General features: G+C 63.2%; 118 protein-coding genes, 2 pseudogenes and 1 riboswitch (1 of these 121 cut by a window edge). Of the genes and pseudogenes, 68 read left to right on the top strand and 52 right to left on the bottom strand.

Annotation, left to right across the window (positions count from 1 at the left end):
• From LB524_RS03005 to LB524_RS02990, 4 genes are all read right to left on the bottom strand, one after another.
• Positions 1-400, bottom strand: partial view of an ATP-binding cassette domain-containing protein gene (locus LB524_RS03005; RefSeq protein WP_015318877.1) — the 5' portion only. The gene continues 392 nt to the left of window position 1, outside the view; only the first 400 of its 792 coding nucleotides appear in the window; its start codon is at positions 398-400; the stop codon falls past the left edge of the window.
• A 3-nt stretch (positions 401-403) separates the two neighbouring features.
• Positions 404-1,390 carry an ABC transporter permease gene (locus LB524_RS03000; RefSeq protein ID WP_140661452.1) on the bottom strand — a complete coding sequence of 329 codons (987 nt, stop codon included), beginning with the start codon at positions 1,388-1,390 and terminating at the stop codon, positions 404-406.
• Between the two features lie 118 nt (positions 1,391-1,508).
• Positions 1,509-2,444 (bottom strand): substrate-binding domain-containing protein, encoded by a 936-nt coding sequence (locus LB524_RS02995; protein ID WP_015318875.1) that lies wholly within the window; start codon positions 2,442-2,444, stop codon positions 1,509-1,511.
• A 295-nt stretch (positions 2,445-2,739) separates the two neighbouring features.
• Positions 2,740-3,897: a fumarylacetoacetate hydrolase family protein gene (locus LB524_RS02990; protein ID WP_140724696.1), complete on the bottom strand. Its 1,158-nt coding sequence runs from the start codon at positions 3,895-3,897 to the stop codon at positions 2,740-2,742.
• Between the two features lie 257 nt (positions 3,898-4,154).
• Here LB524_RS02990 and LB524_RS02985 point away from each other — a divergent pair, with 257 nt between their 5' ends.
• Positions 4,155-4,757 (top strand): 2'-5' RNA ligase family protein, encoded by a 603-nt coding sequence (locus tag LB524_RS02985; RefSeq protein WP_224523586.1) that lies wholly within the window; start codon positions 4,155-4,157, stop codon positions 4,755-4,757.
• 125 nt (positions 4,758-4,882) lie between these two features.
• Positions 4,883-5,236, top strand: a complete 354-nt coding sequence (locus LB524_RS02980) for a nuclear transport factor 2 family protein (protein WP_140617345.1) — start codon at positions 4,883-4,885, stop codon at positions 5,234-5,236.
• Positions 5,237-5,332: 96 nt separating this feature from the next.
• On the opposite strand, the gene LB524_RS02975 is transcribed toward LB524_RS02980, so the two are convergent.
• Both LB524_RS02975 and LB524_RS02970 read right to left on the bottom strand, forming a co-directional pair.
• Entirely contained in the window at positions 5,333-5,812 is a 480-nt protein-coding gene (locus LB524_RS02975; RefSeq protein ID WP_224523583.1) for an SRPBCC family protein, read from the bottom strand.
• On the bottom strand, positions 5,809-6,165 hold the full coding sequence (locus tag LB524_RS02970) for an ArsR/SmtB family transcription factor (RefSeq protein WP_224523580.1): 357 nt from the start codon (positions 6,163-6,165) through the stop codon (positions 5,809-5,811). Before LB524_RS02970 ends, LB524_RS02975 begins: the two co-directional genes overlap by 4 nt.
• Positions 6,166-6,328: 163 nt before the next feature.
• On the opposite strand from LB524_RS02970, the gene LB524_RS02965 reads away from it, so the two are divergent.
• On the top strand, positions 6,329-6,679 hold the full coding sequence (locus tag LB524_RS02965) for an ArsC family reductase (protein WP_140788072.1): 351 nt from the start codon (positions 6,329-6,331) through the stop codon (positions 6,677-6,679).
• A gap of 99 nt (positions 6,680-6,778) precedes the next feature.
• On the opposite strand, the gene LB524_RS02960 is transcribed toward LB524_RS02965, so the two are convergent.
• From LB524_RS02960 to LB524_RS02950, 3 genes are read right to left on the bottom strand one after another with little or no spacing between them, the layout of a single operon-like run.
• The gene (locus tag LB524_RS02960; protein WP_224523577.1) at positions 6,779-7,132 is read right to left on the bottom strand and encodes a DUF488 domain-containing protein; all 354 of its coding nucleotides are present in this window, start codon (positions 7,130-7,132) and stop codon (positions 6,779-6,781) included.
• Positions 7,133-7,155: 23 nt separating this feature from the next.
• Positions 7,156-8,412, bottom strand: coding sequence for an aminopeptidase (locus tag LB524_RS02955; protein ID WP_015318867.1), 1,257 nt, complete (start codon positions 8,410-8,412; stop codon positions 7,156-7,158).
• Positions 8,409-9,401: a LysR substrate-binding domain-containing protein gene (locus LB524_RS02950; RefSeq protein WP_140617340.1), complete on the bottom strand. Its 993-nt coding sequence runs from the start codon at positions 9,399-9,401 to the stop codon at positions 8,409-8,411. Before LB524_RS02950 ends, LB524_RS02955 begins: the two co-directional genes overlap by 4 nt.
• A gap of 95 nt (positions 9,402-9,496) precedes the next feature.
• On the opposite strand from LB524_RS02950, the gene LB524_RS02945 reads away from it, so the two are divergent.
• From LB524_RS02945 to sbmA, 3 genes are all read left to right on the top strand, one after another.
• Positions 9,497-9,715: a hypothetical protein gene (locus LB524_RS02945; protein WP_224523572.1), complete on the top strand. Its 219-nt coding sequence runs from the start codon at positions 9,497-9,499 to the stop codon at positions 9,713-9,715.
• A gap of 78 nt (positions 9,716-9,793) precedes the next feature.
• The gene (locus tag LB524_RS02940; protein WP_224523569.1) at positions 9,794-10,954 is read left to right on the top strand and encodes a YbfB/YjiJ family MFS transporter; all 1,161 of its coding nucleotides are present in this window, start codon (positions 9,794-9,796) and stop codon (positions 10,952-10,954) included.
• Between the two features lie 113 nt (positions 10,955-11,067).
• On the top strand, positions 11,068-12,327 hold the full coding sequence (gene sbmA / locus LB524_RS02935; protein WP_015318863.1) for a peptide antibiotic transporter SbmA: 1,260 nt from the start codon (positions 11,068-11,070) through the stop codon (positions 12,325-12,327).
• Between the two features lie 30 nt (positions 12,328-12,357).
• Here the strand turns inward: sbmA and LB524_RS02930 are convergent, their stop codons facing one another.
• Entirely contained in the window at positions 12,358-13,365 is a 1,008-nt protein-coding gene (locus LB524_RS02930; RefSeq protein ID WP_140715066.1) for a polysaccharide deacetylase family protein, read from the bottom strand.
• A gap of 260 nt (positions 13,366-13,625) precedes the next feature.
• Between LB524_RS02930 and LB524_RS02925 the strand changes: the two genes are divergently transcribed.
• Both LB524_RS02925 and der read left to right on the top strand, forming a co-directional pair.
• Positions 13,626-14,291 (top strand): tetratricopeptide repeat protein, encoded by a 666-nt coding sequence (locus LB524_RS02925; protein WP_140715064.1) that lies wholly within the window; start codon positions 13,626-13,628, stop codon positions 14,289-14,291.
• A 61-nt stretch (positions 14,292-14,352) separates the two neighbouring features.
• Complete coding sequence (gene der / locus LB524_RS02920) at positions 14,353-15,783, top strand: ribosome biogenesis GTPase Der (protein WP_224523566.1); 1,431 nt, start codon at positions 14,353-14,355, stop codon at positions 15,781-15,783.
• A 36-nt stretch (positions 15,784-15,819) separates the two neighbouring features.
• Here der and LB524_RS02915 read toward each other — a convergent pair whose 3' ends face one another.
• Positions 15,820-16,740, bottom strand: a complete 921-nt coding sequence (locus tag LB524_RS02915; protein WP_224523563.1) for a LysR substrate-binding domain-containing protein — start codon at positions 16,738-16,740, stop codon at positions 15,820-15,822.
• A 115-nt stretch (positions 16,741-16,855) separates the two neighbouring features.
• Here LB524_RS02915 and LB524_RS02910 point away from each other — a divergent pair, with 115 nt between their 5' ends.
• The 7 genes from LB524_RS02910 to LB524_RS02880 all read left to right on the top strand — a co-directional run bounded on the left by LB524_RS02910 (position 16,856) and on the right by LB524_RS02880 (position 22,420).
• Entirely contained in the window at positions 16,856-18,136 is a 1,281-nt protein-coding gene (locus LB524_RS02910; protein WP_224523562.1) for an MFS transporter, read from the top strand.
• Positions 18,137-18,280: 144 nt separating this feature from the next.
• Positions 18,281-19,462 (top strand): cell wall hydrolase, encoded by a 1,182-nt coding sequence (locus tag LB524_RS02905; RefSeq protein WP_224523559.1) that lies wholly within the window; start codon positions 18,281-18,283, stop codon positions 19,460-19,462.
• A gap of 257 nt (positions 19,463-19,719) precedes the next feature.
• Complete coding sequence (locus LB524_RS02900; protein ID WP_224523556.1) at positions 19,720-20,121, top strand: AtpZ/AtpI family protein; 402 nt, start codon at positions 19,720-19,722, stop codon at positions 20,119-20,121.
• 85 nt (positions 20,122-20,206) lie between these two features.
• On the top strand, positions 20,207-20,965 hold the full coding sequence (locus tag LB524_RS02895; RefSeq protein ID WP_015318856.1) for a F0F1 ATP synthase subunit A: 759 nt from the start codon (positions 20,207-20,209) through the stop codon (positions 20,963-20,965).
• Positions 20,966-21,031: 66 nt separating this feature from the next.
• The gene (locus LB524_RS02890) at positions 21,032-21,256 is read left to right on the top strand and encodes a F0F1 ATP synthase subunit C (RefSeq protein WP_013896722.1); all 225 of its coding nucleotides are present in this window, start codon (positions 21,032-21,034) and stop codon (positions 21,254-21,256) included.
• Positions 21,257-21,318: 62 nt separating this feature from the next.
• A complete protein-coding gene (locus tag LB524_RS02885) occupies positions 21,319-21,918 on the top strand; it encodes a F0F1 ATP synthase subunit B (protein ID WP_140823349.1) in 600 nt (199 codons plus the stop codon).
• Positions 21,919-21,928: 10 nt separating this feature from the next.
• The gene (locus tag LB524_RS02880) at positions 21,929-22,420 is read left to right on the top strand and encodes a F0F1 ATP synthase subunit B (protein ID WP_015318854.1); all 492 of its coding nucleotides are present in this window, start codon (positions 21,929-21,931) and stop codon (positions 22,418-22,420) included.
• 128 nt (positions 22,421-22,548) lie between these two features.
• Here LB524_RS02880 and LB524_RS02875 read toward each other — a convergent pair whose 3' ends face one another.
• Together LB524_RS02875 and LB524_RS02870 are read right to left on the bottom strand one after the other, a co-directional pair.
• Positions 22,549-23,244, bottom strand: a complete 696-nt coding sequence (locus LB524_RS02875; protein WP_140823348.1) for a ribonuclease HII — start codon at positions 23,242-23,244, stop codon at positions 22,549-22,551.
• A gap of 152 nt (positions 23,245-23,396) precedes the next feature.
• On the bottom strand, positions 23,397-24,551 hold the full coding sequence (locus tag LB524_RS02870; RefSeq protein ID WP_041163509.1) for a PA0069 family radical SAM protein: 1,155 nt from the start codon (positions 24,549-24,551) through the stop codon (positions 23,397-23,399).
• A 150-nt stretch (positions 24,552-24,701) separates the two neighbouring features.
• On the opposite strand from LB524_RS02870, the gene LB524_RS02865 reads away from it, so the two are divergent.
• Entirely contained in the window at positions 24,702-25,229 is a 528-nt protein-coding gene (locus LB524_RS02865) for a glycosyltransferase (RefSeq protein WP_140788093.1), read from the top strand.
• Positions 25,230-25,257: 28 nt separating this feature from the next.
• On the opposite strand, the gene moaB is transcribed toward LB524_RS02865, so the two are convergent.
• The 6 genes from moaB to LB524_RS02835 all read right to left on the bottom strand — a co-directional run bounded on the left by moaB (position 25,258) and on the right by LB524_RS02835 (position 28,961).
• Complete coding sequence (gene moaB, locus LB524_RS02860) at positions 25,258-25,812, bottom strand: molybdenum cofactor biosynthesis protein B (protein ID WP_224523553.1); 555 nt, start codon at positions 25,810-25,812, stop codon at positions 25,258-25,260.
• Positions 25,799-26,722 carry a 4-(cytidine 5'-diphospho)-2-C-methyl-D-erythritol kinase gene (locus LB524_RS02855; protein ID WP_224524012.1) on the bottom strand — a complete coding sequence of 308 codons (924 nt, stop codon included), beginning with the start codon at positions 26,720-26,722 and terminating at the stop codon, positions 25,799-25,801. The genes moaB and LB524_RS02855 overlap by 14 nt, the downstream gene beginning before the upstream one ends.
• A gap of 5 nt (positions 26,723-26,727) precedes the next feature.
• Positions 26,728-26,913, bottom strand: coding sequence for a membrane protein (locus LB524_RS02850; RefSeq protein ID WP_015318848.1), 186 nt, complete (start codon positions 26,911-26,913; stop codon positions 26,728-26,730).
• An 82-nt stretch (positions 26,914-26,995) separates the two neighbouring features.
• Complete coding sequence (locus LB524_RS02845; RefSeq protein WP_224524011.1) at positions 26,996-27,859, bottom strand: S49 family peptidase; 864 nt, start codon at positions 27,857-27,859, stop codon at positions 26,996-26,998.
• 77 nt (positions 27,860-27,936) lie between these two features.
• Positions 27,937-28,737 (bottom strand): tRNA1(Val) (adenine(37)-N6)-methyltransferase, encoded by an 801-nt coding sequence (locus tag LB524_RS02840; protein ID WP_015318846.1) that lies wholly within the window; start codon positions 28,735-28,737, stop codon positions 27,937-27,939.
• Positions 28,737-28,961, bottom strand: a complete 225-nt coding sequence (locus LB524_RS02835) for a DUF2007 domain-containing protein (protein ID WP_015318845.1) — start codon at positions 28,959-28,961, stop codon at positions 28,737-28,739. Before LB524_RS02835 ends, LB524_RS02840 begins: the two co-directional genes overlap by 1 nt.
• A gap of 188 nt (positions 28,962-29,149) precedes the next feature.
• Between LB524_RS02835 and LB524_RS02830 the strand changes: the two genes are divergently transcribed.
• From LB524_RS02830 to LB524_RS02810, 5 genes are all read left to right on the top strand, one after another.
• Entirely contained in the window at positions 29,150-30,166 is a 1,017-nt protein-coding gene (locus LB524_RS02830; protein WP_015318844.1) for a polyprenyl synthetase family protein, read from the top strand.
• A 100-nt stretch (positions 30,167-30,266) separates the two neighbouring features.
• Entirely contained in the window at positions 30,267-30,935 is a 669-nt protein-coding gene (locus LB524_RS02825; protein ID WP_015318843.1) for a GntR family transcriptional regulator, read from the top strand.
• 107 nt (positions 30,936-31,042) lie between these two features.
• On the top strand, positions 31,043-31,636 hold the full coding sequence (locus LB524_RS02820) for a biotin transporter BioY (protein ID WP_224523551.1): 594 nt from the start codon (positions 31,043-31,045) through the stop codon (positions 31,634-31,636).
• Positions 31,633-32,082: a DUF1284 domain-containing protein gene (locus LB524_RS02815; RefSeq protein ID WP_224523549.1), complete on the top strand. Its 450-nt coding sequence runs from the start codon at positions 31,633-31,635 to the stop codon at positions 32,080-32,082. Before LB524_RS02820 ends, LB524_RS02815 begins: the two co-directional genes overlap by 4 nt.
• 142 nt (positions 32,083-32,224) lie before the next feature.
• Positions 32,225-34,000, top strand: coding sequence for a tetratricopeptide repeat protein (locus LB524_RS02810; RefSeq protein WP_140617320.1), 1,776 nt, complete (start codon positions 32,225-32,227; stop codon positions 33,998-34,000).
• Positions 34,001-34,074: 74 nt separating this feature from the next.
• Here LB524_RS02810 and LB524_RS02805 read toward each other — a convergent pair.
• Positions 34,075-34,538: pseudogene (locus LB524_RS02805) on the bottom strand (N-acetyltransferase family protein).
• A gap of 196 nt (positions 34,539-34,734) precedes the next feature.
• Here LB524_RS02805 and LB524_RS02800 point away from each other — a divergent pair.
• Positions 34,735-35,679: a glycine--tRNA ligase subunit alpha gene (locus LB524_RS02800; RefSeq protein ID WP_140724753.1), complete on the top strand. Its 945-nt coding sequence runs from the start codon at positions 34,735-34,737 to the stop codon at positions 35,677-35,679.
• A gap of 3 nt (positions 35,680-35,682) precedes the next feature.
• Here the strand turns inward: LB524_RS02800 and LB524_RS02795 are convergent, their stop codons facing one another.
• Positions 35,683-35,859: a hypothetical protein gene (locus tag LB524_RS02795; RefSeq protein WP_224523547.1), complete on the bottom strand. Its 177-nt coding sequence runs from the start codon at positions 35,857-35,859 to the stop codon at positions 35,683-35,685.
• Positions 35,860-36,054: 195 nt separating this feature from the next.
• On the opposite strand from LB524_RS02795, the gene glyS reads away from it, so the two are divergent.
• Positions 36,055-38,286 (top strand): glycine--tRNA ligase subunit beta, encoded by a 2,232-nt coding sequence (glyS, locus tag LB524_RS02790; protein ID WP_224523545.1) that lies wholly within the window; start codon positions 36,055-36,057, stop codon positions 38,284-38,286.
• 199 nt (positions 38,287-38,485) lie between these two features.
• Positions 38,486-38,773 (top strand): hypothetical protein, encoded by a 288-nt coding sequence (locus tag LB524_RS02785; protein ID WP_015318835.1) that lies wholly within the window; start codon positions 38,486-38,488, stop codon positions 38,771-38,773.
• A 71-nt stretch (positions 38,774-38,844) separates the two neighbouring features.
• Here LB524_RS02785 and LB524_RS02780 read toward each other — a convergent pair whose 3' ends face one another.
• Together LB524_RS02780 and LB524_RS02775 are read right to left on the bottom strand one after the other, a co-directional pair.
• A complete protein-coding gene (locus LB524_RS02780) occupies positions 38,845-39,231 on the bottom strand; it encodes a hypothetical protein (RefSeq protein WP_015318834.1) in 387 nt (128 codons plus the stop codon).
• Positions 39,232-39,406: 175 nt separating this feature from the next.
• Positions 39,407-39,880: a hypothetical protein gene (locus tag LB524_RS02775; protein ID WP_224523543.1), complete on the bottom strand. Its 474-nt coding sequence runs from the start codon at positions 39,878-39,880 to the stop codon at positions 39,407-39,409.
• Positions 39,881-40,033: 153 nt separating this feature from the next.
• Here LB524_RS02775 and LB524_RS02770 point away from each other — a divergent pair, with 153 nt between their 5' ends.
• The 3 genes from LB524_RS02770 (at position 40,034) to LB524_RS02760 (ending at position 43,205) form a co-directional block, all read left to right on the top strand.
• Positions 40,034-41,008 carry an L-threonylcarbamoyladenylate synthase gene (locus tag LB524_RS02770; protein ID WP_224523541.1) on the top strand — a complete coding sequence of 325 codons (975 nt, stop codon included), beginning with the start codon at positions 40,034-40,036 and terminating at the stop codon, positions 41,006-41,008.
• Positions 41,009-41,017: 9 nt separating this feature from the next.
• On the top strand, positions 41,018-42,448 hold the full coding sequence (locus tag LB524_RS02765) for an FAD-binding oxidoreductase (RefSeq protein WP_224523538.1): 1,431 nt from the start codon (positions 41,018-41,020) through the stop codon (positions 42,446-42,448).
• Between the two features lie 190 nt (positions 42,449-42,638).
• The gene (locus LB524_RS02760; RefSeq protein WP_041163896.1) at positions 42,639-43,205 is read left to right on the top strand and encodes a DUF6101 family protein; all 567 of its coding nucleotides are present in this window, start codon (positions 42,639-42,641) and stop codon (positions 43,203-43,205) included.
• A gap of 39 nt (positions 43,206-43,244) precedes the next feature.
• Here LB524_RS02760 and ubiA read toward each other — a convergent pair whose 3' ends face one another.
• Both ubiA and LB524_RS02750 read right to left on the bottom strand, forming a co-directional pair.
• Complete coding sequence (gene ubiA / locus LB524_RS02755) at positions 43,245-44,228, bottom strand: 4-hydroxybenzoate octaprenyltransferase (RefSeq protein ID WP_224524010.1); 984 nt, start codon at positions 44,226-44,228, stop codon at positions 43,245-43,247.
• A 68-nt stretch (positions 44,229-44,296) separates the two neighbouring features.
• On the bottom strand, positions 44,297-45,208 hold the full coding sequence (locus tag LB524_RS02750; protein WP_224523536.1) for a LysR family transcriptional regulator: 912 nt from the start codon (positions 45,206-45,208) through the stop codon (positions 44,297-44,299).
• Positions 45,209-45,298: 90 nt separating this feature from the next.
• Here LB524_RS02750 and LB524_RS02745 point away from each other — a divergent pair, with 90 nt between their 5' ends.
• Entirely contained in the window at positions 45,299-46,120 is an 822-nt protein-coding gene (locus LB524_RS02745) for a phytanoyl-CoA dioxygenase family protein (protein ID WP_015318827.1), read from the top strand.
• A 151-nt stretch (positions 46,121-46,271) separates the two neighbouring features.
• Positions 46,272-47,549 carry a phosphoribosylamine--glycine ligase gene (purD, locus tag LB524_RS02740; protein WP_140617310.1) on the top strand — a complete coding sequence of 426 codons (1,278 nt, stop codon included), beginning with the start codon at positions 46,272-46,274 and terminating at the stop codon, positions 47,547-47,549.
• 19 nt (positions 47,550-47,568) lie between these two features.
• Here purD and LB524_RS02735 read toward each other — a convergent pair whose 3' ends face one another.
• Positions 47,569-48,735 carry a glycoside hydrolase family 25 protein gene (locus LB524_RS02735; protein ID WP_411909892.1) on the bottom strand — a complete coding sequence of 389 codons (1,167 nt, stop codon included), beginning with the start codon at positions 48,733-48,735 and terminating at the stop codon, positions 47,569-47,571.
• 83 nt (positions 48,736-48,818) lie between these two features.
• The gene (locus LB524_RS02730) at positions 48,819-49,055 is read right to left on the bottom strand and encodes a hypothetical protein (protein WP_224523534.1); all 237 of its coding nucleotides are present in this window, start codon (positions 49,053-49,055) and stop codon (positions 48,819-48,821) included.
• Positions 49,056-49,267: 212 nt separating this feature from the next.
• Between LB524_RS02730 and LB524_RS02725 the strand changes: the two genes are divergently transcribed.
• Both LB524_RS02725 and LB524_RS02720 read left to right on the top strand, forming a co-directional pair.
• Positions 49,268-51,037 carry an acyl-CoA dehydrogenase gene (locus tag LB524_RS02725; RefSeq protein ID WP_224523532.1) on the top strand — a complete coding sequence of 590 codons (1,770 nt, stop codon included), beginning with the start codon at positions 49,268-49,270 and terminating at the stop codon, positions 51,035-51,037.
• A 19-nt stretch (positions 51,038-51,056) separates the two neighbouring features.
• Positions 51,057-51,809, top strand: a complete 753-nt coding sequence (locus LB524_RS02720) for a crotonase/enoyl-CoA hydratase family protein (RefSeq protein ID WP_140878115.1) — start codon at positions 51,057-51,059, stop codon at positions 51,807-51,809.
• A 7-nt stretch (positions 51,810-51,816) separates the two neighbouring features.
• Here LB524_RS02720 and pdxH read toward each other — a convergent pair whose 3' ends face one another.
• The gene (gene pdxH / locus LB524_RS02715) at positions 51,817-52,434 is read right to left on the bottom strand and encodes a pyridoxamine 5'-phosphate oxidase (protein ID WP_224523531.1); all 618 of its coding nucleotides are present in this window, start codon (positions 52,432-52,434) and stop codon (positions 51,817-51,819) included.
• Positions 52,435-52,474: 40 nt separating this feature from the next.
• On the opposite strand from pdxH, the gene LB524_RS02710 reads away from it, so the two are divergent.
• From LB524_RS02710 to LB524_RS02695, 4 genes are all read left to right on the top strand, one after another.
• Positions 52,475-52,936: an RT0821/Lpp0805 family surface protein gene (locus LB524_RS02710; protein WP_015318820.1), complete on the top strand. Its 462-nt coding sequence runs from the start codon at positions 52,475-52,477 to the stop codon at positions 52,934-52,936.
• 100 nt (positions 52,937-53,036) lie between these two features.
• Entirely contained in the window at positions 53,037-53,969 is a 933-nt protein-coding gene (locus tag LB524_RS02705) for a DnaJ C-terminal domain-containing protein (RefSeq protein WP_015318819.1), read from the top strand.
• A 105-nt stretch (positions 53,970-54,074) separates the two neighbouring features.
• Positions 54,075-54,893, top strand: coding sequence for an enoyl-ACP reductase FabI (fabI, locus tag LB524_RS02700; protein WP_015318818.1), 819 nt, complete (start codon positions 54,075-54,077; stop codon positions 54,891-54,893).
• Between the two features lie 52 nt (positions 54,894-54,945).
• The gene (locus LB524_RS02695; RefSeq protein WP_224523529.1) at positions 54,946-55,533 is read left to right on the top strand and encodes a histidine phosphatase family protein; all 588 of its coding nucleotides are present in this window, start codon (positions 54,946-54,948) and stop codon (positions 55,531-55,533) included.
• Positions 55,534-55,553: 20 nt separating this feature from the next.
• Here the strand turns inward: LB524_RS02695 and LB524_RS02690 are convergent, their stop codons facing one another.
• Entirely contained in the window at positions 55,554-55,817 is a 264-nt protein-coding gene (locus LB524_RS02690) for a DUF1344 domain-containing protein (RefSeq protein WP_015318816.1), read from the bottom strand.
• Positions 55,818-56,000: 183 nt separating this feature from the next.
• On the opposite strand from LB524_RS02690, the gene aroC reads away from it, so the two are divergent.
• Both aroC and ribB read left to right on the top strand, forming a co-directional pair.
• Entirely contained in the window at positions 56,001-57,116 is a 1,116-nt protein-coding gene (gene aroC / locus LB524_RS02685; protein ID WP_224523527.1) for a chorismate synthase, read from the top strand.
• Between the two features lie 93 nt (positions 57,117-57,209).
• Positions 57,210-58,310, top strand: coding sequence for a 3,4-dihydroxy-2-butanone-4-phosphate synthase (gene ribB / locus LB524_RS02680; protein ID WP_224523525.1), 1,101 nt, complete (start codon positions 57,210-57,212; stop codon positions 58,308-58,310).
• Between the two features lie 19 nt (positions 58,311-58,329).
• On the opposite strand, the gene LB524_RS02675 is transcribed toward ribB, so the two are convergent.
• Complete coding sequence (locus LB524_RS02675) at positions 58,330-59,550, bottom strand: MFS transporter (protein WP_224523523.1); 1,221 nt, start codon at positions 59,548-59,550, stop codon at positions 58,330-58,332.
• A 120-nt stretch (positions 59,551-59,670) separates the two neighbouring features.
• On the opposite strand from LB524_RS02675, the gene LB524_RS02670 reads away from it, so the two are divergent.
• The gene (locus LB524_RS02670; RefSeq protein WP_140823329.1) at positions 59,671-60,279 is read left to right on the top strand and encodes a TetR/AcrR family transcriptional regulator; all 609 of its coding nucleotides are present in this window, start codon (positions 59,671-59,673) and stop codon (positions 60,277-60,279) included.
• Between the two features lie 90 nt (positions 60,280-60,369).
• Positions 60,370-61,353 carry a hypothetical protein gene (locus tag LB524_RS02665; protein ID WP_015318811.1) on the top strand — a complete coding sequence of 328 codons (984 nt, stop codon included), beginning with the start codon at positions 60,370-60,372 and terminating at the stop codon, positions 61,351-61,353.
• Between the two features lie 116 nt (positions 61,354-61,469).
• On the opposite strand, the pseudogene bluB reads toward LB524_RS02665, so the two are convergent.
• A pseudogene (bluB, locus tag LB524_RS02660) lies at positions 61,470-62,075 on the bottom strand (5,6-dimethylbenzimidazole synthase); the annotation flags it as partial.
• 71 nt (positions 62,076-62,146) lie between these two features.
• Positions 62,147-62,329, bottom strand: a riboswitch (cobalamin riboswitch).
• 178 nt (positions 62,330-62,507) lie between these two features.
• On the opposite strand from bluB, the gene LB524_RS02655 reads away from it, so the two are divergent.
• The 6 genes from LB524_RS02655 to LB524_RS02630 all read left to right on the top strand — a co-directional run bounded on the left by LB524_RS02655 (position 62,508) and on the right by LB524_RS02630 (position 67,463).
• Complete coding sequence (locus LB524_RS02655; RefSeq protein WP_224523521.1) at positions 62,508-63,434, top strand: histone deacetylase family protein; 927 nt, start codon at positions 62,508-62,510, stop codon at positions 63,432-63,434.
• Positions 63,435-63,437: 3 nt separating this feature from the next.
• Positions 63,438-63,689, top strand: a complete 252-nt coding sequence (locus LB524_RS02650; protein WP_015318808.1) for an exodeoxyribonuclease VII small subunit — start codon at positions 63,438-63,440, stop codon at positions 63,687-63,689.
• 92 nt (positions 63,690-63,781) lie between these two features.
• On the top strand, positions 63,782-64,048 hold the full coding sequence (locus tag LB524_RS02645; RefSeq protein WP_015318807.1) for a DUF2277 domain-containing protein: 267 nt from the start codon (positions 63,782-63,784) through the stop codon (positions 64,046-64,048).
• A gap of 39 nt (positions 64,049-64,087) precedes the next feature.
• Entirely contained in the window at positions 64,088-65,008 is a 921-nt protein-coding gene (locus LB524_RS02640; protein ID WP_224523519.1) for a pirin family protein, read from the top strand.
• A 75-nt stretch (positions 65,009-65,083) separates the two neighbouring features.
• The gene (gene dxs, locus LB524_RS02635; RefSeq protein WP_015318805.1) at positions 65,084-67,021 is read left to right on the top strand and encodes a 1-deoxy-D-xylulose-5-phosphate synthase; all 1,938 of its coding nucleotides are present in this window, start codon (positions 65,084-65,086) and stop codon (positions 67,019-67,021) included.
• Between the two features lie 148 nt (positions 67,022-67,169).
• Complete coding sequence (locus tag LB524_RS02630; protein WP_015318804.1) at positions 67,170-67,463, top strand: hypothetical protein; 294 nt, start codon at positions 67,170-67,172, stop codon at positions 67,461-67,463.
• Here the strand turns inward: LB524_RS02630 and LB524_RS02625 are convergent.
• Positions 67,460-67,861 carry a GFA family protein gene (locus LB524_RS02625; protein WP_015318803.1) on the bottom strand — a complete coding sequence of 134 codons (402 nt, stop codon included), beginning with the start codon at positions 67,859-67,861 and terminating at the stop codon, positions 67,460-67,462. The genes LB524_RS02630 and LB524_RS02625 overlap by 4 nt on opposite strands.
• Before the next feature lie 174 nt (positions 67,862-68,035).
• On the opposite strand from LB524_RS02625, the gene LB524_RS02620 reads away from it, so the two are divergent.
• Positions 68,036-68,800: a TlyA family RNA methyltransferase gene (locus LB524_RS02620; protein ID WP_015318802.1), complete on the top strand. Its 765-nt coding sequence runs from the start codon at positions 68,036-68,038 to the stop codon at positions 68,798-68,800.
• Complete coding sequence (locus LB524_RS02615) at positions 68,797-70,041, top strand: class I SAM-dependent RNA methyltransferase (protein ID WP_224523517.1); 1,245 nt, start codon at positions 68,797-68,799, stop codon at positions 70,039-70,041. Before LB524_RS02620 ends, LB524_RS02615 begins: the two co-directional genes overlap by 4 nt.
• Positions 70,042-70,260: 219 nt before the next feature.
• Here LB524_RS02615 and LB524_RS02610 read toward each other — a convergent pair whose 3' ends face one another.
• From LB524_RS02610 to LB524_RS02600, 3 genes are all read right to left on the bottom strand, one after another.
• The gene (locus LB524_RS02610) at positions 70,261-70,944 is read right to left on the bottom strand and encodes a transglutaminase-like cysteine peptidase (RefSeq protein ID WP_181171246.1); all 684 of its coding nucleotides are present in this window, start codon (positions 70,942-70,944) and stop codon (positions 70,261-70,263) included.
• Positions 70,945-71,178: 234 nt separating this feature from the next.
• Positions 71,179-72,591 carry a metalloprotease TldD gene (gene tldD, locus LB524_RS02605; RefSeq protein ID WP_015318799.1) on the bottom strand — a complete coding sequence of 471 codons (1,413 nt, stop codon included), beginning with the start codon at positions 72,589-72,591 and terminating at the stop codon, positions 71,179-71,181.
• Between the two features lie 171 nt (positions 72,592-72,762).
• Positions 72,763-73,323 (bottom strand): invasion associated locus B family protein, encoded by a 561-nt coding sequence (locus tag LB524_RS02600; protein ID WP_015318798.1) that lies wholly within the window; start codon positions 73,321-73,323, stop codon positions 72,763-72,765.
• Between the two features lie 378 nt (positions 73,324-73,701).
• On the opposite strand from LB524_RS02600, the gene coxB reads away from it, so the two are divergent.
• From coxB to LB524_RS02530, 14 genes are all read left to right on the top strand, one after another.
• On the top strand, positions 73,702-74,568 hold the full coding sequence (gene coxB, locus LB524_RS02595) for a cytochrome c oxidase subunit II (RefSeq protein ID WP_015318797.1): 867 nt from the start codon (positions 73,702-73,704) through the stop codon (positions 74,566-74,568).
• 38 nt (positions 74,569-74,606) lie between these two features.
• Positions 74,607-76,259, top strand: coding sequence for a cytochrome c oxidase subunit I (gene ctaD, locus LB524_RS02590; RefSeq protein WP_015318796.1), 1,653 nt, complete (start codon positions 74,607-74,609; stop codon positions 76,257-76,259).
• A 76-nt stretch (positions 76,260-76,335) separates the two neighbouring features.
• On the top strand, positions 76,336-77,280 hold the full coding sequence (locus tag LB524_RS02585; protein ID WP_140714998.1) for a heme o synthase: 945 nt from the start codon (positions 76,336-76,338) through the stop codon (positions 77,278-77,280).
• 2 nt (positions 77,281-77,282) lie between these two features.
• A complete protein-coding gene (locus LB524_RS02580; RefSeq protein WP_015318794.1) occupies positions 77,283-77,444 on the top strand; it encodes a hypothetical protein in 162 nt (53 codons plus the stop codon).
• Positions 77,444-78,076: a cytochrome c oxidase assembly protein gene (locus LB524_RS02575; protein WP_015318793.1), complete on the top strand. Its 633-nt coding sequence runs from the start codon at positions 77,444-77,446 to the stop codon at positions 78,074-78,076. Before LB524_RS02580 ends, LB524_RS02575 begins: the two co-directional genes overlap by 1 nt.
• Before the next feature lies 1 nt (position 78,077).
• The gene (locus tag LB524_RS02570; RefSeq protein ID WP_015318792.1) at positions 78,078-78,959 is read left to right on the top strand and encodes a cytochrome c oxidase subunit 3; all 882 of its coding nucleotides are present in this window, start codon (positions 78,078-78,080) and stop codon (positions 78,957-78,959) included.
• A 330-nt stretch (positions 78,960-79,289) separates the two neighbouring features.
• Positions 79,290-79,676 carry a DUF983 domain-containing protein gene (locus LB524_RS02565; protein WP_015318791.1) on the top strand — a complete coding sequence of 129 codons (387 nt, stop codon included), beginning with the start codon at positions 79,290-79,292 and terminating at the stop codon, positions 79,674-79,676.
• The gene (locus LB524_RS02560; protein ID WP_181172945.1) at positions 79,673-80,428 is read left to right on the top strand and encodes an SURF1 family protein; all 756 of its coding nucleotides are present in this window, start codon (positions 79,673-79,675) and stop codon (positions 80,426-80,428) included. The genes LB524_RS02565 and LB524_RS02560 overlap by 4 nt, the downstream gene beginning before the upstream one ends.
• Positions 80,429-80,516: 88 nt before the next feature.
• Complete coding sequence (gene ispH / locus LB524_RS02555) at positions 80,517-81,527, top strand: 4-hydroxy-3-methylbut-2-enyl diphosphate reductase (RefSeq protein ID WP_015318789.1); 1,011 nt, start codon at positions 80,517-80,519, stop codon at positions 81,525-81,527.
• 6 nt (positions 81,528-81,533) lie between these two features.
• Positions 81,534-82,511, top strand: a complete 978-nt coding sequence (locus LB524_RS02550; RefSeq protein WP_224523515.1) for a homoserine kinase — start codon at positions 81,534-81,536, stop codon at positions 82,509-82,511.
• A complete protein-coding gene (rnhA, locus tag LB524_RS02545; RefSeq protein ID WP_015318787.1) occupies positions 82,508-83,041 on the top strand; it encodes a ribonuclease HI in 534 nt (177 codons plus the stop codon). Before LB524_RS02550 ends, rnhA begins: the two co-directional genes overlap by 4 nt.
• A gap of 44 nt (positions 83,042-83,085) precedes the next feature.
• Positions 83,086-83,661, top strand: a complete 576-nt coding sequence (locus LB524_RS02540; protein ID WP_015318786.1) for a histidine phosphatase family protein — start codon at positions 83,086-83,088, stop codon at positions 83,659-83,661.
• 122 nt (positions 83,662-83,783) lie between these two features.
• The gene (locus LB524_RS02535; RefSeq protein ID WP_041163894.1) at positions 83,784-84,065 is read left to right on the top strand and encodes a type II toxin-antitoxin system ParD family antitoxin; all 282 of its coding nucleotides are present in this window, start codon (positions 83,784-83,786) and stop codon (positions 84,063-84,065) included.
• Positions 84,055-84,366: a type II toxin-antitoxin system RelE/ParE family toxin gene (locus tag LB524_RS02530; protein ID WP_224523513.1), complete on the top strand. Its 312-nt coding sequence runs from the start codon at positions 84,055-84,057 to the stop codon at positions 84,364-84,366. Before LB524_RS02535 ends, LB524_RS02530 begins: the two co-directional genes overlap by 11 nt.
• Before the next feature lie 4 nt (positions 84,367-84,370).
• Here the strand turns inward: LB524_RS02530 and LB524_RS02525 are convergent, their stop codons facing one another.
• The 3 genes from LB524_RS02525 to LB524_RS02515 form a co-directional block, all read right to left on the bottom strand.
• Complete coding sequence (locus LB524_RS02525; RefSeq protein WP_224523511.1) at positions 84,371-84,847, bottom strand: DUF2938 domain-containing protein; 477 nt, start codon at positions 84,845-84,847, stop codon at positions 84,371-84,373.
• Positions 84,848-84,940: 93 nt separating this feature from the next.
• Positions 84,941-85,423: a peroxiredoxin gene (locus LB524_RS02520; RefSeq protein ID WP_224523509.1), complete on the bottom strand. Its 483-nt coding sequence runs from the start codon at positions 85,421-85,423 to the stop codon at positions 84,941-84,943.
• A 75-nt stretch (positions 85,424-85,498) separates the two neighbouring features.
• A complete protein-coding gene (locus tag LB524_RS02515) occupies positions 85,499-86,305 on the bottom strand; it encodes a protein-disulfide reductase DsbD domain-containing protein (RefSeq protein ID WP_224523507.1) in 807 nt (268 codons plus the stop codon).
• Between the two features lie 172 nt (positions 86,306-86,477).
• On the opposite strand from LB524_RS02515, the gene LB524_RS02510 reads away from it, so the two are divergent.
• A complete protein-coding gene (locus LB524_RS02510) occupies positions 86,478-87,086 on the top strand; it encodes a YqgE/AlgH family protein (RefSeq protein ID WP_224523505.1) in 609 nt (202 codons plus the stop codon).
• Positions 87,087-87,239: 153 nt separating this feature from the next.
• Here the strand turns inward: LB524_RS02510 and LB524_RS02505 are convergent, their stop codons facing one another.
• Complete coding sequence (locus LB524_RS02505) at positions 87,240-88,031, bottom strand: MBL fold metallo-hydrolase (protein ID WP_224523503.1); 792 nt, start codon at positions 88,029-88,031, stop codon at positions 87,240-87,242.
• A 98-nt stretch (positions 88,032-88,129) separates the two neighbouring features.
• Here LB524_RS02505 and LB524_RS02500 point away from each other — a divergent pair, with 98 nt between their 5' ends.
• Positions 88,130-89,020: a LysR family transcriptional regulator gene (locus tag LB524_RS02500; protein WP_224523501.1), complete on the top strand. Its 891-nt coding sequence runs from the start codon at positions 88,130-88,132 to the stop codon at positions 89,018-89,020.
• Between the two features lie 49 nt (positions 89,021-89,069).
• Here LB524_RS02500 and LB524_RS02495 read toward each other — a convergent pair whose 3' ends face one another.
• Genes LB524_RS02495 through thrC form a run of 4 tightly spaced genes read right to left on the bottom strand, consistent with a single transcriptional unit; the run spans position 89,070 to position 95,275 of the window.
• Positions 89,070-91,958, bottom strand: a complete 2,889-nt coding sequence (locus LB524_RS02495; protein WP_140617282.1) for an EAL domain-containing protein — start codon at positions 91,956-91,958, stop codon at positions 89,070-89,072.
• Positions 91,959-91,961: 3 nt separating this feature from the next.
• The gene (locus tag LB524_RS02490) at positions 91,962-92,558 is read right to left on the bottom strand and encodes a GNAT family N-acetyltransferase (RefSeq protein ID WP_140661409.1); all 597 of its coding nucleotides are present in this window, start codon (positions 92,556-92,558) and stop codon (positions 91,962-91,964) included.
• Positions 92,559-92,570: 12 nt separating this feature from the next.
• A complete protein-coding gene (locus LB524_RS02485) occupies positions 92,571-93,863 on the bottom strand; it encodes a M16 family metallopeptidase (protein ID WP_140617280.1) in 1,293 nt (430 codons plus the stop codon).
• A gap of 14 nt (positions 93,864-93,877) precedes the next feature.
• Positions 93,878-95,275 (bottom strand): threonine synthase, encoded by a 1,398-nt coding sequence (thrC, locus tag LB524_RS02480; protein WP_224523499.1) that lies wholly within the window; start codon positions 95,273-95,275, stop codon positions 93,878-93,880.
• Positions 95,276-95,403: 128 nt separating this feature from the next.
• Here thrC and LB524_RS02475 point away from each other — a divergent pair, with 128 nt between their 5' ends.
• The gene (locus LB524_RS02475; RefSeq protein WP_224523494.1) at positions 95,404-96,135 is read left to right on the top strand and encodes a hypothetical protein; all 732 of its coding nucleotides are present in this window, start codon (positions 95,404-95,406) and stop codon (positions 96,133-96,135) included.
• A gap of 42 nt (positions 96,136-96,177) precedes the next feature.
• Here LB524_RS02475 and LB524_RS02470 read toward each other — a convergent pair whose 3' ends face one another.
• Positions 96,178-96,867, bottom strand: coding sequence for an HAD family hydrolase (locus tag LB524_RS02470; RefSeq protein WP_140617277.1), 690 nt, complete (start codon positions 96,865-96,867; stop codon positions 96,178-96,180).
• Positions 96,868-97,045: 178 nt separating this feature from the next.
• Between LB524_RS02470 and LB524_RS02465 the strand changes: the two genes are divergently transcribed.
• A complete protein-coding gene (locus LB524_RS02465; RefSeq protein ID WP_140617276.1) occupies positions 97,046-98,179 on the top strand; it encodes a site-specific DNA-methyltransferase in 1,134 nt (377 codons plus the stop codon).
• Between the two features lie 63 nt (positions 98,180-98,242).
• On the opposite strand, the gene LB524_RS02460 is transcribed toward LB524_RS02465, so the two are convergent.
• Together LB524_RS02460 and mutY are read right to left on the bottom strand one after the other, a co-directional pair.
• A complete protein-coding gene (locus tag LB524_RS02460; protein WP_224523491.1) occupies positions 98,243-98,854 on the bottom strand; it encodes an HAD family hydrolase in 612 nt (203 codons plus the stop codon).
• On the bottom strand, positions 98,847-99,986 hold the full coding sequence (mutY, locus tag LB524_RS02455) for an A/G-specific adenine glycosylase (protein ID WP_224523489.1): 1,140 nt from the start codon (positions 99,984-99,986) through the stop codon (positions 98,847-98,849). The genes LB524_RS02460 and mutY overlap by 8 nt, the downstream gene beginning before the upstream one ends.
• A 53-nt stretch (positions 99,987-100,039) precedes the next feature.
• Here mutY and LB524_RS02450 point away from each other — a divergent pair, with 53 nt between their 5' ends.
• From LB524_RS02450 to smc, 3 genes are all read left to right on the top strand, one after another.
• Positions 100,040-100,540: a DUF721 domain-containing protein gene (locus LB524_RS02450; RefSeq protein ID WP_140878153.1), complete on the top strand. Its 501-nt coding sequence runs from the start codon at positions 100,040-100,042 to the stop codon at positions 100,538-100,540.
• Between the two features lie 268 nt (positions 100,541-100,808).
• On the top strand, positions 100,809-101,552 hold the full coding sequence (locus tag LB524_RS02445) for a DsbA family protein (protein ID WP_140617272.1): 744 nt from the start codon (positions 100,809-100,811) through the stop codon (positions 101,550-101,552).
• Positions 101,553-101,675: 123 nt separating this feature from the next.
• Positions 101,676-105,134, top strand: a complete 3,459-nt coding sequence (smc, locus tag LB524_RS02440) for a chromosome segregation protein SMC (RefSeq protein ID WP_224523486.1) — start codon at positions 101,676-101,678, stop codon at positions 105,132-105,134.
• Between the two features lie 207 nt (positions 105,135-105,341).
• On the opposite strand, the gene LB524_RS02435 is transcribed toward smc, so the two are convergent.
• The 6 genes from LB524_RS02435 to LB524_RS02410 all read right to left on the bottom strand — a co-directional run.
• Positions 105,342-105,713: a VanZ family protein gene (locus tag LB524_RS02435; protein WP_224523484.1), complete on the bottom strand. Its 372-nt coding sequence runs from the start codon at positions 105,711-105,713 to the stop codon at positions 105,342-105,344.
• A 222-nt stretch (positions 105,714-105,935) separates the two neighbouring features.
• Positions 105,936-106,715 carry a GGDEF domain-containing protein gene (locus LB524_RS02430; RefSeq protein WP_224523481.1) on the bottom strand — a complete coding sequence of 260 codons (780 nt, stop codon included), beginning with the start codon at positions 106,713-106,715 and terminating at the stop codon, positions 105,936-105,938.
• Positions 106,716-106,835: 120 nt separating this feature from the next.
• Positions 106,836-107,498, bottom strand: a complete 663-nt coding sequence (locus LB524_RS02425; RefSeq protein WP_224523479.1) for a thermonuclease family protein — start codon at positions 107,496-107,498, stop codon at positions 106,836-106,838.
• 46 nt (positions 107,499-107,544) lie between these two features.
• Positions 107,545-108,747, bottom strand: a complete 1,203-nt coding sequence (locus LB524_RS02420) for an ABC transporter substrate-binding protein (protein WP_224523476.1) — start codon at positions 108,745-108,747, stop codon at positions 107,545-107,547.
• A 29-nt stretch (positions 108,748-108,776) separates the two neighbouring features.
• The gene (locus LB524_RS02415) at positions 108,777-109,145 is read right to left on the bottom strand and encodes a hypothetical protein (RefSeq protein ID WP_140661401.1); all 369 of its coding nucleotides are present in this window, start codon (positions 109,143-109,145) and stop codon (positions 108,777-108,779) included.
• A 71-nt stretch (positions 109,146-109,216) separates the two neighbouring features.
• Positions 109,217-110,662: type I secretion C-terminal target domain-containing protein (locus LB524_RS02410; RefSeq protein WP_224523474.1), on the bottom strand; the 1,446-nt coding region annotated here is incomplete at its 5' end.

Here is a 110,662-nt window from a genome sequence, read left to right as displayed (position 1 = left end):
CGACCTGTTTGAGCAGATCGCGGGCGACCGTGTTCATGGCGTCCTGGTCCATGCGGTTGAGGAAGCGCGGCGGCTTGATCGGTTCTCGACCCAGGAACAGGTTGCGCGCGATCGACAATTGCGTGACCAGGGCGGAGTCCTGGTAGATGGTCTCGATGCCGTGGGCGATGGCGTCGCTGGTATCGCGCAAGGTGACCTTCTTGCCGCGGATGAAGATATCGCCGCTGGTCAGCGGCACCGCGCCGGAGAGAACCTTGATCAGCGTCGATTTGCCGGCGCCATTGTCGCCCAGAAGGCCGACGATCTCACGCTCGTTGACATGGAAATTGGCGTCCACCAGCGCCTGCACGCGGCCATAGGACTTGCGGATGTTGTGCATGCGGATCAATGGCTCGGCCATGGTTCAAGTCCCCGCCTGGTGCCGGCGTTCCAGCCATGAATGCAGCGCCATCATGCCAAGGATGATCGCGCCGATGAAGATGTTGTAGGCAAGGCCGGGCACGCCGATCAGCACGATGCCGTTGCGCATCACGCGCAGGATCAGGATGCCGAGCACGGTGCCGATGATGGTGCCGCGCCCGCCGGTGAGTGCGGTGCCGCCGATCACCACCATGGCGATTACCTCGAGCTCGTAGCCGGTACCGCTGTTGGGGTTGGCGGCGGATGTGCGCAGCGAGGAGATGACGCCGGCAAGCGAGGCCATGACCGACGACAGGACGAACAGGCCGACCTTGACGCGATTGACATTGACGCCGCGGGCACGCGCCGCGTTGGGATTGCCGCCCGCCGCCTGGATCCAGTTGCCTGTCCGGCTTTGCGTCAGGACAAAGCCGAGCGCGATCGCCGCGGCGATGAACCAGAACAGCGACATGTAGATGCGGAACGGCCCGATGAAGAAGTCGCCGACCAGAGCCTCCGCCAGCCAGCTGCCTTCGGCACTCCAGGTGCGCTGCGGAAACCCGTCGGTGATGAAAAGCGCGCTGCCGCGCACCACCAGCAGCATGCCGAGCGTCACCAGGAAGGACGGGATCTTGAGCTGCGTGACGAACCAGCCATTGACCAGGCCGATCAAGGCGGCAACCACCAGCGCGACAAGGAAGCCCATTTCCAGCGAGGTGACGCCGGCATTGAACAGCGTCCACATCAGCACGGGCGAGAAGCCGAACAGGGACCCGACGGAGAGGTCGAATTCGCCCGAAGTCATCAACAGCGTCATCGCCAGCGCGATCAGGCCGAGCTCGACCGTGAAGGCCAGCGTGTTGGAGATGTTCTGCGGCGACAGGAAGTCGTGGTTGAAACCCCAGAAAACGGCGATCTCCACGATGAGCAGAATGAAAGGTCCGAATTCCGGCCGCGCGATCAGGCGTTGGATGAGCGAATGATTTTCCACTGGGAACCCGCGACATGGTTGAGACGGGCCGCGAGCTCCACCGCATCGGGTGGCATGCCACGGCGCAGGAAGATATCTGGCGCCGTGCGAAAAACGCGCGGCGCCAGGGGATCGCGGATTATTTGCCGGACAGGATCTTGTCGTAGACCGCCGCGGTGTCCTTCTCATAGAGCGCGCCGGTGATGACGTTGAAGCCCGGAGGAATGCCGCTGGCCGCCATGTTGGCGAGCGACAGCGCCACATAGCTGGTCGCCTGCGGATCCTGCCACTGGCCGGCATTGACATAGCCGTTCAGCACTTCCTGGGTGGTGTCGAGCGAGTTGCCCCAGCCGACGACCGGGATTTCGCCCGGCTTGACGCCGACCTGGTCGAACACGCGCTTGATCGAACCGGTTACGAGGTCGCCCAGGCCGATGATGGCGTTGACCTTGCCCTTGTGGGCGGTGAGGTAGTCGACCATGCGGTTGATCACCTCGGCCTGGTCGAGCGTCGCTTCGGTCACTTCATAGGTGATGCCGAGCGGGCCGAAGACGCTCTTGATGCCTTCTTCTTCCTGCACGCCGTAGGTGGCGCCGGGGATCTCGACCGGCATCCAGACGAAGTCGCCCTTCTTCACCAGGCCCTTGTCGACCAGATACTGCGCCCAGTGCTTGCCGAAAGTGACGTTGTCACCGCCGACATAGGCGTTGAAATTGGCCTTGGGATCGGGCGTGTTGAAGTTGATGATCGGGACGTTGGCCGCGCGCGCTTCCTTGACGATCTCGACCAGGCTGCCCGGATCGGGGCTGGTGGTGACGATGCCGTCGGCCTTGGCCGAGAGGGCGGCACGGACCGCCTCCTGCTGCGAGGCGACGTCGCCATTGTGGAACGACGTGTTGACGGTGTTGCCGGTGTCCTTGGCCCATTGCTTGGCGCCGGCGAGGAAGTAGGTCCAGACCGGGTCGGCCGGCCCGCCATGTGAAATCCAGTAGAACGTCTTGGCCTGCGCGGCTGCCGGAATGACCGTCAGCGCGATCAGCAGGCCGTAGAGCACAAGTCTTAGTCTCGTCAGCATTTGATTTCCTCCCGATTGAAGATGATCCGTCCCTTGTTCCGGCTTCAGCCGGATTGCGTCTTTTTGCCAGCGCCGCTCGGATGCATAAGAGCATTCCCTTTTTCGACGAATGGCAAGCCTCCATCTGCAGATGTAGTTGGCGCCTGACGCGGCGCCATCAGCGACCCCATCAGATCGCATCAGTCGGGATGATTTTTCCCGGGCAGTCGGATGATTGTCGCCGAGAGCTCAGCCGGGCGGACTATCCCGATCACGTCTGGGCGGTCTCTGAGGGCGAAAGCCCCCAAAGAGCCGCTTAGAGCAGGCCGGCCTTGGCCAGGTCGCGCATCAAATGGCTGGCGCCGTAGGTCCAGTGCGGGCAATCGGGCGACAGCCGCACGCGGTTGACCAGCGCGCCGAATTTTTCCGACGAGATGGTGACGATGTCGCCGACCTTGTGCGTGAACCCCTTGCCCTTTTCGCCGCGATCCTTCGACGGCACGAACATGGTGCCGAGATAGAGCGCCAGCCCGTCCGGATACTGGTGATGCGGGCCCATGGCCGCGGCAACCAGCTCCTCCGGCGAGCGGCTGATCTCGGCCATCGAGCTTGCCCCCTCCAGCGAAAACCCGTCCTCGCCCTCGACCTTCAGGCGCACGACGGCCTGCTTCACGTCGGCGATGGAGAACGTGTCGTCGAACAGCCGGATGAAGGGGCCAAGCGAGGCCGAGGCGTTGTTGTCCTTGGCCTTGCCGAGCAGCAGCGCCGAACGGCCCTCGACGTCGCGCAGATTGACGTCGTTGCCGATGGTGGCGCCGACGATCCTGCCGCTCGAGGCGGCGATCATGGCGATCTCCGGCTCCGGATTGTTCCAAGTCGAAACCGGATGCAGGCCGACATCGGCGCCGAAGCCGACCGAGGCCATCGGCTGGCACTTGGTGAAGATCTCGGCATCGGGGCCGATGCCCACTTCCAGATATTGCGACCAGGCGCCGCGCGAAATCAGCTTGGCCTTGATCTCCATCGCCTCTGGCGAACCGGGCTTGAGCTTCGAAAGATCATGGCCGATCAGACCCGCAATGTCGGCGCGGATGGCGTCGGCCTTCTCGGCCGAGCCACGCGCCTGTTCCTCGATCACCCGTTCGAGCAGGCTGACCACGAAGGTGACGCCGGAAGCCTTGATCGCCTGCAGGTCGACCGGCGACAGCAGAAAGGGTTTTGCCCGATCGCGCGTGGCTTCGAAACTGTTGGCCGCGATGGCGTCGAGTGAACCGATCGGCTTGCCCCTGGCCGAGCGCACATGGCCGGCCGGGTCGGCCAATTCGCAGACGTCACGCACGGTGGGCGCCGCGCTGGATGTGATGTCGAAGACGGTGTCGTCGCGCACCGTGACGACCAGGGGGTACGAGGCATCGCCGCTCCTGGCGCGGCCGACAAACAAGCCTTCGGCGGGCAGATGTGTCGGGTTGGTCATGAGTTGGGTTCCTCGTTGGATCGAAAATGGTGGCCGGTCGGCGCGGCACTTTCGCCGGATTCCATTCAAAGGTCTATCCCATCCAAGCAGTCGAGCGGTGGCCGCGAATATGCCGACTGGGTCATCCACGACGTCCGGAGGTCAAGGACATCACCGGGCATAGGGTCCAGTTACTCGAGCTTGACTCAGAGAATTGTTCGTGTTTTGTTCTAGGTGCCAGAACAGAACGGAGGCGTTCCTTGGCGAGCGTATAGGTAATGTACCAAGGCGAACTAGATTTCGGAATTCCAGAACCGCCAAGGCGGCCCAAAAAGCCCGATCGTGTCTTCTTCGGCGTGTTTCTGCAGGCAGGGGATTATTTTCGGTTTGCTGATTGTCAAAGCCGGCTATGCGACAAATGTGGCATAGCCGGCTCACCGCTGATACCGGAGCGTTTTCATGTCAGCCAGCAGCATGTCGGGGACTACAAGCGGCTGCGGTCGAAGATCATCTTTGCGGCCACCCGATCGGGGCAGCGCGTCATGATGCCTGCTTTTGAGATCACCTTTCGCCACGCCAGGAGCTTTCCTGGCCGCCCGGCGACAACAGGCCGACCGGCCAAGCATCCCTTCGTGCTTGTGGCCGATGACGGACTGGTTTGTGAACTGAGCGGGAATCTCGGCGCCGAAATGCTGCGTGAAGGCCTGAAGGCGTCAGACGGGTTCGTCCCTCATATGACCCTTGCCTATGACCAGAAACTTATCCCACAACTGCCGATCGAGCCGATCAGCTTCGTGGCGCGGGAGTTCATTCTCGTGCACAGCCTGCGCGGGCTGACGCAATATGACTTTCTGGAACGTTGGCCGCTGATTGCGATGTAACGAAGGACGCGCTGGTTCGCGCGACACCCCATCCTGACAGGGTCATGTCAGCTATCGACCTGTCCGCGATGGCAGGTCCGCAAGCGGTTCCCTACTTGCAATGCGTCTGAACAGGAGGAACAAAAATGACCGTCACGGAAATCGCCAAGGAGTTCACCGAACTTCTCAAACAGGGCAACAACGAAGGTGCTGCCGAAAAATACAATGCCGACGATATCATCAGCTACGAAGCTATGGAGGGACCGATGGCCGTCAGTCACGGCAAGGAGGCCCTCAGGCAGAAAAGCCAGTGGTGGCAAGAGAACCACGAAGTGCATGGCGGCTCGGTCGAGGGCCCTTATGTCAACGGCGATCAATTCGCGGTGCGCTTCACCTTTGACATAACGCCCAAGGCCACCGGCGAGCGTGTCACCATGGATGAGGTTGGCCTGTACACGGTCAAGAACGGCAAGATCACCGAAGAGCGCTTTTACTACTGAGGCCGGAAATCGGGCCTTCCTAGCTTTGCTCTCTTTGCGGCAAGGCTGAAAAAATGAGCACGGCGGCCAGAGCGATCCTCTGGCCGCTGCGGGCGTTCAAATCGTCTTCGCATAGCGCGCAAGTTGATCGGCCACCGTGCCCCAGCCGTCGAAGAAACCCATCTCTTCATGGTTGTCGCGGGTGGCTTGGTCACGGTGAATGGCTGTGGCGGTATAGCGCGTACCCTGGCCATCCGGATGGAGCGAAATGACCGCGGTGATGAAAGGCTCGCCCGAGGGTCGATAGCCGGGCAGCAGCGCATCCGTCCACACCAGCCGCTCGTTGGGCACGATTTCCAGATAGCAGCAGTGGCGGTCACTGACCTCCTTGCCGTCGGGCGACTGCATGCGTGTCCGAAACAGGCCGCCCGGCCTGAGGTCGATCTCGCAGTCAGTGATCAGCCATGGCTTCGGCGTGAACCACTGCCTGACATGCTCAGGTGTCGTCCAGGCTCGCCAAAGCAATTCGCGCGGCGCATCGATTACGCGCTCCAGCGTCAGGTCCAGCCGGGGATCGGGCTCGAAGGAATAACTCATTTTTCCTGCTCCTTGAGGGTCATGACATAGGCATCGAACCGGTCGAGGCGGCGTTCCCAAACTGTACGCTGTTCGGCCAGCCAGCTTTCGGCGAGCTTCAACGGTTCAGGCGCAAGCTCGTAAGTCCTGATCCGTCCGGTCTTTTGCGAACGAACCAGCCCGCAGCCTTCGAGAATCTTGAGATGGTCGATGAAGGATGGCAGGGCCATCTCGAAAGGCTGGGCCAGTTCGCTAACCGAAGCAGGGCTCCTGTTCAGTCGCTCGACCACGCGCCGTCGCGTCGGGTCGGCAAGCGCGCGAAAAATGCCGTCGATCGGCGGGAGGCTTGGATTTCTACTCTGGAGGCTGGTCATCGATCGGTCCCCGGGTTGTCAAAGCGGTCGAAAACACTTAGGTAATTTCCTTAGTGTTGGCAAGCGCAAATTTACGGCAATGCTGGCCAAGCTGCTGGCCAAGCGGGAAGGGCGGTTTTAGGCTGCGAAACGGATTCGACCGTCAGCCCAAGGGACGAGCACTTTGACGATCACCATGTACGGCATCACCAATTGCGACACGATCAAGAAGGCGCGCGTCTGGCTGGAGAGCCATGACCTTCCCTATCGTTTCCACGACTATCGGGCCGAAGGGATCGAGGCGGGCAAGCTGAATGGCTGGGTCGGCAAGGTCGGTTGGGAAAAGCTGCTCAACAAGGGCAGCACGACGTTTCGCGAACTGCCGGAGGTGGACAGGCAAGGCCTCGACGAGAAGAAGGCGAAAGCGCTGATGCTGGCCAAGCCAACAATGATCAAGCGGCCGGTGCTGGAGATCGGCGATCGGGTGGTGGTTGGCTTCAAGCCGGAGGTTTATGAGCAGACGGTGGGGAAGTAGGCGGAAGCGTCGCGCCGTCCGATCTCCACCCTCGTGGGGGAGATGTCCCGCAGGACAGAGGGGGGCGCTGTCCCGCCTGTTTGCGAAGGTCCGAGCGCCTCAACTCGCGCTCAAATACTCCGCCAACGCCACCGCATTATTGTGCGCCTCGTCATGCGCGCCATAGAGCAGCGTTACCTTGCCCTCGCCAAGCAAGCCGCGCAGCTGCGCAACCGCCTCACCATTCCCGTCGAGCTCAGCCCCGTACCGCTTCCGAAATTCCGCCCAACGTGCCGGCTCGTGCCCGAACCACTTCCGCAGGTCGTCGCTCGGCGCGATCTCCTTCAGCCACAGTGCCAGCGCGGCATGCTCCCTGCTGACGCCGCGCGGCCAGATGCGGTCAACCAACACCCGCTGCCCGTCATCGGCAGCGGGCGGTTCGTAAATCCGCTTGACCATCAGGTCGAAAGCCATTCGACCTCCCTACGCCGAACCCCTCAGGCCCACTCGCCCTTGCGCATCACCGGCACGCGGCTGCCATCCTTGGCGACGCCGTCAATGTCGATCTTGTCCGACCCGATCATCCAGTCGATATGGATGAAGCTCTTGTTGCCGCCGCGCGCCGCGATTTCGTCAGGGCTGAGCGAGGCGCCGTCGACGAAGCATTTCGAATAGCATTGGCCGAGCGCGATGTGGCAGGCGGCGTTTTCGTCGAACAGTGTGTTGAAGAACAACAGGCCGCTGGCCGAGATCGGCGAGGAATGCGGCACCAGCGCCACTTCGCCCAGACGACGCGCGCCCTCGTCGGTGTCGAGCACCTTCTTCAGCACGTCCTCACCTTTCGACGCCTTGGCCTCGACGATCCTGCCGCCCTCGAAGCGCACCGAGATGTCGTCGATCAGCGTGCCTTGGTAGGACAGCGGCTTGGTCGAGGAGACATGGCCCTCGACGCGCCGCGCATGCGGAGTTGTGAAAACTTCCTCGGTCGGGATGTTGGGATTGCAGGTGATGCCGTTCTTGGCGGTCGAGGCGCCGCCCATCCACTCATGGCCATCCGCCAGCCCGACCGTCAGGTCGGTGCCCGGTCCAGCGAAATGCAGGGCATGGAAATCATGGCCGTTGAGCCATTCGGTGCGGCCGCGCAGCGCCGCATTGTGCGCCGTCCAGTTGCCGATCGGGTCTTCCACATCCACCCGCGAGGCGGCGAAGATGGCGTCGGCGAGCTTCGCGACCGCCACATCGTCGGCATCGCCGGGGAAAACCTGCCTGGCCCAGGCCAGATCCGGATAGGCGACGATGTTCCAGTTGATGTCGAAGCCGGTGATCTTCTCCAGCGCCGGCTGGTAGGCCATCGAATTGGCCTTGTTGGCGCGCGCCACCTTCGCCGGATCCTGCGCCGACAGGAGCGACGGATCCTCGCCGCGCACGGCAAGCCGGGCTGCGTTGTTGGAGAAGGCCTTAGCCATGCCTTCGTAGAGCCAGCCGGCGGCATGGTCGAAGCCAGCATCGGCGCCGAAGCGGTAGCGCGCCAGCGTCATCTCGTCATCGTTGAAGATCGGCGTCACCAGCCCGGCACCGGCCTTGTAGGCGTGTTCGACGATGCGCCTGGTCAGCGGCAGGGCCGCGATCGACGATGTCAGCACCAGGTCCTGTCCGGGCTGCAATTGCAGCCCCACCTTGATGGCGACTTCCGCCAGCCTGTCGAGCTTCACCGGGTCGATCGTTGCGGAAACGCCGCGCGAATGTGTGGTCATGATCCTGCCTGTCGTCTTGGGATGTTTGATTGAACATAGACCGGTGCCGCGGTGCTTTCCACCGTGATCGTGCCGCTGGGCTCCGCGACCGACGATCCGAACCGCGCCATCGTCGCCGCGATCTCTTCCTTGATCCAGATCATGAAGTCCCGGACCTTGCGGCTCTCGGCCTTGGTGGCGGAGGTCACCAGCCAGTAGCCGAGGCCGCTCTGGGCGCGAATTCCGAACGGCGCCACCAGGCGCCCGTCGGCCAGCGCATCGGCCGTCAGCAATTGCCAGCCGAGCATCACGCCATGGCCGGCGATCGCCGATTCCAGGCACAGCATCGGGTCGGTGAAGCTTGCGCCTTTCTGGAAGGTAACGGGTTGAACGCCGGCGGCCGCGAACCAGCTTTCCCAGTTGATCATCGCCCGCTCGTCGGTGATGGCGCAGGTCTGGGCGAGGTCGCAGATCGACGTTAGTTTTCTGGCAATCCCGGGCGCGCAGACCGGGAAGACTTCCTGCGCCAAAAGCAGCTCCGCCTTTCCACCCGGCCATTTGCCGTCGCCAAGCCGGATGGCAATGTCGACGTCCGAGTGATCGAGATTGGCCAGCCGCACTGAAGCGTCGATACGCAGCAGCACGTTGGGATGCCGGTCGAAGTGCCGCGACAGCCGTGGCAGCAGCCATTTGGAGGCAAAGGCCGGTGCCGCCGAAACGACCAATGTGCACTGGCTGGCTTCGTCGGCCAGTGCCACGGCCTGGGCAAGCTCGCGAAATCCAGTGCCCAGGCGGGCCGCGAAGACGGCGCCGAATTCGGTCAGGACGAGGCCGCTGGTCGTGCGCTCGAACAGTGCCTGGCCGAGCTGTTTTTCGGTGCGGCTGATCTGCTGGCTGACGGCGCTGACGGAAACATTGAGTTCGCCGGCGGCGGCGGCGAGCGAGCCGAGACGGGCGACGGTTTCCACGGCGCGAAGGCCGTTGAGATGAACGCGGTTGAGCATGGCCATTTGAGATTTTCTAAACCGATCCGGCCGAAATCTCAATTGAAACGGATATCGAAACGGCAGACCTTATGGGTGGAAACAGGCCCATGGAGCCGGAAATGCTGAGCATGTTGCTGAAGGCCCTGGTCGCGGCCACTTCGCCGGATGACACGGACTGCGACTTCGATACGCTGAGTTGGCTGACCGATCCGCTTGCCCATCCCGCGCTGGATGTAATGTCGGAGCGCGAACTCGGTGATGTGCCGTTCCGGTTGACGGCGCGCCGGACCGCGTATGAGACCGTTTCACCGAGCGCCGGTTTCGGCGATCGCTGCTGAGCGCGCGATCGCGATCAGGGCACTGGCCCAACACGAGGCGGATTGTTTCACCCGCTCGCCCATCTATTGTGCACTGCAATGACTTCGCCCCAATCGACAGCGCTGCGTTACGCCTTCGCCGGCATGATCGCCATGGCCGTCGCCATGGGCATCGGCCGCTTCGTCTACACGCCGATCCTGCCTGGCATGATGGAGGAACTGCATCTGTCGCCGGCCAATGCCGGCTGGATCGCCTCGGCGAATTATCTAGGCTATCTCGTTGGCGCGTTGGCGGCGGCGGGCAGCTGGGCACATGGACGCGAGCGTTTGCTGATGCTGGGCGCCCTCGGTGCCAGCGCCGTGCTGGCCGCCTCGATGGGGCTGACCGACGCTATGGCCGCCTTCGTCGCCATTCGTTTTCTGGCCGGTCTGGCGAGCGCTTTCGTCATGGTGTTCATGGCCAGCATCGTTTTCAGCCATATCGCGGCCGCCGGGCGCGGCGACCTGCAGGCCTGGCATTTCGGCGGCGTCGGCCTCGGCATAGCGATATCGGCGGCGATGATGACGGTGCTGGTCACCGAGCATGCCGGCTGGGCGCAGGGCTGGCTGTGGTCGGGGGCGATTTCGGCTGGCGGCTTCGTCGCCGTGGCGCTGCTGGTGAACCAGGGTCCGCTCATCAATGGCGAGGTCCGCCGTGAACCGGCGCTGCCGAAAGATCGGTCGCTGATGAAGGTGATCGTCGCCTATGGCCTGTTCGGTTTTGGCTATGTGGTGACGGCGACCTTCCTCGTGGCCATCGTGCGCCAAGGCGGCGGCAGCCGCGTCTTCGAGGCCATGGTGTGGATGGTTGCCGGCCTTGCCGGTTTCCCTTCGGTCTGGCTGTGGCAGAAGATAGCGGCGCGGATCGGGCTTTATGCCGCCTATGCCTTGGGATGCTTCGTCGAAGTTGTCGGCGTTACCGCGAGCGTCGCCACCGGCGGGCGCATGGGGCCGCTGCTTGGTGGCGTGCTGCTCGGCGGCACGTTCATTGCCATCACGGCACTTGGCCTGCAGGCCGCCCGGCAGCAGGCCCCTGCGTCGCCCCGGCGCATCTTTGCCCTGATGACCGCCTCCTTCGGTCTTGGCCAGATCATCGGCCCGATCGCGGCCGGGCTTTTGGCGCAGGCATCGGGCGATTTCTTCCTCGCCTCGATCGTCGCCGCGGCCGTCCTGGTCGTCTCCGGCGCCATCACATGGTCGGCTGCGCCAAAATCGCCATGATTTGTGGTCTTGCTCTGCACCGGCATCGGGCAGGCATTTTCTTTCCTCCTAATGTGTGACCTTATGCCGGCTCAAACCTGCTGATTTGCGCATCGATCGAGGAATTCGCCACAGTGTTCGTATCCTTCTTCCCGCAGCCGAAGCTGTTCTTCTCTTCGGCCGCCATCTGGAGCCTTGCGGCGATCCTGTTCTGGTTTTTCGGCGGGGAGCAATTGGGGGCGGTTTTCGGCATGCCGCCTGCTGCTCCCGGAGCGCCACCCATCATCGGCATCGCCATTCTCGTATCGAAGCCATTCCTCTGGTTTTATATCTACTTCACGCTTTGCGTGGCCATCTTCTACGCGTTCTGGAGTTGGTATTCGCCGCACCCATGGCAGCGCTGGTCGATCCTGATGACGGCGGTCATCCTGTTCTTCATCTATTTCAACGTGCAGGTCAGCGTCGCCGTCAACGCGTGGTACGGCCCGTTCTTCGACTATGTACAGGGGCTGATGTCGGGGACCGGAAAGTCGACGAACGCCGAGTTCTACACCGGATTGGCCGACTTCTCATGGCTGGCCCTGGTCGGCATGAACGTGCAGGTGGTCAACGCCTTTATCGTCAGCCACTGGATCTTCCGCTGGCGCACAGCCATGAACAACTACTTTATCGAGAACTGGAGCAGGCTGCGCCATATCGAGGGCGCTTCGCAGCGCATCCAGGAAGATACGATGCGGTTCTCGCAGATCATGGAGGATCTCGGTTCCAGCTTTGTCCAGTCGATCATGACCCTGATCGCCTTCCTGCCGGTGATGATCCAGTTGCAGGCCCACATCAGCGAACTGCCGATCATCGGCGCGATCCCGCAGCCATTGGTGGTCGCGGCACTTGCCTGGTGTCTGTTCGGCACGATCTCGGTGATGATTGCCGGCATGAAGCTTCCCGGCCTGCAGTTCCGAAACCAGCGCGTCGAAGCCGCTTACCGCAAGGAGCTGGTCTATGGCGAGGATCATGCGGACAGGGCGCAACCCGCCACCACCGCCGAGCTGTTCGCCAATGTCCGGCACAATTATTTCCGGCTCTATTTCCACTACATCTATTTCAACGTCGTCCGGTACACCTACCTTCAGGCCGACAACATTTTCTCGCTGCTGATCCTGGGCCCGTCGCTGGTCGCGCACAAGATAACGTTCGGCGCGCTGAATCAGATATCGAACGCGTTCGGCAAGGTGACGGGTTCGCTGCAGTTCCTGCTTACCTCATGGTCGACCATCGTCGAGCTGCAATCGGTGCACAAACGCCTGCGCGCCTTCGAGGCGACGCTGCAAGGCGAGCCGTTGCCCGATATCGACCAGCGCTATCTGGCAAGGCAGGGGGCCGGGGATCCGGCTTGAGGATGCGCTGACGAAATGCCGGTCGGCGGCTCAGCCGCCGACGGAGGCCTGCTTCCGGCCGCCATCCTGCCGCGAGACGTAATCGCGAAAGCTGATGCACTCGACATCTGATTTGACGCAGACTTCGCCGGCAAAACGCTCCAGCGCATTCCAGTAGGCGCCGTCATTCATCAGCGTGAAGTGGAAGCCGAGTTCCAGCGGAACGCGCTTGCCCCGATATTGCGCGTCGAAGGCGGCGCGAAACGCCTGATAGGTCCGGTCCGCGAACTCCCCGGCGTTGCTCGGCCGCTCGAAGCCGCCGGAATGGCGGACGTACAGATTGTAGTCCATGGCGATCACCGGCCGTGATTTCGGCCCTTCGGGAATCTGCGGCAGGGAAAAGCGGGTGACGCCGCCAACGGTCGGCGGCAGGGCAGGACCCATTGAAACGCCGCTGGCGTCGAACCGATAGCCGGCTGCCGGGAGTGCCTCGTAAAGCGCTTTGCCAGTCGACAGATACGGCGCCCGGAAACCCGCCACCGCATGCCGCGCGAATTCCCGCCAGCCCTCGGGTTCGGGCGCAATGCCGTTGATGGCATAGGCGTTCTCGAAAATGTGCTCGAAAGAGGCGAACTCTTTCAGCCAGTCGGCCTTGCTCCAGTCCTTGCCGTCGAAATGGCCGCAGGCGTGGCTGGCAATGTCGTGACCCTCATGGGCGGCGAGGCCGATCTGTTCCAGCCGCTCGGCCACGTCCTGCCTGGAGGCGGCAAAGCCGATGTTGGATTTGCCCGCCGTCTTGCCAGGCGCGGTGTATTGGCCGCGTGTCTCGGGCGACAGCAGGAAGACGCAGGACAGGAAATAGGTGAAATGCGCGCCGGTGCGCTGGGCCAGCGCCCGGCTGCGCTTCCACTGCGAGATGTCGCGCGCGCTGTCGAAGGAGATGATCACGATCTGCTTCGGCCTTGCCGGTGCTGGTGGCGCGGGCGGATCGGCCAGGGCCACGCCGGCGGTGGCGAGTGAGGCAAGCGAGAACAAAACAACGCGGGACAAACAAGGCATCGGCAAATTCACACGCTCCGGGTGGTCGGCAAGCCGGCTATCGCGCAAATGTGGCGCCGGTGCGATTGGGTTTTCGTGGGTTTGCCCCCGGGAACAAACATTGGTTTGCCCGGGGGACAAACAGTTGTTTGCCCGGGGACAAACATTTGTTTGCCCCAGGAATAGCCGATTTTCCGGCCGAACCCCTTCCATGCCGACAAAATTTCGCTAAAACGCGGGCTCATGAACCGCCCCGGCCCGGGGCAGGAATGGTTTGATTGATGTCCGACGACAGTTTTATTCGCGAAGTCAATGATGAGATGCGTCGCGAGCAGGCGCAGAAGCTGTGGGACCGTTTTGGCCCGGCCTTGCTTGTCATTGCGGTGCTTGTGGTGCTCGGCACCGCGGCCTTCGTCGGCTATCGCTATTGGGACGAGACGCGCGCCAATCGCTCCGGCGATGCCTTCTCGCAGGCGCTGAAGCTCGCCAACGACGGTAAGAACGATGACGCGCTGGCCGCGCTCGATCAGCTGGAAAAGGATGGCTACGGCGCCTATCCGCTGCTCGCTCGCATGCGTGCCGCGACGGTCAAGGCCAACAAGGGCGACGTCGATGCCGCCGTCAAGGACTTCGACGATGTCGCCGCCGACACCGCCATTCCCCAGGGCCTGCGCGACATGGCGCGGCTGAGGGCGGCGTTCCTGCTCGTCGATCATGGCTCCTTCGCCGACGTGTCGAGCCGCGTCGAGGCGCTGACGTCGGACACCAACACGCTGCGCCACAGCGCGCGCGAGGCGCTTGGCCTTGCCGCCTGGAAGGAAGGCAAGACCCAGGATGCGCTGAAGCTGTTCGATCAGATCGCCGCCGATGATGGCGCCCCGCGCAACACGCGCGAGCGGGCGACCTTGATGTCCGAGCTGATCCGCGGGTCGGGCAGTGCATCGTGACCCCTTGCCCAAGGCGCGCAGCGGTTTGGCACCACGACATGCGTGGAAGATGTAGGGTCGGATGACATTCAAAGTCGCCATCATCGGCAGACCTAACGTCGGCAAGTCGACGCTTTTCAATCGGCTGGTGGGAAGAAAGCTGGCGCTCGTCGACGACACGCCGGGCGTGACCCGTGACCGCCGCGTCCACGCCGCCAAGCTTTACGATCTGCATTTCGATGTCATCGATACCGCGGGCTTCGAGGACGCCGGCGCTTCGACCTTGCCAGGCCGCATGCGCGCGCAGACCGAAATCGCCATCCGCGAGGCGGATCTGATCTTTTTCACCATCGACGCCAAGTCCGGCCTGCTGCCGGATGACAGGACCTTTGCCGAGATCGTGCGAAAATCCGGCAAGCCGGTCGTGCTGGTCGCCAACAAGGCCGAGGCGAAGGGCGCCCAGGGCGGCATGCTGGAGGCCTGGGAACTTGGCCTTGGCGAACCGATCCCGGTTTCTGCCGAGCACGGCCAGGGCATGCCCGACCTGCGCGACGCCGTGATCGAAGCGCTCGGCGAGGGGCGCGCCTTCGGTGAAGACGAGGATACAGACGACGAAGAGGCCGCCGCCAGCGAGGTGCTGATCGGCGAGGACATCGCCGATCCGGACGCCGAGCCATCCTATGACGATACCAAGCCGATGCGCATCGCCGTCGTCGGCCGGCCGAACGCCGGCAAATCGACCTTGATCAACGCGCTGATCGGCGAGGAGCGGCTGCTGACCGGACCGGAAGCCGGCATCACCCGCGATTCCATTTCGGTCGACTGGGACTGGCGCGGCCGCCGCATCAAACTGTTCGACACCGCCGGCATGCGCCGCAAGGCCAGGATCCACGAAAAGCTGGAAGTGATGTCGGTGCAGGATGGCCTGCGCGCCATCCGTTTCGCCGAGATCGTCATCATCGTACTCGACGCCACCATTCCCTTCGAGAAGCAGGACCTGCAGATCGCCGATCTGATCATCCGCGAGGGCCGGGCACCGGTGATTGCCTTCAACAAATGGGACCTGATCGACAACCCGCAGGAACTGTTGGCCGAACTGCGCGAGAAGACCGAGCGGCTGTTGCCGCAGGCGCGCGGCATCCAGGCCGTGCCGGTCTCGGCCGAGACCGGACGCGGCCTGGACAAGCTGATGGATGCGGTGTTGAAGACGCACAAGGTCTGGAACAGCCGTGTTTCGACCGGCAAGCTCAACCGCTGGCTTGAAGCCATCCTGACGCATCACCCGCCGCCTGCCGTCGCCGGGCGCCGGCTGAAGGTCAAATACGTCACCCAGGCCAAGACCCGGCCGCCGGGCTTCGTGGTCCAGTGTTCGCGGCCGGACGCGATGCCGCAAAGCTATGTCCGTTATCTCTCCAACAGCCTGCGCGAAGCCTTCGACATGCCGGGCGTACCGATCCGCATCGCGCTGCGCACTTCGGACAATCCGTTCGCCGGCCGTGCGAAGAAGCGTTGACGATAGGGTGGCAACCGCCTCCGCCGAGAGCTGCGGCTAAGCGACTTTCAGCAGGTTTTCTTTGATCTCGGCACCCTCGGGCAACGCTTCGAACGCCGATTGCAGCAGGATGCCGGCCAGCCGCGCCGCGATCGGATCGAGCTCGGCATCCTTCTGATGCAAATGCAGCGCCATTTTCGGCAGCGGCGGCAGCCCGAGCATTCCGGGCGCGAGCGCCCGGACATTCGCGGGCAGGCCGATATCGGTGCGGATCGTCAGCCCGAGGCCCGCCGCCACCGCAGCCCATATGCCGCCAAGGCTGGGGCTGGAGAACGCCATCCGCCAGGGCCGCCCGGCACGATCCAGCGTCTCGGTCGCCACGGTGCGCAGCAGGCAAGGCGCCTCGAACACGACCAGCTGCAGCGCCTCGCCATCGTGGGGGCCCGCCTCCATCGGTTTCGACGGGCCGATCCAGCGCGCCTGCACGTCGGCGACATGCCGGCTATACGGCAGCGTCGTACCATCATGCCAGGCGAGCGCAATGTCGAGGTTGCCGGAGAGGACACGCTCGGCCAATTCGTGGCTACGTCCAATCCGTGCTTCGATCCGAACCTTAGGGTGGGCGCGAGCGAAGCGACCGAGCACTTCCGGCAACACGGCCTCGCCGAAATCCTCCTGCAGGCCGAGCCGCACCCAGCCCTCCAGTTCGATGTCGCGGATTGCCAGGGCGGCCTCGTCATTGAGCTCGATCAGGCGCCGCGCATAGCCGAGCATCGTCTCGCCGGCTTCGGTCAGTGACAGGCCGCGCCCCGCTTTGCGGAAGATCGGCGTATCGGCCTGCTCTTCCAGTTTCTTCAGCTGCGCGCTGACGGCGGAGGTCGAGCGGCCAAGCCGCTCAGCTGCCCTCGCAAAACTTCCCAGGTCCATGCCGGTGACGAAAGTCCTCAGCACGTCGAGATCGAAGGTGACGCGGCGCATAGATCATCCCTATTTTCAGGATTATTGATCAAAATATTCCTGATTTTATGGATGAAGCTATGGCGCTATATGCCTCCCGTCAAGGCCGCTCGGCCGGCGTCACGGGAATGGAATCATGTCTGCCACCGTCATTCGCAACGATTGCCAGCTATCCGGGCGAGGCATCGCCGCGGCCGGCCGGACCTTCGGCCCCAACCACCGCTGGAAGGTTCTTGGCATCGGGGTTGCCGCGAATGCCGGTTTCTCGGCCACTTTCTCCGGCATACCGGCAACGGCGGTCGTGCTTCGCCAGGGCTATCATTTGAGCAATGCCGAGCTTGGCCTGGCCCTCGGTCTTCTTGGACTGGGGGTTGCGCTCAGTGAGCTGCCATGGGGCCTGCTCACCGACCGCTGGGGGGATCGCCGCGTGCTTCTGATCGGCCTCGGTGCAACGGCGGCCTGGCTGCTTGCGATGGCGATGCTCGTCGTGCCGACAAGCTCAAGCATTCCCGATGTCACGTTGCTGGCGGCAAGCCTGCTCGTCACGGGATTGCTCGGCGGCAGTGTCAATGGCTCGAGCGGCCGCGCAATCATGGCCTGGTTCCGGCAGAATGAGCGTGGTTTTGCCATGAGCATCCGGCAGACGGCGGTGCCGCTTGGTGGCGGCCTTGGCGCGCTCGTCCTGCCTTCGCTTGCCCTGGCTTTCGGTTTCGCCGCGGTGTTCGGGCTTCTGGCGGCGGCATCCGCTCTCGCCGCCCTGTTCGCCTGGCGTTGGCTGCACGAACCGCCGATGGCGGGCGACGCCGTCTCATCTGATGTGGCCGGACCGGCACCGTTGCGCAACATCGAGGTCTGGCGCATCTCGACCGCCATCGGCCTGCTCTGCTTTCCGCAGGTGGCGGTCCTCACTTTCGCATCGGTGTTCCTGCACGACTTTGCCGGGCTTGGCACGACGGCGATCAGCGCCAGCCTCGCCGCTGTACAGGTCGGCGCCATGGTCATGCGCGTCTGGAGCGGCCGCTTTACCGACCGCCACGGCAACCGCCGTCAATTTCTTCGCTTGTGCAGTGCGCTGAGCGCGCTGGCCTTCGTGGTGCTCTGGTTGCTGGTTCTGGCCGCTCCCGCAACGCCTTCCAGCCAATCCTTCCTGATCGCTGTCCTGCCCCTGGTGCTTGTCATTGCCGGCATCTCGGTCTCCGCCTGGCACGGCGTTGCCTATACCGAGCTTGCCACGCTTGCCGGTGCAGGCCATGTCGGAACCGCACTCAGCCTTGCCAACAGCTTTGTCTTCGTCGGCTTCTTCCTGGTTCCGGTGGCCATTCCAGGGCTGCTGCACCTCTGGTCATGGCCCGGCGTGTGGCTGTCGGCAGCCGCCTGCGCCCTGGTCGCCTGGCCGATCTTCCTGCGGCGGACCTGAGCCTGCCGCCGCAAAATCGCCCGACTTCGAAACCACGACCTCTAGCCGATCGAGAAAACCTGACCGACCTCGTTAACGTCCCATCAAGGTTAATGCATCATTTTGCTCTCCAGTGGGGTCAGTTGCGTTCCTGGAGAGAGTTCCGTGCATCGACGTGTGTTGAAGCGGCTGATGGCCGCCGCCGGTGAGAAACGCAGCCTTGTGTCTCCGCTCATCATCGGTCTCGGTATCTGGATCGGCTTTCCGACCGTCGCTGCCTACCAGGACATGACCAGCCTCGTTTCCGGCCTTGAATCGCCGACCACGCGCTGGAATTCCTATGTCGAGAAATCCGTCGCCGGTTCGGTCCACGCCGCCGAGATGCCGTTCGTCGATTCCGACGTCACCAGCTCGATCTCGGGTTCCGGTGTTCGCCTTCCCGGTGTCGGCGCCGTCTCGTTTCGCGGCAAGGGCGGCAAGGTCAGCGGGTCGCCCGACGAGGATCGCGTCGTGCGCGCCGACAAGAAGGGCCGCATCGTCCAGGTCTCTCCCGTGGCGCCACCGAAGAACTTCAATGCCGGCTCGATCTTCCAGCGGACCTCCTCGCTGATGCGGCCGAGCATGGACGGCGATCTGAAAATGGCCTTCGCCAAGCCGCGGATCAAAGGCAAGGAAATCCAGATCGCCGCGGCATTCCATGCGCGTGAGGACAAGAAGCCGGATCCCGGCGTGCCGGCCATGCTTGCCGCCCTGGTCAACAACGACCATCCCGATGTGCTGGCGACCGCCTATGCGCAATCCGCGCCGGACTATGCCAAGGCCTCGCCCTTTGAAGCCCTGCTTCAGGATGAAGAGCCCAACAGCGGCCGCTTCATTCCGCCGATGGCCAAGGGCGACCATTCATGGATCCAGAATCCGCTTCCGGCCAGCGTCTTCTCCAAGCCGGAGCAGAAGTGCCTGGCCAACGGCATTTATTTCGAGGCCCGCGGCGAAGCCGTGCGCGGTCAGGCCGCCGTCGCCCAGGTGATCCTCAACCGGGTCCGCAACCCCGCCTATCCCAATTCGATCTGCGGCGTCGTCTACCAGAACGACAGCTGGTTCAACCGCTGCCAGTTCTCCTTCGCCTGCGACGGCAGAAAGAAGCGCATCGACAATCCGGTCGCCTACAAGACCGCTCAGGACGTCGGCATGGCCGTCACCGCTGGCAAGATCTTCATTCCGGAAGTGGGATCGTCGACCCACTACTATGCCAATTACGTCCATCCCGGCTGGGCCCGCACGATGCAGAAGATGACCAAGATCGGCCTGCATATCTTCTACCGGACCTATGGTGGTGGCTGGAGCTGAACGGTCCGCCGCCCGCCCGTCTTTTCGCACGGTCGCACGGTCGATCGGAGAGACATTGTCGGGGGGATTCGCGCGGCGCATCCCGCCGATCGCAAAGGGCACGATGTCGCACCTTTGTAACCGTTTGATCTTACTAGCTAAAATACACAGCGCGGAACTTCCCTCCGTGGCTTGACGGGCGCAAACCCTCTAACTATGTTGCCGGCGACTTTAGAAGCGGACGGACGGTGACGGTCTGCCCGGGCAGGGGGGTTGCGATGGCCGAGAAAAACAGGCCAGACGGAACCGGAGAAACCGGCCGCGGCAAGCAGCATGACCCCGAAATCCGCGACGACGATCTTGAGCGACGTCGGCGTGAACTTGGAGCATCGCTTGCGACAAGGCTGCCGAACCGGCTTGAGGGGAAAGACGACGCGAAACCAGTGACCGGATACGGTCAGGCGATCAAACTATCCAGCGAGTTTATCGCCGGGGTGGTGGGAGGCGCCGGCATCGGCTGGATCATCGACCGTATGGCGGGGACATCGCCGTGGGGTCTGATCGTTTTCCTGCTGCTTGGCTTTGGCGCCGGCGTGCTCAATGTCATGCGTTCAGCTGGCGTTGTGGCGGAATTCGGACAAGGTGCGAAGCCGCGCCGCGACCTGGACGACAGCAAATGACCGCCCTTCAGGCGGCATTTGGAAATAGCCGCCTTCCATGCGGCAATGGTAATTTAGCCGTACGCGGCATTGACGGGGTTTGAACGTGGCAGCTGACAAGGTCGATCCGATCCACCAGTTCCATATCATCAAGCTGGTTCCGATCGAGATCGGCGGCTATGATCTGTCCTTCACCAATTCCGCGCTGTTCATGGTCGCGACCGTGGTCATTGCCGCGGCCTTCCTGTTTCTGACGACGTCGAGCCGCAGCCTGGTTCCCGGCCGGCTGCAGTCGGTCTCCGAAATGGCCTATGAGTTCGTCGGCAACATGCTGCGCGATGCCGCCGGCACGCAGGGCATGAAATTCTTCCCCTTCGTGTTCTCGCTGTTCATGTTCGTGCTGGTCGCCAATCTGCTCGGCCTGTTCCCGTATTTCTTCACCATCACCAGCCACATCATCGTCACCTTCGGTTTGGCCATCATGGTGATTGGCACCGTGATCGTCTATGGATTCATGAAGCATGGCCTTGGCTTCCTGAAGCTGTTCGTGCCGAAGGGCGTGCCCCTCCTGATGATGGTGCTTGTCGTTCCGATCGAGGTGATTTCCTTCGTGTCGCGCCCGGTCAGCCTCTCGGTTCGTCTGTTCGCAAACATGCTCGCCGGCCACATCACGCTGAAGGTTTTTTCGGGATTTGTGGTCAGCCTCAGTGCGCTGGGTGCGCTCGGCATTGCGGGATCGATCCTGCCGTTGGCCATGGCGGTGGCGTTGACGGCGCTCGAATTGCTGGTGGCGCTGTTGCAGGCCTATGTCTTTGCGGTGCTGACCTGCATGTATCTCAACGACGCCCTCCATCCCTCGCACTAATCAGGTTTCCGGCACGACGCCGGATGGAATAGCAACGAAATTTTCAGATCCAAAGGAGTTGAACAAATGGACGCAGAAGCAGCAAAGTACATCGGCGCCGGCATCGCTTGCCTGGGCATGGGTGGCGCGGGCATTGGCCTGGGCAACATCTTCGGCAGCTACCTCTCGGGCGCGCTGCGCAATCCGTCGGCCGCCGACGGCCAGTTCGGCCGCCTGATTTTCGGCTTCGCCGTGACCGAAGCTCTGGGCATCTTCTCGCTTCTCATTGCGCTGCTGGCCCTGTTCGGCTGAGTACTGAGAAGATTGGACAGGCCGGCCGCGCAAGCGGCGGGCCTGATATCTGGGGATAGTCCATGTTCGTGACATCTGCCTTCGCGCAAGAGTCCGCGCCATCAGCCGACACCAGCCACGCTGCGACCGGAGGCGACACGCATTCCGGCACCAGCGTGCCTGCCGAAGCGCACGGCACGTTTCCGCCATTCAATCCGGAGACGTTTCCGTCGCAGCTTCTGTGGCTGGCGATCACGTTCGGGCTGTTCTACCTGTTCCTGAAGCGGGTCGTGATGCCGCGCGTCGGCGGCATCATCGATGTCCGCAACGACCGCATCAGCCAGGATCTCGACCAGGCGGCCAAGTTGAAGGGCGAGGCCGACGCCGCCGTTGCCGCTTACGAACAGGAACTGGCGGAAGCCAAGAAGAACGCGAACTCGATCGGCCAGCAGGCCAGCGATGCGGCGAAGGCGGAAGCCGACGCCGCGCGCAAGAAGATCGAGGCCGCGCTCGATGAGAAGCTTGGCGAGGCCGAGGCACGCATTTCTTCCATCAAGGCCAACGCCATGAAGGAAGTCGGCAGCATCGCCGAGGATACCGCTTCGGCGATCGTCGAGGCACTCGTTGGCGGCAAGGCCAGCAAGGCCGAGATCGCGGCCGCGGTCAAATCCGTGGCCCGGTGAGGAGCGCATCATGGACGCTACATCTCTCGCAACGCTCTGGGCCACCATTGCCCTGATCATCTTCCTGGCCATCGCCATCTACATCAAGGTGCCCGGCATGATCGCCAAGGCGCTGGACGCCCGCGCCGCCAGGATCAGCAGTGAACTCGACGAGGCCCGCAAGCTGCGCGACGAAGCCCAGCAACTGCTCGGCCAATACAAGAAGAAGCGCAAGGAAGCCGAGCAGGAGGCCGCCGACATTGTAGCGGCCGCCAAGCGTGAGGCCGAACTGCTGGCTGCCGACGCCCACAAGAAGACCGAGGACTACGTTGCCAGGCGCACCGCGCTTGCCGAGCAGAAGATCGGCCAAGCCGAGCGTGACGCGGTTGCCGAAGTGCGGGCCAGTGCCGTCGATATAGCCGTCGAGGCGGCACGCGCATTGCTCGCCGCCAAGGTTGACGCTAAGGCCGGAGCCGACCTGTTCAGGTCCGCGCTGCAGGATGTGAAGGCCAAGCTGAACTGAGCGTTCTTCAGTCGCTGACACGAAGCCGCTCGGGCAACCTGGCGGCTTTTTTGTTTGGGAGAAAGCGGCGCGTCAAAGCGGCCAATCTCCGCCCTCGTGGGGAAGATGGAATTGCCACTGCCGTCGCCCTACTCCAGCCCGGCCAAGCTCTCTTCCTCAACCACTTCAGTCCCGCCCAGCCGGAACGGCGCAAACGAAGTGCGATGCAGCCGAGCCACTGGCCCATGCGCCTCGATCGCCGTGCGGTGCCGGACCGTGGCGTAGCCCATATGGACTTCGAAGCCGTAGCGGTCGTGATGGTTGCCGCAGCCGCGCATCATGCGGTCGCGCATGACCTTGGCGACGATCGAGGCGGCGGCGATCGATTGGGAGCGCTGGTCGCCCTTGATCAGCGCACGCCCCTCGCAGGGCAATCCCGGCGGCACGTCGCGCCCATCCGCGAGCGCGAGCTTAGCCTGCACCGGCAGCCCGACCAGTGCGCGGCGCATCGCTTCGAGGCTCGCCTTGAGGATGTTGCTGCCATCGATGCCCTCGGCGCTGATCGACGCCATCGAGACGCCGAGAGCGGAGCCGATGATGTGCAGGAACAGCGCTTCGCGCTGCAGGTGGCTAAGCCGCTTGGAATCGTCGAGACCCTCGGGAATATTGGCGGGGTCGAGCACCACTGCCGCCGCGACCACGGGACCCGCGAGCGGGCCGCGGCCGGCTTCGTCCATCCCCGCGACCGGCCACAAACCATCGGCCATCGCCTTCGTCTCGAAGGAGAAATCGGGTTTCTCGACGATTTCGAAGAGAGGCGGAGAATCAGAACGCGCGCGAGCCATGTTGCGGCGAGGTTCGCATCGGCTCCGATTCTCCGCAAGTCCCTCCGGGTCGGGTGGGGCGCCGGACCGGGAGGGCACCGTCTGCAGGCCGGGGCAGGCCGGACGGGATTTCTTTGCCACGGCGGCAATGAACAGCCGAGGCGATTTTCGGTTCAGAGCAGCATCAACTGCTCCTGGTCCTTGCCGGCAGCGACGAACTGGTCGGTCCGCAGCGTACGCCGCTCGGCATTGAGGCCGAGCCGCTTGGCGGTGATTTCGAAGCGCCGGCCGATCTGCCAGGCATAGGGTCCGGCGCCCTTCATGCGCTTGCCCCATTCCGAATCGTAGTCCTTGCCGTCGCGCATCGAACGGACCAGCGACATGACGTGGCGGTAGCGGTCGGGATAGTGGCGCAGCAGCCAATCCTTGAAGATCGGGCTGACCTCCAGCGGCAGGCGCAGCACCACGTAGCCAGCCTCGCGCGCCCCGGCATGGTGCGCCGAGTCGAGGATGCGTTCCATCTCCTGGTCGGTCAGGCCCGGAATGATCGGCGCCACCATCACCGAAGCGGGGATACCGGCATCCGAAAGCTGCCTGATCGCCTCCAGCCGCTTGGTCGGCGTCGATGCCCGAGGTTCCATCGTCCTGGCCAGCATGCGGTCAAGCGTCGTCACCGACAGCGCCACCTTGGCCAAGCCCCGCTCCGCCATGCGCGACAGAATGTCGATGTCGCGCACGACCAGGGCTGACTTGGTGACGATGCCGACCGGGTGGCCGCGCGCCTCCAGCACTTCGAGGATTTCGCGCATGATCCGGTACTGCTTCTCGATCGGCTGGTAGGGATCGGTGTTGGTGCCGATGGCGATGGTGCGCGGCTGGTAGCCATCCTTTGACAATTCCTTGTCGAGCAGGCGTGCCGCGTCGGGCTTGGCGAACAGCTTGGATTCGAAGTCCAGGCCCGGCGACAGGCCCATGAACGAGTGTGTCGGCCGCGCGAAGCAATAGACGCAACCGTGCTCGCAGCCGCGATAGGGATTGATCGACCGGTCGAAGGAGATGTCGGGCGATTCGTTGCGGGTGATGATGGTGCGCGGCTTTTCCACCTGCACCTCGGTCTTGAAGGGAGGAAGTTCCTCCAGCGAACTCCAGCCATCGTCGAAGACATGCCGGCTGACAGGTTCGAACCGACCGGACGGATTGATGCCTGCCGACCGGCCGCGGTTGCGGTCCGGACGGACCCGCATGCCGCTCTGCTCGATCATCGCGTTGGCCATTTCGGCTCGCCCTGCTCCGAAGGCAGCAATATCGGCGCGCATGATCGGTTCCATCTTCGCCCGCTCCCAGGGACTGTCCATGTTGTGTCGAATCGCTCTGCTCATGAAATTATTCCTATTTTATCGAGGAGAACAAATCAAGAACTTTCTATGGTGCGCTGCAAAAACTGGCGCCGACCAACGCTTTCCGCTATTCGGCTAACCATGCTCAGTGTTCTGATCGAAACGCACAATGACGAGGAGGGGCTCGCCCGTACGCTGGCGACGCTGATTGGCGGCGCGGTCGAGGGCGTGGTGCGCGAGGTTGTCGTCTGCGACACGGGCTCCAGCGACCAGACGCATCGCGTCGCCGAGCATGCCGGCTGCCACTATGTGGGGAGCGGCGGCATCGCCGCCGGCATCCGCCAGGCCAAGGGTGACTGGCTGCTGTTTCTCGAACCGGGTGCGAGGCTGGTGGAGGGCTGGATCGACGCCGTCGTCGCCCATACGGCCAGGCAGACAATAGCGGCCCGGTTCTCGCGGGCGCGGGGCAGCCGTCCACCGTTCCTGGCCCGGGTCTTTTCGGCAAACCGCGCGCTCGCCGACGGACTGGTGATCAGCAAGCGACAGGCGGCATCTCTGTCCAAGAACGCCGGCACCGCCGAGGCCTTAGCGCGCGGGCTGGCGACCAGGCGGCTCGACGCCGAAATCTGGCCAGCGCAGCCGAAGCAGCAGCACCGCTCTCGGGGGTGATTTTTGCAACGGCTCTGCGTGGCGTTGCTTACGAAGCCGATTTGCCGCGCCGCAGATGCTCGTCCAGGCGCGGCATGATCTCGACGAAGTTACAGGGCATGTGCCGGTAATCGAGTTGTGGCTCGAGGATGCCGTCCCAGGCGTCCTTGCAGGCGCCTGGCGAGCCCGGCAGCACGAAGACGAAAGTGGCGTTGACGACACCGCCGGTCGCCCGGCTCTGGATCGTCGAGGTGCCGATCTTGTCATAGGAAATGCGGTGGAACACTTCCGAAAATCCGTCCATGCGCTTTTCGAAGATCGGCTCCAGCGCCTCGGGCGTCACATCGCGTCCGGTAAAACCGGTACCGCCAGTGGTGATCACGACGTCGATGGCCTTGTCCCGCGACCACGCCAGAACGGCGTCGCGGATCCTTTCGCGGTCGTCGGTGACGATATCGCGGGCGGCCAGGATGTGGCCGGCCTTGGTAATGCGATCGGCCAATGTCTGGCCGGATTTGTCGTCGGCCAAGCTGCGTGTGTCGGAAACAGTCAGCACCGCGATCCGCACCGGAATGAAGGCTCGGCTCTCGTCAATTCTGGCCATCTCGCCCAGCCTCCGACGCCATGCTGCGCGTTGCCGCGACGAACCAGTCGGGCTGGCGGCTGCGGATCTCGGCCGCCGCGCGCTTGGCGACATTGCCGGTCTCGAACAGGCCGAAGCACGTCGCGCCCGACCCGGACATTCGTGAAAAGCCCGATCCGGCCTTATCAAGCCATGAAAGCGCCCTGCCGATGGCGGGCTGTATCGCAAGGGCTGGCTGCTCGAGATCGTTGCGGGTGATTTCCAGCCAGTTGCGCAGGCTGTGAAAATCGATGCTGCGCGGCAGCGGCGGCAGCGGCTCATTATCGCGACGGGAGAGTGCGGCGAAGATTTCCGTCGTCGAGACCGGCACGCCCGGGTTGACCAGCACGAGACCCAGTGCTGAAAAATCCGGCACCATCGACAGTTCCTCACCGATGCCGCGCGCGACCAGCGGCTTTGCCGCCAGGCACATCGGCACATCGGCGCCAAGCGAAAGACCGATCCGCGCCAGTTCGGCGCTATCGAGCTCCAGCCCCCAGCTCTCGGTCAGCCCGCGCAGCACGGCCGCCGCGTCGCTCGACCCTCCGCCCACGCCGGATGCGACCGGAAGGTTCTTTTCGAGCCTGATACTTACCGGCGGCGTGCTCCGAACGCCGGCGGCCTGCCGCAAGGCGTCGCGGCCCTTCAGCACAAGATTGCCGCCATCGAGCGGTACGTCCGCCGCATAGCGGCCGGACACGCTGAACTCATCGGCGTCGGCCGGCGCGATCTCGATCCTGTCGCCAAAGCGCGTGAACACAGCCAGGCTTTCGATGAGATGATAGCCGTCGGCGCGCCTGCCGGTGACGTGCAAAGCTAGGTTTATCTTGGCGGGTGCGGCCCATGTCCGGACACGCTGACCGGATTCCGCAGTCTCGATTGCGAGTGAAATGAGGGTCAGTCCTTGGCCAGCCGGTATTCGCCGGTCTGCGGATCCTTGACCAGCGTTCCCATCGCGCCGTTGGCCGCCTGTTTTTCGGTGCGCCGCACCTTGGCCGTCACGCGTTCAGCCTCGCGCACGAAGGTGCGGTAACCGAAATAGGCGGCGACGCCGACGACGGCGAAAAAAATGAGCTGCGGCATGTCAAACTCCTACCACGCTGGGCCGGTAAGACCGGCCGGTCGGGTCTTTCGGGCAACCATGCTAGACGCTTTCATGGCTTTTTCAAAGCCCGAAGCGCGCCCACGATGCGCGCTCTTCCGCCGCATTGATGACGCCGCTGGCGGCAGCCGCCGCGATATCGGGCGCCGAAAAGCCCTTGCTCGAGCCGAACAGGCCAAAGCGGCCGAACAAACCGCGCGGCGCCGCCACCAGCCTGAGCTGGGTCTTCGGCCCGAAGCGGGTCTTCAGCACCGTGCGCATGTCGCCCAGCGCATCGACGAGGCCGAGCTCCAGGCCTCGCTTGCCGGTCCAGAACAGCCCGGTGAACAGGTCCGGATCGTCCGCCAGCTTCGTACCGCGGCGCTCCTTGACCAGATCGATGAAGGTCTCGTGCACTTCGAGCTGCAGCACCTTGAGCCGCTCGACGTCTTCCTTCTTCTCGGGCTTGAACGGATCGAGCACCGCCTTGTTCTGGCCGGCGGTGTGGACACGGCGCTCGACGCCGATCTTCTTCATCAGTTCCGGGAAACCGAACGAGGCCGACACCACGCCGATCGAGCCGACGATGGAGGAGGGATCGGCGAAGATCTCGTCGCCGGCGACCGCGATCATGTAGCCGCCGGACGCCGCGACATCCTCGACGAAGATCAGGACCTTTTTATTCTTCTCGACCGCAAGGTCGCGGATGCGCTTGAAGATCAGCCGTGACTGCACCGGCGAGCCGCCCGGCGAATTGATCGAGATCGCGACCGCCGGCGCCTCGAAGGAAAACGCCTTTTCGATCAGTCCGGCGGTGGAAGCAAGCGACAGGCTCGGCCGGAACTGGCCTCCGCCGGCCATGATGGTGCCGTGCAGTCGGATGACCGGAACGGTGACGACGGAGGAGCGCCAGGACTTCGGCAGCAGGCGGTTGAAAAGACGTTTCACGATGGCGTGGTCTCCGGCGATGGTTGCAGGCATGTAGGGATTTCCCGGCCAACGGCAATGTGTAGGCCGCCAACAGCTCAGTCTCCGAACAGCGAGGCGAGCCCGTTGGTGATCATTTCGCTGCGCTCGTCGGGGCCGTTGCCCGATCGCGCGTGAAGCATCAGGGGCGGACGGATGGCGAGCTTTCCTCGTGCCCCAAGTGCTGCCCGCACGATAATGCGGATTGCGGCCGCGTCCGGGCGAGGGTGCACGGCGAGCATCTCGGCTTCGCCGAAGCGGCCTGAAATCGCGTCGAGAATGGCGCCGAGCTGTTCGGGCCGGGCGATGACGGCAAGCCCGCCGCGCGGCCTGACAACCGCCGCCGCACTGCGGATCCAGCTTTCGAACAGTCCGTCCTCCATGACATGCGCTTCCTTTCTTAGCGGCTCGGGAGTGGCGCGGTCCCGTGCGGCGTTGAAAGGCGGGTTCATGATGACGAAGTCGAAATCATTGTCGGCAAGGCCGGTGGCGGCCCGGGCGCGGCCCGACACGGTGACATCGGCGACGAGCACGGCAGCGCGATCGCTGAGGTGCGCGTTGCCCGGATGGGCAAGCGTGGCTGCCGCGAAGGCCGCCATCTCAGGCGCGCGTTCGACCAGCACAGCCTGGGCACCCGGACAGCGCGACAGCACCGCAAGACCGGCAGCACCGGCGCCGGCCCCGAAATCGGCGAGCCGTCCGCCAAACGAGGACGGTACGGATGCGGCCAGCATCATTGCATCCATCCCGGCGCGATGGCCGCCATGCTTGGGCTGCACGAGCCAGAACCGGCCGCGGTGGAACGCGTCGACCGTGTGGGCCGGCGTATCCGGGACAAGGGCGGCTGGCGCGGCCGACATTATTTCCCCCGGATCTCGTTGGCGATGCCGGCATCGGTCAGGATGCGGCGCGCGGCGTCGGCCTGGTCGGCATCGACCATGACGCGTCGCGGCAGGATACCAAGCGAGCCGTCGAGCACGCTCATGTTCTGGTCGGCGACGAAGCAGCCGATCCCGGCATCGCGCATCAGCGATTCGACAAAGGAGATGATGACGGCGTCGTTGGTGCGGATGAGCTCTATCATCGCAAGAAACTCGCAGGTTGCGGCGTGCATGTAAACGTGCGGCCGCATTCCCGCATTTCCCGGCGTTGACACGCTGTCGCCGCCGCCGCGCCAATTCGCCACTTGCCGTGGCCGTGCCAGCGGCCCTAGAGTCTTGTCGGGACTAAGGGTGCCGTCGCACGCGTTATACCAAGACGGGAGTGATTGTCGTGGGTGTCGTTCTCAACATCGAAAACGGGAAGCGGGAGCCCGCCTCCATCAAGGATCTCATCGATCTGACTGCTGCCGATATGGGACGTGTCAACGAGCTGATCCTGTCCAAGGCCGGCTCCGACGTCGAGATGATCCCCGAGGTCGCCAATCACCTGATCTCGTCCGGCGGCAAGCGGCTCAGGCCAATGCTGACGCTGGCTGCGGCGCAGATGTTCGGCTATGCCGGCGAGGGCCACGTCAAGCTCGCCACTTCGGTCGAGTTCATGCATACGGCCACGCTTCTGCATGACGACGTGGTCGATGAAAGCGGCATGCGGCGCGGCAAGAAGACCGCCCGCATGATCTGGGGCAACCAGGCCAGCGTGCTGGTCGGCGACTTCCTGCTCGGCCAGGCCTTCCGCATGATGGTCGATGTCGGCTCGCTCGAAGCGCTCGACATCCTGTCCAGCGCAGCCTCGATTATCGCCGAGGGCGAGGTCATGCAGCTGGCCGCCGCCAAGAACCTCGAAACCACCGAGGACGAGCATTTCGCCGTCATCAAGGCCAAGACCGCCGCGCTGTTTTCGGCCGCCGCCGAGGTTGGCCCGGTCATCGCCCAGGCGACCCGCAACGACCGTGCGGCGCTGCGTTCCTACGGCATGAACCTCGGCCTTGCCTTCCAGCTGATCGATGATGCGCTGGACTATGGCGGCACCAGCAAGGATCTGGGCAAGAATGTCGGAGACGATTTCCGCGAGGGCAAGGTGACCTTGCCGGTCATCCTCGCCTACCGGCGCGGCAGCAAGGCCGAACGCACCTTCTGGAAGCGCGCCATCGAGGACAATGTCACCGACGACGCCGGGCTGGAAAAGGCGATCGGCCTCATGACCCGCCACGGCGCCATTGCCGACACGATCGGGCGCGCCCGCCATTTCGGCGAGATCGCCCGCGACGCGCTGGCGCCGCTGGAAGAGACGCCGCAGAAATCGGCGCTGATCGACGTCATTGACTTCTGCATCAGCCGCGTGAACTGAGCGCCTGACGGCTTCCTGCCGGGGGCCGTCAGTGAAAAGACGCCTGTGAATTCGCCCTGCCGTCTCGACAAGCAGACCAGTCGCGAATTATCTATAAAACATGGCCAAGGGCACTGACGACACCATCGCCGTCCGCATCGGCAAGGTTTTGGCGGATCGCATCATCTCCGGCGCGATCGAGCCGGGGGCGAGGTTGCGGCAGGATCATGTCGCCGAGGAATTCAATACCAGCCACGTTCCCGTGCGCGAGGCCTTTCGCCGACTCGAGGCGCAGGGCCTCGCCGTCAGTGAGCCGCGTCGTGGCGTGCGTGTCGCGGCCTTCGATCTGGGCGAGGTCAAGGAGGTCGCCGAAATGCGGGCCGCACTCGAAGTGCTGGCACTGCGCCAAGCCGCGCCGCATCTGACCTCGGCCATTCTCGACCAGGCCGAGGAGGCGACAAAAGCCGGCGACAAATCCCATGACGTCAGGTCGTGGGAGGAGGCCAATCGCGCCTTTCACCGGCTGATCCTGACGCCCTGTGGCATGCCCCGCCTGCTTGCCACCATAGACGATCTGCACGCGGCGAGCGCCCGCTTCCTGTTCGCGGCCTGGCGCTCGGAGTGGGAGACGCGCACCGACCAGGACCACCGGGCGATCCTCACCGCCTTGCGGCAGGGGAACACCGAATCGGCCGCGACAACATTGGGACGGCATGTCCAATGGATTGGCCGCAAGCCGGTCAGGACAGCCTCCGGCGCCACGCGCGAAGCTTTCGCGATCGTGGGTTGAACGATCTTTTCCCAAGCCCAGGCTTGCTATCGCTCCAGAAATGTGGATTCGATAATAGATCGAAAACAGGAATTATCTATAATTTCGGATCGACCGAAGGGAAGCCTATGACCAACCTCGCATTCTCGTCCGCCAGACCGTCCTTCAGCCCGCTGCGTCTCCAGCAGCGATCGCTCGGTTGGCAGGCCGGCGCCGTCGTGCTCGGCACGCTCTTCCTGGCGCTGTCCTCTTACATCGAGGTTCCGATGGTGCCGGTTCCGGTGACCATGCAGACCTTCGCCGTGACGCTGATCGGTGCGCTCTATGGCTGGCGGCTTGGCGCGGTGACGATCGCGGCATGGCTGGTCGAAGGTGCTGTCGGCATTCCAGTCCTGGCCGGCGGCGCTGCCGGCATTCAGCATTTCGTGGGCCCGACGGGTGGCTATCTCTTTGCCTTTCCTGTCACCGGCGCACTGGTCGGCTGGTTGGCCGAGCGCGGCTGGAACGGCAACAGGGTTTTGCTTGCCTTCGCCGCCATGCTGCTCGGCAATCTTGCCTGCCTGGCTCTCGGCACAGCCTGGCTTGCCGTCATGATCGGCGCCGAGAAGGCCATCACCTTCGGCTTCGTGCCGTTCATCGTCGGCGGGTTGCTGAAATCGGCGCTTGGCGCCGCGACGCTGATGGCGCTCCCGCGCGGCAAGATGAACTTGCCGAAGCCGTGACGGTCAGGCTGCGCGCCCACCATCTCCTTTGCCTGCTCACCTATGTGGGCAAGGGATACAGCCCCGCTTTCACCGCCAATTATGACGGAATCGCGGAGCGCTTGAGCCGGGGCGAAGACATCCTCCTCGTTTCCGGACCAGACGACATCTGCGCTCCGTTGCTTGGCGAGCCGGAACCGCACTGCCTGCGTGACGGCGCGGCCGGGCGGGACCGGCAGGCCACGGAAGACGTGGAAGCGCTGCTGGCTCGGCCGATCCGGGACGGCATCCGCGTCGATCTCGATGCTGCCATCCTGACAAGGCTGCGGCAGGCGTTTTCGACCGGCCACGTGCGCAAGGCGTGCGGCGGCTGCGAATGGAGCGGGCTGTGCGGCGCGGTGGCAAGCGGCGGCTATCGCGATGCGCGGCTGCGGCGGCCTGTTGACGCGCAAAACCGTCCCATTTAGCCATGGTTTGTTAATCGGGTGACCCGATTGTGAATTTCAGGCGGATTGAAGCGCGACCCCAAAAAGGCCATGCTTTGCCTGGAAAGATCGAGTCTGGGTCGATCCGCTGACGCGGAGATGGCGCCTGGCTGAAAGGGATATGATGCAGCAAGGACGTGCGCGCTGGCTGACAAGGCTGGCAATTGTGACGGGCATGGCGATTTCGGCATTGCCGGCCTATGCCAAGCAATCCACCGAACCGGTCAAGATCTCGTCATTCTCGGGCGCCTATCTGGCTGCCAGGATCGCCGAGGGCGACAACGACCTCGACAGCGCCATCGCCTATTACAAGCAAGCCCTGGCCTTCAATCCTGGTGACACAGCCCTGCAGCAGAGCCTGATGCTGTCGCTGATCGCTCAAGGCCGCTTCGACGAATCGCTGGTCTATGCCGACAAGCTCAAGGAAGTGCCCGATGTCGAGCGCTTCTCGCGCCTGGCGCTGGCGGTCGACACCTTCCACAAGAAGGATTTCACCAAGGCACAGTACTGGCTCAAGCTGTCGCTGGAATCCGATCTCGATCGGCTGATCTCCGGCGTCATGTCCGGCTGGGCCGAGCAAGGTGCCGGCCAGGCCAGCGAAGCGATGGTTTCTATCGATAAGCTGCAGGGGCCGGACTGGTTCGGCCTGTTCAAATCCTTCCACCGCGCCCTGATCGCCGATGCGTCTGGTATGCCTGAAAAGGCCGAGGCTATCTATGCCGCGACGATGCAGGACACCACCGCCGGCGGTGCGGCGCCTGAAACCTGGATGCGCAATGCGCAGGCCTATGCCTCGTTCCTGGCCCGCAAGGGCGACAAGGCCAAGGCGATGTCGGTTCTCGACCAGGCCGAGGCGTTCTCGCCGGGCAAGCTGGAAATCGTCGCCTTGCGCGACAGGATCAGCAAGGGCGACAAGATCGCGCCCTTCGTGTCCGGTCCGTCCGACGGTGCTTCCGAAATCCTGCTCGATCTTGCCACCGCGCTCAACCGTGGCGGCGGCGAGCCATTCGTGCGCCTTTATTTGCAATATGCCTTGGCCCTGAAGCCCGACAGCGACGCTGCCCTCGTGCAGCTCGCCGCCGTGGCCGAACAGCTGAAGAACGGCGAGGGCGCCATCGCACTCTATCGGCGCATCCCCGACTCTTCGCCACTGAAGGAGATTTCGGACCTGCAGCTTGGCCTCAACCTTGCCGATCTCGACCGCCATGACGAGGCGATCACGCATTTGAAGGCCTTCGTCGAAGCTCATCCAAACGACATGCGCGCCTATCTGGCGCTCGGCGGTGTCTACTCCTCGAAGGAGGATTTCCGCTCCGCCGCCAATCTCTACGACAAGGCCGTCGAGGTGCTGAAGACACCGACCGCCGCCAATTGGAACATCTTCTACCAGCGCGGCATCGCCTATGAGCGGCTGAAGGAATGGCCAAAGGCCGAGCCGAATTTCCGCAAGGCCCTGGAATTGCAGCCAGACCAGCCGCAGGTGCTGAACTATCTCGGCTATTCCTGGGTCGACATGAACACCAACCTGAAGGAAGGCCTGGAGATGATCCAGAAGGCCGTCGATCTCAAGCCGAGCGACGGCTACATCGTCGATTCCCTGGGTTGGGCTTATTTCCGCCTCGGCCGGTTCGATGACGCGGTGCGCGAGATGGAACGCGCGGTCTCGCTGAAGCCGGAAGATCCGGTTCTGAACGACCATCTCGGCGATGCCTACTGGCGCGTCGGCCGCAAGCTGGAAGCCACCTTCCAATGGAACCAGGCCCGCGACCTGAAGCCGGATCCCGACGTGCTTGCCTCCTTGCAACAGAAGCTGATGAAGGGCCTGCCGCCGATCGAGTCCAACACGGCGCAGGAAACCCCGAAGGTCAAGCCGGAGCCGGTTCCCGCCCCGAAGGGGTGAAACGCCTTTTTGGAATCCGAACGGGGCTCTCGGAGCCCCGTTTTCGTTTTGATGTCCGTCTGCTCAGAACGCGCTCAGAACATCTTTCGATAGACGACGAAGCCCGAGCGTTCGCCGACCTTGTCATAAAGCTTCATCGCCGTGTGATTGGTTTCATGCGTCAGCCAGTATACTCGGCCGGAACCGGCCTCCTGGGCGCGCTCGTAGACGCCTTCGATCAGCGCCCGGCCGACGCCTTTGCCGCGCGAGGCGCCTCGCTGGTGAAAAGATCCTGCAGATAGCAGTTTGGTGCGATTGCCGTCGTGCTGCGGTGGAACAGGTAGTGGACGAGGCCAAGCAACTCGCCTTCGTTTTCCGCGACCAGTGCATACACCGGCTCATAGGCGTCGAAGAAGCGGGACCACGTCATTGCGGTGATGTCGCTTGCCAGCGCCGTCTCGCCCGAACGGCCATAGAACGCGTTGTAGCCGTCCCACAGCGGCAGCCATCGGTCGAAATCCTGGCGCGTGACGGGGCGGATGGTGACGGGGTTGGACATGGCTTGACCTGTCGTCGTTGACATGGGCGATACAGGGCTTCGAAGAGAGCGCAGGTCGCCACGTCCGGCAATGGGCCAGCCGCTCGCAAAGCTTTCGACCGGTCCTGCAAAGGTCGCGGGCGCGCGCCTTGCTTGACGCTTCGCCGCCGTGTCTCTAGGACGTGGCCGCAAGCTAGCCTGTGTCGCCGAGGCCACCGTGACGATTGAAATCCCAGCCCATATGCATCCCAGCCGCTCGTTCCAGGGGCTGATCCTCACTTTGCACAATTACTGGGCGGCTTATGGCTGCGTCATCCTCCAGCCCTATGACATGGAGGTCGGCGCCGGCACCTTTCATCCGGCAACGACGCTGCGCGCGCTAGGCCCCAAGGGCTGGAACGCCGCCTATGTCCAGCCTTCGCGCCGTCCCAAGGACGGCCGCTATGGCGAGAATCCGAACCGGCTGCAGCACTACTACCAGTACCAGGTGATCCTGAAGCCCAATCCGCCCAATCTGCAGGAGCTCTATCTCGGCTCGCTGGCGGCAATCGGCGTCGACCCGTTGCTGCACGACATACGTTTCGTCGAGGACGATTGGGAAAGCCCGACTTTGGGCGCCTGGGGCCTTGGCTGGGAATGCTGGTGCGACGGCATGGAGGTGTCGCAGTTCACCTATTTCCAGCAGGTCTGCGGCATCGAATGCGCGCCGGTGGCGGGGGAACTCACCTACGGCCTGGAGCGCCTGGCCATGTATGTGCAGGGCGTCGACAATGTCTACGACCTCAACTTCAACGGCCGCGAGGGCGCCGACAAGGTGACCTATGGCGATGTGTTCCTGCAGGCCGAGCAGGAATATTCGCGCCACAATTTCGAATACGCCAACACGGCGATGCTGCTCAGGCATTTCGAGGACGCCGAGGCCGAGTGCAAGGCTCTGCTCGAGGCCGGCGCGCCGGCCTCGAACGACAATCTGCCGATGCACAAGATGGTCTTCCCGGCCTATGACCAGTGCATCAAGGCCAGCCATGTCTTCAATTTGCTGGACGCGCGTGGCGTGATCTCTGTCACCGAGCGCCAGAGCTACATCCTGCGGGTGCGCAATCTGGCGAAGGCCTGCGGCGAGGCGTTCTTGAAGACGCAGGCCGGTGGATTGGCGGCCTGAGCCTCAAGCGCCCTCGACCATTTCGAGGGAAGCATTGATCGGCGGCAGGATCTGGCCGCTCGGACCAGCCATTGTCCTTAGCGCCTGCCGCACGCCTGGCATCGAGAAGGCGCCGTGGGCCTGCGCGGTGAAGCAGGCGCTGAGCGCAAGGATCTGAAGAAGTCTGGATGCCGTTTTCATCGTCGTTCAGCCAATAGTTCCCTGCCTGAGCGTGGGTGGCTTCAGCGCAGCTTTCGGTTCATGGAAATCTTTGATCCAAGGACGGGCGGGTTCGGCTCGTCCCGACAGGCCTATTGAAATTTATGGAAAGGGTGACAGCAGCCAGCCGAGTTGCTATGCCCCGCCCGGACCACTCTCCCGCATGAGCTGACCCCGATGCCTGACCTGCTTCTTGAACTTCGTTCCGAGGAAATTCCTGCCCGCATGCAGCGCAAGGCGGCGGGCGATTTGAAGAAGATGCTGACCGACGGTCTGGTCGAGGCGGGTCTCACCTATGAGGCGGCGCGTGAGTATTGGACGCCCCGGCGCCTGACGCTCGATATACGCGGGCTCACCGCACGCTCAAAAGACATTCACGAGGATATCAAGGGACCGTCGACATCGGCACCAGAACAGGCGGTCCAGGGCTTCCTGCGCAAGGCCGGCCTGTCTTCGATCGCCGAGGCGCATGTCCATTCCGACCCGAAGAAGGGCGACTTCTACGTCGCCCATATTTCGAAGCCGGGCAGGGCGGCCGAAGAGATCATCGCTGGACTGGTGCCTGACATTATCCGCGATTTTCCGTGGCCGAAGTCGATGCGCTGGGGACCGGCCTCGGCCAAGCCGGGCTCGCTGCGCTGGGTGCGCCCGCTGCAGTCGATCCTGTGCACCTTCGGCCCCGAGACCGAGGAGCCGGTGGTGGTCGATTTCGAGATCGACGGCATTCGTTCGGGCAACATCACCTACGGCCACCGTTTCCTCGCGCCCGGCGAAATCACCGTGCGCCGCTTCGACGATTATGTGGGCAAGCTGGAGGCGGGCAAGGTCGTGCTCGACGCCGACCGTCGCAAGGAGATCATCCTCGCCGACGCCCGCAACCTCGCCTTCGCCAACGGGCTCGACCTGGTCGAGGACGAGGGCTTGCTTGAGGAAGTGTCGGGGCTGGTCGAATGGCCCATCGTGCTGATGGGCGAGTTCGAAGAGGCTTTCCTTGCCATTCCGGCCGAGGTGATCCGCCTGACGATCCGCGCCAACCAGAAATGCTTTGTCACGCGGCCGCAGGGGGAAAGCGATGCGCTCTCCAACCGCTTCATCCTCACCGCCAACATCGAAGCGAAGGATGGCGGCAAGGAGATCGCTCACGGCAATGGCAAGGTGGTGCGCGCCCGCCTGTCGGATGCGCTCTATTTCTGGACCACCGACCAGGGCGATTTGTCGGACCTTGACCAACTCCAGGCATCGGCCGAAAAGTTCGGGCTCGATCTGAAAAAGCCGCTCGACCAGCGCATGGCCCGGCTCGACCATCTCAACGTGACCTTTCACGCCAAGCTCGGCACGCAGGGCGAGCGGGTGGAGCGCATCAAGCGATTGGCGGAGGAATTGGCGCCGGTCGTTGGCGCCGATCCCACGCTCGCGGGCCGTGCGGCGGTTCTCGCCAAGGCCGATCTCACCACTGAAGTGGTCGGCGAGTTTCCCGAATTGCAAGGCACCATGGGCCGCAAATACGCGCTGCTGCAGGGCGAGCATCCATCCGTGGCCGCGGCCATCGAGGAGCACTACAAGCCGCAAGGGCCGTCCGATTATGTGCCGAGCGATCCAGTGTCGGTCGCCGTGGCGCTCGCCGACAAGCTTGATACGCTGGTTGGTTTCTGGATCATCGATGAAAAGCCGACTGGGTCGAAGGACCCCTACGCATTGCGCAGAGCCGCGCTTGGGATGGTGAGGCTGACTCTGGAGAATGGAACACCGCTATCGCTTCTTTCCACCATGGCCAAACATCGAAAGACCACTGTTGACCAGATCGATGAAAGGCACGCCAGGGAGCAGGCCGAGTCAGGCGGCGACCATGCGCACGGGCGCGGGCAAGTCGGCGACGGGAAGTCTGTGGATCGAGACCTCCTCGCCTTCTTCCACGACCGCCTGAAAGTCTACCTCCGTGACCAAGGGGCCCGTCACGATCTCATCGACGCCGTGATCACACCTCAGTCCGACGACCTCCTCCAGATCGTGCGCCGCGTCGAGGCGCTCGGCTCTTTCCTCGACACCGAGGACGGCAAGAACCTGCTCGCCGGTACCAAGCGGGCGGCCAACATCCTGGCGGCCGAGGAGAAGAAGAAAACGGCGGTCGCCGAAACCGTCGAGCCGGCGTTGTTCCAGCAAGATGCGGAGAAGTCGCTGTTTGCCGCGGTGAATCAGGCCGAGAAGCAAGCCGGCGAAGCGATTCAAAACCAAGACTTTTCGGCTGCCATGCTGGCGCTTAGCGTGTTGCGTGAACCCGTTGATTCATTCTTTGAGCATGTTCTCGTGAATGATGAGGACCTGTCCGTGCGTGCCAACCGACTGGCGCTGCTCGCGCGCATTCGCACGGCTACCGGTCAGGTCGCGGATTTCTCGAAAATCGCTGGTTGAGAAGCACTTTGCCGAAAAGTCGGCATCGATTTTCTCGGACAAACGGTTTCCGTTTGTCCTGAGATCACGCCGGGATAGAGGGGGCCGCAGGCCCCTGGAAAAATATGTTCCGGCCGGCCCTTCGAGCCGGCTTACAGTCATATGACGATGATCTCTCCGTGGCAAAAGGGGTGTGTTCCCCATCCCAACGGAGGCTTCCATGAATTCCGATCACGAAATCGAAGTGACAGAAGAAACCTCGGCTCCTGCCGAGCCGCTTGAATCCGCTTCCGAAACCGCCCTCGATCACGCCGCTGCGATCACGGTCGAAGCCGCTGATCTGTCTGACGAAGACGGAGATGGCGATGACGAGGAAGGCGACGATGAAGACGGCGAAGAGTCTGACGAAGACGACGCCGATGACACCGTGAAGGCCGAAGGCGATGACGCCGAAGAATCCGAAGACGGCGAGTCCGAAGACGACGACGACAAGGAAGAAGCAGCCTGATTTTCAGTTAACAGGTTCTCGAGGGCGGCGCTTTCGCGCCGCCCTTCCGCCGTCTTCCCAAATTGATTTGATCAGTTCTCCAGGATGCTGACGCGCACGCTGTTTTCATAGACGTCGACCTGGATCAGCGGCTCGCCATTGACGATGGCGCGCTTGGTCGAGGAACTCATCGCGCCAGGGCGCTCCAGCATGCGCTGCAGGTCGGCGCGCTGGTCGTTGGTCCTAAACCAGGCGTCGCCCTCGTCGTCGCCGTCGCGGCGATGGAATTTGTGCCAGTTGGCGCGGTCTTGCCGCACCATCTGCGCGGCGCCATCCAGCGCATAGCCGTCGCTCGCCTGGTGGTCGCGATCAGAAATGCGCGCGACATAGGATCCCAGCATGTCGTCCGCTTGGGCCACGCCACCAAGCAATGACGCCAACAGAAGCCCTGCCACGGTAACGGTCTTCGAATTTTTCATGAGCAACCCCCTCTGCCTTGAACGATGCAATTGCGTCCGCTGGAGCCACTTGGCGAAAATCAGCCGCAGGGCCGCCAGCAAGATACTCTAGAAGAAATTCGCCGGACAGTGGTGCGCAGGACGCCAGACCGCCGTCAAGCCGCCGAGCATTTTGCCCGTCCGGTTTGCGTGGTCGCTACTTGACCTTGCCGGCTCCCGAAGCAGGCTGGTGGGCTGGCGGAGGCGGCGCGGCTGCCGCCGGTGCCGCTGCTTTCCCGTGCGCTGCCGGCGCGGGGGCTGCCGAGGCTGTCGCCGTGGCGGGGGTTGGGGTGGCTGGGGCCGTTGCCGCGGCCGGCGCCTTGGCCTGCATGGGTGTCGAGAAAGCGCCGCCGACGACGCCGCCCCTAATGATCATCGGGCTCTGCGCGAAGGAGTGCCTCGCCTCGGCCTTGCCGGGGATTGCCGCGACCTTTTCGTAGGTGACGTCAGGCTCGCCAAGCACAACGACGGACACAACATCGCTCGCCTTGCCGTCGGCCGCCTTCAGCGCAAGAATGGAGGGTGTCGAGGCCGGCGCACCGGGAAAGACCAGCGACGAGGCCTGAGCCCCGCCACCCATTGAGGCCAAAGTGATGGCAAGCGCTCCCCAGATACGAACAGACACCGACATAGCTCCCATTGCCCAGAAGCCGCACGATAGTACTCGGCGATTGATGCCGGCTTTCGTGGAAAGATAGCATTTTAGGAATTGATGAATTGCCAATGCCCGCTTGCCCCGGCGGCCCCGTCGTATTACGCAGCCGGCATCCGCGAGGTGACGAGAGTGGCTGAAATACTTGCCGTCGGCGAAGCGATGGAACCGGCGTTGGCGCTGCTCCTGGGCGGCGATGTCGTCGCCATCCCGACGGAAACCGTCTACGGGCTTGCCGGCGATGCCACCAACGGCATTGGCGTGGCGCGCATTTTCGAAGCCAAGGGGCGGCCGCGTTTCAATCCGCTGATCGCCCATGTCGCCGACATGGCGATGGCCGAGCGCATCGCCTCGTTCGATCCGCTGTCTAGGAAGCTCGCGCTTGCCTTCTGGCCGGGTCCGCTGACGCTGGTGCTGCCACAGCGCCCCGGCAACGGCATTCATCCGCTGGTCACGGCCGGGCTCGACACGATCGCCGTGCGCATGCCGAGGGGTTTTGGCGGCGACCTGATCGCCAGGCTTGGCCGACCGCTTGCCGCGCCCAGCGCCAACTCATCCGGCAAGATCAGCGCGACGACGGCGCAGGCGGTGGCTGCGGATTTAGGCGGGCGCATCAAACTGGTGGTCGATGGCGGCGCCACCCCGGTCGGGCTGGAATCGACCATCGTCAAGGCCGAAGGCGAAAGGTTGCGCCTGCTTCGGCCCGGCGGCATTGCCGCCGATGAGATCGAGGCAGCCATCCGCATGGAGCTGCAGCGCGGCGGCACTGCCGGCGTCGAGGCACCGGGCATGCTTGCCTCGCACTACGCACCGGGCGCGGCTGTTCGGCTCAATGCCGGCACGGTTGGTGAAGGAGAAGCATTGCTTGCCTTCGGCGACCACCGCGCGGAAGGCTGGCGCGGCGCGACCGCTTTCCTCAACCTCTCCCTGTCAGGTGACCTGAGTGAAGCGGCAAGCAATCTCTTTGCCTACATGCAGGATCTCGACCGTAGCGGCGCGCGGATTATCGCCGTCGAGCCGATTCCCTTTGACGGACTTGGCGAGGCCATCAACGACCGGCTCTCCCGTGCCGCCGCTCCTCGTGACAACGCACAGCCCACAACGTAGTTTTCCCAGATGACCGCAACCGCAAAGACACTCGATCCTGCTCTCATCGATCGTTTCGCGGCGATCGTCGGCGACAAATATGCGCTGCGCGACCAGCGGGACATCGCGCCTTATCTGATCGAGCGACGCGGCCTCTGGCACGGCGCGACATCCGTGGTGCTGCGGCCGGGCAGCGTCGACGAGGTCAGCCGGATCATGCGGCTGGCGACTGAGACCGGAACGCCGATCGTGCCGCAAAGCGGCAACACCGGGCTGGTCGGCGCGCAGGTGCCGGACAGATCCGGTCGCGAGATCGTCCTGTCGCTATCGCGGCTGAACCGCGTCCGCGAGATCGATGTGCTGTCCAATACGGTCACGGTCGAGGCCGGTGTCATCCTGCAGACCTTGCAGGAAGCGGCCGATGCCGCCGACCGGCTGTTTCCGCTGTCGCTCGCCGCGCAAGGCTCCTGCCAGATCGGCGGCAACCTGTCGTCCAATGCCGGCGGCACCGGCGTGCTGGCCTATGGCAATGCGCGCGAACTGTGCCTCGGCGTCGAGGTGGTGCTGCCGACCGGCGAGGTGTTCGACGATTTGCGCAAACTGAAGAAGGACAACACCGGCTACGACCTGAAGGACCTGTTCGTCGGCGCCGAAGGCACGCTCGGTGTCATCACCGCCGCCGTGCTCAAACTGTTCCCGAAGCCGAAGGGGAGGGACGTCGCCTTCGTCGGCCTGTCGTCGCCCGAAGCCGCCCTTTCCCTGTTCAGCCTGGCCATGGACCGCGCCGGGGCCGCACTCACGGCCTTCGAACTGATCGGCAAGCGCCCGTATGACTTTACCCTTGCGCACGCCCAGGGCGTCGTGCGGCCGCTGGCCGAAGACTGGCCCTGGTACGTGCTGATGCAGATATCGTCCGGCCGCTCAGCGGAGGATTCTCGGGCGCTGATCGAGGATGTGCTTTCGGCGGGTCTAGAGAAGGAATTCGTCGGCGATGCCGTCATCGCCGCCAGCCTCGGGCAGGGCGATGCCTTCTGGGATTTTCGCGAGCTGTTGCCCGAGGCACAAAAGCCGGAAGGCGCTTCGATCAAGCACGACATTTCGGTGCCGATCGCATCGATACCGCGCTTCATAAGAGAGGCCGCCGACGCCGTGGCGTCAGTGAGCGCCGGCGCCCGCGTGGTCTGCTTCGGCCATATGGGAGACGGCAATCTCCACTATAACATTTCACGGCCCGTCGACGGCGACGACGAGGCGTTCCTGGCGCTCTATCATGCGATGAACAAGGCCGTGCATGACGTGGTGCGCAGCCTGCACGGTTCGATCTCGGCCGAGCACGGCATCGGTCAGTTGAAGCGCGACGAACTGATCGCCACCGCGCCGCCGATGGCCATCGATCTGATGCGCCGGGTAAAGGCTGCCTTCGATCCGGCGGGCATCATGAATCCTGGTAAGGTTATCTGATCCTTTCACCATCCTGTGGCTGGTGGCATTCCGATAACCATCCCTGAGATCAGCAAAATTTAACCGACTTTCTTAAGCGCGGCGGTAAGGAGCCGGCGCTACTGTTTCCCCATAACGAGGCCGGGAAAACTGGCCCGGAGAGAACCGGACACCGGCTCTCAGGAGACAGACAGGAAGGCGCTCTATGAACGTGAACACTGGACTGAAGCCAGTCTGGGCGGGACGCAACATGCGTCTCGACCCATTCCGCCTGCCGCAGGTGGTGAGCTATGCCACGCGCGACGATTATGGCGACGTAACCTTCACCATCGACCAGCGCGGCGCGGTGATCCGCCGCCTGCTCGAGATGAGCGGCCTGCCGGCGATCATCGTGCTGCCCGCCAATGCATTTCGCGGCGTCGCCGCCCGTGCGATGGAGGATCCGGAAGGCAATGTCACGGTGACCCTGGAACTCCTGCACAACGATCCGATGCTGTCGGTGCCGCTGCTGGTGGCCGACGATCTCGAAGACGTCGCCGCCGACTGGCGCGCCTGGGCCGACGCCTACCGTCTGCCGATGCTGCTGATCGAATCCGATGGCGTCGCCCGCACCCTGGAAGAATCGCTCGGCGCCGCCATCAAGACATTGCCGCCGCGGGAGCGCCGCAAGGGCCGCGTTTCCAATATGCGCCGCCCCCGCTTCCTTGCCCGCCGCAGAGCCGGTGACCTCGGCCTCAGGCTGGTGATCGGCGGCGAGGAGATCATTTCAAGAGACTAGCGTCCTTCTCCCCGTATAGAGACGGGGAGAAGGAAGCCGCTACACCAGCGGCTTCAGCGCCACCCACAATGCGCCGCCGATCAGGCCGAGGAAGATCAGCCAGCCGACCTGGTTATTCGACCGAAACAGCCGCAGGCACTGGTCTGGATCGTCGATATCCAGAACCGCGATCTGCCGGGCCATGTGGGCGCCGGCGGCGATCAATCCCGCCAGTGCCACCACCGGGGCCTGCGCCGAGGCGAAGGCGATGGCGAAGCAGATCAGCGTACCGCCATAGAGCCCCGCGAGCCATGCCTTGGTGTTGTCGCCGAACAGCCGCGCGGTCGAACGCACGCCGACAATGGCGTCGTCTTCCTTGTCCTGGTGGGCATAGATCGTGTCATAGCCGATCACCCACAGGATCGAACCGATATAGAGCATGATGGCGGGGCCATCGAGATCACCGAACTCGACCGCCCACCCCATCAGCGCGCCCCAGGAAAAGGCGAGGCCGAGAAACAGTTGCGGCCAGTTGGTTATCCGCTTCATGAATGGATAGACGGCGACGATCGCCAGCGAGCAGACGCCGAGCAGAATGGCAAAGCTGTTGAACTGCAGGAGCACCGTCAGGCCGACCAGGGCCTGCAGGACAAGAAACAGCCAGGCCCGCCGGCGCGTGGTCTGACCGGACGGTAGCGGGCGTGAGCGGGTGCGTTCGACCTGGTTATCGATGTCCTGGTCGACAATGTCGTTATAGGTGCACCCGGCGCCACGCATGGCGATGGCGCCAATCAGGAAGAGCACAAGGTACAAGGGCGCCGGCAGCAGCGAGAGCAGCGGGTCGCCTGGGCGCGGATAGGCGCTCGCCGCAAGTGACGCCGACCACCAGCATGGCCACAAAAGCAACTGCCAGCCGATCGGCCTGTCCCACCGCGCCAGCTGCGCATAGGGCCAGATCGCGCGCGGCAGCACGCGATAGACCCAATGGCGGTTCGGCGCATCGGCGACGCGACCCTGGGCCGCTTTTGACTGGACAGGTTCCATCGGCATGGAGTGGCAGCAGTGGCGGAAACCGTCAAGCGGCAAGCGGAGGAGCGGCGGCCCGCCAACCGTCACGACGCGAAGATGTCGCGTGTGGAAAACCAGACTTTCGCCACCGCGATGAAAGCCAGCGCCGCATTCGACACGCGCTGATGCGTATCGTGGGTGAGAATGATGCGCTGCATGGGCAGCGGATCCGACAGCGGTTTGCAGACGAGGCGCAAGCCGTCATAGCTGCGGTCGCCATGCGGGCGGGTATAGCTGACCGCGACGCCGAAGCCGTTGGCCACCATGCTGCGCTGGAGTTCGAACGAACTTGTGCGCATGTCGGCCACCGGCGACAGGCCACGGCCGCGGAACAGGTCGAGCATATGCTGCCAGCTATGCGGCTGGTCGGTCGTGATCAGCGGGTAGGCGGCCAGATCCGCCAGGCTGACCTCGGGGTGGCCCGCCAGTGCATGGCCCGCCGGCAGCAGCGCATGCGGCCGAAGCTCGTGCAGCAGGATGCGGGCGAAATGCGACGGCAGGCCGAGATCGTAGCTGAGGCCGAGGTCGACTGTGGCGTCCGCCAGGCGTCGCCCAAGCGTCTCGAACGTCTCGTCACGGACGACAACCGCGACCGCTGGATGACGTTCGGAGAAGGCGCGGATAAGGCCCGGCGCGAAAAAGGGCGCCAGATCCTCGAAGCAGCCGAGCACCAACTCCCCACCGATGGCTGAATTGCCCGCCCCCAGGCTCATGAGTTCGTCAGTCTCGGCAAGAACCTGCTTTGCCTTCGCTACCACGACACGGCCGAACGAGGTCAGCGAAACGCCGCTTCCCCGCTGGCGTACGAATAGTTTCTGGCCGAAATCCCTTTCGATGGTGTCGATGGCCACTGAAACCGACGGCTGCGAAATGTTGATCGCTCGCGCCGCGCCGGTGACGCTGCCATGGCGGGCGACGGCGATGAGATAGCGGAGTTGCGTGAGCGTAAGGCTCATAGCCAAAACCTATGTGTCAGATGAGAAGTTATTATTTTACTGAATGAGAGGACGTTGCGATAGTGGCCTCGATCCTGAGAGGAGGACACCATGGCTTCCCAAACCGCCACGCAGCCAATCGTCACCGAAATCATCGATGCGCAGACAATTGCCGACTACCAGCGTGACGGCGCGGTCTGTATCCGCGGCGCCTTCAAGGGCTGGGTCGACACGATTGCCGCCGGCATCGAGCGCAACATGCGGAGCCGCAGCGCCACCGCGTCCGACATCGCTGGCGGCAAGGGCAGCTTCTTCGACGACTACTGCAACTGGGAGCGTATCCCTGAATTCGTCGATGTCGTGCGCAATTCGCCGGCGGCGCGACTGGCGGCCGCGGTGATGCAGTCGCGCACCGCGCAGTTCTTCCACGACCATGTGCTGGTCAAGGAGCCCGGTACGCAGAAACCGACGCCGTGGCACCAGGACATCCCCTATTATTTTGTCGACGGCCAGCAGACGGTGAGCTTCTGGATCCCCATCGATCCGGTGAAGGAAGCGACGCTGCGCCTGATCGCCGGCTCGCACAGATGGGACAAGATGATCCTGCCGGTGCGCTGGCTGGACGACGGCAATTTTTACGCGGCCGAGGGCGATTATCGTCCGGTGCCCGATCCCGACACCGATCCGTCGATGAAAGTTATCGAATGGGAGATGGAGCCGGGCGACGCCATCCTGTTCGACTTCAGGACGGCACACGGCGCGCGCGGCAATATGACCGCGGCCCGGCGCCGGGCGTTGTCGCTGCGCTGGGTCGGCGACGATGCCCATTATGTCGAGCGACCGGGCCGCACCTCGCCGCCCTATCACGGCCATGGCATGCAGCCGGGACAGAAGCTGCGCGAGGATTGGTTTCCGGTGGTCTTTCAGGGCTGAACGAGCGCCGGAATAGGGGCGGTGGTGGCCGGCGCCCTATTCGACAGGGATAACGTTCCCGTGCGCAATCCACCCTGATGCCTTGACCCGTCGCCCAGAGAGCAATAGCGGGTTGTTTTCTCTATGGGATAGGCGGCATCAAGAGGTGGCCATGAACGTTCTTCTTCTCGGCTCCGGCGGCCGCGAACATGCGCTGGCCTGGAAGATCGCCGCTTCGCCGCTGCTGACCAAGCTCTACGCGGCCCCCGGCAATCCGGGCATCGGCGGCGAGGCCGAACTGGTGAAGCTTGATATCACCGATCATGCCGCGGTCGTTGCCTTCTGCCGGGAGAAGAAAATCGATCTCGTCGTGGTCGGCCCGGAAGGGCCGCTCGTCGCCGGCATCGCCGATGATCTGCGCGCCGAAAACATCCGCGTCTTCGGGCCTTCGAAGGCCGCCGCGCGGCTGGAAGGTTCGAAGGGTTTCACCAAGGACCTCTGCGCCCGGTACAACATTCCGACCGCCGCCTATGGCCGGTTCGGCGACCTGGCCTCGGCCAAGGCCTATGTCGAGAAGACGGGCGCGCCGATCGTCATCAAGGCCGACGGGCTCGCAGCCGGCAAGGGTGTCACCGTCGCCATGACGATGGACGAGGCACGGGCGGCACTCGCTTCCTGCTTTGACGGGTCCTTCGGTGCTGCCGGCGCGGAGGTGGTGGTCGAGGAATTCATGACCGGCGAGGAGGCGAGTTTCTTCTGCCTCTGCGACGGCACCACGGCGCTTCCCTTCGGCACCGCGCAGGACCACAAGCGCGTCGGTGATGGCGACGTCGGTCCCAACACCGGCGGCATGGGCGCCTATTCGCCGGCCCCGGTAATGACGCCTGACATGATCGAGCGCACCATGCGTGAGATCATCGAGCCGACCATGCGCGGCATGGCCGAGCTTGGCGCGCCTTTCGCCGGGATTCTGTTCGCCGGACTGATGATCACGGAAAGCGGACCGAAGCTGATCGAATACAACACCCGCTTCGGCGATCCGGAATGCCAGGTGCTGATGATGCGGCTCAGGGATGACCTGCTGGTGCTGCTCAATGCCGCGACCGATGGCCAGCTCGCGCATATGTCGGTGCGCTGGCGTGACGAGGCGGCGCTGACCGTCGTGATGGCGGCCAGGGGCTATCCCGGCACACCGGAGAAAGGCTCCGTCATCCGCGGCGTCGAGGACGCCGCCGGTGAAGGCGTCCAGATTTTCCATGCCGGCACCGCAATCAATGGCGGTGCGCTGGTCGCCAATGGCGGCCGTGTGCTCAATGTCACGGCGAGCGGCGCCACCGTCGGAGAGGCGCAGGCGCGGGCCTATGCCGCCCTCGACCGCATCGACTGGCCGGACGGGTTCTGCCGCCGCGACATAGGCTGGCAGGCCGTGGCGCGCGAGCAGGCCGGCTGAAGCTCCGACCGGGTGGCGGCTATTGCTGACTTCGGTCGAGGGTTGTCGAAGCGGTGCTGACCGGGTCGGCCGCGGCAAAGGCGGCGTCAAGCTGTTCGGGGGAACGCTGCCCGCCCCGCTTCCAGGCCACATATTGGACAATGCCGAACCCCGGCCGTCGCGGCACCGTCTTCACGACTGGCATGCGGAACCCGTCGCGAAATTTTGACCACCGCGAACCAAGCACGGCGACTATTTCCTCGAAGGTCGGCGGCGTCGCCACATCGGCATAAATGATGGTGGCCTTGCCGGCGAGCGCGGCTTCCCGCGAGAGCGGCACTGGTACGCTGGCAAGATAATCGGCAGGCACGTCGATCAGGCCACCGAAAGGCCATTGCTGGCGCAGAGTGACGGCATCCGTGGGCGCCACGTTGACGTCGATGTTGTCGGGTGTGCCGGCAACCCTGTAGGGGCAACGGAAGCGGCCGCAATTGGCCTGCGTCGAGAACTGCCAGAGCGCGTAGCCCTGCCAGTTGCCCATCGGAAAATGCACGTCGATGTCAGGCTTATAGCGCGCGTACCAAAGCGGCAGCCGCGACAAGAGCCGGTATTTGTAGCGGTTGTCGGCGATATATTGGGCGGTCTTGCCGTTGGTGTAGAGCACCGGGAAGCGGCCGATGCGCCGATGCACCTGGCGGGCGAACTCCTCGGCATCGTCGAGCGACATCCATTGCGAGGGATCGATGCCCTCGATGTCGAGGGCCATGAGGTCGTCCGGTGCGGGGTCGGCGAAATCGAGGAAATTATTGGCCTGTTCGACCGGATTGCCGGGACGCGCGAGATGATAGGCGCCCCATCTCATGCCGAGCGCCTTGGCCACGACCCTGCGTGTCTGGAACAATTCGCGCGTCACCGCGTGGCGTTTCCACAGTGCCTTGCACAGTTTCACGTCAGTGTCGCCGCCGAAACAGAAATAGGGCGGCGGCATGCCGTCGGAAGCCTTGTTGATGAAGGCGACGATGCGCTTGTCGGTGGCAAGCTGGGCCCAGTCGATGGAATTGTATTCGTAGGCGTCGATGACGAGCGCGCGGTCAGCGCTCTTCCACGGCTCGGAGAAGTCCGAAGCCTTTGCCGCCGTGCCCAGCACAATCGCTGCCGCGAAAGCGAGAAGCGCCGTGCGGCGAAGGAGGCGCGCCGTCCTTTTCAAAACAGGGAACCCCCGTTGATCAAAGGCAAATCCTGGACCGCTATGGTTAAGAAAGTGCTTCTCGAACCCTGGTGCGGGATAAGCTAGCGCCGGCTGAACGGTTGAACTTCGAACGGGTCGGGCGCGGGCTCCTGTTGCAGCGTACCTTCGGCGGCGCGTTTGCGGTGGTGGGCAAGCGAGCATCGCGGCGAGCACAATATGCCGCGCTCCGACCAGTAGGCGGCACCATTTCCCAGGTCGCCGTGATAATAGGAAAACCCGGTTGCCCGATAGGGCAAACCGCATTCGATGCAGCGATAGGCGTCAGGTCTGGCAAGCATGAGAATCTTCCGGTCGCGGGTTTTCCGTCGCCGGTCGATTTGGTCCGGCTATCTGTCGAATTTAATACAGCCCCGCCTGATTGCAAAATCAGCGTGACAAAATTTGACGTTTACGTAAAAAGGCGATGGGAGACCGCCCAAAGGCGGATGGTTTTGCGGCGGCACTGGCCCTAGGGTCGGCGAGGCCGATGCATAAGGGAGGATCGAGCGGCATGTATCGGGCACCGGTCGAGGATATCGCGTTCACCCTGAAGCATGTGGCCGGCATGAAATCCGCCATCGATACGGGAGCGTTCGGAGACCTCAGCGAGGATCTGGTCGACGCCGTCCTCGGCGAGGCGGGCCGTTTCGCCTCCGAGGAGGTGGCCCCCCTTTATAAAATCGGCGACGAGCATGGCGCCGTGCTCGGCGATGGCGCGGTCACCACCCCGCCGGGGTGGAAGGAACTCTATCGCCGCTGGATCGAAGGCGGCTGGAATGCGCTCTCCGGGCCGGAAGAGTATGGCGGCCAGGCGCTGCCGACCATGCTCGGCGTCGCCGCACTCGAAATGTGGAACTCCGCCGCCATGGCCTTCGGCATCGGCCCGACGCTGACCATGGGCGCGGTCGAGGCGCTCGACAAGCACGCTTCCGAGGAACTCAAGGCGACATATCTGGCAAAGCTCGTCTCCGGCGAATGGATGGGCACGATGAACCTGACCGAGCCGCAGGCCGGATCGGACCTCGCCGCCTTGCGCGCCCGCGCCGAGCCCGCCGGCGACGGCACCTACCGCCTCTTCGGCCAGAAGATATTCATCACTTACGGCGAGCACGATTTCACCGACAACATCATCCATCTGGTGCTGGCGCGGCTTCCCGATGCGCCGGCCGGAACGCGTGGCATCTCGCTGTTCCTGGTGCCGAAATTCCTGGTCGGCGACGATGGCTCGCTCGGTGCGCGCAACGACGTCTTCTGTTCCGGCCTCGAGCACAAGCTCGGCATCCATGCCTCGCCGACCTGCACCATGATCTATGGCGACGGTTTTCAAGGCGCCAGGCCTGGCGCCATCGGCTGGCTGATCGGCGAGGAGAACAAGGGCCTCGCCTGCATGTTCACCATGATGAACAATGCCCGCCTCGCTGTCGGGATGCAGGGCGTCGCGGTCGCGGAAGCAGCGACCCAGAAGGCGATTGCCTATGCCAATGAACGCCGCCAGGGCAAGGCGGCGGATTACGCCGGCGCCGGCATGGCGCCGATCGTCCATCACCCCGACGTGCAGCGCAATCTCCTGACCATGAAGGCGCTAACCCAGATCGCGCGGTCGATCGGTTATTCCTGTGCCCATGCCATCGACATGGCGCGCGTGTCGTCTGGCGGCGAGGCGACGCATTGGCGCGACCGTGCTAATTTGCTGACTCCGCTCGCCAAAGCGTTTTCGACCGATGTCGGCGTGGAAGTCGCCTCGCTTGGCGTCCAGGTGCATGGCGGCATGGGCTTCATCGAGGAAACGGGTGCGGCCGCGTACTATCGCGACGCGCGCATCGCGCCGATCTATGAAGGCACCAACGGCATCCAGGCGATCGATCTGGTGACCCGAAAACTGCCGCTCGGTGGCGGCGAGCATGTGCATGGCTACATCGACGAACTGGCCGGTATCGCCAATGCCGTGCGAACGTCGAACCTCGAAGGTCTTGGCCGCACCGCCGACACTCTCGATCAGGCGCTCTCCGATTTGACGCAAGCGACGCGTTTCCTGCAGAAATTGTCGGCCGAGGGCCGGACGGAGGAGGCGCTGGCTGGCGCCACGCCGTATCTCCGGCTGATCTCGCTTGCCGCCGGCGGCGCTTATCTGGCGCGGGCCGCTCTTGCCGACCAGGGCCGCATCGCGCTTTGCCGCTTCTTCGCCGAAAACCTGCTTGGCGAAGCCAGCGCGTTGAAGGAGCGCGTCATCGATGGCGCCGATAGCCTGGCTGCTGCCGCCGAGGCACTGATTTCCGCCTGACCTTCACAAGGAAAACACCGTGACAGACCACATCCTCGTCGAGCGCCAGGGCGCCATCCAGATCATCCGCATGAACCGGCCGGACAAGAAGAACGCGCTGACGCGTGCCATGTATGCGAAAATGTCGGCGGCCCTTGCCGAAGGCGACGCCGATCCGGCGGTCCGCGTTCATGTCTTTCTCGGCGTGCCCGGCGCCTTTTCCTCCGGCAACGACCTTGCCGATTTCATGGTCGTGGCCACCGGCGGCGATGGCGGCACCGAAGTCTGGGATTTCCTGATCGCCCTGGCCGGGGTCGAAAAGCCCATCGTGTCCGGCGTCGACGGTATCGCGGTCGGCATCGGCACCACGATCAACCTGCACTGCGACCTGACTTTCGCCACGCCGCGCACCGTGTTTCGGACCCCCTTCGTCGATCTCGGCCTCGTGCCCGAGGCAGGATCGAGCCTTTTGGCGCCCCGCATCCTGGGCCAGCAGGGTGCTTTCGCCCTGCTCGGTCTCGGTGAGGGATTTTCGGCCGAGCGCGCGAAGGCCGCCGGGCTGATCTACGAGGTGGTCGAGGAAGGTGGGCTGGAGGCTTCGGTGCTTGCAGCGGCCGGCCAGATCGCGGCCAAGCCACCGCAAGCGCTCAAGATCGCGCGCGACCTGATGCGTGGCTCACGCGACGATCTGGTTGCCCGCATCGGGATAGAGAGCGAGCATTTCCGCGAGCGGCTGAAATCCGACGAGGCGCGCGCCGCCCTCACGGCATTCATGACCAGGAAAAAGGGCTGATGGTTCGTCAGGGATAGAGCCTGGCCTTGTCCCAGCCGCCTGCCGGGTTGCGTGAAAAGACCACGCGGTCATGCAGCCGGAACGGCCGGTCGTGCCAGAATTCGATCGTCTTCGGCACGATCCGGAAGCCCGACCAATGTTTCGGTCGTGGGATTTCGCCGATGGCATAACGCGCCGTGTATTCTGCGACCGCCTTTTCCAGCGCGAAGCGGCTTTCCAGCGGGCGCGATTGCTTCGACGCCCAGGCGCCGATGCGGCTGCCGCGTGGCCGCGTCGCGTAATAGCTGTCGGCTTCCGCATCGCTGACGAGCTCCACCGGACCGCGAATGCGCACCTGGCGGCGCAGCGATTTCCAATGGAAACACATCGCCGCCTTCATGCTGCCAAGAATCTCCTGGCCCTTGGCGCTCTCGAAATTCGTGTAGAACACAAAGCCGCTTTCATCGAACCCCTTGAGCAGCACCATCCTTACGTCCGGCATGCCCTCGGCATCGACGGTCGCCAATGCCACGCCATTGGCATCGTTGATTTCGCTCTTGGTAGCGTCGTCCAGCCATGCGGCAAAGAGGCGAAACGGCTCTGCCGCCTCGGCAAAGTCACTGCTTGTTAACTCTGTGTCACTCATAGTTTTTCTCAAATTGTCACGAGACCAGGGAGGTTGCCGATTGTCGCGTATCGCGCAAGCTTTTGACAGCAGGCAATGGGGCGTTATCGCTTCAGCCAGCACGAAAGCGGCGATCGTGGCAGTCGCCCTGCCGCTCGCGGCCTGCGGTGCAGGTGGCTTCAGCCTGGAAAAGGCCGAAGTCGACCGCTCGATCCTGACCAGCAGCACATCGGCTTCGCCCAAGCCGGCCGATTCGGATCGCGACTCCGACCAGACGACGATCGGCAATGCGGTATCGTCCGCCGATATCGAGCAACTCGGCGGCCAGGCGGTGCCGTGGGCGAACACCGGCACCGGGTCGCGCGGCTCCATCACCGAACTGGCGGAATTGAAGGACAGCGGCCAGACCTGCCGCCGCTTCAAGGTTTCGCGCGAAAGCTTTGACGGCGTTGCCATGTTCCAGGGCGAACTCTGTCTTGCCGGTGCCGGCGGCTGGCGCATGCAGGGCTTCAAGGCACTCTGATTTTCCGCCGTCGATATGAAGGTCCGCTACTGGAATTTCTTCCTATGCGAGCGCATATAGGGGGCAAGTATGGACTCAACTCATTTCCAGGGCAGGAAGCATGCGCGACCCCTATGAGGTGCTGGGCGTTGCAAAGAACGCATCGGCCAAGGACATAAAATCGGCGTACCGGAAACTCGCCAAGAAGCATCATCCGGACCAGAATCCGAATGATCCCAAGGCGAAGGACCGTTTTGCCGCGGCCAATCAGGCCTATGAGGTCATCGGCGACGAGAAGAACCGTGCGGCTTTCGATCGTGGCGAGATCGACGCCGACGGCAAGCCGCGTTTCCAGGGTTTTGAAGGTGCGGCCGGCGGTGGCGACCCCTTTGCCGGGTTCCGCCGCCAGCAACAGGGCGCCGGAGGCTCGCGATTCGAGTTCCGCTCGGGCCGTCCGGGCGGCGATCCGTTCGACGGCAACAGCGATATCTTCAGCCAGATCTTCGGCGATGCCTTTTCAGGCGCGCGCGGGCCAGGCGCGGGCGACCGCCGCCAGACGGCGACAGCAGCCGACCTGAACGTCACGCTCGACGTCACCATCGAGGAAGCGGCCAATGCCGAGAAGGTGACGGCGATGTTCCCGGATGGCCGCAAGGTTGCGGTCAAGCTGCCGGCCTATGTCGAGGATGGCCAGACCATCCGGCTGAAGGGCCAGGGCGAGCAGGGACCGGGCCAACCCGGCGACGCACTGGTCAAGATCCATATCCGCCGGCATCCGCGTTACCGCATCGAAGGCCGTGACCTGCACGCTGACCTGCCGGTTTCGCTGGCCGATGCGGTGCTGGGCGCCAAGGTGCCGGTCGAGACGCCGACCGGCAGGCTCGCGGTCAACGTTCCCGCCTGGTCGAGCTCGGACAAGGTCCTGCGGCTCAAGGGCAGGGGCTTGCCGGAGAAAGCCGGCGGCCATGGCGATCTCTATGCCCATGTGCGCATCATGCTGCCGGAAGGCGGCGACAGCGCGCTGGAATCGCTGTTGCGCGGCCAAAAAGGCTGATCGAGAGCTTTTGTCCCCCGAACTGTCCGCTTTGAACGCTTGAAGGGGCTGTATGCCTGTGCGATAGGCACTCCACAAAGCAGATATCTTGCGGAGAACACGCATATGGCGGGTGGACAGGGCCTGATGGCCGGCAAGCGCGGCCTGATTCTTGGCGTCGCCAACAACAGGTCGATCGCTTATGGCATTGCCAAAGCCTGCGTCGATCACGGCGCCGAGATAGCGCTGACCTATCAGGGCGAAGCCTTCAAGAAGCGCGTCGAGCCGCTGGCGGCGGAACTGGGCGCCTTTGTCGCCGGCCATTGCGACGTAACCGATCCGGCGAGCCTGGACGAGGTCTTCGCCAATGTCGCCAAGCATTGGGGCAAGCTCGACTTCCTCGTGCACGCCATTGCCTTTTCCGATAAGGACGAGCTGACCGGCCGCTATGTCGAGACGACGCGCGACAATTTCCTGCGCACCATGGACATTTCGGTCTATTCCTTCACCACCATCGCCAAGCGCGCCGAAGCGCTGATGACCGAGGGCGGTTCGCTGCTGACGCTGACCTATTACGGCGCCGAGAAGGTCATGCCGCACTATAACGTCATGGGCGTCGCCAAGGCGGCACTGGAGGCCAGCGTGCGTTATCTCGCTGTCGACCTTGGCGCCAAGAAAATTCGTGTCAATGCCATTTCGGCCGGCCCGATCAAGACGCTTGCCGCCTCCGGCATCGGCGACTTCCGCTACATCCTGAAGTGGAACGAATACAATTCGCCGCTGAAGCAGACGGTCACGCAGGAAGAGGTCGGCGATTCCGGCGTCTATTTCCTGTCCGACCTGTCGCGTGGCGTCACCGGCGAAGTGCACCATGTCGATTCCGGCTACCACGTCGTCGGCATGAAAGCGGTCGACGCGCCGGATATTTCGACGGTCAAGGATTAGGTCTCCCCGCCTTTCCTCCTTCCAGGCCCTGGCCCGATCTCCGGAAGAGCTGATGTACCCGCTGGTTTATATCGTGCGCCACGGCCAGACCGCGTGGAATGCCGAGTTCCGGCTTCAGGGCCAGGCCGATACCGATCTCAATGCTCTCGGCCGCGAACAGGCGAGCGCAAACGGGCATCGGCTGGCCGAACTCGTCGGCGCTCCCCAGGAATTCGACTTCGTCGCCAGTCCGATGAGACGCACGCGCGAAACGATGGAACGCATCCGCGCCGCCATGAGGCTCGATCCGCTCGCCTATCAAACCGATATCAGACTGATTGAAGTCAATTTCGGTGATTGGCAGAGTTTTACCTTCGCCGAGCTTGAGAGGCAGTCGCCCGGCGCGAGCCGATCCCGCGCACTGGACAAGTGGAATTTTCAGCCGCCAGGTGAAGGCGCGGAGAGCTACCAGATGCTGCTCGAACGGGTGAAGCCATGGTTCGACGAGCTTCGGGGGCAGACGATTTGCGTGACGCACGGGGGCGTCATGCGCACCCTGTTTCGCTTCGTGCTTGATATGCCCGAGGACGAGGCCGCGAACCTGGAGATACCGCAGGATCGCGTGCTCAAACTTGAAGGCAGGAGCCTGGAGTGGCTTTAGGACGCCGGTGACGCCAACTCCTAGTTCGTGTCGCTGTCACCCGGCAGCTGCATGTCGGTGACGACGTTTTCGCCATCGGTCACATCGTAAGCGATGACGATGTCCATCCCCGGCTTCAGCGCATCGAGATCGGTTTCGGCGTTCAGCTTGTAGGATTTGCCGTCGTCCAGCGTCAGCGTCAGCGCATCCTTGTCGATCTTCTTGATCAGGCCTTCGGTCTGCCCGGCAAAGGCGGCGGTGGAGAGCAGCAGCGTGGCGGCAACAGCGCCAATCAGGGTACGCATCATCGTCCTCTTTGGTCATTGCGCCGGCCTGGGTGGCGGCGGATCCTCAACGGCGAATGGAGGAGAGCAGAAACCAACCGAATGTGTCAAAACTAAATCCGTCGGATCACAGTTTGACCACTGTGGAAAACGCCAATAGAAGGCTGGCTTCAGCCGGTTTCGATGCCGGGCAGGGCACTTTCCATGTCTCACAACACGTTCGGCCATCTTTTCCGCGTCACCACCTGGGGCGAGAGCCATGGCGCGGCGCTCGGCTGCGTGGTCGATGGTTGTCCGCCGGGTATCCGTTTCACGCGCGATGAAATCCAGGCCGAACTCGACAAGCGCCGCCCGGGCCAGTCGCGCTTCGTCACGCAGCGCCGCGAGCCGGACGAGGTGAAGATCCTCTCAGGCTTCGTCTTGGACGAGGACGGAGAGACGATGATCACCACCGGCACGCCGGTGTCGATGCTGATCGAGAATGTCGATCAACGCTCGAAGGACTATGGCGAGATCGCCCGCCAGTTCCGGCCGGGCCATGCCGACTACACCTACGACGTCAAATACGGCATACGCGACTATCGCGGCGGCGGCCGCTCCTCGGCACGCGAGACCGCTGCCAGGGTCGCTGCCGGCGCGCTCGCCCGCAAAGTGGTGCCGGGCATGGTGGTGCGCGGCGCGCTCGTGTCGATGGGCGAAAAGTCGATCGACCGCGCCAACTGGAACTGGAATTTCATCGGCGATGCCGAGAACCCGTTCTTCACGCCGGATCCGGCTTCGATTCCTGTTTTCACGCGGTATCTCGACGGTATCCGCAAGGCCGGTTCCTCGGTTGGCGCGGTGATCGAGATCGTCGCCGACGGTGTGCCTGCCGGCCTCGGCGCGCCGATCTACGCCAAGCTCGACCAGGACATCGCGTCCGGCTTGATGTCGATCAACGCCGTCAAGGGCGTCGAGATCGGCAATGGTTTCGAGGCCGCCCGCATCACCGGCGAACAGAATGCCGACGAGATGCGCATGGGCAATGACGGCAAGCCGGTGTTCCTGTCCAACAATGCCGGCGGCATCCTGGGCGGCATCTCGACGGGCCAGGCGATCGTCGCCCGTTTTGCGGTGAAGCCGACTTCGTCGATCCTGACGCCCCGGAAGTCGATCGACAAAGACGGCAACGACGTGGAGGTGATGACCAAGGGTCGCCACGATCCCTGCGTCGGCATCCGAGCCGTGCCGATCGGCGAGGCCATGGTTGCCTGCGCCATTGCCGACCACTATCTGCGGCATCGAGGACAGACGGGGAAGGGAATAGGCGGTAGGGAATAGGCAGTAGTCAGTGGTCAGCTGCCAGCCCGACCCTTTTATTCCCCTAACCCCTACTGCCCAGTCCCTATTCCCTGCGAGCGAAGCGAGCATTCCATGTCTTACGACCAGAAGAAGATTGTCGAAGCCATCCGCGCCTTCGAACGCGGCGAGATCGTCGTCGTCATGGACGATGACGGGCGCGAGAACGAGGGCGACCTGATCGTCGCCGCCGTCCATTGCACGCCGGAGAAGATGGCCTTCATCGTTCGCAACACGTCGGGTATTGTCTGCACGCCGATGCCGCGCGAGGAGGCTAAACGGCTGAACCTCGCGCCGATGGTGGCCGACAATGATTCGGCTCACACCACCGCCTTTACCGTCAGCGTCGACTTCAAGCATGGCACGACGACAGGCATTTCGGCCGACGACCGCACGCTGACCGTGCGCAACCTCGCCAACGGCAATGTCGGCGCCTCCGATTTCGTCCGCCCTGGCCACATCTTCCCGCTCATCGCGCGCGAGGGCGGCGTCTTGATGCGCTCGGGTCATACCGAGGCGGCGGTCGATTTGTGCAGGCTCGCCGGCCTACCGCCGATCGGCGTGATCTCGGAACTGGTCAACGACGACGGCACCGTCAAGCGCGGCCCGCAGGTCGCGGCCTTCGCCGAGGAGCATGGCCTCAAGCAGGTATCGGTTGCCGACCTCATCGCTTACCGGCAGCGCAAGGAGACCCTGGTCGAGCGCGTCGCTTGCTCCGACATCGAGACGCTGGGCGGCAAGGCGCAGGTCTTCACCTACACGCTGCCCTGGGACACAATGCATCACGTCGCCATCGTCTTCGGCGACATCCGCGACGGCGAGGAGGTGCCGGTGCGGCTGCATTCGGAGGATGTGGTAACCGACGTGTTCGGCACCAGCCACCGGCTCGACGGCATCATGAAGGCGATGGGCGAGCGCAGGCGCGGCGTCATCGTCTATCTCAGGGAAGGCTCGGTCGGCGTCGCCCACCAGGAGCGCAACCGGCCGGCGCCAGGCGACCGCGAGGACCATGAAGAGGCGCGCCGGCGCGAGAGCGAATGGCGCGAGATCGGTCTCGGCGCCCAGATCCTGAAGGACCTCGGCATTTCCTCGATCAACCTGATTGCCTCGCGCGAGCGCCACTATGTCGGCCTCGAAGGCTTTGGCATCCACATCGCCAAGACCGAGATCATCTGAGCTCGACAAACCCTGCCTGTCACTCGGCCGGGATTGCCGCCTCGCATCGTTCCAACTCGCATTCGTGGGTGGCGAGGCTGCGCTGGCCGAGCAGCACCGTGATCAGCGCGATAGCGCCTGACGTCACCGAGACCCAGAATCCGTTCTGGGCGCCGAATGCATCCACCACGGCGCCGGCGGCGAAGGAGCCTAGCGCCATGCCGATGCCGATCCCGGTGGTTACCCAGGTGATGCCTTCGGTCAGCATCGCTTCCGGGACATGCCGCTCGATCAGGCCGAAGGCGGTGATGAAGGTCGGCGAGATCGCCACGCCACTGATGAAGACAGTCAGCGCGAGCGCTGGCACGGTGCTGGCGGTAAGCGGCAGCAGTGTGCCGAGCGCGACCAAGGCAACCGAGATGGCGAGCTGGCGCTGCAGCGGTGCTTTCAGGTTGAGCGCGCCGATGATGATGCCGAGCACGAAGGAGCCCAGCGCATAGACACCGATGACGAGACTGGCAGTGCCCGGCTGGCCGAGTTCCTTGGTGATCGCCACCGTGCTCACCTCCGTCGTCGCGAAGGTCGCGCCGATGAAGATCATGGCGAAGGTGATGATTTGAACCGGCCCCAGGCGGATTGCCGAGCGGCTGGAGCCATTGTCCACCGGCCGCACTTGCGGCTCGGTCGAACGCTGCAGAATGAAGGCTATCGAGCCCAAGGCGAGGAACAGCGTGCTGACGAGCACGCCCGCTTCCGGGAACAGCGCGGCGCTGAGGCCCACAGATAGCGATGCGCCGGCAATATAGACCAGTTCGTCCGCCGCCGACTCGAAGGCGAAGGCGGTGTTCATCTCGGACCGGCCCCGGAAAATCTCGGTCCAGCGCGCCCGCACCATGGCCGGCATGCTTGGCATTGCCGCGGCCAGCAGCGCCGACGCGAACAGCGTCCATACCGGCCAGTCTTGATTGGCCGATGCGATCAGGGCCGCGAATGCGAGCACGGAGATGATGGTGGTGGGTACGACAACCCGCGTCTGGCCGAGGCGGTCGACCAACCTCGATATCTGCGGCGCCAGGAAGGCATTGGCCAAGGCGAATGTCGCCGAAACCGCACCCGCCAGCCAGTATTCGCCACGCGTCTGCGACAGCATCGCCACGATGCCGATCGGCGCCATGGCGATCGGCAGGCGCGCCATGAAGCCGGTGGCGGCAAAGCCCGTGGCTCCGGGAGCGCGAAAGATTTCCGAATAGGGGTTTTGCATGATCCTGTTCCTCGACAAGGGGCGATTCGACAATTACATACGAGACGTATAAGTGTTAAATAGAGGATACGTCGCGTATGTCAATTGGCATACGGAGCGTATGTAAGTAAGGCCAGAAGCATGCATCGACCGCGCAAGGAGATGATCGCCGAGACACGCGCCAAGCTGATCGCCGCGGCGCGCCAGGCTTTCGGCACCATCGGCTATGCCGAAGCGTCGATGGATGATTTCACCGCGTCGGCCGGGCTGACGCGCGGCGCCCTTTATCATCACTTCGGCGACAAGAAGGGACTGCTTGAGGCGGTTATCGCCGAAATCGACGCGGAAATGGCGGCCCGGGTGAATGAGGTCGCGTCGCGGGCGCCGACCCGCTGGCAGCATTTCGTGGACGAATGCACCACCTATATCGAAATGGCGCTGGAGCCGGAAATCCAGCGCATCATGTTCCGGGATGGTCCGGCTGTGCTGGGCGATCCGGCACTGTGGTCGAATGCCAATGCCTGCGTCGGTTCAATGACCGATCATCTGACAGCGCTGCAGCGGGAAGGGGTGGTCGTCCCCGGCGTCGACCCGGAGTCGGCAGCGCGGCTGATCAATGGGGCGAGCAGCCAGGCCGCGCAGCGCATCGCCAATTCGCAAGATCCCGAAACGACATCGAAGATGGTGGTGGCCGCGTTCAAGCAATTGCTCGAAGGCCTGCTGAAAAAGCCGGAAGCGCTTTCAAGATGAACCACCATGGCAGTCCCGCCACTGCCTGCAATTGACAATAGCCGGTTTGAGCGCATCCTCCGCAGCCATCTCTGAGGGGAGATTCGGGGCATGTGGGATTTCGATATCGGCAGGTCGGTGTCCATCATGATGCGGACCTGGCCTTTCATTGTCTTTCGCATGATCGTCTATTTCGGCATCACGCTGGCCTACATCGTGGCCACCGGCACCGGCGCCTCCGTCGGCTATGGCGTCGGCCATATTTCCACCGATCCCGACGGACCATTGTCTTTTGCGATGTGGGGCGGCGTGGTCGGTTTCGGCATCGTCTCGATCGCCGTCTACTGGATCCGCGAATACATTCTCTACGTCGTCAAGGCGGGCCATATCGCCGTCATGGTGCATCTGATCGACGGCAATGATATTCCCCACGGCCAGAACCAGATCGCCTACGCGAAAGAGGTCGTGACCGAGCGTTTTGCCGAGGCCAACATCCTTTTCGTCGTCGACCAATTGGTCAAGGGCGCCATACGCGCCATCACCGGCCTGCTCGGCGGCATCGCGGCCTTCCTGCCCATTCCTGGCCTGAGCGGCCTGGTTTCGTTCCTCAACACGGTGATTCGCCTGTCGCTGACCTATGTCGACGAGATCATTCTCGGCTACAACATCCGCATCAGTTCGTCCTCGCCGTTCGAAACCGCGCGCCAAGGCGTTGTGCTCTACGCCCAGAACGGCAAGACCATGGTCAAGAATGCCGTCTGGCTAGGGGTCATCATGTGGGGCGTGTCGTTCGTGATTTTCCTGCTGATGCTGGCTCCGGCAGCCGCTATTCTTTACGTCATGCCCGGGCAGCTCGCCGGCTGGGCTTTCGTGCTGGCAATCGTCTTTGCCTGGGCTTTCAAGGCGGCCTTCATTGAGCCGTTCGCCATTGCCTGCCTGATGCAGGTCTATTTCAAGACCATCGAGGGTCAGGTGCCCGATGCCGCCTGGGACGCCAGGCTGGCCGAAGCCTCGTCGAAGTTCAGGGAACTCAAGGACAAGGCGCTCTCCACTTTCGGCGGTTCGCGCTGGGGCACGGCCGGCGCGACGCGCTGATCGGCTAGGCTCGCGGGCGCACCGGCGGCGGTACCGAGGCGCGCCACTGCTGATTTGAGCGGCGCTTCGCCTTGTCCGCGAAAAGTCTCGCTCATGATAAGCTCGGGCAACGGCAGCCGCCGGCCCCAGCCGTGTGTTTCGAGATCCGGCTTCGGTGCGAATTCGGAAACGCGGCCGACGCAGAGATAGGCGATCGGCGTCACTTGATCGGGAATACCCAGCAAGCTTTTCAGCGCTTGCGCCTCGATGATGCTGACCCAGCCGACGCCGACGCCCTCGGCGCGTGCCGCCAGCCAGAAATTCTGCACCGCGCAGACCGTGCTGTAGAGATCCATCTCCGGATTGTGCCAGCGCCCCAGCGGCGAGCCTTTCGAGCGCTCGCGGTCGCAGGTGATGCAGATGTTGAGCGCGCTTTCGCAAATGCCTTCCAGCTTAAGCTTGCGGTAGAGCGCCTGCCGTTCTGCCTCGATTTCAGGCAGTTCCCGTTCTCGCGCGGCCAGGAACAGGTCGCGCACTTCCGCCCGCCGCGCGGCATCGCGAATGACGATGAAATTCCAAGGTTGCATGAAGCCGACCGATGGCGCGTGGTGGGCGGCAAGCAGCAGCCGCGCCAGCACCTCGTCGTCAATGGCCTCCGATGTAAAATGGCTGCGGACGTCGCGCCGCGTGAAGATGGCGCGGTAAACAGCGTCGCGCGCAATCTGGTCAAATCCATCGCCCATTGGAGTGGTCATAGCTTCCGGCATCGCTTGTCCCCTTGCGATTGCAATCGATGTCATCCGCCTGACCATGCGGATGACGATGCCTGCCAGGCCGGTCTTCTGGCTCGGGATCAACCCGCGTCCGGTGCCTTCCCGTCATCGACAGTGGCATTTACCGGCGCGGTCCCCCTCACAGCGTTGGGCACGCCACGGAGTTCAACCGTGTTCCCGATTCTCCCGCCAGGGCATTTGCAGCCAAGTGGAATCACTTGGCGTCGCAAAATGCGGCTAAAACAAACAGCCCGGCGGGCACCAGGCAGTGGTTGCGACCTTACGCCGAAGGGCCGGCGCCGCCAATGCCCGCAGCGACATCAATGGACGCAGGTTCGATTTTCCCCAGCGATCAAGCCGCGACGCATGGCCATCACGGCGCCGGGGCACTAGATAGGGGGCATGGCCACCCGTCTCTACACGCACCCGATCTTTCTCGAACACATCACGCCGCCCGGTCACCCCGAGCGGCCCGACCGCCTGCGCGCCATCGAGCGCGTGCTCGACGACGAAGCTTTTGCCGCGCTTGACCGCGTCGAGGCACCGCAAGGCGACGAGGCGACCATCCTCTACGCGCATCCCGCCGATTTCGTCGCGCGTGTCCGCGCCGCCATCCCCGACGAAGGCATTGCCCGCATCGACGCCGACACCACCGCCAGCCCGAAAAGCTGGCAAGCGGTGATTACGGCGATCGGTGCCGCCAATGCCGCCGTCGACGACGTCTTTGCGGGCCGTGCCGACAACGTTTTCGTCGCCGCCCGTCCGCCCGGCCACCATGCCGAAAAGACCACGGCCATGGGTTTCTGCTTCTTCAACACGGCGGCAATCGCAGCGCGCCATGCGCAGAAGAAGCACGGCGCCGAGCGTGTCGCTGTCGTCGACTGGGACGTGCACCACGGCAACGGCACGCAGGATATTTTTTGGGACGATCCCTCGGTGCTCTATTGCTCGACGCACCAGATGCCGCTTTATCCCGGCACGGGCGCGAAGAGTGAGACCGGCGCCGGCAACATCGTCAATGCGCCGCTGGCGCCTCGGACGGGCAGCGAGGTGTTTCGCGATGCGTTCCTGTCGCGCGTGCTGCCGGCACTCGACAATTTCGCGCCGGATCTGATTATCGTTTCGGCCGGCTTCGACGCGCACCATCGCGACCCGCTGGCGGAAATCAATCTGACCGAGAACGATTTCGACTGGGCGACCGGCCAGCTGATGCAGCGCGCCGCAATCCACGGCGGCAACCGGCTCGTCAGCCTGCTCGAGGGCGGCTACGATCTGCAGGGATTGGCATTTTCGGTCGCCGCCCATGTCGGGCGACTGATGAAAGGATGAATGATGACCGGTGAGATCAACGAAGACGTCAAGGCGATGAGCTTTGAACAGGCACTCGACGCACTGGAGAAGATCGTCGATGATCTGGAGCGTGGCGACGTACCGCTCGACCAGTCGATCCGGATTTACGAGCGCGGCGAGGCGCTGAAGGTTCATTGCGACCGGCTGCTGAAGGCCGCCGAGGACAAGGTCGAGAAGATCAGGCTGTCGCGCGACGGCAAGCCGGTTGGAACCGAGCCGCTCGACGCGGACTGAGGTCCGGAGCAGCCTTACCGGTTTTTGGACACGATCATCATTGAGGATACAGTTCGTCCCGATTGAAACGGACAAGAGGAGATACGGAAGCGATGTGCAGAAACATCAAGACCCTGTTCAATTTTGATCCGCCGGCAACCAACGACGAAGTCCGCGACGCGGCACTGCAGTTTGTCCGCAAGCTGAGCGGCACGACGCGGCCTTCTGCCAAGAACCAGCATGCGTTCGATCATGCGGTCGAAGCCATCGCGGCATCCGCACGCGAATTGCTCGATTCCCTCGAAACCCACCAGCATCCTCGCAATCGCGAAGAGGTGGCGGCCAAATTAAAAGCGAAAGCGGCGATCCGGTTCGCCTGATATGCCCAAGCGCCCACTGACCGCTGACGAGGAGAGTTCATGAGCTTCTTCCCCGGCAAGGACCCTGAGGCCGGCGATGCCTTCGCCAGCGACCAGATCGAGCTGATGGTTATCCCTAACGCCAAGGACATTGGCGGTTTCGAGGTGCGTCGCGCCTTGCCGACCGCCAAGCGGCGCCTGGTCGGGCCGTTCATCTTCTTCGATCGAATGGGTCCCGCGATCATGCGCGCCGGCCAGGCGCTCGATGTCCGCCCGCACCCGCATATCGGCCTGTCGACCGTGACCTATCTGTTCGACGGCACGATCAGGCATCGCGATTCGCTCGGCACCGAGATGGTCATCCAACCCGGCGACGTGAACCTGATGACGGCTGGTCGCGGCATCGTCCACTCCGAGCGCACGCCGCAGGAATTGCGCGGCGCGCCGATGTCGATCTCCGGCCTGCAGACCTGGTTGGCTCTGCCGGACGGCAAGGAAGAGGTGGCACCGGTGTTCGAGAACACAGCGGCGCTGCGGCTTCCCGAAATCGACGCCGAAGGCGTCAGCGGCCGCGTCGTCATCGGCGATTTCCAGGGGTTGCGGTCTCCGGTGCGGGCCGATTCCGAAACACTCTATGCAGATTTGCGGCTGGCGCCTGGCGCCAGCGTCAAAATCCCGCCCGATGCCGAGGAGCGCGCCATCTACACGCTGGAGGGCGAGGTTTCGATTTCGGGTGATGCCTTTCCAGCGGAACGGCTGCTGGTGTTCCGGCCCGGCGACGAGATCATCATATCGTCATCGATGGGTGCGCATTTCATGCTGTTCGGCGGCGCGTCTCTCGGTTCGAAGCGCTACATCTGGTGGAATTTCGTTTCCTCGTCCAAGGAGCGCATCGAGCAGGCCAAGCAGGAATGGAAGACCGGCCGCTTCGATATCGTTCCTGGCGATGAGAAAGAATTCATCCCGCTGCCGGAAGGCTGAGAAGATCGGTGAGGGGCTGACCGTCCGCGTCAGCGACACGCATTTACTTTCGCCGGCCGGCGGCCTATCCCGCCGATGAACAGAAAGTCTGGGCCCAACGTGAACGCAACGCCGCATACGCCGCTTCTCGACAGGGTTCGCGTCCCGGCCGACCTGCGCACGCTGGCCGAGAGCGACTTGCCGCAACTGGCATCAGAGCTTCGCCTCGAACTGATCGACGCGGTGTCGCGCACCGGCGGCCATCTCGGTGCCGGCCTTGGCGTGGTCGAACTGACGGTGGCACTGCATTATGTCTTCAACACACCCGATGACCGGCTGATCTGGGATGTCGGCCACCAGGCCTATCCACACAAGATACTGACCGGCCGTCGCGACCGCATCCGCACCTTGCGCCAGGAAGGCGGGTTGTCGGGCTTCACCCGCCGAGCCGAGAGCGAATATGACCCGTTCGGCGCCGCCCACTCCTCGACATCGATATCGGCCGGCCTCGGCATGGCCGCCGCCCGCGACCTCTCAGGCGGGCGCAACAATGTCATCTCCGTCATCGGCGACGGCGCCATGTCGGCCGGCATGGCTTATGAGGCGATGAACAATGCCGGCGCGCTCGATGCGCGCCTCATCGTCATCCTCAACGACAATGACATGTCGATCGCCCCGCCAACCGGCGCCATGAGCGCCTATCTGGCGCGTCTGGCTTCCGGCAAGGCCTATGTCGGCCTGCGCGACTTCGGCAAGAAGCTGACCTCCTATCTCGGCAAGCGAGCCGATCGAGCCATCACCCGCGCGGTCGAGCATGCGCGCGGTTACGTCACCGGCGGCACCTTGTTCGAGGAACTCGGCTTCTATCACATCGGCCCGATTGACGGTCACAATCTGGAGCATCTCATCCCGGTCCTGAAAAATGTCCGTGACAACGGCAAGGGTCCGGTGCTGATCCATGTCGTCACCCAGAAGGGCAAGGGCTACGCGCCGGCGGAAGCGGCCGCCGACAAGTATCATGGCGTCAACAAATTCGACGTCATCACCGGCGCACAGGCCAAGGCGCCGGCCAATGCACCGGCCTACACCAAGGTGTTTGCCGAAAGCCTGATCCAGGAGGGCCGCGAGGACGACCGCATCGTCGCCGTCACCGCCGCCATGCCGGGCGGCACCGGCCTCGACCTGTTCGGCGAGGTGTTTCCGTCAAGGACTTTCGACGTCGGCATTGCCGAGCAGCATGCGGTGACCTTCGCCGCCGGCCTGGCGACGGAAGGCTACAAGCCCTTCGCCGCGATCTATTCGACCTTCCTGCAGCGTGCCTACGATCAGGTCGTCCATGACGTCGCGATCCAGAAACTGCCGGTGCGTTTCCCTATCGATCGCGCCGGCTTTGTCGGCGCCGACGGTGCCACCCATTGCGGCGCGTTCGACACCACCTTCCTGGCAAGCCTGCCGGGCTTTGTCGTAATGGCCGCGGCCGACGAGGCGGAATTGCGTCACATGGTGCGCACCGCCGCCAGCTATGACGACGGGCCGATCGCCTTCCGCTATCCGCGCGGCAACGGCGTCGGCGTCGACATGCCCGAGCGCGGCTCTGTTCTGGAGATCGGCAAAGGCCGCGTCGTCCGGGAAGGCAGCAAGGTTGCCCTCCTGTCCTTCGGCACAAGGCTGCAGGATTGCCTCATCGCGGCCGAGGAACTCGGCGCGGCCGGGCTTTCCACCACGGTCGCCGATGCCCGTTTCGCCAAGCCGCTCGACCAGGATCTGATCCGGCGGCTGGCCCGCTCGCATGAGGTTCTGGTGACGGTGGAGGAGGGCGCAATTGGCGGCTTCGCCAGCCATGTGCTGCAATTCCTCGCCCATGAAGGACTGCTCGAAAGCGGCCTGAAGGTACGCCCGCTGGTGCTGCCGGATGACTTCACCGACCACGCCAAGCCAGAGAAGATGTATGCCGATGCTGGCCTCGACGTCGCCGGAATCGTGCGCACCGTATTCACCGCGCTCGGTCATACGGTCCGCGCCCAGCGCGCCTGAATTAAAACCTCAACAGCTTGAATCAGTTTGCCGGCTCGATTTTATAAGGCATTGTTAACGTTGCCGTTTGGCGTTTTGCTTACCCTGTCCCTTGGCCGTTTTTCAACGCCGCCCTGCTAGATCACAGCCAGGCAGGGAGACAACGAGAATGAAGACGCTTCTGTGCGGCGCGGCCTTCTTGGCGGTGATGGTCGTACCGGCTGCCGCCGAAACGCCCTACGACCGCAATCTCGAAAAGGCGGCGATAGGCATTGTCGCCGGCAAGATGGGCGATATCCGCGGCGGCTTTTCCTACAAGCAAATTCCGCAGCTTGTGGTGCCGCCGGATCCTTCGCCTGTATCACCTGTTGCGACCGGGCATGCGCGTGAGCAGGCTTCAGGCGGTCGAGACGACGGTTTGTCTCCAGCCATCGAGCGCCAGGCTCCGCGAACCATCTTCTAAAACCACATGTCGCGTACGCAGCGGCCGTCGCGCGGCAGATCGTCGTAAGTGTCGAGGCCATCGAAATGGTCGATCGGCAGATCGGCGACGGCCTCGGGGGGCGCCAGCCGGACATTGACGGCCATGCGTCTTCGACCCGAGGCGCTGGCGCGCAGTCCGCGCCAGCCGAGCACGCAGGCGCAACGCGGGCAGAACAGGATCTCGAGCGACGGGTCTTCCTGTCCGGCGCGCGTATAGCTGCCCATTGGCCCCGAAACGCGAATGCGTTCGTCGACATAATCATAGGCCCAGAGCGTGCCATAGCGGCGGCAAAGCGTGCAGTTGCAGGCCGTCACCGGGCCGGGGTCGCCCTCCAGCATCCAGTGGGCGGCGCCACAGTGGCAGGTTCCCGTCAGCATTCGTTCTCCTTCGAGTTGCGACAAACAGAGGGCTCTTCGTGGCCAATATTCTGCCGGACCCGGCATGATGGGCGCAAGCCGCGGCCTGGTTCGATGCACCAGCCGCTCTCGTAGGATCACTTTGGTCCATCTAATGTCCTTGCCTTCACCGCGGGCTTTCGTCAGAGAAGGCCGATGAACTCGCCTCTGCCAGCCAGCACACGCCAGCGGCTCGACGACCTGCTCGTCCAGCGCGGGCTGTTTGCCAGCCGCTCGCGCGCCCGCGACGCGGTGGAGCGCGGCACGGTGACGGTCGACGGCGCCATAGCCCGCAAGCCCGGCCAGAACGTTTCGCCGCAATGCGTTGTCGCCATCGACGATCCGGCGCAAGCCTATGTCTCGCGCGCCGCCCTCAAGCTGATCGCCGGGCTCGACCATTTCAGCCTCGACCCGGCCGGTCGCGAGGCCCTCGACATCGGCGCCTCGACCGGCGGTTTCACCCAGGTGCTGCTCGAACGCGGCGCGTCCCATGTCACGGCAATCGATGTCGGGCATGGCCAGATGCATCCTGATGTCGGTGGTGATCCGCGCGTGACGGTGATCGAGGGCCTGAACGCGCGCGATCTCACCGTTGCCGATCTTGCCGGCCGCAATCCGGATTTCATCGTTTCCGACGTCAGTTTCATCTCGCTGAAACTGGCGCTGCCGCCGGCACTCGCCATTGCCAAGCCCGGCGCCGGTGCGATCTTTCTGGTCAAGCCGCAATTCGAGGCCGGTCGCGAGGCGATCGGCAAGGGCGGTTTGTTGAAGGATCCCTTCGATGCCGCCCGTGTCGCGGGCCTGCTGCAGGATTGGCTGGATGCCATCCCTGGCTGGCGCTCGCTTGGCCTGCATCTGTCGCCGATTGAAGGTGGCGACGGCAATCGCGAATTCCTGCTCGGTGGGATCAAGGACCGATGAGCGTACGCTTCACAATACGAAAACTCGGATCGCAGGGCGACGGCATCGCCGAAACCGAGAGCGGCGATCTGTTCATTCCCTTCACGCTGCCGGGCGAGATCGTCACCGCCGCGCGCGAGCGGGATCGCGCCACGCTGATGGCGGTGCTGGAAGCCTCTCCGCTGCGCGTCGAACCCGCCTGCCGCCATTTCACCGAATGCGGCGGCTGTGCCCTCCAACATTTCGAGACCGAAGCCTATCGCCGATGGAAACGCGAAAAGGTGGTGCACGCATTGAAGGGCAAGGGCATCGAATGCGAGATTGGCGAACTGGTCGCCTGCGCGCCGCAGTCGCGCCGCCGCGTCGTGCTTGCCGCCCGGCGCATGGACGCAGGCATGCTGCTCGGCTTCAATCGCCATCTGTCGCCCGAGATCATCTCCATATCCGAATGCCCGATCTCACTGCCCGAGATCGTCGCGGCACTCGGCCAGCTGAGGGCGCTGGCCGAATTGATATGCGCCACCACCAAATCGTTCCGGATGGCGGTCACCGTTACGGGTTCCGGTCTCGACATCGCGGTGCACGAGTCAGGCAAGCTCGGCGAACACCAGCGCCGTATCGCCTCCAACTTTGTCATTGCGCAAGGCTTTGCCAGGCTGTCCATCGATGACGAGATCGTCATCGAGCCAAGGAAGCCCGTGGTCATGTTCGGCAGTGTTGCGGTCGCCGTGCCGCCCGGCACCTTTCTGCAGGCGACGGAGGCCGCCGAACGGACCATGGCCGAGATCGTCAGCGGACATCTGAAGCGTGCAAAAAAAATTGCCGATCTCTTTGCCGGTTGCGGCAGCTTTGCCTTGCGGCTGGCGACGAAATCGGAAGTCCATGCGGTCGAAGGCGACGCGGCCGCGCTTTCGGCGCTCGACCGGGGATCACGTTTCGCGACCGGCCTCAAGCGGGTGACGGGCGAACGACGCGACCTGTTTCGCCGGCCACTGACCTTCAAGGAGTTGAACGCCTTCGACGGCCTTGTCTTCGATCCGCCGCGCGCCGGCGCCGAAGATCAGTCGAAGCAGATCGCCCGCTCGGATGTTCCATACGTTGCCGCGGTGTCCTGCAACCCGGTGACGCTGGCCCGCGACCTGCGCATTCTCATCGAGGGCGGCTATATGCTGAACAGCGTGACGCCAATCGATCAGTTCCTGTGGTCGCCACATGTCGAGGCGGTCGCCTTGCTGGAGAAACCGAGGAGGAGGCGCGGCTGAGCACGGTTCGTTGAGACTGCTGAGGCCACAGAAAACCGCGCTTCCCAAGCGCTGCTGCGGGATCCTCCGGTTAAAGCGACTCCAGGAAGAATGGGTAGCGGTTTTCCGTCCGGAATTGCGTCGAAATGAAGAGAGAGCGGTTCAGCGATTCTATCAAACACCGAACCGCTCTAAAAAAGCCGCCGAACGCCTGTAATGCCTGAACCGTACGGTCCAGGCTCAATCTACGAGCTTTGCAGCATTCGCGAAGGTTTTCGGCGTGCCGCCTCGCTGGTTGACCGACTGCCAGACATTCGGATTCTGCTGCGATTGACGTTTCAGGAAGTAGTAGCCGGTTGCATTCCAGGGCCTGATTTGGTCGACCATATTGTCGAGGACAAGATCGCCTTTATCGGTTTTCACCGTCAGGATGGTGTGGCCCTCATTGTTGAGATCGCGCACGACCGTCATCAACAGCGCTTGCCGGGGAAATCCAGCCTCTTGAAGGAGCTTGCGTTTGTAGAGTGCGTAGATCTTGCAATCGCCTTTGCCGTCAACCGGATAATCCCAATGGTCCGCCATCGTGCCCCAGTGATCGAAATTGCTGACGGGTTTGATGGCGCTGTTCGCCTTCTGATTTATCCGCTTGAGGATGCGGAAGGTCCGCGCTGTCAGCTTGACATTCGCGGCCGGCAGAGCCGGCACCTTGCACTCTTTTGGGCGGCGATGACAGAAATCGATCCAACCGTAGGGGACGCTGGTGCTTCCACCCACGGAGGCAGAGCGCGACCCATCCATGGAAGATTGGGTCGATCGCGACTTGAACAAAGTCGACTGGGCCGACGCCGGACTGGCTAGCAGCGATGCCGCACCAATCAACGAAACAAAGCCAAGCAGGAGAGCCAGGACGGGGGAGTGCCGCATTGCCAAAACCACCACCGCAACGAGGAACTGGTGCTGCGTTCGTGCGCGAGAGGCAGCCCAGGCAGTCAAAGACCTAATAATTTGTTAATGTGGATTGTGTCCACTTCAAGGTCCCGGCCGCCGAAAAGCCGGTCCCTGTCAGGCCGGCCCCTGTCAGATGACAATGGGCATGGTGGAGGGCGCCTGCATCCGGAAACGTCACGGCGGGTGATGACACCGGAACGGCACCGATTTTCAAACCCGCGTGCCGCCGACCGTCATCTGGTTCATCCTGAGATGCGGCTGGCCGACGCCGACGGGTACGCCCTGGCCGGCCTTGCCGCACATGCCGATGCCATTGTCGAGCTTCATGTCGTTGCCGACCATCGAGACGCGGTGCATGGCATCAGGCCCGTTGCCGATCAGCATCGCGCCTTTGATCGGCTGCGTCACCTTGCCGTTCTCGATCATGTAGGCCTCGGTGCAGCCGAACACGAATTTGCCCGACGTGATGTCGACCTGGCCACCGCCGAAGGAGACGGCGTAGATGCCGTTCTTGACGGAGGCGATGATTTCGTCCGGCTCCATGTCGCCCGAGGTCATGTAAGTGTTGGTCATGCGCGGCATCGGCTGGTGCGCATAGCCTTCTCGCCGGCCATTGCCGGTGGCTTTCATGCCCATCAGCCGGGCATTCTGCCGGTCCTGCATGTAGCCGACCAGTTTGCCGTCCTCGATCAAGACGTTGCGGGCCGAAGGCGTGCCTTCGTCGTCGACGGTGAGTGAGCCGCGCCGCTCTGGGATGGTGCCGTCGTCGACGACCGTCACCCCCTTGGCGGCCACCTGCTGCCCCATCAGGCCGGCGAACGCCGACGTCTTCTTGCGGTTGAAATCGCCTTCAAGACCATGACCGACGGCTTCGTGCAGCATCACGCCCGGCCAGCCATTGGATAGCACGATGTCGAAAGTGCCTGCCGGGGCCGGGATTGCCTCCAGGTTGACCACCGCTTGCCGGAGTGCCTCGCTGGCGGCGTGCTTCCAACTATCCTCGATCAGGAATTCGCCGAATGCCTTGCGCCCGCCCATGCCATAGGAGCCGCTTTCCTGGCGGTCGCCGTCGCCGACGACGACCGAGACGTTGACGCGGACCATCGGCCTGATATCGCGCACTATCTGGCCGTCGGCACGAACGATCTCGACATGCTGCCAGGATGCGGCGATCGAGGCCGTTACCTGGCGCACGCGTGGATCCTCGGCGCGCAGCCAGGCGTCGATTTCTTGCAGCAGCTTCGCCTTGGCCTCGAAGGAAGGCGAGGGGATCGGGTTCTCGTCGCCGTAGAGATGGCGGTTGGTACGGGCGGGGGCTGCCGCAAGCGTGCCGGAATAGCCACCCTTGACGGTCGAGACTGCTTCGGCCGCGCGCAGCAGCGACGCCTCGGACAGGTCGCTGGAATGAGCGTAGCCGCTGGCTTCGCCGGCGACGGCCCGCAGGCCAAAGCCCTGGTCGGTGTTGAAATTGGCGGTCTTCAGCTTGCCATTGTCGAACATCAGCGCTTCGCTCTCGCTGTATTCGAGGAAAAGCTCGCCGTCGTCGGCGCCCTTGATGGTGTCTGCGACGATCTGCTTGATGCGGTCGTCTGAAATGTCGAATTGGCCGATCAGGCTGTTCATGGCGCGTCCGTCCGTGGGATGTTTGCTTTCCCCCGATGTAGGCGTGAAGCCGCGCCCGCACAATCGGCAATGAGGAATCGGCGCCGACGAATGATTCGTTCGCTGAACGCAAGGCATGCGTCTGGGGTCGGCAAAAGCCGCGTCCAGGCCTGGTTCAGCGCGAAGCCGCGATCAGGGCAGAGCGGCGAAGCCTTCGGCGAAACCCTTGAGGTCGACGGGAATGCCGATACCCTCTTCCGGGGTCTGGAAAACGATGAATGTTGCCGACGTACCGGTCTTCAGCGTGTCGAGCAGCGGCTTTTCGAGAATGACCTCGGCATAACAGCCGTCCTGGAAGCAGCGCACGAAATAGGCGCGGCCAATGTCCTTGCCGTCGACGTTGAGCCCGAGGCCGTTCGGCAACAGCACGCCGAGCGGCGCCAGCACGCGCAGGATCTCGGCCTTGTTGTCGGCGGTGCGCAGCACGACGACCGAAAGCCCCATTTCTGGACGATCCTCGGCGACGACGTTCTGCATCATCACGCATTGTTCCGAGGTGGCACCGGCCGGCGTGTCGCAGATGATCGACCATGCGCCATGGGTCGAGCGCACCGTGCCGCTTGGCTGGGCAGCATTGGCGTTGCCGGCGATGGACAGACCGGCCGCGCACAGGACCGCGAGAAACAGGGCGTTTGCCAAGGTTCTCGAAAGGCCCAGTCGCGTATGCCTCAGTCTCGAAAGCCAAGAGTTCATGACGGCTCCATTGCGAATCACGGCACTTTAAGCCGCGCCAATGCCAAGTAAAGGACGAGACCGTGGCCGAACTGTCCCTAAAAAGGCAATGCGGCGCTTTTCCTTGCCAAATTCGCCTGAATTACGACGCTTTGCGGGTGTCGCCGGCACAAGGCGTGCGGCCCGCCGAACATACGCGATTCGCCACTACGGCCATTGCCCCGGACGAGCCACGTCAGCTTGCGCGCAAAAATGCCGCACGGTTTCGACCGCTCCTTTCTTGCGGAGGGAAAAAGAGTATGGTTTGAACCAGCTTGAGACTGTCCGGGATTCCCGTCCCGGCATTGTTCGTTATTCTCGCGGGCACAGCCGGTGAGAGACTGGGAGACGAAGAGGGCGATGAGAAAATTCCTAGCGAGCACCGGTGCTGCTGCCACGTTCCTCGCCTGCGGATCCGCTTATGCGGACCAGCCCAGGCCGTGGGAGACCGGCTTCCAGGCGCCTGCGACCGACATGATGCGGCAGATCGAGTGGTTCGGAAACTACACGATGTGGTTTATCATCCCGGTCACGGTCCTTGTGCTGTTTCTGCTGATCTACTGCATCGTCAAATTCCGCGCGAGCGCCAATCCGACCCCGTCCAAGACCAGCCACAACACGCTGATCGAGGTGATCTGGACCATCGGCCCTGTCGTCATCCTGCTTTGCCTCGCCATCCCCTCGTTCCAACTCCTGACCGCCCAATATACGCCGCCGGAAGAGGCCAAGCTGACCGTCAAGGCAACCGGCAACCAGTGGAACTGGGATTACGAATACCAGACCGACAACACGCTCGCCTTCAATTCGGCCATTCTTCAGGATGGCGATCGCGCCAAGGCCGGCAAGGAGGATCGCGCGGTCTATCCGCGCCTGCTCGCCGTCGACAACGAGCTGGTCGTGCCGGTCAACACGATGACCCGCGTGCTTGTCACCGCGACCGACGTGATCCATTCCTTTGCCGTGCCGTCCTTCGGCATCAAGATCGACGCCGTTCCCGGCCGCACCAACGAGACCTGGTTCAAGGCGGAGAAAGAAGGCCTCTATTACGGTCAGTGCTCGCAGCTCTGCGGCAAGGACCATGCCTTCATGCCGATCGCCGTTCGTGTGGTGTCGGACACGCAGTTCAAGACCTGGCTGGCCGCGGCCAAGACCGATCTGCCAGGTGCCAACAAGACGCTCATGGCCGAGGTCGATGGCCAGAACAAGGTAGCGGCCGCCGGCAACTGATGCCGCGGGTTAGCAAGATTTAGGGAACGGAGCGGAACATGGCAGACGCTGCAGCTCACGACGGGCACGACCACAAGCCGTATCATGGCTGGGTGCGCTGGGTTTATTCGACCAATCACAAGGATATCGGTACGCTCTACCTGATCTTCGCGATCATGGCCGGCATAATCGGCGGCGCGCTTTCGGTCGCCATCCGCATGGAGCTGCAGGAGCCTGGCATCCAGATCTTCAGCGGTCTTGCGCAGATGGTCTATGGCATGAACGGCGACGCCGCGATCGACGGCGGCAAGAGCATGTACAATGCGTTTGCCACCGCGCACGCGCTGATCATGATTTTCTTCATGGTCATGCCGGCCCTGATCGGCGGTTTCGCCAACTGGATGGTGCCGATCATGATCGGTGCTCCCGACATGGCGTTCCCGCGCATGAACAACATCTCATTCTGGCTGCTGCCGCCGGCGTTCATCCTGTTGCTCACCTCGATGTTCGTGCCGAGTGCGCCTGGCGCCTTTGGCGTGGGCGGCGGCTGGACGCTCTATCCGCCGCTGTCAACTTCGGGCCAGCCCGGACCGGCCATGGATCTGGCGATCTTGTCGATCCACATCGCCGGCGCCTCCTCGATCCTCGGTGCCATCAACTTCATCACCACCATCTTCAACATGCGCGCGCCAGGCATGACCCTGCACAAGATGCCGCTGTTTGCCTGGTCGGTGCTGGTCACCGCCTTCCTGCTCTTGCTGTCGCTGCCGGTTCTGGCCGGCGGCATCACCATGCTGCTCACCGACCGCAACTTCGGCACGACCTTCTTCGCGCCTGACGGTGGTGGTGACCCGATCCTGTTCCAGCACCTGTTCTGGTTCTTCGGTCACCCGGAAGTTTACATCCTGATCTTGCCAGGCTTCGGCATCATCAGCCATATCGTCTCGACCTTCTCGAGGAAGCCGGTATTCGGTTACCTCGGCATGGCCTATGCCATGGTCGCGATCGGCGCGGTCGGCTTCATCGTCTGGGCGCACCATATGTATACGACGGGCCTGTCGCTCGATACGCAGCGCTACTTCGTCTTCGCCACCATGGTCATCGCGGTGCCGACAGGCGTGAAGATCTTTTCCTGGATCGCAACCATGTGGGGCGGATCGATCTCGTTCAAGCCGCCGATGCTGTGGGCGCTGGGCTTCATCTTCCTGTTCACCATCGGTGGCGTCACCGGTGTCCAGCTGGCCAATGCCGGCCTCGACCGGTCGCTGCATGACACCTATTTCGTCATTGCCCACTTCCACTACGTACTGTCGCTGGGCGCGGTGTTCGCCATCTTCGCCGGCTGGTACTACTGGTTCCCGAAGATGACCGGCTACATGTACTCGCCCGTCATCGCCAACACCCATTTTTGGGTCATGTTCGTCGGCGTGAACCTGATCTTTTTCCCGCAGCACTTCCTCGGCCTCGCCGGTATGCCGCGCCGCACCATCGACTATCCTGACGCGTTTGCGGGCTGGAACATGGTTTCGTCCTACGGTTCGTATATTTCGGCCGTCGGTGTGGTGATCTTCCTCTATGGCGTGTTCGAAGCCTTCCAGAAGAAGCGCATCGCCGGCGCCAACCCGTGGGGTGAGGGTGCTACCACGCTCGAATGGCAGCTGCCTTCGCCGCCGCCGTTCCACCAGTGGGAGCAGCTGCCGAAGATCAAGTGAGGCGGCTCCCCGCTCGAATACAAAACCGCCGGCCCGCCGGCGGTTTTGGCCAACGGAATGATGGACTTGAGTACGCATGGCCCTAGTCGACAAAACCAGCATTGACGAAGCGGGCTTCCGTATGTCGGAAGCCACGGCGGGCGATTTCTTCGCCCTGTTGAAGCCGCGCGTCATGTCGCTGGTGGTGTTCACCGCCTTTGTCGGACTGGTCGCGGCACCGATGACCATCAATCCGCTGCTGGCGGTGATCGCCATCCTTGCCATTGCGATTGGGGCCGGCGCCTCTGGCGCGCTCAACATGTGGTACGACGCCGACATCGACGCGGTGATGACCAGGACCGCTAGCCGCCCGGTGCCTTCCGGCCGGATCCAGCCGCACGAGGCGCTGAGCTTCGGCCTGGTGTTGTCGGTGCTGTCGGTGATGACGCTGGGCGTGTTGGTCAACTGGTTGTCGGCGACGCTGCTGGCCTTCACCATCTTCTTCTATGCCGTGGTCTACACGATGTGGCTGAAACGCTCGACACCGCAGAACATTGTCATTGGCGGTGCAGCGGGCGCCATCCCGCCGGTTATCGGCTGGGCCGCGGTGACCGGGTCGGTCAGCCTCGAAAGCATCATCCTGTTCCTGATCATTTTCCTGTGGACGCCGCCGCATTTCTGGGCGCTCGCGCTGTTCAAGTCCGAGGACTATGGCCGCGCCGGCATCCCGATGATGCCCAACGTCGCCGGCCATGCATCGACCCGCCGTCAGATTTTCGCCTACGCGCTGGTGCTGGCCCCGGTCGGCGTGCTGCCCTGGCTGCTCGGCTATACGACGCCGTTCTACGGCGTGGCCGCCTTGCTGTTGGGGGCTGGTTTCGTCTGGTATGCGTGGAAAGTGCTTGGCATGGCCGACGATGACCGCGTCATGAAGCCGGCCAAGGCCCTGTTCGCCTATTCGCTGCTCTATCTCTTCGCAATCTTCGCCGCCTATCTGGCTGACAGTGTCGTCGAACGCGCGCTTGCCATGGGTGGGGCATGACCATGGCCGAGAAAGAACTCGAAACGGTCACCTTGACCGATCGCCAGAAGAAGGCCCAGCGCAGCCGTTCCATCGCCATCGGCGTGGCGCTGGCGGTGCTGGTCGTGATCTTCTACATCGCGACAATCGTGAAGTTCGGCCACAATTTGTCGGGCTCGATGTGATGAGCGCCGAGACGTCCAAGAAGACGGTAGGCAAGACCGGCAACCGCGTTGTCGCGGTTGTCTGCCTTGCTTTCTTCACCGGCATGATCGGCATGGCCTATGCAGCCGTGCCGCTCTACAAGATGTTTTGCCAGGCGACCGGCTATGGCGGCACGACGCAACGTGCCGAGAAGCAATATGCCGGCCGCGTGCTCGATCGCGAGATCACCGTTCGTTTCGACGCCAACATCGCCGGCGTGCCATGGGAGTTCCAGCCGGTCCAGCGCTCGATGACCATGAAGATCGGGCAGACCGTCCAGGCGCATTATCAGGCGACCAACAAGTTCGATCGCCCCGTCACCGGCCGCGCAACCTTCAACGTGCAGCCGGAACTGGCGGGTCCGTACTTCAACAAGGTCGAATGCTTCTGCTTCACCGATACGACGCTGAAGCCGGGCGAGACGCTGGACATGCCGGTCCTGTTCTATGTGGACCCCGACATCGTGAATGTGCCGGAACTGAAGGACGTGAAGACGATCACCCTGTCCTATACGATGTTCCCGGTCGAGAAGACCAAGCCGGTGGCGTCGTCCGGGCCGGCCCAGGGCAATAGCAAGACAGTTTCAGATACCGAAGGAAATCTCGGGGGTTGATATGGCAGACGCGCACGCAAAACCACACCATGACTACCATCTCGTCGACCCGAGCCCGTGGCCTTTTCTGGGATCGGTAGGGGCGCTTGTCACCGCTTTTGGCGGTGTCTGCCTCATGGAATACCTGAAAGGCGGCTCCTTCCCGATCTTCGGCGTCAACATCGCCAATCCGTGGCTGTTCTTCATCGGCATTGTGATCGTGCTGTACACCATGTTCGCCTGGTGGTCGGACACGATCAAGGAAGCGCATGAAGGCCACCATACGCGCGTCGTGTCGCTGCACCTGCGCTACGGCATGATCATGTTCATCGCCTCGGAGGTGATGTTCTTCGTTGCCTGGTTCTGGGCCTATTTCGATGCCAGCCTTTTTGCCGGTGAGGTGCAGAACTATGCCCGCCACACGTTTACCGGTGGTGTCTGGCCGCCGAAGGGCATGGAGGTTCTCGATCCCTTCCATTTGCCGCTCTACAACACCATCATCCTGCTGCTGTCGGGCACCACGGTCACCTGGGCGCACCACTCGCTCATCCATGGCGACCGCAAGGGCCTGATCAACGGCTTGGTGCTGACCGTCGGGCTCGGCATGCTGTTCACCATGGTGCAGGCTTACGAGTACATGCACGCGCCGTTCGGTTTCAAGGATTCCATCTACGGCGCCACCTTCTTCATGGCGACCGGCTTCCATGGCTTCCATGTCATCATCGGCACCATCTTCCTGCTGGTCTGCCTGATCCGGGCGATGAAGGGCGACTTCACCCCCAAGCAGCATTTCGGCTTCGAGGCGGCCGCCTGGTATTGGCACTTCGTTGACGTGGTCTGGCTGTTCCTGTTCGCCTCGATCTACGTCTGGGGATCGGTCGGCGCGGTGATCGAAGGCCACTGATCCAGCCTTTTGAGTTTCAATTTCGGGAAGGCGGCCGCGGCGACGTGGCCGCCTTTCTTCTTTTCGGCGCAAGGATCGCCAATCGATGAAAGATGCGGCTGACTTCAATTTGCGCATTTTAACGTCTTGGCATTCCGGCTCTTGCCCGAGAAGGTCTTGCGCGTCGAGGAGGCGAAGCGGCTTCAGCTAGTGGGGCTGGCTGCTTCAATTGGTCGACTGGACCGATGACTGCATTGGGGTTACGGAGTCCGATATGGACAAATCTGGGCGATCGTGGCCGATGGGACGCCGATCGAGATCGAGCAATAGCCATGAATTACGGCACTACGCATGAGTGAAGACAAGGCGATCTGGCCCCCGATCGATCCGATTTCGGCCGGCCTGCACGGCCGCTGCCCGCGTTGCGGCGAGGGGCGGCTGTTTTCCGGCTTTCTCACCGTCGGCAAGCGCTGCGTCAATTGCGGCCTCGACTATTCCTACGCCGATGCCGGCGATGGACCGGCCGTGTTCGTCATCCTGATCATCGGCTTCATCATCGTCGGTCTGGCGCTCTGGGTGGAAGTGACGCTGAGCCCGCCGCTCTGGCTGCATCTGCTGATATGGATCCCACTCGCCCTGGTGCTGTGTCTCACGGCGCTTCGGCTGATCAAGGGCGTGCTGCTCACCCTGCAATACAGCAACAAAGCAGCCGAGGGTCGGCTAGATCGCGGCGAATGAGCGAAGCGTCTCTGAAGGACCGCGGCCATTCGCGACCACGATCGGCACTGTTGTTCGTCCTTGGCCTTGTGCTGTTCTTGATTCTGCTGGCGCTGGGCACCTGGCAGGTCCAGCGCCTGCACTGGAAGGAAGGCCTGCTGCAGACCATCGACCAGCGCACCCATTCGGCGCCACGACCGCTTTCCGAGGTCGAGAAGGAATTCGCCTCGACCGGCGACGTCGACTACACGCCGGTCACGGTCACCGGCACTTTCCTGCATTCCGGCGAGCGGCATTTCTACGCGACCTGGGAAGGGGATGCCGGCTTCAATGTCTATACGCCGCTGGCCCTCGACGATGGCCGTTTCGTCCTGATCAACCGCGGCTTTGTTCCCTACGACCTCAAGGATGCGGCGAAGCGCGCCAAGGGACAGGTAACGGGCAGGGTCACGGTCACCGGGCTTGCCCGCAACCCGCTGCCGGCAAAGCCCTCCATGATGCTTCCCGACAATGATGTGGGGAAGAACATCTTCTACTGGAAGGACCGCGACGTCATGGCCGCGAGCGCCGGCCTGCCGGCTGGGTTCACCTTGGTGCCGATCTTCATCGATGCCGACAAGACGCCAAATCCCGGCGGCCTTCCGGTCGGGGGCGTCACCATCATCGACCTGCCGAACAGCCATCTGCAATATGCCGTCACCTGGTACGGGCTTGCCGCGGCACTCGCCGCGGTGCTTGTCCTCCGGCTTCGCCGGCCCGCGAAAGAGGAATGAACGCAAGCGACGCCTCTCTTTCCACCGATACCCTTGACAGGGCAGGGGTAGGCACCTCATTTCGGCGCTGACCAACCGGCAGGATTTGATGCTTCACACAATCGCCAAGCCTCCTCTGACGATCCGGCTCTGCCAGCCGCGCGGTTTTTGCGCGGGCGTCGACCGTGCCATCCAGATCGTCGTGCTGGCGCTGAAAAAATATGGCGCCCCGGTCTATGTCCGCCACGAAATCGTCCACAACCGCTATGTCGTCGAGGGGCTGCAGAGCCTTGGGGCCGTCTTCATAGAGGAACTTTCCGAAATCCCGGCCGAACATCGGCAGTCGCCGGTCGTCTTCTCCGCGCACGGTGTGCCCAAGTCCGTGCCGGCGGATGCGCAGGCGCGCAACCTGTTCTATCTCGACGCAACCTGTCCGCTGGTCTCCAAGGTCCACAAGCAGGCGATGCGTCACCAGCGGCTTGGCCGCCATGTGCTGTTGATCGGTCATGCTGGGCACCCCGAGGTGATCGGCACAATGGGGCAGTTGCCGGAAGGCGCGGTAACGCTGATCGAGACCGAAGCCGACGCAGCCCGGCTTGTACCGGCCGATCCAAAAGCACTTGGTTTCGTCACCCAGACCACGCTCTCGGTCGAGGATACCGCCGGCATCATTCGCGCGTTGCAGGAGCGCTTTCCGGACCTGCAGGCGCCGGCGGCGGAATCGATCTGCTACGCCACCACCAACCGCCAGGAAGCGGTCAAGGACACCGCCCCGGGTGCTGACCTCTATCTGATCGTCGGCGCCCCCAATTCCTCGAATTCGCGCCGCCTTGTCGAAGTTGCGGAACGGGCAGGTGCCTCGATGTCGCTTCTCGTGCAGCGCGCCGCTGAAATTCCGTGGAATGATATCGGCACCATTTCGACGCTCGGCCTGTCGGCGGGAGCATCGGCGCCGGAGATCATCGTCGACGAGATCATCGACGCGTTCCGCCAGCGTTTCGACGTCACCATCGACCTGGCGGTCACGGCCACCGAAACAGAGGATTTTCCGGTCATGCGGGTACTGCGCGATGTCGAACTGACGCCGGCCGACATGGCGTTCGTCAATGGGACCGCGTGAACGGCCATGGCGGTCTATACCGACGTTGCGGAGGGCGAACTCGGCGCTTTCCTGAAGCACTACCCGGTCGGCGATCTCCTATCCTACAAGGGCATCGCCGAAGGCACCGAGAATTCGAACTTCCTGCTGCACACCTCGAGCGGCTCCTACATCCTGACGCTCTATGAAAAGCGGGTCGAGAAGGCGGATTTGCCGTTTTTCCTCGGGCTGATGGGCCATCTCGCCAGCAAGGGGGTGTCCTGCCCGCTGCCGGTGACCACGCATGACGGCAGCGTCATCGGCACGCTGGCCGGCCGGCCGGCCGTGATCATCACCTTCCTCGAAGGACTTTCGCTGCGGCGACCGGCCGCAACGCATTGCGCCGAGGTCGGCAAGGCGCTGGCGGCGCTGCACCTGGCCGGCGCCGACTTTCCGATGACGCGTCCGAACGCGCTCGCCCTCGACGGCTGGCGCAAGCTTTGGGATGCGTCTCGCGGCCGCGCCGACGAGGTCGAGCCGGGCCTTGCGGCCGAGGTCGATGCCGACTTTGCCGATTTCGAGCGGAACTGGCCCAAGGGCCTCCCCGAGGGAATCATTCATGCCGATCTGTTCCCGGACAATGTCTTTTTCCTGGGCGAGAAGCTTTCGGGGCTGATCGATTTCTATTTCGCCTGTGACGATCTCTATGCCTATGATGTCGCCACCTGTCTCAACGCCTGGTGTTTCGAGAAGGATTTTTCCTTCAACCTTACCAAGGGCAAGGCACTGCTTGCCGGTTATCAAAGCGTGCGCCCCCTGAGCGATGACGAGAAAGCGGCGCTACCGATGCTGGCGCGCGGTTCGGCGCTACGCTTCATGCTGACCCGGCTTTACGACTGGCTGACCGTCCCCGATGGCGGACTGGTGATGAAACGCGACCCGTCCGAATATATCCGAAGGATGCGGTTCCACCGGGCGATCAGATTTCCTTCGGAATATGGATTGGCCGAAAACGGGGTGTCATGAGCAAGCAGGTTGAAATCTTTACCGATGGCGCCTGTTCGGGCAATCCCGGCCCCGGCGGCTGGGGCGCCATCCTGCGCTTCAACGGCACCACCAAGGAACTCTTCGGCGGCGAGGCCGAAACCACCAACAACCGCATGGAATTGCTGGCGGCCATTTCGGCGCTGAATGCGTTGAAGGAGCCTTGCACGGTCGAGCTTCATACCGACAGCAAATACGTCATGGACGGAATTTCCAAATGGATCCATGGCTGGAAGAAGAATGGCTGGAAGACCGCCGACAAGAAGCCGGTCAAGAACGGCGAACTCTGGCAGGCGCTGGACGAGGCCAACCGGCGCCACAAGGTCACCTGGAACTGGGTGAAGGGCCATGCCGGCCACATCGAGAACGAGCGCGCCGACGAACTGGCAAGGGAAGGCATGGCGCCGTTCAAGAAAGGGCCTTTCAGGCCGGTAGTGTCGGCGCCAAAGCCGGATGTCCAGGCAAAGCAGCCGCTGGCCCCGAAGGCGCGTCGTTCGACCCAGAGCTATTGAGCTTCTGGCATTCGCTGCGCCCGGCCGACAGGAGAATTTCTGTTATGCCGATCGCCTATTACATCACCCATCCTCAGGTTCAGATCGACGCCAGCGTGCCCGTGCCGGATTGGGGTCTATCCGACATCGGTCGTGCCAGGGCGCATGCAATGCTGAACCAGCCGTGGATCGCATCGATCGGGCGTGTGGTGTCGTCGGGCGAACGCAAGGCCGTTGAAACCGCCGAGGTGCTCGGGCGGCACCTCGACCTTGCGGTGCAGGTGAGGGAACGGATGCATGAGAACGACCGGTCGGCGACGGGTTTCCTGCCGCCTCCGGAGTTCGAGGCGGTCGCCGACCGGTTCTTCGCCAATCCGCACGAAAGCATTCGTGGCTGGGAGCGGGCCATCGACGCACAGCAGCGCATCGTGAGCGAGGTCGAGGCCGTCCTCGGTGCCGGCGGCAGCAACATCGCCCTTGTCGGACATGGCGGTGTCGGTACGCTCCTGCTACTGTCGCTCAGCGGCAGGCAAATCAGCCGCGAAGCCGATCAGCTGGCGGGCGGCGGCAACTATTTCGCCTTCGATACCCACACGCGCCAAATTATTCATGGATGGCGACCGATCGACAGGCTGTCCTGATCGGCGTACCGCAGCCGTACTCGTAGCGCAAGGACAGGCTCTTCTCGCGACATCGCAGTTGCTCGAGGATGTGGATGGGAGTAATATTTCCCACTATCGAGCAATGCAAGAGAGGACGCAGCGTGGCGAACGTTGAAAAAATGAGCGTGGCTGTGACCCCACAACAGGCAGCCCTGATGCGCGAGGCCGTGGAGGCGGGCGAGTATGCCACTGCAAGCGAGATCGTGCGTGAAGCGATGCGGGATTGGCTGGCCAAGCGCGAACTGCGGCATGACGATGTTCGTCGGCTGAGACGGTTGTGGGATGAAGGCAAGGCAAGCGGGAGACCGGAGCCTGTGGATTTCGACGTGTTGCGAAAGGAAGCTCGGCGAGAGCTGACGGAAGCCTCGCGGAATGGCCGTTAGGCTAGTCTGGTCACCCGCGGCCAAGGCTGACCTCATCGACATCTACGTGACGATAGGCAGCGAAAACATACGGGCGGCCGATCGTTACTACGATCAGTTAGACGCGCGGGCCATGCAGCTCGCAGACCAGCCGCGCATGGGTGTCAGGCGACCGGATATCAGGCCTTCCGCACGAATGCTGGTGGAGGCGCCTTTTGTACTGCTCTACGAAACGATTCCAAACACGGACGATGGCCCGGTGGAGTGGGTTGAAATCGTCCGTGTGGTCGACGGGCGGCGGGATCTGAACAGTCTGTTCTAGCTGTCTACCGGATCAGCAGCGCCGTACCGTAGAGCCCGAGCGCGAACACCGTGTGCGAGACCAGATTGAGGGCGCGGACCCGCATCGGATTCGGCCGCTTCGAGGCCGCCCAGCCGGCGCCCATGCCTGGCGCCAGCAGGAACCAGCCGGCGCCGACGGTAACGATGCCGAGGATGAAGGCCGGCAGGAAGGTCGGCGCGGCCAGCCAGCCCGCGCCCGCCAGCATCACCAGGATGATGCCGTAGGCGATGCCGACAAAGTAATGGAAGGCCCAGCCCAGCGCTTGCTCATATGCGTAGGGCGCCGCATCGCCGATATCGTCGTGAAACACCCTGTCGCGGAGGTGCCAGACCCAGCGCCCGACCGGCCCCCAGTTCGGGCGTGGCTGGCCGAACGCCTTGTGCAGGAAGAAGGCCCAGAGATCCATCAGGACGGTCGCGCCGACGCCGATCGCGACAGCGCGCCAGAAGATGTCAAACATCGTAGGATCCCCCCGAAAACCGCCAACTCTGGAGCGCGGCTGCTTGTCAGGCGAGGCCGGCCATTGCGGCCCCGCCTGAGCGACCGTCGAAGTTCAGAGCTGGCCCAGAATATGAGCCGCGCCGGACTCGTCGACGCCGGGTTTGGTCTCGACATTGAGCGCGGTAACCTTGCCGTCGTCGATGATCATCGAAAACCGCTTCGAACGCAGGCCCATGCCGCCACCGGAGTAGTCTGCGTCAAGACCAACCGCCTTGGCGAAATCGCCATTGCCGTCGGCGAGGAACAGGATCTTGCCTTCGCCGCCGGTGAAGCGCGCCCAGGCGCCCATGACGTGGACGTCATTGACCGAAACGACGGCGATGGTGTCGACGCCGCGCGCCAGGATCGCGTCATGGTTCTCGAGATAGCCGGGCAGGTGGTTGTTGCTGCAGGTCGGCGTGAAGGCGCCGGGAACGCCGAACAGCACCACTTTCTTGCCCGCAAAAATCTCGGCCGACGTGATCGGCTTGGCGCCGTCCGCGGTCATGGTCTTGAAGGTCGCCTCGGGCAGCTTGTCGCCAACGGAGATGGTCATGAGTTCCTCGCTTGGGATAGGGAAAGACGCGTGCTTGCGTAACGAACTCGGCGGCTTCCTGCAACCATCGCGGCATCAAGGGAAAGGCAGCAACCCTTCGACCGCGCCCGCCGAACTCGTCAACGTGTAGTGAAGCCCGCCGTCGGTCGGCGTCGTCGAAGGGCGATCGAGGATCGGCACGGTGAAGATCAGCTTGCCGTCCTTTTCCGAGCGGGAAGGTGTGCCGAACATATAGTCGCGTTCGCCGGCAACGAAGAAATCCGCTGCCTGCGGATCGCCAGGAAAACTTGCCTCGACAACCAGCGTCTCGTGATCGCCGGGCAGCACCTTGATGCCGAAGTCAGGCTTTGCCGCAGCCGGCAGTGCGGTGAAACTCGCCTTCACCAGCGCCGTGTCGTCGGCATTATCGGGATCGGAAGCGGGGTCGACGCTCAGCCGTGTCTGCACGGGGATGCAGATAGATTCGCAAATGCCGAGAAAGACGTCGGCATCGATGACCGCCGGCTGGTTCGGCGCCGCCAGCGTGAACGTCACGGGCAAGGAAACCGGATAATTGTAACCGGCCCATTTGCCATAGCCATCATCGTGGCGCTGCGGCGCGGGAAAAGACAGTGTCGCATCGGCTATATTGGTGCTGGCCGAAACGTCGAGCTGCGGCGGCACACCTGCATCGCCCGGGTCGCGCCAATAAGTCTTCCAGCCGGGTTTGAGCGCGATATCGAGAACACCGTATATGCGGCCGGCGTCGTCCGGCTTGCCTGATGTCACCAGCCGCACCTTGCCGCCTTCGCTGTTGTACCAGGCGGATGAGGAGGCGCTGGCGGGGAGGGCGGCCGCCAATCCAATGGCGGCGCCGAGCAACGGGATTTTCAAGCTTTGCATGGCGGTGATTTGATCGTCCCTTCGTGGCCGCGCAATGATTTCATGGCCGTGCTGATATCATATTTGCGTGACCTTTGCGGGCAAGCCAAGGCCGGACTCGCAATATGAGCTTTGGTCGAATCCGCTACGGCGCATCTTTTCGGCGCCGGGGAAACGCGTTACCTTCCCTGGCATGGATTTGTTGCGCCACAAAAAGACAGCCGCCGGCCGCGGCTATCTCGACGATCAGTTCCTGATTGCCATGCCTGGTATGAAGGACGACCGTTTCACGCGCTCGGTCATCTACATCTGCGCCCATAGCGATGAAGGCGCGATGGGCCTGATCATCAACCAGACGCAGCAGATGCTGTTCCCGGACCTTCTGGTACAGCTTGGCATCATGAACGAGCAGGAGGCGATCCGCCTGCCGGCACAGGCGCGCGATTTCGTCGTGCGCAATGGCGGGCCTGTCGACCGCAGCCGGGGCTTCGTCCTGCATTCGGGCGACTACCGTGTGGATTCCTCGCTCACCGTTTCCGACGACATCTGCCTGACCGCGACCGTCGACATACTGCGGGCGATATCGTCAGGGCGCGGGCCGCGCCGCGCGCTCATGGCGCTCGGTTATTCCGGCTGGGGCGCCGGCCAGTTGGAAACCGAGATCGCTGAGAACGGCTGGTTGACCTGCCCGGCGACGCCGGAATTGCTGTTCGATGCCGACATCGAACGCAAATACGACCGGATTCTCGCCTCCATCGGCATCGATCTCGCCCATCTCAGCCTGGCCGCCGGGCACGCTTGAGCCTCGTCTTTGCCGGCCAGGGCCCGTTCGCCAGGTAAGGCGCAGCCGGAACGCTGCGCCGTTAGCGCAATCTCATCCCATGGCGGTGCGCGAGAGCTGTTCAGGCTTGGAATTGCCTAAACAGGTGAAACCGCGTGTCCGGCTTGTTATCCGCTATGCCGGCTCATAGCCGTACGCTCCGTCCTCACGCATCACGCGGCCGACGCCCGGCCAGCCAAGGTGCGCTCCGGCGATCCATGTTCCAGCCTCGGCCGCGTCGCGGAAAACCTTCCGGCGCGTTGCGCGTGCGATCGCTTGGTCGTCGTCATAGCCCCAACTCAACGCGGGATTGCCAAACTGCAAGGCCGGCACATGAACGATGTCCCCGAAGAACAGGAAGCGGGCCTCGTTCGTGTCGAAAGCGTAGCCGATGTGACCGGGAGCATGACCCGGCAGGGCAACTGCTCTCAATCGCTCGGCCACCTGGTCGCCATTCCGCACGGGCTTCAACAAGGATCTGAACCGCGCAAGGTTTGTTTCGGCGAGAAAGCTCTCCACAGCCTCCTCGGCGATTACGATCGCCTTCAAATTCGGAAAGAGCACCCGGTCGTCCGGCGTCAAAAGCCCGTACACATGATCCTGGTGGGCATGGGTGAGCGCCAAGACCGTGATCAAGGCAGGATCGATGCTGGCTTCGGCTAGTGTCTGCTCGAGGCGTCCTGTTGTTGAGGCCCAGCCTCCTCCTCCACTGTCGATCAGAATGCCGTCAACGCCTGGACCTGCGAGGGCAAAGCAATTGACGGACAGGCGGAGCGCCCCTGCCTGCGCGACTTGCGGCACCGGTTTGTCGCGCGGATCGCGCAGAAGGTCCGCCGGCATCTCAATATAGCCGTCCGAGAGCGACCAGACCCGCCAGGCGCCGGCGGTACAGCCGAGGACGTTATCGCTGCGGAACGTTACGATCATAGAGTACCTCAATCTGCCGTTGCCGATCAAAGCTAGGACAGAGTCACCTATGAGGATAGGCCCGTTGCACAGCAAGGCCTCATGAGTGATATTCATGAATGATGAGAAACGAACTGAACGAACTCGCCGCGTTCGCGATGGTCGCCCGGGAACGAAGCTTTACACGAGCCGCGGCAAAACTAGGCGTGTCTCAATCTGCGCTGAGCCACACTATCCGTGGGCTCGAGCAGCGGCTCGAGCTACGGCTTTTGGCTCGAACGACGAAGAGCGTCGCGCCAACAGCCGCAGGGGCCGCTCTCTTGAAAGACCTGTCTCCGGCGCTTGAGCAAATCGCTGCTGCCCTTGACGGAGCGCGAAGCCTCAGGCGGCGCCCTGCGGGGCGCCTTCGAATTGTGATGTCACGCTCGGCCGCCGTAATGGTGCTGCTGCCACGGCTCGCGGCATTCGCGCAGGCCTACCCCGATATCGTTCTTGACGTTGTCACCACGACAGGCCCTGTAGACCTCGTTGCCGGCGAGTTCGATGCCGGTATCCAGCTCGGCGAATATATTCAGAAAGACCTGATCGCGGTACGCGTCACGCCGGAGTTGCGGCTGGCTGTGGTGGGATCGCCTGGTTATTTCTCATCACGAAGAATCCCCCAAAAGCCGAGGGATCTCAAGGATCATCAATGCATAGCCCTGCGTCTTCCAGGTGGTCCATCTCGGTGGGAGTTCGAGCGTGCGAGAAAGTCGGTCACGATCAACGCCAGCGGCTCGCTCATAATCGACGATACTCACCTGGTGATTGAGGCGGCGCTCGCCGGCGTTGGTCTCGGTCTCGCCTATGAAGAGCAAGTCGCGGAGTATATCGCGGAGCGACGGCTTGTCCGCGTCCTGGAGGAATGGACGCCGCCAATCGCAGGCTTTTTCCTGTATTATCCCAGTCGTCAGCTTCAGCCAGCGGCGCTGTCAGCATTGGTCAATGCGCTGCGACTCTCGCAACAATAGTGATGCATGTCGTTGTTCCGGAACCGAGGACACTTCCGGGTGACATGCATTAGGCCTGCGTGAGCGGATACTGCTCCTTCAGCGTCTTCAGCACCTGGTCGCCTGGCATCGGCGCGCCGAACATGAAGCTCTGGACATATTCGCATCCCATCTGGCGCAGCTCCAACGCATCGCGCTCGTCCGATATGCCCTCGGCGACCACCGAAAGGCCGAGCTCATGCGCCATGTTGACCATGGATTTGAGCAACACCGCGCGTTTTGGCGTGCTGTCGTCGACGAAGCTCTTGTCGATCTTGATGGTGTCGAACGGGAACCGCGTCAGATAGGCGAGCGATGAATAGCCGGTGCCGAAATCGTCCAGCGACAGGCCGATGCCGAGCTGCTTGAGCTTGGTCAGCACATGGGCCGTCTGCTCGGGATTGTCCATGACCAGCGACTCGGTCAGTTCGAGCCGGAAGCAGCGCGGCTTCAAATTGGCGCGCGCGATCACGGAACGCACGTCGCTGACCAGGTCGCGGCGGATGAGCTGGCGGCTGGACAGGTTGACCGACACCGAAAGCGGCGCGTCGCCGATCTGCTTTTGCCATCCTGCCAGATCCTCGGCCGCCTGCTGCATGGCAAACAGCCCAAGCTGCACGATCAGCCCGCAGCTTTCCGCGACCGGGATGAAATCGGCCGGCGGGATCATGCCGCGGCGCGGATGGTCCCAGCGCAGCAGGGCCTCGAAGCCGGCGACGCTGCCATCCTCGAGCCGCACGATCGGCTGGTAGGCCAGCGTGAATTCGCGCCGCTCGATGGCGCGCCGCAGATCGGATTCGAACTGCAGGCGATCGGTGCCGACGGTGCGGAACGCCGGGCGGAACGGCTCGATCCTGTCGCCGCCGAAACGCTTGGCCTGATGCATGGCGAGCTCGGCGTCCTTGACCATGTCCTCGGCCGAGGTTTGCGCCGAGGTCCAGGTGATCAGGCCGATCGAGGCGGTCAGCACGATTTCGCGCTTGGCAAAGGTGATCGGATTGTTGATCGCATGCTTGATCGCATCGGCCACGCCGGCGATGCGGGCAGGGTCCTGCTCGGACAAAAGCATCAGGGCGAACTGGTCGCCGGCGAAGCGCGACAGCGAATCCTTCGGCTTGAGCAGCCGGTGCAGGCGGCGCGCTATGGTGAGCAGGATGGTGTCGCCGGCCGAGATGCCGAGCCCGTCATTGACCTGCTTGAAGCGGTCGATATCGATGACGAAGACGGTCGGCCGCACCTTCTCTTCGGTGCGGGCGATCGAAATGATCGCCTCCAGCCGGTTCATGAACAATTCGCGGTTTGGCAGGCCGGTCAGATTGTCGTGCACGGCGTCGTGCAGCAGCCGTTCCTCGGATTTCTTCTGTTCGGTGACGTCGACCATGGTACCGACGCAGCGGATCACCTCGCCGTCCGATCCGATGACGGGTCGCGCGCGCAGGGCAAACCAGTGATAGTGCCCATCGGCGCCACGCAGGCGGAAATTCTGCGACACCCGGCCGCGGCGATGTTCCAGCACCACGTCGAGCGTGGTGCGGAATGTGTCGCGGTCGTCGGCATGCAACACCGGCAGCCAGTTGCGGGCGGCACCACCCAGGCTGTTGGGCGCAAGGCCGAGCTGGATGCTGACGTCGGGCTTGGTCACCACGCGGTCGCGCAGCACGTCCCAATCCCACACCGTATCGCCAGATCCCGCGACCGCCAGCGCCTGCCGCTCGAGGTCGGAGAACAGCCCCTGATGCAGCGCACCGCCAGCAAAGGCGTGCTGCATGACGGTGAAGCCGATCAGCAGGATGATCAGGATCAAGCCGCCGCCAAGTGCCGGCTGGGCGATGTCGTTGTCGAGCATGCCGGTGATCGCCATCCACGATCCGCATAACCACAACAGCACCATGACCCAGCTGGGCACCAGCATGATCGCTCGGTCATAACCACGAATACCGAGGAAGATGATCAAGCCGAGCCCGGTCAGTGCGGTCGCGGCAAACGAGATGCGGGCGATGCCGGCGGCGACCGCCGGATCGACGATTGCGACGCCGGCGATCAAGAGCAGCCCCAGAATCCAGACCAGCGCGCCGTAGCTGAAATGGCCGTGCCATCGGTTGAGGTTGAGATAGGCAAACAGGAACACCACGAAGGTCGCTGCCAGCGCCACCTCGGTGCCGGCCCGCCACATCTGCTCGTTGCCGGGCGAGATCTCGATGACCTTGTTGAGGAAGCCGAAATCGACACAGATATAGGCAAGCACCGCCCAGGCGAGGGCCGCCGTCGCCGGGAACATCGACGTCCCCTTGACCACGAACAGGATGGTCAGGAACAGCGCCAGAAGGCCGGCGATACCGATGACGATGCCGCGAAACAGCGTGTAGGAATTGACCGAATCCTTGTAGGATTCCGGATCCCAGAGGTAGACCTGCGGCAGCTTCGGCGAGGCGAGTTCGGCGATGAAGGTGATCACCGTGCCGGGGTTCAGCGTCACCCGGAACACGTCGGCGTCGGGGCTGGTCTGGCGGTCGAGCGCGAAGCCTTCGCTGGGCGTGATGGCGGCGATGCGCGTAGAACCCAGATCCGGCCAGAAGATGCCGGAATTGACCAGCCGGAAGTGCGGTGCCACGATCAGCCGATCGAGTTGCTGGTCGGTGGTGTTGGCGAGCGCGAAGACAGCCCAGTCGCCGGTCGAGCGGGCATCGTTGGCTTCGACCTCGATCCGCCGCACGATGCCATCCGGCCCGGGCGCGGTCGACACCTGGAAGTTCTCACCCTGGTTGCGGTAGATTTCGACGGCGCGCGAAAGATCGAGCGCGACATCGTCGCGGGCGATCTTGATGGGTTCTACGGCAAAGGCCGACGAAGCCGCGCACAGCGTCAGCATCGTCGCCAGCAGAAAGGCGAACAGCGGCCCGTTTCGCAGGGAATTGGTCAAAAATCAGTCCTTCGTTCCAGCGCCCGGCGGATCGTCGGCGATCCGGGCGTAGAGGTAGTGATCCTGCCAGATGCCGTTGATCCTGAGATAGGATCGCAGAAGTCCTTCGCGCCGGAATCCGGCTTTTTCAAGCACGCGGATCGACCTGATATTGTCGGGAATACAGGCGGCTTCGATCCGGTGCAACCTCAGCGTATCGAAGGCGAAGCGGGCCACCACCTTGACCGCGTCTGTCATCAGCCCGCGGCCGCCGAAGCGCTCGCCGATCCAGTAGCCGACATGGCCGCTTTGCGAGACGCCGTGGCGTATGTTGCCGAGCGTAATGCCGCCCGCGAGCTTGCCGCTCGACTTCTCGAAGATGAAGAAGGCGATCGCGGTTCCCTGTGCGTAGTCCTCGCGATAGCGGCTGATGCGCAGGCGCCATGCCGTGCGGTCGAGTTCGTCCGGGGTCCAGCGCGGCTCCCATGGCTCCAGGAACGCCCGGCTTTCGCCGCGCACCGCCGACCACTCGCGGTAGTCGTTGGTGAACGGCACGCGCAGCGTGACGAGGTTGCCCTTCAGTGCCGGCAGGTCACGGCGAAAGAAAGGGAGCGCGAACACGGCGCTTTGGACTTAGACGGCGAGCCTGCGGGCCGTGGTCTGCGTGCCCGGAAGCGAATCGAGGATCGCCTCGTATGGTGCCAGCGTACCCACGGGCCCGACAGCGGTAAGCGTCGGCTTGGTCGAGAACATCCGCGACGAAAGGTCGGTCAGGCGCTCGATCGTCAGCGCCGCCAGGCGCTCCATCAGCTCTTCCTTCGCGATCGGCCTGCCGAAAAGGAGTAGTTGCCGCGCGATCTGCGAGGCGCGGCTGGCCGGGCTTTCGGCCGACATGATCAGGCCGGCCCGATATTGGGCGCGCGCACGGTCGAGCTCTTCCTGCAGGATGCTCTCGCCGGCCTTCTGCAACTCGTCGATGATGACAGGCACCAGCTTGGCGATGTCGCTTTGGCCCGTCGCGGCGTGAACGCCGAATATGCCCGTATCGGAAAAGCCCCAGTGGAAGGCGTAGACCGAGTAACAGAGGCCGCGTTTTTCGCGGACCTCCTGGAACAGGCGCGATGACATGCCGCCGCCGAGGATCATCGACAGCACCTGCGAGGCGTAGAAATCCCGCACATGGTAGGCGCGGCCCTCGAAGCCCAGCACGATCTGCGCGTCCATCAGGTCGCGGTCCTCGCGGAAGTCGCCGCCGACATATTGCGCGTATTGCGGGATGGTGCTGTCGGCCTTGCTGCGGAAACCGCCGAGCCGGTTTTCGACCTCGCGCACGAACTTGTCGTGCTTGATGTCGCCTGCGGCCACGATCACCATCCGCTCGGCGCCATACTGGCGTTCTATGAAATCGTGCAACTGCTTGGAGGTGAAGGATTTTACCGTTTCGGGCGTACCCAGGATCGAGCGGCCGATGGTCTGGTGGCGAAAGGCCGTCTCGGTGAAACGGTCGAAGACGATGTCGTCGGGCGTGTCGTGCGCGGCGCCGATCTCCTGCAGGATGACGTGCTGCTCGCGCTCAAGTTCCTGCGGGTCGAATTCGGACTCCTGCAGAATGTCGGACAGGATGTCGACGGCCAGCGGTACATCGTCGGAGAGCACCCTGGCGTAGTAGGACGTGGTCTCGACGCTGGTGGCCGCATTGATCTCGCCGCCGACGTCCTCGATTTCCGAGGCGATCTCGAAGGCGCTTCGCCGCTTCGTCCCCTTGAACGCCATGTGCTCGAGCAGATGGGCCATGCCGTGCTCGTCTTCGCGTTCATTGCGGGCACCCGACTTGACCCAGGCACCCAAGGCAACCGATTCGATACTTGGAAGGGTTTCGGTGGCGACTGTCAGGCCGTTCGACAGACGGCTTACCTCAACACCCATATGGCTCGTACTCCCTAACGCGCCGCCCGCGCGCGGCGACTGACGTAATCTTCCACCATTTTGAGGTCGGATGGAAGTACCGTGTATTTTTCCTCGAATGTCATCAATCCCCCTAGCCATGCGGGCAGGGCGGGCGAGACACCGCTGGCGGCTTCGACGGCGGCCGGGAATTTCGCCGGATGGGCGGTGCCGAGCACCACCATCGGCACGGCGCCCGCTGCCCTGGCCGCCGCCACATGCATGGCGGCCGCCGTATGTGGATCGAGCAGGTAGTTGCTGTTTGCCAGCGTCGAGCGGATGGTGGCGGCAACCTCGTCCATATCTGCGCGGCCGGCGTCGAATTCGGTTCGCATACCGGCGATTTCCGCGGCTTCGATGGTGAAGGCGCCCGATTGTTTGAGGCCGGCCATGTAGCGCCGCACCGTTGCGGCGTCGCGGTTTGACGCCTCGAAAAGCAGGCGTTCGAAGTTCGACGAAACCTGGATGTCCATCGACGGCGAGGTGGTCGCAAACACCCCTTTGGTCCGGTATTCGCCGGTCGCGAAGGTGCGTGCCAATATGTCGTTGTCGTTGGTGGCGATGACCAGCCGGTCGATCGGCAGGCCCATCTTCTTGGCGGCGTAGCCGGCGAAGATATCGCCGAAATTCCCGGTCGGCACGGTGAAGGAGACCGGCCTGTCCGGCGCGCCGAGCGACAATGCCGAGGAGAAATAATAGACGATCTGGGCCATGATGCGTGCCCAGTTGATCGAATTGACCCCCGACAGCGACACCTGGTCGCGGAAGCCGTGATCGTTGAACATGTCCTTCAGCAGGCCCTGACAGTCGTCGAAATTGCCCTCGATCGCCAGCGCATGGACATTTTCAGCCTTCGACGTCGTCATCTGCCGCTGCTGCACCGGCGAGACGCGGCCATGCGGAAAAAGGATGAAGATGTCGGTGCGGCTGCGCCCGGCAAAGGCGTCTATGGCCGCGCCACCGGTATCGCCAGACGTGGCGCCGACGATGGTGGCGTGCTGGTCGCGTTCGGCAAGCACATGATCCATCAGCCGGGCAAGCAACTGCATCGCCACGTCCTTGAACGCCAGTGTCGGCCCATGAAAAAGTTCGAGGACAAAAGTGTTGGCGCCGGTCTGCACCAGCGGGCAGACGGCCTCATGGCGGAAGGTGGCATAGGCTTCGCGGACCAGGCGCTCGAAGACCGGCGCGGCAATCTCGCCGCCGAGGAACGGCGTCAGCACGCGTATGGCCAGGTCGGGATAGGCGAGGCCGCGCATGGCTCGGATCTCGGATGGCGAGAAATGCGGCCATTCGCGCGGCACGTAGAGGCCGCCATCGCGCGCCAGGCCCGCCAGGATGACGTCGGAAAATCCAAGCGCGGGCGCTTCGCCGCGGGTGCTCACATAATGCATGTCACAGATCCGTTTGCCGCCTGTTTTTCGTTCACCACAAGGTGGTTAATTTCTGCACCGGCTCTAGTCGCATTTTTGCCGCGCGGTTGATATACGTCACCAGCTTTGCGAGAGGGAAGTGCAGTTTCATGGCGTTTCGTATATCAAGTGGTCGCTTTTTGGCGGGTCTTGCGCTCACCGGCTTTATGCTTGCCGCCGCGGGCTGCCAATCAGGCGACAATGGCATCCTGAACCTCGGTTTCGGCAAGAAGGATCCGACGGCGCTACCCCCGCCGCAGGACCCCAAGGTGCTGGCCAGCCAGCTGAACGCCTATTGCCCAAGGGTGACGGTGCGCGACGGCACGGCCTTCTTCAATACCTATGTCAACGAGGTGCAGAAGCCCAAGCCGAAGCTCAAGAAGACCGGCGATGCCGCTGCGGATGCCGCTGCCCAGGCCGCCGCTGACGCCGCTGCTGCTACGCCGCCCGACGATTCGGCGAGGATCATTTATCAGGCGTCGATCAGCGACGTGACCCGCGATTGCAGCCGTGCCGACGGACAACTGACGATGAAGATCGCGGTTGCCGGCAAGATCGTGCCAGGGCCGAAGTTCACGCCAGGCACCATCACCATGCCGATCCGCACCGCGGTCATGCACGGCACCGACGTGCTTTATTCGCAGATACACCAGTATCAGGTTCAGGTGACCGATCCCTCGGTCGCAACCCAGTTTGTCTTCACCGATTCCAATGTCGTCGTACCGGCGCCGACGGCGCAGGACTATCAAGCCTATGCCGGTTACGACGAAACCGCGCCGAAGGCGACGACCGACAAGCCGAGGAAGAAGACCCACAGGAAGAAGACGGCCGCTACGAACTAGGCGGCTGTCGGCCTTGCGTGCGTCCGGCCGGACGCACGCATCTCAGGCATCCGCCGACCACTCCGATAGAGCGGCAATGACGCTCTTCAGTTCCGCCCAGCGGCGGATCACCGTCTCGGCACCGGCCTCTGTCAAGGCGTCGGCATGGCCGGGATAGCTGTGGCTGGCGCCCGTAAAGCCGATCACGCGCATGCCGGCGGCCTTGGCGCCGGTGACGCCGTGCACGGAATCCTCGATGACGAAGGTGTTCGCCGGGTTGACGCCGAGCTTTTCGGCGGCATGCAGGAACACGTCTGGAGCCGGCTTGGTCTTTCCGGTCGGCGTTTCCATCGCCGAGAAGATGCGCCCGGCGAAGAACGGCAACAGATGCACCTTCTCCAGCATGAACTCGATCCGCTCCGAACGTGAGTTGGAGCAGACGCAGCGTTGCGACGTGACCGAGGCGACCGCTTCGCGCACGCCTTCGATGGCGCGCACGTCGCTGCGCAGTTTGCGGTCGACCAGTTCCTCGGCGCGGTCGATCAGCGACACCTGGAACGGGATTTTGGACTTCTCCTCGATTCGTATCAGTATGTCCTTGAAGGTCAGGCCGGCATAGGTCTCGGCAATCTCCTCCGCCGAGATTTCGTATCCGGCCAGGGTTATCAGTTCAGCTTCGACCCGCGCGGCGATGATTTCGGAATCGACGAGCACGCCGTCGCAATCGAAGATGACAAGGTCTGGCTGGGGCATGGTGATCCGGACGATGGAGGGTGGAGGAATGGCCGCTCAGGGCTCAAGTGGCGCGGCATACACCAATGGACACGGCTTCGCAAACTCCTCCACGGCATCGATAAAGCTTCACCGAATATTTACGCTGATCGGTAACCATAACGGGCAGTAAACAGTAACGCGTGCCTTGGGTGTAAAAATGTCAGCCGTGCGTCTTCTCGACGAGCTCTCCCACGCTCCCCAGCAATCCGAATGGCTGGACACGATCCTGAAAGGCGACTGCGTCGCGGCGCTCGACCGCCTGCCGGAAAAGTCGATCGACGTCATCTTTGCCGATCCGCCCTACAATCTGCAGCTCGACGGCGACCTGCACCGTCCCGACCAGTCCAAGGTCGATGCGGTCGACGACGACTGGGACCAGTTCGAGAGCTTCGAAGCCTATGACGCTTTCACCCGCGCCTGGCTGCTGGCGGCACGCCGCGTGCTGAAGCCCAACGGCACCATCTGGGTCATTGGCTCCTATCACAACATCTTCCGCGTCGGGGCCAAGATGCAGGATCTCGGCTTCTGGATTCTCAACGACGTGGTCTGGCGCAAGACCAATCCGATGCCGAATTTTCGCGGCCGCCGCTTCCAGAACGCGCATGAGACGATGATCTGGGCTTCGCGTGACCAGAAGGGCAAGGGCTATACCTTCAACTACGAAGCGCTGAAGGCGTCGAACGACGATATCCAGATGCGCTCCGACTGGCTATTCCCGATCTGCACCGGCGGCGAGCGCCTGAAGAATGAGAATGGCGACAAGCTGCATCCGACCCAAAAGCCCGAGGCGCTGCTTGCCCGTATCATGATGGCCTCGACCAAGCCGGGGGACGTCGTGCTCGACCCGTTCTTCGGCTCCGGTACGACAGGCGCGGTTGCCAAGCGCCTCGGCCGTCACTTTGTCGGCATCGAGCGCGAGCAGGCCTATATCGACGCCGCCAATGAGCGCATCGATGCCGTGCGGCCACTCGACGAAGCGGATCTCACCGTGCTTACCGGCAAGCGCGCGGAGCCGCGCGTCGCCTTCGTCAGCCTGATCGACACCGGGCTGATGACGCCCGGCGCCACGCTCTATGACGCCAAGAAGCGCTGGGCCGCCAAGGTTCGCGCCGATGGGACCGTCGCGATCGGCGACAGCGCCGGCTCGATCCACAAGATCGGCGCCGAGGTGCAGGGACTGGACGCCTGCAACGGCTGGACCTTCTGGCATTATGAGCGCAGCGGCGGGCTTACCCCCATCGACGAACTGCGCCGCATCGCCCGGCTTGGCATGGAACGGGCAGGGGGCTGACCCCTGCAGCCTGCCTCATATTCGTTGATTCAAAGTCTCACCGGATGCCGCAAGCGATGGAGATCACACTCTTATCCCCAATCGCTCAAGGTCTGCTTTAAGCGTGCTGGCATCGGTGAACAGCACCGCTTGCCAGCCGGCGGCCTTGGCGCCGTCGACATTTTTCTGGCTGTCGTCGATGAACAGCGTCGCCGACGGCTCGAGGCCGAACGCGGCCACGTGATGGTCGTAGATGCCACGATCCGGTTTGATCTTGCCGATCTCGCCCGAGATGGTGACGCCGCGCGGACGGCCGAGAAAATCGAAGCGTTCGCGCGCTTCGGCCAGCGTGTCGGAAGCAAAGTTGGTCAGCATCGTCACATCGTGGCCGCTGTCGATCAGGCCGAGCATTATGGCGACACTGTCGTCATAGGCATGCGGCACCATCTCGTGCCAGTGGCGACGGAAATTGCGGATGTTTTCGGCGTGCTCGGGGTGCTCTGCGATCAGCAGCGCTTCGGCCTCTTCCCACGTCCGGCCGCGATCCTGCTCTATGTTCCAGTCATGCGTGCAGATATTGTCGAAGAACCACTTTCTCTCTTCGTCGTCGGGAATGAGGCGGCTGAAGGGAATGTTCGGATCGTAATGGATCAGCACCTTGCCGATGTCGAAAACGATGTGGCGGATTTCAGTCATGGGGCCTCTTTGCACTCAATGGCGACGGTTTTTTCGTCGCGCCGGGTATCGCAGCCTCGATTGCCTTTTTCATGACGGTGGGCAGCGCCTCGCCTGAAATCTCATGGGCGGGCGACCAGAAATGCCCTGCCAGGGCATCACCTTTGATGTGGGCGCGAAAGACTTCGAGTTCGAGCGCGAAATGGGTGAACACATGCGCGATTGTCCCGGCGTGCCGCCAGTCGCCGGCAAAGGGCGCTGCCGCCTCTGTGGTGGCTCCGTCCATCCGCGCCGTCCAGGCGGTGGTCGGCACTTCCGTCATGCCGCCGAGCAGCCCTTTCTCTGGCCGCTTGCGCAAAAGAATGGCACCGTCGTCGCGCATGGCAACGAAAGCAGCCCCCCGCCGCAGCGGCTTGTCGGCCTTCGGCAGCCGCACCGGGAAATTTTCGGGATCTCCTGAAACAACGGCGCTGCAGTCCTCGCGCAGCGGGCACAGCATGCAGCGCGGCCGGCGCGGAGTGCATATCGTGGCGCCGAGATCCATCATCGCCTGGGCAAAGTCGCCGGGCCTTGTCGCCGGCATCATGCGCTCGACATGGACCCGTATCTCGGCCTTGGCTTCGCTGAGCGGCGTCGTGATCGAAAACAGCCGTGAGATGACGCGTTCGACATTGCCGTCGACGACGGCAGCGTGGCGGTCGAAGGCGATGGCCGTTATTGCCGCCGATGTATAGGCGCCGATCCCCGGCAATTCTCGAAGTCCGATCTGGGTGTCCGGAAACCGGCCGCCGCGCGCCGCCACCAGATCCGCGCAGACCTTGAGGTTGCGGGCGCGGGAGTAGTAACCGAGCCCCGCCCAGGCTTTCATCACATCCTCCGTCGGCGCCGCGGCCAGCGCTTCGACATCGGGCCATTTCTCGACAAAGGCGAGGAAGTACGATTTCACCGCTTCGACGGTGGTCTGCTGCAGCATCACCTCCGACAGCCAGATACGGTAGGGATCGGGCCGCACACCGCGTGCATGCTCGCGCGGGGTCACGCGCCACGGCAATTCGCGATGATGCGCGTCATACCAGGCGAGCAGGCGCGACGCCGTATCATCCGAGATGACCTTGCTGGTCTGGGCCTTGCGGGTCTGGTCTGCTGGTGCCATTGATCTTGCGTTGGCCTGGCCGGTATCTGCTGGGTCGTGGCTGGAGAACGCACATGGCAGGGAAAAGGCGCTTCGGCAATCCCGTTCCGGTGAGCGATCTCGCCACCGACATCCTCGACCCGGTGCTGCGCAAGCGGGCAGGCATCTCGATCGGTCTCGTCCAGTCGTGGGAAGAGATTGCCGGACCGCGCTTGGCCATCCACTCGCGGCCCGAAAAGATCCAGTGGCCGCGCCGCCTGCACGAGGATGATCCGTTCGAGCCGGCCGTACTGGTCATCGCCTGCGAAGGCATGGCCGCGCTTCATCTGCAGCACGAGACCGGCGAGATCATCAACCGGGTCAACGCCTTCCTGGGTTTCAGGGCGATAGGCCGCATCAGGATCGTGCAGAAGCCGATAAGCTCGGGAAGAGCCCGGCCCAAACCCACCCTCAGGGCGTTGAGCGCGGCCGAAAAGGCGAAATTGTCCGATACTGTCGGGCTTATAGAGGATGACGGGCTGCGCGCCTCGCTGGAACGGCTGGGGGCGACCATTCTGGGCGCAAGGAAAGCCTAGACGGCTGCAATGACCCCAGGGACTATCCCGAGGCCGTCTGGCCAAGGGCGAAGTGGAACGGTTACAGTTGCCCCGGTCGGCCCAAACGGAGACGATCCCCTTGGTTCTGATTGGAAACGGTCATAGGTTTGTCGTTAATCTCGCGCATTCGTGATCGCCCTTGTCAGGTTTCACGATTGGATTGGGGACAGGGATGCCTTAATTCGCGCCAACTCTCGCCTTTTCGTGCCTTTGCATTGCAAAATCCAACTCTTATCAGGTGATTCGTATGAGCCGTCCCCCGTTTGGCCAAAGCTTCTCTCGCAGAAACGTCCTGACATCGCTGGCCGCAATCCCGGCGGTGGCCCTGCTCGCCGCCTGCAGTGATTCCGGCGAAGAGGCGAAGGCCGCGGATGTCAAGCCCGCGAACCCGGCAACGCCCGCAAAGCCGGCCACGCCCGCCGCGGTCCAGGTGCCGGAAGCGCAAGGCACCGTCGACATGACCGAACTGATGAAGCCGGGCGCGCTGCCCGACAAGCAGCTCGGCAAGGATGACGCCAAGGTCACCATCGTCGAATACGCCTCGATGACCTGCCCGCACTGCGCGCATTTCGCCGAGACCACCTTTCCGGATTTGAAGACCAAGTACATCGATACCGGCAAGGCGCGCTACATCCTGCGCGAATTCCCATTCGATCCGAGCGCCGAAGCCGGTTTCATGCTGGCGCGTTGCGCCAAGGATAACTATTTCCCGATGGTCGACGTGCTGTTCAGGCAGCAGGCGAACTGGGTCGGCGTGTCGAACACCAAGGAAGCGCTGCTGCAAATTTCCAAGCTTGCCGGTTTTACACAGGAGTCCTTCGAGGCCTGCTTGACGGACCAGAAACTTCTGGACGATGTGAGATCGGTTCAGAAGCGTGGCGCCAATGAATTCAAGGTCGACTCGACGCCGACCTTCTTCATCAACGGTAAGACCTACAAAGGGGCGATGTCGATTGAGGAAATGTCGGCCATCATCGACCCTCTGCTCTGACATCGGCTCAGTGCTGAAGCGGCAGCGCTCCGGCGCTGCTTGCCTCTCTATCCGTTCGCGCGCTCTGCGTCCTATCGCAAAACCTCGGTACACTCTTGCCGAACCGGTGTATGAGGCGCGCGAATGAAGTTTTCGCGCCTCCGCCTTCTTGGTTTCAAGTCCTTCGTCGAACCCGGCGAGTTCGTCATCGAACGCGGCCTGACCGGCATTGTCGGGCCGAACGGCTGCGGCAAGTCGAACCTGGTCGAGGCGCTGCGCTGGGTGATGGGCGAAAGCTCCTACAAGAACATGCGCGCGTCCGGCATGGACGACGTCATCTTTTCCGGCTCGGGCACCCGTCCCGCCCGCAACACCGCCGAAGTCACGCTTTTCCTCGACAACAGCGACCGCTCGGCTCCATCCGCCTTCAACGATGCCGACGAACTGCAGGTGTCGCGCCGCATCGAACGCGAGGCCGGCTCGCTCTACCGCATCAACGGCAAGGAAGCGCGCGCCAAGGACGTGCAGCTTCTGTTCGCCGACCAGTCGACCGGCGCGCGCTCGCCCTCGATGGTCGGGCAAGGCCGTATCGGCGAACTGATCCAGGCCAAGCCGCAGGCCCGTCGCGCCCTGCTCGAAGAAGCGGCCGGCATTTCCGGCCTGCACACCCGTCGCCACGAGGCGGAATTGCGGCTTAAGGCGGCCGAGCAGAACCTCGAACGCCTGGACGATGTCGTGGGCGAGCTGGAAAGCCAGATCGAAAGCCTCAAGCGCCAGGCGCGCCAGGCTTCCCGCTTCAAGAACCTGTCGGCCGACATCCGCAAGGCCGAAGCAACGCTCTTGCACCTGCGCTGGACGCTGGCCAAGACACAGGAAGGCGAGGCGCGTTCGGCGCTGGCCACGGCCACGGCGCTCGTCGGCGACCGCGCCGCCACGCAGATGAACGCGGCCAAGGAGCAAGGCATCTCCGCCCATCGCCTGCCTGACCTGCGCGACGCGGAAGCCGCGGCTGCCGCGGCTTTCCAGCGCCTGTCGATCGCCAGGTCGCAGATCGAGGAAGAAGCTGGCCGTATCCGCAACCGGCAGGCCGAACTCGAACGTCGGCTGCAGCAGCTCGACGGCGACATTGCCCGCGAAGAGCGGATGGTGCGCGACAATGCCGACGTTCTCGAGCGCCTGCGTGCGGAAGAGGCCACGCTGAACTCCGAAAACGCCGGTGCCGCCGAGCGTGAGGCCACCACCCGCGCTGTATTCGAACAGGCCGCCTCGACGCTTGCGCAAAGCGAAGCCAAACTTGCCGCGCTGACCGCCGAGCGCGCCGAGGCCGCCGCCTCGCGCCACCAGATCGAACGGACTTTGCGCGAAACCGCGGAGCGTCGCGACCGCTTCGCCCGCCAACTCGCCGACGTCGACCGCGAATTGTCGGACATCCTCTCCAAGGTCGCCGGCTTGCCGGATCCGGCCGAGAAGCAGGTACTGGTCGAGCAGGCGATGGCATTGCTGGAGGAGTCCGAGGCAGCGGTGGAGCAGGCTGAACAGTCGGTCATCGACGGCCGTGGCGCTGAAAGCGCTGCCCGCCCGCCGCTTCAGGACGCCAAGGCGGAGCTGGCGCGGATCGAGACCGAAGCGCGCACGCTGGCCAAGATCCTGAACGCGGCCAGCGGCGATCTCTTCCCTTCGGTGCTGGAGCAGATCAGCGTCGAGCGCGGCTTCGAGACGGCACTGGGGGCGGCCCTTGGCGAAGACCTCGACGTGCCGCTCGACCGCAGTGCACCGGCGCATTGGGGCGAAAGCGAAATCCAGCCCGGCGATGCCGCGCTTCCGGAAGGGATCAAGAGCCTTGCCAGCGTGGTTCGCGCGCCGGCGCAACTAGCCCGACGTCTTGCGCAGATCGGCATCGTCGAGGCCGCTGACGGCCGCCGGTTGCAGGGGCTTCTGGCTCCAGGCCAGCGCCTGGTCAGCCGCCAGGGTGCGCTGTGGCGCTGGGACGGCCTGACCGCCAGCGCCGATGCACCGACCGCCGCGGCACAAAGGCTGGCACAGAAGAACCGGCTTGCCGAACTCGATGCCGAAGCGGTGCAGGCGACGCTTGTGCTGCGCCAGGCCGAGGAAGCGCTAGCGCAGGCCGAGCAGGCGCTCCGCCAGGCAAGCGAAGCCGAACGCAACACGCGCCAGGCGGGACGTGAGGCCCAGCACCGGCTGGACGCCGCCCGCAATGCGCTGGCCGAGGCCGAAAAGGCCGGCGGTGAACTATCGAGCCGGCGTGCCGCGCTGGACGAGGCGCGCGCCCGCATCGTCGACAGCCATGAGGAGACGTCAGCGGCTTTCGTCGAGGCCGAGATGCTGCTGCAGGATGCGCCCGACCTCGGCGACCTGCAATTGCAGCTCGAACAGTCCTCGGCCAATGTCTCGCGCGACCGCGCCGCGCTTGCAGACGCGCGCGCCGTCCACGAGGGCTTGCGGCGAGAAGCCGAGGCACGCACACGCCGGCTTGACGCCATAGGTGCCGAACGCAGCAACTGGCTGGTGCGCGCCGAAAACGCCTCGACGCAGATCGCATCGCTCGCCGAACGCAAGGCAGAGGCCGAGGCCGAGCGCGAACGGCTGGCCGATGCGCCCGACGAGATCGACGCCAAGCGGCGTGCGCTGCTGTCGCAACTCACCGAGGCCGAAAGCTTGCGCAAGGCGGCCGCCGACCGGTTGCAGGAGGCGGAGAACAGGCAGGCCGAACTGGACAAGGCGGCCACATCAGCCATCCAGTCGCTGGCCGAAGCGCGCGAAACCCGCGCCCGCGCCGAAGAACGGCTGACGGCGGCCGACGAACGCCGGCTGGAGGTCGAGGCGCGCATCCAGGAAACGTTGAACACGCCGCCGCATCTGGTCATCCGCCACACCGGCCTGGAAGCCGACGATCCGATGCCCGAAATGCCCGAGATCGAACGCCAGTTGGATCGGCTGAAGGTCGAGCGCGAACGGCTCGGCGCCGTCAATCTGCGTGCCGAGGAAGAGCAGAGGGAGCTTTCCGAGCGCCTGGAGGCGATCGTTTCCGAGCGCGAGGACATTATCGAAGCGATCCGCAAGCTCAGGCAAGCGATCCAGAGCCTCAATCGTGAAGGCCGCGAACGGCTGCTGGCCGCCTTCGATGTCGTCAACAGCCACTTTCAGCGACTGTTCTCGCATCTGTTCGGTGGCGGCACGGCGGAATTGCAGCTGATCGAATCCGAGGATCCGCTGGAGGCGGGCCTGGAGATTCTTGCCCGACCGCCCGGCAAGAAGCCGCAGACCATGACGCTGCTGTCGGGCGGCGAGCAGGCGCTGACTGCGATGTCGCTGATCTTCGCCGTCTTCCTGACCAACCCGGCACCGATCTGCGTGCTCGACGAAGTCGATGCGCCGCTCGACGATCACAATGTCGAGCGCTTCTGCAATCTTATGGACGAGATGGCCAAGACCACCGAGACGCGTTTCGTCATCATCACCCACAATCCCATCACCATGGCCCGCATGGACCGGCTGTTCGGCGTGACCATGGCCGAGCAGGGCGTCAGTCAGCTTGTCTCTGTCGATTTGCAGGCGGCAGAGGCGATGCGCGAGGCGAGTTGACGCGTCCGACCGTCACCGCGAGTTGAAGCGTCCGGCAGCCATCGGCGGACCGCTTAGGTTTTCTGATCGTGTCCGTGGGACCGGTGTTTGGCCGAGGCCCAGAGGAAATAGAGCGGGCCCATTTTCAGCACAGGCACGCGACGATCCCGCTCGCGATCGCGCAGTTCGCGGTAGACCTTCACCTTCAGCGCCAACTTGCTGATTTGGCTATCTCAATGCACGTCGCGAAATCCAGTTCGCGCAGATTGCCGCCAGAAGTCCGCAAGCCATGCCGACGCAATCGGCGATCCAGTCGAACACGTCGAGATCACGCTCTATCAGCGACGTGCCCTGGAGGATTTCGATCGCGGCTCCAACCAGGGCGAGGAAGATGATCAGCCTCTTCTTGCGGCCCGGCCAGCCCAGACTTCCCAGAAACGCCAGGATCGCGAAGGCGCTCGCATGGTTGGCCTTGTCGTAGTGGAAGCCGATATCGATGCCGAATTCGTCGAGGCGAGATATCGGCAGCAACGCGAGCACCAAGACCGCAATGAGCGTGGCGATAAAGGCAATCCGCTCGGCGGCTGAGTAAAATTTCATTCTGTTCCGTCGATACACCAGCCATCGAGGTCGGGTCCGGAGATCTTGGTCGGTGGCATGCCGGTGTAAGCGGCAGGCTGGCGTCCATGGCCACGATTGCATAAGCCGGCTTCGAAAAGCAACGAGCCCGTCTCGCGATCACGAGGGGATCCCAAGGCGTGCCGCCCATTTGCCGGGCAGGGCACGCCTTCCGCCTATTGGCGACGGAATGCTGCGGGCTCGTCAGATTGAAGCGCGTTGAATACGCGACAATCCAAAACCGCTTTTGCCTGACAAGCTCTCTTCGGCAGGCCGGAACATGTCCTCGAAGTCCAGGTCCTGCTCGAAAACCACGCCCCCGACGGACACGGCCAGGATCTCCTCGGCTCCCTGAGGGGCGAAATAGACCTGCGAGACAGTGGCACGGATACGCTCGCCAACCGTCCTTGCTTCGGCCTCGCTCGTTCCGGGAAGGAACACACCGAACATGGAGGCACCTATGCGGCCGACGATGTCTTGCGAGCGCACGCAAGACCGGATGGTTGAAGCGATCAGGCGCAAGGCCTCGTCGCCCCAGTTCAGGCCGAAGCGCAAGTTGATGGCGTTCAGGTGTTCAGGATGAATGACCAGGAAGGCGCCCGATCGCTCGCCTTGTGGGGAAGACCTGATCGCCCGTCTCTCGATCAGCGACGTGAAGACCCTCCCGTTCAGGCAACCGGTCAGCGTATCGAAGGTCGCGGCCCGGTTGAGTTCCCGCCGATAGCGACGGATCTCGGCCAGTTTCAGGCCTATGAACACAAACAGCGGCAGGCAGATCACCACAGGCAAAAGTGTTGCCGTGATCATGCCGCGCCCGAAAGGCGTCAGCGCCTCGCTGAACAACAGCAGATAGTTCAGGACGAGGGACACGCACAGGCTGCCGACGGTTCCAAGAAATGCCAGCCAGGCAATGGTCTTCCATTCATGATGGACCGGGACATCAGCTGCTGCATTGCTCATCGTCGATCTCCGTTCGATCGCCAAGCATAAGACCGGCAAGTTACGATTTCGGTTTCGAAGAACAATACAATTTGACACGTTGGTTAGATCGCCAAGCTTCTGAACGGAGGATGCTGCCCTTTGTGGCGAATCCGGTGCTGTCGCCTATGGCGGGCCGAAGATTCCCATCTCCGCCGCCCTGGCTGTTGCTTCGGCCTTGCCATAGATGCCGCTCGGCAAGGCCAGCGCCCAGCCATTCGATACCAGCCAGGCACCGACATCCTGTTTGCCCAGCCTGCATGTCACCGCGACAGGGAAGCGGTCGACCACCGGAGGCACGAAGCAGTTCAGCGCTCGCCCGCGCATCCAGTTGTTGAAAGCCGCGTAGGCCCGCTGTCCGCATGGCCACGCGCTCTCGTGAAACAGGCAGACCCTGTCGGTCTGGACGCCCTGGGTTCCACTGATGAACAGTTTCCGCCCCATGGAGTCGAAACCAGCCGACGACGTGGCCACTGGATCGTAAAGCAATGTTTCCCGCCAATCCCTGGGCATCCATGACCTGGGGCGTGATGCGAGGCCGAGGTCGCCAAGCGGCAAACGAGGTTCCACCCGCTCCATCTCCGATCCCTCGATCTGCGGCGGTGCGATGAGATCCTCGGCAATCTTGCGGGCTGAGTTGACGATCGATCGAGCCGGATGTCGCGCGACGTCATCGCCGACGTCAGGGGCTGGGTCGGTGAGGCTTCGTTCGACGGGGAACAGGGTCGCTGCCTTGACCAGCAGCAGGATACCGATGAGAAGCTCGATGCCCGCGAGCGCGATCATCATGCGAACGCGCCCCCAATGTCCCATCGGGCCGCCCGCGTCCAATTCGCTAGAAGCTGGACGTCGATTTGGCAACCAGTTTGAGCGCACCTTTTTCTATCCGGTAAAACGGCATCGAGCGTTCGCTGGATCCATCCGCGCGGAACCTGAACAAGCCGGTCGATCCGCGAAAGCCATTCGGGTTCTCGAAAACCTGCCTGTTGAAGCCATTGGGTCCGGCAGCGCTCGCGATCCCCGCAGTAAGGGCGACCATATCATAGGCATAAGCGACATTGACGTCGGCCTGGTAATTGAAGCTTGCCTTGAAACGATCCGAAATGGGGCCTGTTTCATGTTGGTCGAGCGTCGCGATATAGGCGCCTTCGAAAAGCGGACTGGTCGGGTGCTCCAGCCAGCGGTTCGTGCCAACCACGGAGGTTGATTTTCCAGGGATGCCTTTTGCCTTCAGGGCGATCAGGATTGGCGATGGATTGCTGTCGCCGCTGGCGACGATCACGGCGTCGGGGGCGTCAACCAGCGAGCCCATGTCCGCGACCGCCTTTGCCGCGCTGTCGGCGCTCGTGTAGGGGATGGTGATCGCAAGTGCGGCGCCGTACACGCTGAGGCTGTTGGCGACGTGTTTTTCGGCAATATCGGCACCCGCGCCCGCTGGCACCAGCAGGACGAATTTCTTGCCGCCCTTGGCCGCGATTGCGCCGGCGCCCGCCGCGGCGCTGTCCGCCTCGCCAAGGCATACCGCATAGACGCCCGGGCCGCCGGCAAAATTGTCCGCGAGAGCCAGAACCACCGGCCGGTTCGAGCCCGACAGTTTCGCGACATGCTGCGCCGCCGGCAGGTCGGTCGGGCCGATGACCACTTTCGCTCCCGAAGTTATGGCCTTTACCGCCAGTTGCTGGGAGTAAGCCGCGTCTCCCCTTGTGTCCTCGACGGTAAGCGTCAGCAGGGGATTACCGAGGTCCGTCATGGCGAGCTTGGCGGCGTCGAGCATCTTTTTGCCGTTTTCGCCCGCTGATCCGGAAGCGGACAGCGGCAGCAGCATGGCGACTTTCGTGGGTCCCGTGCCGAGGGACTGCGTCGCCTGGCTTGCGTTTGCCACAGCAACAACAGCAGCCGGCTGATTGGCGACCTGGATGGCAGCGGGGTCGAGCGCGTCCGACACCGAGCCTTTGGATTGGCAGCCGAACAGCGATAGCGCCAGCGCGCAAGCAACCACCCATGTCCGCGGGCCGTGGACCGGCTGGTCACATTCCATGTTCTGCCTGCGCGCTTTCGCTCTTGCGGTCAGTTCATGTACTCGACCATACGGTCGTGAAAACACTCGCATTTATTGAGCGTGTCTTCGTCCTTGTAATTCGTCTTCAGGTAGCCGTAAGCCATGCCGCAAGCGACCTTGGCTTCCGACGCCCAGACGAAGACCGGCCGGGACGAGTTGATCCATTCCGGGCTGTTGGCGACGGCAACCGACTCGTCCATCAGCTTGACGACCTGTTTCGTGAGGTCGACCGTGTTGTCGGTCAGCACCAGATTGGAGGTTCCAACGGTGCGACAATAGTCGGCCACGGGTCCCTCGATGATGTCGGCGGCAAAGCCGGTCGATCCCGCCAACAGCAGCGCCGTGGCCGAAATCAGCAACCTTGAACGAATTCTCATGTAAGCCCCTCTCCAAATTGCCATTTCATGTCCGCTAATGCATAGCATGGGAGCACGAGCGCGCAGAAGCGTTAAATCGTAACATGCTGCTGCGTGTGTGTTGCGTCGTCATAGAGGATGTTGATGGTGCCGGCCGCGGGCGCAGGCGTATGCTGCAGTACAGCCACATCCACGAAATTGGCACCGCCAGTCGTACCGTTGACGTCGACGCTCAGCGTCTTGGTGCTGGGGTCGTAGCGCACGTAGTCTGCGATGGCGCCTCCCACCGGCGTGTTGAACAGCGAGGTCAGGTCGATCTTGTCGCCTTCGCCGCCGACGCCACTGTAGTCGGTGATCAGGTCCTTGATATCCAGGTGCTCGAGCTTGAACGTATCGGCACCACCGCCGCCGGTCAGTATGTTGTAGCCCGGAGCAGAGATGAGAAGGTCGTCGCCCGGTCCGCCCGACAGGATATTGGGATCATAGGCAGCGTCACCGGTGAGCGTGGCCTGGTGCCCATCATTGGCGTCGACCACGATGTCGAAGCCATGGCTGGCCTTGTCGCCGTCGCCATCCACGACGTCGACGTTGAAATGTAACCCGACGTCGTTTGGTATCTCTATGGCGGTTGTTACGCTGGTGGTGGTACCGGCAACAATCAGTCCTGTATTGCCGATGTTAACAACTGAGATGCCATAGATCAGGTTGGACGAGGTGAAATCCAGAACGCCGTTGACGATGTTCATGTTGCCCTGATCGTGGGCAGTCCCGGACTGATCATAAGTGACCACATGGACGGCATAGCTGCCCGTCATTGGAGCGCCATTAGACCCTTGCAGGAAGTTGATCATGACATGGTCCATGCCAACTTTGGTCGTTGAATGGGTTGAAGAATTATTGTCGCCATCCCCCTGAAGGAAGTTTAGAGTTATCGATTCATTGTGGTCCATGGCCTGGCCACTACCGATGCCCAAGCCATTGTTGTTCGAATTTACTGTGGCGGAACTGCCAAAATTTGTACCTGATATCCATCCGGAATTCCCAGTGAACAATATATCCGTGTGGGGAGCATCGACATGATTCTTGACGGTTATTTGCTCCAGGTAAACACTATTGCTATTGCCGCCAAGGCCGGTGGCACCCAGCGCGGTTGTATCCGTTATCACTTTGGTGGGTACGGGATTGATCACCTCAAAAGTATAGGTGCCATCCGATTTCATGGCGACCGTGAAATAAGGCTGTGTACTTCCGGCATCGAAGAAGGCCGTGTAGTGGGCAGTGCCGGTGGCCGCATCATAGGTAGAGGTTGAATGGTCGATCAGCGGTATACTCGCCTGATTTGCCAATGAAACCGCAATTGTCGACAATCCGTCGGCCCCAGGCGTAAGTGACCAGCTGCCGTCATGCGTGCCGGCAGAGTTGGCAACGATCTGGCTTTCAATAGAGGAAATCACAGGCAGGTCGTCGACGATGGTGACGGTGACGGAGCCGGCGCCATGAGTGCCGCCAATGCCGTCGACCGCGACCGCGACAGTATC

The organism is Mesorhizobium sp. ESP6-5 (assembly GCF_020164695.1).
In the GTDB taxonomy this organism is placed as follows: domain Bacteria; phylum Pseudomonadota; class Alphaproteobacteria; order Rhizobiales; family Rhizobiaceae; genus Mesorhizobium; species Mesorhizobium australicum.
Note: the sequence above shows the minus strand (reverse complement) of the source record. Positions and strands in the feature narration are given on the sequence as shown.

Excerpts from the sequence above, each read along its gene's own strand:
- LB524_RS02865 (WP_140788093.1), top strand. The coding sequence starts at position 24,702 with ATGCTCAGTGTTCTGATCGAAACGCACAATGACGAGGAGGGGCTCGCC.
- LB524_RS02415 (WP_140661401.1), bottom strand. The coding sequence starts at position 109,145 with ATGAGAATTCGTTCAAGGTTGCTGATTTCGGCCACGGCGCTGCTGTTG.
- LB524_RS02600 (WP_015318798.1), bottom strand. The coding sequence starts at position 73,323 with ATGAACTCTTGGCTTTCGAGACTGAGGCATACGCGACTGGGCCTTTCG.
- LB524_RS02900 (WP_224523556.1), top strand. The coding sequence starts at position 19,720 with ATGGCCGAGAAAAACAGGCCAGACGGAACCGGAGAAACCGGCCGCGGC.
- LB524_RS02435 (WP_224523484.1), bottom strand. The coding sequence starts at position 105,713 with ATGAAATTTTACTCAGCCGCCGAGCGGATTGCCTTTATCGCCACGCTC.
- ispH (WP_015318789.1), top strand. The coding sequence starts at position 80,517 with ATGCTTCACACAATCGCCAAGCCTCCTCTGACGATCCGGCTCTGCCAG.
- LB524_RS02980 (WP_140617345.1), top strand. The coding sequence starts at position 4,883 with ATGACCGTCACGGAAATCGCCAAGGAGTTCACCGAACTTCTCAAACAG.
- LB524_RS02745 (WP_015318827.1), top strand. The coding sequence starts at position 45,299 with ATGGCTTCCCAAACCGCCACGCAGCCAATCGTCACCGAAATCATCGAT.
- aroC (WP_224523527.1), top strand. The coding sequence starts at position 56,001 with ATGTCTCACAACACGTTCGGCCATCTTTTCCGCGTCACCACCTGGGGC.
- ctaD (WP_015318796.1), top strand. The coding sequence starts at position 74,607 with ATGGCAGACGCTGCAGCTCACGACGGGCACGACCACAAGCCGTATCAT.
- smc (WP_224523486.1), top strand. The coding sequence starts at position 101,676 with ATGAAGTTTTCGCGCCTCCGCCTTCTTGGTTTCAAGTCCTTCGTCGAA.
- LB524_RS02990 (WP_140724696.1), bottom strand. The coding sequence starts at position 3,897 with ATGACCAACCCGACACATCTGCCCGCCGAAGGCTTGTTTGTCGGCCGC.
- LB524_RS02825 (WP_015318843.1), top strand. The coding sequence starts at position 30,267 with ATGGCCAAGGGCACTGACGACACCATCGCCGTCCGCATCGGCAAGGTT.
- LB524_RS02500 (WP_224523501.1), top strand. The coding sequence starts at position 88,130 with ATGATGAGAAACGAACTGAACGAACTCGCCGCGTTCGCGATGGTCGCC.
- pdxH (WP_224523531.1), bottom strand. The coding sequence starts at position 52,434 with ATGAGTGACACAGAGTTAACAAGCAGTGACTTTGCCGAGGCGGCAGAG.
- LB524_RS02995 (WP_015318875.1), bottom strand. The coding sequence starts at position 2,444 with ATGCTGACGAGACTAAGACTTGTGCTCTACGGCCTGCTGATCGCGCTG.
- LB524_RS02885 (WP_140823349.1), top strand. The coding sequence starts at position 21,319 with ATGTTCGTGACATCTGCCTTCGCGCAAGAGTCCGCGCCATCAGCCGAC.
- LB524_RS02910 (WP_224523562.1), top strand. The coding sequence starts at position 16,856 with ATGTCTGCCACCGTCATTCGCAACGATTGCCAGCTATCCGGGCGAGGC.
- LB524_RS02620 (WP_015318802.1), top strand. The coding sequence starts at position 68,036 with ATGAACTCGCCTCTGCCAGCCAGCACACGCCAGCGGCTCGACGACCTG.
- LB524_RS02795 (WP_224523547.1), bottom strand. The coding sequence starts at position 35,859 with ATGAAAACGGCATCCAGACTTCTTCAGATCCTTGCGCTCAGCGCCTGC.
- LB524_RS02580 (WP_015318794.1), top strand. The coding sequence starts at position 77,283 with ATGGCCGAGAAAGAACTCGAAACGGTCACCTTGACCGATCGCCAGAAG.
- LB524_RS02675 (WP_224523523.1), bottom strand. The coding sequence starts at position 59,550 with ATGCAAAACCCCTATTCGGAAATCTTTCGCGCTCCCGGAGCCACGGGC.
- LB524_RS02780 (WP_015318834.1), bottom strand. The coding sequence starts at position 39,231 with ATGAAAAATTCGAAGACCGTTACCGTGGCAGGGCTTCTGTTGGCGTCA.
- LB524_RS02970 (WP_224523580.1), bottom strand. The coding sequence starts at position 6,165 with ATGACCAGCCTCCAGAGTAGAAATCCAAGCCTCCCGCCGATCGACGGC.
- LB524_RS02835 (WP_015318845.1), bottom strand. The coding sequence starts at position 28,961 with ATGATAGAGCTCATCCGCACCAACGACGCCGTCATCATCTCCTTTGTC.
- LB524_RS02655 (WP_224523521.1), top strand. The coding sequence starts at position 62,508 with ATGGCCACCCGTCTCTACACGCACCCGATCTTTCTCGAACACATCACG.
- LB524_RS02665 (WP_015318811.1), top strand. The coding sequence starts at position 60,370 with ATGTGGGATTTCGATATCGGCAGGTCGGTGTCCATCATGATGCGGACC.
- LB524_RS02940 (WP_224523569.1), top strand. The coding sequence starts at position 9,794 with ATGACTTCGCCCCAATCGACAGCGCTGCGTTACGCCTTCGCCGGCATG.
- LB524_RS02445 (WP_140617272.1), top strand. The coding sequence starts at position 100,809 with ATGAGCCGTCCCCCGTTTGGCCAAAGCTTCTCTCGCAGAAACGTCCTG.
- der (WP_224523566.1), top strand. The coding sequence starts at position 14,353 with ATGACATTCAAAGTCGCCATCATCGGCAGACCTAACGTCGGCAAGTCG.
- ribB (WP_224523525.1), top strand. The coding sequence starts at position 57,210 with ATGTCTTACGACCAGAAGAAGATTGTCGAAGCCATCCGCGCCTTCGAA.
- LB524_RS02565 (WP_015318791.1), top strand. The coding sequence starts at position 79,290 with ATGAGTGAAGACAAGGCGATCTGGCCCCCGATCGATCCGATTTCGGCC.
- LB524_RS02985 (WP_224523586.1), top strand. The coding sequence starts at position 4,155 with ATGTACCAAGGCGAACTAGATTTCGGAATTCCAGAACCGCCAAGGCGG.
- LB524_RS02650 (WP_015318808.1), top strand. The coding sequence starts at position 63,438 with ATGACCGGTGAGATCAACGAAGACGTCAAGGCGATGAGCTTTGAACAG.
- LB524_RS02840 (WP_015318846.1), bottom strand. The coding sequence starts at position 28,737 with ATGTCGGCCGCGCCAGCCGCCCTTGTCCCGGATACGCCGGCCCACACG.
- tldD (WP_015318799.1), bottom strand. The coding sequence starts at position 72,591 with ATGAACAGCCTGATCGGCCAATTCGACATTTCAGACGACCGCATCAAG.
- LB524_RS02820 (WP_224523551.1), top strand. The coding sequence starts at position 31,043 with ATGACCAACCTCGCATTCTCGTCCGCCAGACCGTCCTTCAGCCCGCTG.
- LB524_RS02560 (WP_181172945.1), top strand. The coding sequence starts at position 79,673 with ATGAGCGAAGCGTCTCTGAAGGACCGCGGCCATTCGCGACCACGATCG.
- LB524_RS02465 (WP_140617276.1), top strand. The coding sequence starts at position 97,046 with ATGTCAGCCGTGCGTCTTCTCGACGAGCTCTCCCACGCTCCCCAGCAA.
- LB524_RS02460 (WP_224523491.1), bottom strand. The coding sequence starts at position 98,854 with ATGACTGAAATCCGCCACATCGTTTTCGACATCGGCAAGGTGCTGATC.
- fabI (WP_015318818.1), top strand. The coding sequence starts at position 54,075 with ATGGCGGGTGGACAGGGCCTGATGGCCGGCAAGCGCGGCCTGATTCTT.
- LB524_RS02585 (WP_140714998.1), top strand. The coding sequence starts at position 76,336 with ATGGCCCTAGTCGACAAAACCAGCATTGACGAAGCGGGCTTCCGTATG.
- glyS (WP_224523545.1), top strand. The coding sequence starts at position 36,055 with ATGCCTGACCTGCTTCTTGAACTTCGTTCCGAGGAAATTCCTGCCCGC.
- LB524_RS02725 (WP_224523532.1), top strand. The coding sequence starts at position 49,268 with ATGTATCGGGCACCGGTCGAGGATATCGCGTTCACCCTGAAGCATGTG.
- LB524_RS02575 (WP_015318793.1), top strand. The coding sequence starts at position 77,444 with ATGAGCGCCGAGACGTCCAAGAAGACGGTAGGCAAGACCGGCAACCGC.
- LB524_RS02690 (WP_015318816.1), bottom strand. The coding sequence starts at position 55,817 with ATGCGTACCCTGATTGGCGCTGTTGCCGCCACGCTGCTGCTCTCCACC.
- LB524_RS02530 (WP_224523513.1), top strand. The coding sequence starts at position 84,055 with ATGGCCGTTAGGCTAGTCTGGTCACCCGCGGCCAAGGCTGACCTCATC.
- LB524_RS02870 (WP_041163509.1), bottom strand. The coding sequence starts at position 24,551 with ATGGAACCGATCATGCGCGCCGATATTGCTGCCTTCGGAGCAGGGCGA.
- LB524_RS02425 (WP_224523479.1), bottom strand. The coding sequence starts at position 107,498 with ATGATGATCGCGCTCGCGGGCATCGAGCTTCTCATCGGTATCCTGCTG.
- moaB (WP_224523553.1), bottom strand. The coding sequence starts at position 25,812 with ATGGCCAGAATTGACGAGAGCCGAGCCTTCATTCCGGTGCGGATCGCG.
- LB524_RS02775 (WP_224523543.1), bottom strand. The coding sequence starts at position 39,880 with ATGTCGGTGTCTGTTCGTATCTGGGGAGCGCTTGCCATCACTTTGGCC.
- LB524_RS02890 (WP_013896722.1), top strand. The coding sequence starts at position 21,032 with ATGGACGCAGAAGCAGCAAAGTACATCGGCGCCGGCATCGCTTGCCTG.
- coxB (WP_015318797.1), top strand. The coding sequence starts at position 73,702 with ATGAGAAAATTCCTAGCGAGCACCGGTGCTGCTGCCACGTTCCTCGCC.
- LB524_RS02950 (WP_140617340.1), bottom strand. The coding sequence starts at position 9,401 with ATGGCCATGCTCAACCGCGTTCATCTCAACGGCCTTCGCGCCGTGGAA.
- thrC (WP_224523499.1), bottom strand. The coding sequence starts at position 95,275 with ATGCATTATGTGAGCACCCGCGGCGAAGCGCCCGCGCTTGGATTTTCC.
- LB524_RS02485 (WP_140617280.1), bottom strand. The coding sequence starts at position 93,863 with ATGGGTGTTGAGGTAAGCCGTCTGTCGAACGGCCTGACAGTCGCCACC.
- LB524_RS02880 (WP_015318854.1), top strand. The coding sequence starts at position 21,929 with ATGGACGCTACATCTCTCGCAACGCTCTGGGCCACCATTGCCCTGATC.
- LB524_RS02670 (WP_140823329.1), top strand. The coding sequence starts at position 59,671 with ATGCATCGACCGCGCAAGGAGATGATCGCCGAGACACGCGCCAAGCTG.
- LB524_RS02610 (WP_181171246.1), bottom strand. The coding sequence starts at position 70,944 with ATGCGGCACTCCCCCGTCCTGGCTCTCCTGCTTGGCTTTGTTTCGTTG.
- LB524_RS02550 (WP_224523515.1), top strand. The coding sequence starts at position 81,534 with ATGGCGGTCTATACCGACGTTGCGGAGGGCGAACTCGGCGCTTTCCTG.
- LB524_RS02625 (WP_015318803.1), bottom strand. The coding sequence starts at position 67,861 with ATGCTGACGGGAACCTGCCACTGTGGCGCCGCCCACTGGATGCTGGAG.
- LB524_RS02705 (WP_015318819.1), top strand. The coding sequence starts at position 53,037 with ATGCGCGACCCCTATGAGGTGCTGGGCGTTGCAAAGAACGCATCGGCC.
- LB524_RS02475 (WP_224523494.1), top strand. The coding sequence starts at position 95,404 with ATGGCGTTTCGTATATCAAGTGGTCGCTTTTTGGCGGGTCTTGCGCTC.
- LB524_RS02640 (WP_224523519.1), top strand. The coding sequence starts at position 64,088 with ATGAGCTTCTTCCCCGGCAAGGACCCTGAGGCCGGCGATGCCTTCGCC.
- LB524_RS02615 (WP_224523517.1), top strand. The coding sequence starts at position 68,797 with ATGAGCGTACGCTTCACAATACGAAAACTCGGATCGCAGGGCGACGGC.
- LB524_RS02645 (WP_015318807.1), top strand. The coding sequence starts at position 63,782 with ATGTGCAGAAACATCAAGACCCTGTTCAATTTTGATCCGCCGGCAACC.
- LB524_RS02850 (WP_015318848.1), bottom strand. The coding sequence starts at position 26,913 with ATGCCGCAGCTCATTTTTTTCGCCGTCGTCGGCGTCGCCGCCTATTTC.
- LB524_RS02915 (WP_224523563.1), bottom strand. The coding sequence starts at position 16,740 with ATGCGCCGCGTCACCTTCGATCTCGACGTGCTGAGGACTTTCGTCACC.
- LB524_RS02540 (WP_015318786.1), top strand. The coding sequence starts at position 83,086 with ATGCCGATCGCCTATTACATCACCCATCCTCAGGTTCAGATCGACGCC.
- LB524_RS02765 (WP_224523538.1), top strand. The coding sequence starts at position 41,018 with ATGACCGCAACCGCAAAGACACTCGATCCTGCTCTCATCGATCGTTTC.
- LB524_RS02505 (WP_224523503.1), bottom strand. The coding sequence starts at position 88,031 with ATGATCGTAACGTTCCGCAGCGATAACGTCCTCGGCTGTACCGCCGGC.
- LB524_RS02630 (WP_015318804.1), top strand. The coding sequence starts at position 67,170 with ATGAAGACGCTTCTGTGCGGCGCGGCCTTCTTGGCGGTGATGGTCGTA.
- LB524_RS02975 (WP_224523583.1), bottom strand. The coding sequence starts at position 5,812 with ATGAGTTATTCCTTCGAGCCCGATCCCCGGCTGGACCTGACGCTGGAG.
- LB524_RS02510 (WP_224523505.1), top strand. The coding sequence starts at position 86,478 with ATGGATTTGTTGCGCCACAAAAAGACAGCCGCCGGCCGCGGCTATCTC.
- ubiA (WP_224524010.1), bottom strand. The coding sequence starts at position 44,228 with ATGGAACCTGTCCAGTCAAAAGCGGCCCAGGGTCGCGTCGCCGATGCG.
- LB524_RS02570 (WP_015318792.1), top strand. The coding sequence starts at position 78,078 with ATGGCAGACGCGCACGCAAAACCACACCATGACTACCATCTCGTCGAC.
- LB524_RS02420 (WP_224523476.1), bottom strand. The coding sequence starts at position 108,747 with ATGGAATGTGACCAGCCGGTCCACGGCCCGCGGACATGGGTGGTTGCT.
- LB524_RS02750 (WP_224523536.1), bottom strand. The coding sequence starts at position 45,208 with ATGAGCCTTACGCTCACGCAACTCCGCTATCTCATCGCCGTCGCCCGC.
- dxs (WP_015318805.1), top strand. The coding sequence starts at position 65,084 with ATGAACAGAAAGTCTGGGCCCAACGTGAACGCAACGCCGCATACGCCG.
- LB524_RS02810 (WP_140617320.1), top strand. The coding sequence starts at position 32,225 with ATGCAGCAAGGACGTGCGCGCTGGCTGACAAGGCTGGCAATTGTGACG.
- LB524_RS02925 (WP_140715064.1), top strand. The coding sequence starts at position 13,626 with ATGTCCGACGACAGTTTTATTCGCGAAGTCAATGATGAGATGCGTCGC.
- mutY (WP_224523489.1), bottom strand. The coding sequence starts at position 99,986 with ATGGCACCAGCAGACCAGACCCGCAAGGCCCAGACCAGCAAGGTCATC.
- LB524_RS02955 (WP_015318867.1), bottom strand. The coding sequence starts at position 8,412 with ATGACCACACATTCGCGCGGCGTTTCCGCAACGATCGACCCGGTGAAG.
- LB524_RS02875 (WP_140823348.1), bottom strand. The coding sequence starts at position 23,244 with ATGGCTCGCGCGCGTTCTGATTCTCCGCCTCTCTTCGAAATCGTCGAG.
- LB524_RS02730 (WP_224523534.1), bottom strand. The coding sequence starts at position 49,055 with ATGCTTGCCAGACCTGACGCCTATCGCTGCATCGAATGCGGTTTGCCC.
- LB524_RS02525 (WP_224523511.1), bottom strand. The coding sequence starts at position 84,847 with ATGTTTGACATCTTCTGGCGCGCTGTCGCGATCGGCGTCGGCGCGACC.
- purD (WP_140617310.1), top strand. The coding sequence starts at position 46,272 with ATGAACGTTCTTCTTCTCGGCTCCGGCGGCCGCGAACATGCGCTGGCC.
- rnhA (WP_015318787.1), top strand. The coding sequence starts at position 82,508 with ATGAGCAAGCAGGTTGAAATCTTTACCGATGGCGCCTGTTCGGGCAAT.
- LB524_RS02785 (WP_015318835.1), top strand. The coding sequence starts at position 38,486 with ATGAATTCCGATCACGAAATCGAAGTGACAGAAGAAACCTCGGCTCCT.
- LB524_RS02960 (WP_224523577.1), bottom strand. The coding sequence starts at position 7,132 with ATGGCTTTCGACCTGATGGTCAAGCGGATTTACGAACCGCCCGCTGCC.
- LB524_RS02930 (WP_140715066.1), bottom strand. The coding sequence starts at position 13,365 with ATGCCTTGTTTGTCCCGCGTTGTTTTGTTCTCGCTTGCCTCACTCGCC.
- LB524_RS02515 (WP_224523507.1), bottom strand. The coding sequence starts at position 86,305 with ATGCAAAGCTTGAAAATCCCGTTGCTCGGCGCCGCCATTGGATTGGCG.
- LB524_RS02470 (WP_140617277.1), bottom strand. The coding sequence starts at position 96,867 with ATGCCCCAGCCAGACCTTGTCATCTTCGATTGCGACGGCGTGCTCGTC.
- LB524_RS02945 (WP_224523572.1), top strand. The coding sequence starts at position 9,497 with ATGCTGAGCATGTTGCTGAAGGCCCTGGTCGCGGCCACTTCGCCGGAT.
- LB524_RS02450 (WP_140878153.1), top strand. The coding sequence starts at position 100,040 with ATGGCAGGGAAAAGGCGCTTCGGCAATCCCGTTCCGGTGAGCGATCTC.
- LB524_RS02695 (WP_224523529.1), top strand. The coding sequence starts at position 54,946 with ATGTACCCGCTGGTTTATATCGTGCGCCACGGCCAGACCGCGTGGAAT.
- LB524_RS02520 (WP_224523509.1), bottom strand. The coding sequence starts at position 85,423 with ATGACCATCTCCGTTGGCGACAAGCTGCCCGAGGCGACCTTCAAGACC.